Source organism: Runella zeae DSM 19591 (genome assembly GCF_000423565.1).
Classification (GTDB): domain Bacteria; phylum Bacteroidota; class Bacteroidia; order Cytophagales; family Spirosomataceae; genus Runella; species Runella zeae.
In genome coordinates this window covers 53550-168892 of record NZ_KE384043.1, presented here as the reverse complement: position 1 = coordinate 168892, position 115343 = coordinate 53550, and the positions used below count along the sequence as shown (strand labels likewise).

Annotated in this window: 96 protein-coding genes (1 of these 96 only partly in view); 44 read left to right on the top strand and 52 right to left on the bottom strand. The window is 41.9% G+C overall.

Annotation, left to right across the window (positions count from 1 at the left end):
* A protein-coding gene (locus tag G563_RS0129700; RefSeq protein WP_028668538.1) for a Gfo/Idh/MocA family protein crosses the window boundary here: on the bottom strand, nucleotides 1-153 show its 5' portion. The gene continues 948 nt to the left of window position 1, outside the view; only the first 153 of its 1101 coding nucleotides appear in the window; the start codon lies at nucleotides 151-153; the stop codon falls past the left edge of the window.
* Nucleotides 154-306: 153 nt separating this feature from the next.
* Between G563_RS0129700 and G563_RS0129695 the strand changes: the two genes are divergently transcribed.
* Nucleotides 307-2838 (top strand): M14 family metallopeptidase, encoded by a 2532-nt coding sequence (locus G563_RS0129695; protein ID WP_028668537.1) that lies wholly within the window; start codon nucleotides 307-309, stop codon nucleotides 2836-2838.
* An 88-nt stretch (nucleotides 2839-2926) separates the two neighbouring features.
* On the opposite strand, the gene dapA is transcribed toward G563_RS0129695, so the two are convergent.
* From dapA to G563_RS0129650, 8 genes are all read right to left on the bottom strand, one after another.
* Nucleotides 2927-3811, bottom strand: a complete 885-nt coding sequence (gene dapA / locus G563_RS0129690) for a 4-hydroxy-tetrahydrodipicolinate synthase (RefSeq protein ID WP_028668536.1) — start codon at nucleotides 3809-3811, stop codon at nucleotides 2927-2929.
* Nucleotides 3812-3893: 82 nt separating this feature from the next.
* Nucleotides 3894-5123, bottom strand: a complete 1230-nt coding sequence (locus tag G563_RS0129685) for an aspartate aminotransferase family protein (protein ID WP_028668535.1) — start codon at nucleotides 5121-5123, stop codon at nucleotides 3894-3896.
* A 98-nt stretch (nucleotides 5124-5221) separates the two neighbouring features.
* Nucleotides 5222-6601 (bottom strand): RagB/SusD family nutrient uptake outer membrane protein, encoded by a 1380-nt coding sequence (locus G563_RS0129680; protein WP_028668534.1) that lies wholly within the window; start codon nucleotides 6599-6601, stop codon nucleotides 5222-5224.
* A gap of 33 nt (nucleotides 6602-6634) precedes the next feature.
* A complete protein-coding gene (locus G563_RS0129675; protein ID WP_028668533.1) occupies nucleotides 6635-9730 on the bottom strand; it encodes a SusC/RagA family TonB-linked outer membrane protein in 3096 nt (1031 codons plus the stop codon).
* Nucleotides 9731-10145: 415 nt separating this feature from the next.
* Entirely contained in the window at nucleotides 10146-11342 is a 1197-nt protein-coding gene (locus G563_RS0129665; RefSeq protein WP_028668532.1) for a hypothetical protein, read from the bottom strand.
* A gap of 72 nt (nucleotides 11343-11414) precedes the next feature.
* Nucleotides 11415-12251 (bottom strand): type 1 glutamine amidotransferase, encoded by an 837-nt coding sequence (locus tag G563_RS0129660; protein WP_028668531.1) that lies wholly within the window; start codon nucleotides 12249-12251, stop codon nucleotides 11415-11417.
* Nucleotides 12252-12428: 177 nt separating this feature from the next.
* The gene (locus G563_RS0129655) at nucleotides 12429-13571 is read right to left on the bottom strand and encodes a Gfo/Idh/MocA family protein (RefSeq protein ID WP_028668530.1); all 1143 of its coding nucleotides are present in this window, start codon (nucleotides 13569-13571) and stop codon (nucleotides 12429-12431) included.
* Between the two features lie 54 nt (nucleotides 13572-13625).
* Nucleotides 13626-15260, bottom strand: a complete 1635-nt coding sequence (locus tag G563_RS0129650; RefSeq protein WP_028668529.1) for a sulfatase-like hydrolase/transferase — start codon at nucleotides 15258-15260, stop codon at nucleotides 13626-13628.
* Between the two features lie 247 nt (nucleotides 15261-15507).
* Between G563_RS0129650 and G563_RS36230 the strand changes: the two genes are divergently transcribed.
* Nucleotides 15508-18282: a putative LPS assembly protein LptD gene (locus tag G563_RS36230; protein ID WP_229598585.1), complete on the top strand. Its 2775-nt coding sequence runs from the start codon at nucleotides 15508-15510 to the stop codon at nucleotides 18280-18282.
* Here the strand turns inward: G563_RS36230 and G563_RS0129640 are convergent.
* Both G563_RS0129640 and G563_RS37365 read right to left on the bottom strand, forming a co-directional pair.
* Complete coding sequence (locus G563_RS0129640; RefSeq protein WP_084651011.1) at nucleotides 18275-20224, bottom strand: asparagine synthase-related protein; 1950 nt, start codon at nucleotides 20222-20224, stop codon at nucleotides 18275-18277. The two genes, G563_RS36230 and G563_RS0129640, sit on opposite strands and share 8 nt — an antisense overlap.
* 22 nt (nucleotides 20225-20246) lie before the next feature.
* Nucleotides 20247-21356 carry a T9SS type A sorting domain-containing protein gene (locus G563_RS37365; protein WP_051211286.1) on the bottom strand — a complete coding sequence of 370 codons (1110 nt, stop codon included), beginning with the start codon at nucleotides 21354-21356 and terminating at the stop codon, nucleotides 20247-20249.
* Nucleotides 21357-21771: 415 nt separating this feature from the next.
* Here G563_RS37365 and G563_RS36220 point away from each other — a divergent pair, with 415 nt between their 5' ends.
* From G563_RS36220 to G563_RS37360, 7 genes are all read left to right on the top strand, one after another.
* Nucleotides 21772-22317, top strand: a complete 546-nt coding sequence (locus G563_RS36220; RefSeq protein ID WP_084651010.1) for a nucleotide exchange factor GrpE — start codon at nucleotides 21772-21774, stop codon at nucleotides 22315-22317.
* A gap of 58 nt (nucleotides 22318-22375) precedes the next feature.
* The gene (dnaJ, locus tag G563_RS0129620) at nucleotides 22376-23527 is read left to right on the top strand and encodes a molecular chaperone DnaJ (protein ID WP_028668527.1); all 1152 of its coding nucleotides are present in this window, start codon (nucleotides 22376-22378) and stop codon (nucleotides 23525-23527) included.
* Between the two features lie 127 nt (nucleotides 23528-23654).
* Nucleotides 23655-25007: an MATE family efflux transporter gene (locus G563_RS0129615; RefSeq protein ID WP_028668526.1), complete on the top strand. Its 1353-nt coding sequence runs from the start codon at nucleotides 23655-23657 to the stop codon at nucleotides 25005-25007.
* A gap of 78 nt (nucleotides 25008-25085) precedes the next feature.
* A complete protein-coding gene (locus G563_RS36215) occupies nucleotides 25086-26600 on the top strand; it encodes a serine hydrolase (protein WP_051211285.1) in 1515 nt (504 codons plus the stop codon).
* A gap of 122 nt (nucleotides 26601-26722) precedes the next feature.
* Complete coding sequence (locus G563_RS0129605) at nucleotides 26723-28174, top strand: TolC family protein (RefSeq protein WP_028668525.1); 1452 nt, start codon at nucleotides 26723-26725, stop codon at nucleotides 28172-28174.
* Between the two features lie 96 nt (nucleotides 28175-28270).
* Complete coding sequence (locus G563_RS0129600) at nucleotides 28271-29665, top strand: efflux RND transporter periplasmic adaptor subunit (protein ID WP_028668524.1); 1395 nt, start codon at nucleotides 28271-28273, stop codon at nucleotides 29663-29665.
* Between the two features lie 15 nt (nucleotides 29666-29680).
* On the top strand, nucleotides 29681-31879 hold the full coding sequence (locus G563_RS37360; protein ID WP_051211284.1) for an OmpA family protein: 2199 nt from the start codon (nucleotides 29681-29683) through the stop codon (nucleotides 31877-31879).
* Nucleotides 31880-31939: 60 nt separating this feature from the next.
* On the opposite strand, the gene G563_RS0129590 is transcribed toward G563_RS37360, so the two are convergent.
* Together G563_RS0129590 and G563_RS0129585 are read right to left on the bottom strand one after the other, a co-directional pair.
* Complete coding sequence (locus tag G563_RS0129590; protein ID WP_028668523.1) at nucleotides 31940-33145, bottom strand: serine hydrolase domain-containing protein; 1206 nt, start codon at nucleotides 33143-33145, stop codon at nucleotides 31940-31942.
* Nucleotides 33146-33356: 211 nt separating this feature from the next.
* A complete protein-coding gene (locus tag G563_RS0129585; RefSeq protein WP_028668522.1) occupies nucleotides 33357-33773 on the bottom strand; it encodes a DUF1573 domain-containing protein in 417 nt (138 codons plus the stop codon).
* Between the two features lie 241 nt (nucleotides 33774-34014).
* Here G563_RS0129585 and G563_RS0129580 point away from each other — a divergent pair, with 241 nt between their 5' ends.
* From G563_RS0129580 to G563_RS0129570, 3 genes are all read left to right on the top strand, one after another.
* The gene (locus G563_RS0129580) at nucleotides 34015-36423 is read left to right on the top strand and encodes an alpha-ketoacid dehydrogenase subunit alpha/beta (protein ID WP_028668521.1); all 2409 of its coding nucleotides are present in this window, start codon (nucleotides 34015-34017) and stop codon (nucleotides 36421-36423) included.
* Between the two features lie 200 nt (nucleotides 36424-36623).
* Entirely contained in the window at nucleotides 36624-37415 is a 792-nt protein-coding gene (locus G563_RS0129575; protein WP_028668520.1) for a phosphosulfolactate synthase, read from the top strand.
* A gap of 71 nt (nucleotides 37416-37486) precedes the next feature.
* Nucleotides 37487-38146: a DedA family protein gene (locus tag G563_RS0129570; RefSeq protein WP_028668519.1), complete on the top strand. Its 660-nt coding sequence runs from the start codon at nucleotides 37487-37489 to the stop codon at nucleotides 38144-38146.
* Between the two features lie 75 nt (nucleotides 38147-38221).
* On the opposite strand, the gene G563_RS0129565 is transcribed toward G563_RS0129570, so the two are convergent.
* The 6 genes from G563_RS0129565 to G563_RS0129540 form a co-directional block, all read right to left on the bottom strand.
* The gene (locus G563_RS0129565; RefSeq protein ID WP_028668518.1) at nucleotides 38222-39184 is read right to left on the bottom strand and encodes an MlaD family protein; all 963 of its coding nucleotides are present in this window, start codon (nucleotides 39182-39184) and stop codon (nucleotides 38222-38224) included.
* A 90-nt stretch (nucleotides 39185-39274) separates the two neighbouring features.
* Nucleotides 39275-40060, bottom strand: coding sequence for an N-acetylmuramoyl-L-alanine amidase family protein (locus tag G563_RS0129560; RefSeq protein WP_028668517.1), 786 nt, complete (start codon nucleotides 40058-40060; stop codon nucleotides 39275-39277).
* 119 nt (nucleotides 40061-40179) lie between these two features.
* A complete protein-coding gene (locus G563_RS0129555; protein ID WP_037328529.1) occupies nucleotides 40180-40767 on the bottom strand; it encodes a NifU family protein in 588 nt (195 codons plus the stop codon).
* A 253-nt stretch (nucleotides 40768-41020) separates the two neighbouring features.
* Nucleotides 41021-42676, bottom strand: coding sequence for a TlpA family protein disulfide reductase (locus G563_RS0129550; protein ID WP_157585715.1), 1656 nt, complete (start codon nucleotides 42674-42676; stop codon nucleotides 41021-41023).
* Between the two features lie 84 nt (nucleotides 42677-42760).
* The gene (locus G563_RS0129545) at nucleotides 42761-44125 is read right to left on the bottom strand and encodes an HlyD family secretion protein (protein ID WP_084651008.1); all 1365 of its coding nucleotides are present in this window, start codon (nucleotides 44123-44125) and stop codon (nucleotides 42761-42763) included.
* Between the two features lie 18 nt (nucleotides 44126-44143).
* Nucleotides 44144-46423, bottom strand: coding sequence for a peptidase domain-containing ABC transporter (locus tag G563_RS0129540; protein ID WP_028668513.1), 2280 nt, complete (start codon nucleotides 46421-46423; stop codon nucleotides 44144-44146).
* A gap of 46 nt (nucleotides 46424-46469) precedes the next feature.
* On the opposite strand from G563_RS0129540, the gene G563_RS37805 reads away from it, so the two are divergent.
* On the top strand, nucleotides 46470-46631 hold the full coding sequence (locus G563_RS37805; RefSeq protein WP_084651007.1) for a DUF433 domain-containing protein: 162 nt from the start codon (nucleotides 46470-46472) through the stop codon (nucleotides 46629-46631).
* A gap of 32 nt (nucleotides 46632-46663) precedes the next feature.
* On the opposite strand, the gene G563_RS0129530 is transcribed toward G563_RS37805, so the two are convergent.
* The 4 genes from G563_RS0129530 to G563_RS0129515 all read right to left on the bottom strand — a co-directional run bounded on the left by G563_RS0129530 (nucleotide 46664) and on the right by G563_RS0129515 (nucleotide 52952).
* Nucleotides 46664-47737 carry a glycosyltransferase family 2 protein gene (locus G563_RS0129530; protein ID WP_028668512.1) on the bottom strand — a complete coding sequence of 358 codons (1074 nt, stop codon included), beginning with the start codon at nucleotides 47735-47737 and terminating at the stop codon, nucleotides 46664-46666.
* A gap of 8 nt (nucleotides 47738-47745) precedes the next feature.
* Entirely contained in the window at nucleotides 47746-49185 is a 1440-nt protein-coding gene (locus G563_RS0129525; protein WP_084651006.1) for a TlpA family protein disulfide reductase, read from the bottom strand.
* A gap of 670 nt (nucleotides 49186-49855) precedes the next feature.
* A complete protein-coding gene (locus G563_RS0129520; RefSeq protein WP_028668510.1) occupies nucleotides 49856-51493 on the bottom strand; it encodes a vitamin K epoxide reductase family protein in 1638 nt (545 codons plus the stop codon).
* Between the two features lie 40 nt (nucleotides 51494-51533).
* Nucleotides 51534-52952 (bottom strand): glycosyltransferase, encoded by a 1419-nt coding sequence (locus G563_RS0129515; RefSeq protein ID WP_028668509.1) that lies wholly within the window; start codon nucleotides 52950-52952, stop codon nucleotides 51534-51536.
* A 312-nt stretch (nucleotides 52953-53264) separates the two neighbouring features.
* Between G563_RS0129515 and G563_RS0129510 the strand changes: the two genes are divergently transcribed.
* From G563_RS0129510 to G563_RS0129490, 5 genes are all read left to right on the top strand, one after another.
* A complete protein-coding gene (locus G563_RS0129510) occupies nucleotides 53265-53456 on the top strand; it encodes a hypothetical protein (protein ID WP_028668508.1) in 192 nt (63 codons plus the stop codon).
* Nucleotides 53457-53607: 151 nt separating this feature from the next.
* Entirely contained in the window at nucleotides 53608-53847 is a 240-nt protein-coding gene (locus G563_RS0129505; protein WP_028668507.1) for a helix-turn-helix domain-containing protein, read from the top strand.
* A 505-nt stretch (nucleotides 53848-54352) separates the two neighbouring features.
* The gene (locus G563_RS0129500; RefSeq protein WP_028668506.1) at nucleotides 54353-55510 is read left to right on the top strand and encodes a helix-turn-helix domain-containing protein; all 1158 of its coding nucleotides are present in this window, start codon (nucleotides 54353-54355) and stop codon (nucleotides 55508-55510) included.
* A 47-nt stretch (nucleotides 55511-55557) separates the two neighbouring features.
* Nucleotides 55558-56157 carry an outer membrane beta-barrel protein gene (locus G563_RS0129495; RefSeq protein ID WP_157585712.1) on the top strand — a complete coding sequence of 200 codons (600 nt, stop codon included), beginning with the start codon at nucleotides 55558-55560 and terminating at the stop codon, nucleotides 56155-56157.
* A gap of 18 nt (nucleotides 56158-56175) precedes the next feature.
* Nucleotides 56176-57342, top strand: a complete 1167-nt coding sequence (locus G563_RS0129490; RefSeq protein WP_028668504.1) for a serine hydrolase domain-containing protein — start codon at nucleotides 56176-56178, stop codon at nucleotides 57340-57342.
* Nucleotides 57343-57393: 51 nt separating this feature from the next.
* Here the strand turns inward: G563_RS0129490 and G563_RS36195 are convergent, their stop codons facing one another.
* From G563_RS36195 to G563_RS0129470, 4 genes are all read right to left on the bottom strand, one after another.
* The gene (locus G563_RS36195; protein WP_157585719.1) at nucleotides 57394-58728 is read right to left on the bottom strand and encodes a PSP1 domain-containing protein; all 1335 of its coding nucleotides are present in this window, start codon (nucleotides 58726-58728) and stop codon (nucleotides 57394-57396) included.
* A gap of 169 nt (nucleotides 58729-58897) precedes the next feature.
* Nucleotides 58898-60187, bottom strand: coding sequence for a phosphoribosylamine--glycine ligase (gene purD / locus G563_RS0129480; protein WP_028668503.1), 1290 nt, complete (start codon nucleotides 60185-60187; stop codon nucleotides 58898-58900).
* An 89-nt stretch (nucleotides 60188-60276) separates the two neighbouring features.
* A complete protein-coding gene (recQ, locus tag G563_RS0129475; protein ID WP_028668502.1) occupies nucleotides 60277-62517 on the bottom strand; it encodes a DNA helicase RecQ in 2241 nt (746 codons plus the stop codon).
* A 334-nt stretch (nucleotides 62518-62851) separates the two neighbouring features.
* On the bottom strand, nucleotides 62852-63325 hold the full coding sequence (locus tag G563_RS0129470) for a DUF4293 domain-containing protein (protein ID WP_028668501.1): 474 nt from the start codon (nucleotides 63323-63325) through the stop codon (nucleotides 62852-62854).
* A gap of 212 nt (nucleotides 63326-63537) precedes the next feature.
* Here G563_RS0129470 and G563_RS0129465 point away from each other — a divergent pair, with 212 nt between their 5' ends.
* Entirely contained in the window at nucleotides 63538-65079 is a 1542-nt protein-coding gene (locus G563_RS0129465; RefSeq protein WP_028668500.1) for a YifB family Mg chelatase-like AAA ATPase, read from the top strand.
* Here G563_RS0129465 and G563_RS0129460 read toward each other — a convergent pair.
* Nucleotides 65076-66449 carry a flavin monoamine oxidase family protein gene (locus G563_RS0129460; RefSeq protein WP_028668499.1) on the bottom strand — a complete coding sequence of 458 codons (1374 nt, stop codon included), beginning with the start codon at nucleotides 66447-66449 and terminating at the stop codon, nucleotides 65076-65078. The genes G563_RS0129465 and G563_RS0129460 overlap by 4 nt on opposite strands.
* A 120-nt stretch (nucleotides 66450-66569) precedes the next feature.
* On the bottom strand, nucleotides 66570-67058 hold the full coding sequence (gene folK, locus G563_RS0129455; protein WP_028668498.1) for a 2-amino-4-hydroxy-6-hydroxymethyldihydropteridine diphosphokinase: 489 nt from the start codon (nucleotides 67056-67058) through the stop codon (nucleotides 66570-66572).
* 125 nt (nucleotides 67059-67183) lie between these two features.
* Between folK and G563_RS0129450 the strand changes: the two genes are divergently transcribed.
* Nucleotides 67184-68092 (top strand): alpha/beta hydrolase, encoded by a 909-nt coding sequence (locus G563_RS0129450; protein ID WP_229598584.1) that lies wholly within the window; start codon nucleotides 67184-67186, stop codon nucleotides 68090-68092.
* Nucleotides 68093-68358: 266 nt separating this feature from the next.
* Here G563_RS0129450 and G563_RS0129445 read toward each other — a convergent pair whose 3' ends face one another.
* The 8 genes from G563_RS0129445 to G563_RS0129410 all read right to left on the bottom strand — a co-directional run bounded on the left by G563_RS0129445 (nucleotide 68359) and on the right by G563_RS0129410 (nucleotide 75118).
* Nucleotides 68359-69471, bottom strand: a complete 1113-nt coding sequence (locus G563_RS0129445; protein WP_028668496.1) for a ligand-binding sensor domain-containing protein — start codon at nucleotides 69469-69471, stop codon at nucleotides 68359-68361.
* A 167-nt stretch (nucleotides 69472-69638) separates the two neighbouring features.
* The gene (locus G563_RS36190; RefSeq protein WP_051211283.1) at nucleotides 69639-70745 is read right to left on the bottom strand and encodes a ligand-binding sensor domain-containing protein; all 1107 of its coding nucleotides are present in this window, start codon (nucleotides 70743-70745) and stop codon (nucleotides 69639-69641) included.
* A 119-nt stretch (nucleotides 70746-70864) separates the two neighbouring features.
* Nucleotides 70865-71491 (bottom strand): FISUMP domain-containing protein, encoded by a 627-nt coding sequence (locus G563_RS37355; RefSeq protein ID WP_084651004.1) that lies wholly within the window; start codon nucleotides 71489-71491, stop codon nucleotides 70865-70867.
* A gap of 6 nt (nucleotides 71492-71497) precedes the next feature.
* The gene (locus G563_RS0129430; RefSeq protein WP_157585710.1) at nucleotides 71498-71950 is read right to left on the bottom strand and encodes a hypothetical protein; all 453 of its coding nucleotides are present in this window, start codon (nucleotides 71948-71950) and stop codon (nucleotides 71498-71500) included.
* A 362-nt stretch (nucleotides 71951-72312) separates the two neighbouring features.
* Complete coding sequence (locus G563_RS0129425; protein ID WP_028668494.1) at nucleotides 72313-73044, bottom strand: hypothetical protein; 732 nt, start codon at nucleotides 73042-73044, stop codon at nucleotides 72313-72315.
* Between the two features lie 305 nt (nucleotides 73045-73349).
* Entirely contained in the window at nucleotides 73350-73820 is a 471-nt protein-coding gene (locus tag G563_RS0129420) for an SMI1/KNR4 family protein (RefSeq protein WP_028668493.1), read from the bottom strand.
* A 115-nt stretch (nucleotides 73821-73935) separates the two neighbouring features.
* Entirely contained in the window at nucleotides 73936-74682 is a 747-nt protein-coding gene (locus tag G563_RS0129415) for a hypothetical protein (RefSeq protein WP_028668492.1), read from the bottom strand.
* Nucleotides 74683-74692: 10 nt separating this feature from the next.
* The gene (locus G563_RS0129410) at nucleotides 74693-75118 is read right to left on the bottom strand and encodes an AHH domain-containing protein (protein WP_028668491.1); all 426 of its coding nucleotides are present in this window, start codon (nucleotides 75116-75118) and stop codon (nucleotides 74693-74695) included.
* 95 nt (nucleotides 75119-75213) lie between these two features.
* Here G563_RS0129410 and G563_RS0129405 point away from each other — a divergent pair, with 95 nt between their 5' ends.
* The 13 genes from G563_RS0129405 to G563_RS0129345 all read left to right on the top strand — a co-directional run bounded on the left by G563_RS0129405 (nucleotide 75214) and on the right by G563_RS0129345 (nucleotide 89644).
* Nucleotides 75214-76149 (top strand): homoserine kinase, encoded by a 936-nt coding sequence (locus G563_RS0129405; protein ID WP_028668490.1) that lies wholly within the window; start codon nucleotides 75214-75216, stop codon nucleotides 76147-76149.
* A 12-nt stretch (nucleotides 76150-76161) separates the two neighbouring features.
* A complete protein-coding gene (locus tag G563_RS0129400; protein ID WP_051211281.1) occupies nucleotides 76162-77655 on the top strand; it encodes a M28 family peptidase in 1494 nt (497 codons plus the stop codon).
* A 42-nt stretch (nucleotides 77656-77697) separates the two neighbouring features.
* Entirely contained in the window at nucleotides 77698-77892 is a 195-nt protein-coding gene (locus G563_RS38550) for a hypothetical protein (protein WP_028668488.1), read from the top strand.
* Complete coding sequence (locus G563_RS0129390; protein ID WP_028668487.1) at nucleotides 77882-78223, top strand: type II toxin-antitoxin system PemK/MazF family toxin; 342 nt, start codon at nucleotides 77882-77884, stop codon at nucleotides 78221-78223. The genes G563_RS38550 and G563_RS0129390 overlap by 11 nt, the downstream gene beginning before the upstream one ends.
* A gap of 8 nt (nucleotides 78224-78231) precedes the next feature.
* A complete protein-coding gene (gene galU / locus G563_RS0129385) occupies nucleotides 78232-79107 on the top strand; it encodes a UTP--glucose-1-phosphate uridylyltransferase GalU (RefSeq protein ID WP_028668486.1) in 876 nt (291 codons plus the stop codon).
* Between the two features lie 315 nt (nucleotides 79108-79422).
* Entirely contained in the window at nucleotides 79423-80754 is a 1332-nt protein-coding gene (locus tag G563_RS0129380) for a sigma-54-dependent transcriptional regulator (RefSeq protein WP_028668485.1), read from the top strand.
* Nucleotides 80755-81021: 267 nt separating this feature from the next.
* The gene (gene kdpF / locus G563_RS39265) at nucleotides 81022-81102 is read left to right on the top strand and encodes a K(+)-transporting ATPase subunit F (RefSeq protein ID WP_084651003.1); all 81 of its coding nucleotides are present in this window, start codon (nucleotides 81022-81024) and stop codon (nucleotides 81100-81102) included.
* Between the two features lie 15 nt (nucleotides 81103-81117).
* The gene (gene kdpA / locus G563_RS0129370) at nucleotides 81118-82809 is read left to right on the top strand and encodes a potassium-transporting ATPase subunit KdpA (protein WP_028668483.1); all 1692 of its coding nucleotides are present in this window, start codon (nucleotides 81118-81120) and stop codon (nucleotides 82807-82809) included.
* 18 nt (nucleotides 82810-82827) lie between these two features.
* The gene (gene kdpB, locus G563_RS0129365) at nucleotides 82828-84882 is read left to right on the top strand and encodes a potassium-transporting ATPase subunit KdpB (RefSeq protein ID WP_028668482.1); all 2055 of its coding nucleotides are present in this window, start codon (nucleotides 82828-82830) and stop codon (nucleotides 84880-84882) included.
* A gap of 31 nt (nucleotides 84883-84913) precedes the next feature.
* The gene (locus G563_RS0129360) at nucleotides 84914-85474 is read left to right on the top strand and encodes a K(+)-transporting ATPase subunit C (protein ID WP_028668481.1); all 561 of its coding nucleotides are present in this window, start codon (nucleotides 84914-84916) and stop codon (nucleotides 85472-85474) included.
* Between the two features lie 254 nt (nucleotides 85475-85728).
* A complete protein-coding gene (locus G563_RS0129355; RefSeq protein ID WP_028668480.1) occupies nucleotides 85729-86805 on the top strand; it encodes a porin in 1077 nt (358 codons plus the stop codon).
* A 12-nt stretch (nucleotides 86806-86817) separates the two neighbouring features.
* Entirely contained in the window at nucleotides 86818-87942 is a 1125-nt protein-coding gene (locus G563_RS0129350) for a histidine kinase (RefSeq protein WP_028668479.1), read from the top strand.
* A gap of 4 nt (nucleotides 87943-87946) precedes the next feature.
* The gene (locus G563_RS0129345; RefSeq protein ID WP_028668478.1) at nucleotides 87947-89644 is read left to right on the top strand and encodes an ATP-binding protein; all 1698 of its coding nucleotides are present in this window, start codon (nucleotides 87947-87949) and stop codon (nucleotides 89642-89644) included.
* Here the strand turns inward: G563_RS0129345 and G563_RS0129340 are convergent.
* The 3 genes from G563_RS0129340 to G563_RS0129330 all read right to left on the bottom strand — a co-directional run bounded on the left by G563_RS0129340 (nucleotide 89626) and on the right by G563_RS0129330 (nucleotide 92344).
* The gene (locus G563_RS0129340; protein ID WP_028668477.1) at nucleotides 89626-90351 is read right to left on the bottom strand and encodes a DUF8737 domain-containing protein; all 726 of its coding nucleotides are present in this window, start codon (nucleotides 90349-90351) and stop codon (nucleotides 89626-89628) included. The two genes, G563_RS0129345 and G563_RS0129340, sit on opposite strands and share 19 nt — an antisense overlap.
* A gap of 104 nt (nucleotides 90352-90455) precedes the next feature.
* Nucleotides 90456-91334 (bottom strand): LytTR family DNA-binding domain-containing protein, encoded by an 879-nt coding sequence (locus tag G563_RS36180; RefSeq protein WP_051211280.1) that lies wholly within the window; start codon nucleotides 91332-91334, stop codon nucleotides 90456-90458.
* Between the two features lie 17 nt (nucleotides 91335-91351).
* Entirely contained in the window at nucleotides 91352-92344 is a 993-nt protein-coding gene (locus G563_RS0129330; protein ID WP_028668476.1) for a Gfo/Idh/MocA family protein, read from the bottom strand.
* Between the two features lie 440 nt (nucleotides 92345-92784).
* On the opposite strand from G563_RS0129330, the gene G563_RS0129325 reads away from it, so the two are divergent.
* Nucleotides 92785-94692: a tetratricopeptide repeat-containing sensor histidine kinase gene (locus tag G563_RS0129325; RefSeq protein ID WP_028668475.1), complete on the top strand. Its 1908-nt coding sequence runs from the start codon at nucleotides 92785-92787 to the stop codon at nucleotides 94690-94692.
* 5 nt (nucleotides 94693-94697) lie between these two features.
* Here the strand turns inward: G563_RS0129325 and G563_RS36175 are convergent, their stop codons facing one another.
* The 10 genes from G563_RS36175 to G563_RS0129275 form a co-directional block, all read right to left on the bottom strand.
* Nucleotides 94698-95426 carry an NRDE family protein gene (locus G563_RS36175; RefSeq protein WP_037328520.1) on the bottom strand — a complete coding sequence of 243 codons (729 nt, stop codon included), beginning with the start codon at nucleotides 95424-95426 and terminating at the stop codon, nucleotides 94698-94700.
* A 53-nt stretch (nucleotides 95427-95479) separates the two neighbouring features.
* Nucleotides 95480-95986: a hypothetical protein gene (locus tag G563_RS0129315; RefSeq protein ID WP_028668474.1), complete on the bottom strand. Its 507-nt coding sequence runs from the start codon at nucleotides 95984-95986 to the stop codon at nucleotides 95480-95482.
* Nucleotides 95983-96516, bottom strand: coding sequence for a YceI family protein (locus G563_RS0129310; RefSeq protein WP_028668473.1), 534 nt, complete (start codon nucleotides 96514-96516; stop codon nucleotides 95983-95985). Before G563_RS0129310 ends, G563_RS0129315 begins: the two co-directional genes overlap by 4 nt.
* Nucleotides 96517-96545: 29 nt before the next feature.
* Nucleotides 96546-97262: a hypothetical protein gene (locus tag G563_RS0129305; protein ID WP_028668472.1), complete on the bottom strand. Its 717-nt coding sequence runs from the start codon at nucleotides 97260-97262 to the stop codon at nucleotides 96546-96548.
* Between the two features lie 35 nt (nucleotides 97263-97297).
* Nucleotides 97298-97738 carry a DM13 domain-containing protein gene (locus G563_RS37795; protein ID WP_051211279.1) on the bottom strand — a complete coding sequence of 147 codons (441 nt, stop codon included), beginning with the start codon at nucleotides 97736-97738 and terminating at the stop codon, nucleotides 97298-97300.
* Between the two features lie 82 nt (nucleotides 97739-97820).
* Nucleotides 97821-98522, bottom strand: a complete 702-nt coding sequence (locus tag G563_RS0129295) for a Crp/Fnr family transcriptional regulator (protein WP_028668470.1) — start codon at nucleotides 98520-98522, stop codon at nucleotides 97821-97823.
* Between the two features lie 64 nt (nucleotides 98523-98586).
* Nucleotides 98587-99630 carry an ATP-grasp domain-containing protein gene (locus G563_RS0129290; protein ID WP_028668469.1) on the bottom strand — a complete coding sequence of 348 codons (1044 nt, stop codon included), beginning with the start codon at nucleotides 99628-99630 and terminating at the stop codon, nucleotides 98587-98589.
* Between the two features lie 49 nt (nucleotides 99631-99679).
* Nucleotides 99680-100081, bottom strand: coding sequence for a hypothetical protein (locus tag G563_RS0129285; protein WP_028668468.1), 402 nt, complete (start codon nucleotides 100079-100081; stop codon nucleotides 99680-99682).
* Nucleotides 100082-100110: 29 nt separating this feature from the next.
* Nucleotides 100111-100572, bottom strand: a complete 462-nt coding sequence (locus G563_RS0129280; RefSeq protein ID WP_028668467.1) for a YHS domain-containing (seleno)protein — start codon at nucleotides 100570-100572, stop codon at nucleotides 100111-100113.
* Between the two features lie 101 nt (nucleotides 100573-100673).
* Nucleotides 100674-101501, bottom strand: coding sequence for an alpha/beta hydrolase (locus tag G563_RS0129275; protein WP_028668466.1), 828 nt, complete (start codon nucleotides 101499-101501; stop codon nucleotides 100674-100676).
* A 155-nt stretch (nucleotides 101502-101656) separates the two neighbouring features.
* On the opposite strand from G563_RS0129275, the gene bamJ reads away from it, so the two are divergent.
* The 5 genes from bamJ to G563_RS0129250 all read left to right on the top strand — a co-directional run bounded on the left by bamJ (nucleotide 101657) and on the right by G563_RS0129250 (nucleotide 107010).
* Nucleotides 101657-102433, top strand: coding sequence for a BamJ family beta-barrel-assembly machinery protein (bamJ, locus tag G563_RS36170; RefSeq protein WP_028668465.1), 777 nt, complete (start codon nucleotides 101657-101659; stop codon nucleotides 102431-102433).
* 82 nt (nucleotides 102434-102515) lie between these two features.
* Nucleotides 102516-104609: a carboxy terminal-processing peptidase gene (locus tag G563_RS0129265; protein ID WP_028668464.1), complete on the top strand. Its 2094-nt coding sequence runs from the start codon at nucleotides 102516-102518 to the stop codon at nucleotides 104607-104609.
* Between the two features lie 101 nt (nucleotides 104610-104710).
* Complete coding sequence (locus G563_RS0129260; RefSeq protein WP_028668463.1) at nucleotides 104711-105016, top strand: (2Fe-2S) ferredoxin domain-containing protein; 306 nt, start codon at nucleotides 104711-104713, stop codon at nucleotides 105014-105016.
* Between the two features lie 105 nt (nucleotides 105017-105121).
* Complete coding sequence (locus G563_RS0129255; RefSeq protein WP_028668462.1) at nucleotides 105122-106453, top strand: NCS2 family permease; 1332 nt, start codon at nucleotides 105122-105124, stop codon at nucleotides 106451-106453.
* 146 nt (nucleotides 106454-106599) lie between these two features.
* Nucleotides 106600-107010, top strand: a complete 411-nt coding sequence (locus G563_RS0129250; RefSeq protein WP_028668461.1) for an OsmC family protein — start codon at nucleotides 106600-106602, stop codon at nucleotides 107008-107010.
* 66 nt (nucleotides 107011-107076) lie between these two features.
* On the opposite strand, the gene xylA is transcribed toward G563_RS0129250, so the two are convergent.
* A complete protein-coding gene (gene xylA / locus G563_RS0129245) occupies nucleotides 107077-108405 on the bottom strand; it encodes a xylose isomerase (RefSeq protein ID WP_028668460.1) in 1329 nt (442 codons plus the stop codon).
* 261 nt (nucleotides 108406-108666) lie between these two features.
* Here xylA and G563_RS0129240 point away from each other — a divergent pair, with 261 nt between their 5' ends.
* From G563_RS0129240 to G563_RS0129225, 4 genes are all read left to right on the top strand, one after another.
* Complete coding sequence (locus tag G563_RS0129240; protein WP_028668459.1) at nucleotides 108667-109506, top strand: fumarylacetoacetate hydrolase family protein; 840 nt, start codon at nucleotides 108667-108669, stop codon at nucleotides 109504-109506.
* Nucleotides 109507-109605: 99 nt separating this feature from the next.
* Complete coding sequence (locus G563_RS0129235) at nucleotides 109606-110532, top strand: dihydrodipicolinate synthase family protein (protein WP_028668458.1); 927 nt, start codon at nucleotides 109606-109608, stop codon at nucleotides 110530-110532.
* A 121-nt stretch (nucleotides 110533-110653) separates the two neighbouring features.
* A complete protein-coding gene (locus G563_RS0129230) occupies nucleotides 110654-112513 on the top strand; it encodes a glycoside hydrolase family 127 protein (RefSeq protein WP_028668457.1) in 1860 nt (619 codons plus the stop codon).
* 83 nt (nucleotides 112514-112596) lie between these two features.
* Nucleotides 112597-112833, top strand: a complete 237-nt coding sequence (locus G563_RS0129225) for a hypothetical protein (protein WP_028668456.1) — start codon at nucleotides 112597-112599, stop codon at nucleotides 112831-112833.
* A 25-nt stretch (nucleotides 112834-112858) separates the two neighbouring features.
* On the opposite strand, the gene G563_RS0129220 is transcribed toward G563_RS0129225, so the two are convergent.
* A complete protein-coding gene (locus G563_RS0129220) occupies nucleotides 112859-113779 on the bottom strand; it encodes a hypothetical protein (RefSeq protein ID WP_028668455.1) in 921 nt (306 codons plus the stop codon).
* Nucleotides 113780-114225: 446 nt separating this feature from the next.
* On the opposite strand from G563_RS0129220, the gene G563_RS0129210 reads away from it, so the two are divergent.
* Complete coding sequence (locus G563_RS0129210; protein WP_028668453.1) at nucleotides 114226-114888, top strand: hypothetical protein; 663 nt, start codon at nucleotides 114226-114228, stop codon at nucleotides 114886-114888.
* Nucleotides 114889-115343: the final 455 nt, after the last annotated feature.

Below are 115343 nucleotides of genomic sequence, written 5' to 3'. Positions count from 1 at the left end.
GCGCTCTGCATAGCTACCAAGCCCTACCAATACCACGCGGAGTTGTTTGTCAGGAGCTAAGGCCTGAGCCTCAGTACTTGCCAAAGATGATAACAAGGGCAGGCTAAAGGCCGAGCCGCCAAGTTCAAGTAAAAAATCACGACGAGATTTCATGAATTTATTGAAGTTAGTTTCTTTAAAAAGCAATTACACGGTATTTTCTATGGTCATTATGACTAATTTTATGAGATACTTTCAAAATAACTTTGTCTATATTTGTTCCTACATTACATCAGCAATAGTCTGTTTATCTTCAAACCAAACCAAATGAGAAACTTTACTTTCGTCTTTCTTGGACTACTCCTTGCTTTCCAGTCTTTTGCGCAACTTCAATCTCCGAGTCAATTTTTTGGGTTTGCTCCAGGTGAGCAACTAGTACCTACGCATCGCCTGTACCAATACGCCGAGCATGCCGCCCAACAAGTACCCACCAAAGTAAAATTGATGAGCTACGGTACTACTTTTGAAAAACGCCCCTTGATGATGTTGGTCGTTAGTTCAGAAGAAAATATGCGTAATTTAGAACAAATCCGTACCGACCACCTCAAAAGTATCGGTCTGATGAGTGGCGCCCCTACTACCAAAACCCGCCCTTCCGTCATTTGGATGAGCTACAACGTACACGGCAATGAAGCCACCAACTCCGCCGCTTTTCCTAAAGTATTGCACGAATTGCTGGCAGGGGGAGCAGTAGCTGACAAAATCTTAAAAAATGCTATCGTGATTTTGGCTCCTTGTCTCAATCCCGACGGCCACGACCGCTACGTAAATTGGTATAATCAAAAAATTGGGGTTTCGCCCAATGCCAATACGTCAGCATGGGAACATGGAGAGCCTTGGCCCGGCGGACGCTACAATCATTATCTCTTTGACCCCAATCGCGACTGGGCATGGCAAACCCAAGAAGTGATGCGGCAGCTAGTAGCCGAATATCATAAATGGATGCCTCACGTTCACGCTGATTTTCACGAAATGGGTCCCAACAGCCCCTATTATTTTGCCCCTTCTGCCAAGCCTTATCACGAAGATATCACTCCTTGGCAACGCGAAATGCAAGAAGTAGTAGGTAATTACAACAAAAAATATTTTGACCGTAACAATTGGCTATACTATACCCGCGAGCGTTTTGATTTGCTCTATCCTAGCTATGGCGATACTTGGCCTACTTACAACGGTGCCATTGCGATGACTTACGAACAAGGTGGCGGTGGCATCGCCGGACTTGCTTATGAGCGTACCGAAGAAGGAGATACACTACGCCTCACCGACCGCGTAGCGCACGTATCTGCCGCTAGTATTGCAACAATGGAGGCCATCGCCGACCGTTCTACGAAGGTTGTAGATGAGTTTATTAAGTTTTATGACCGAAACCAAAACAATCCTGTAGGGCCATACAAATCATATGTTGTAAAAACTACTGGTGATGAAGGACGGGTAAAGGCCTTAAAAGAACTTCTCGACAGAAATCAAATCCGATATGGCTATGCTTCTGACACCAAGTCATTGACGGGTTTCAATTATCTTACCCAAAAAGACGAACCTTTCAAAACCGAGGCTGGTGACTTGGTGATTAGCGCCTATCAACCTAAATCCAACTTATTGAAGATTTTGTTTGAAATCAAACCTATGTTGGAAGATTCGGTCACTTATGATATTACCTCATGGTGTGTGCCCTTAGCCTTTGGTGCCAAAACATACGCTACCAAAGAAAAGCTTACCCCTACCGCCTCCCCTAAAGCTACTCCCGTGGCTCCTATTACCATCAATAAGCCTTATGCGTACATAATCCCCTGGAAATCAGCCGAAGATGCTAAATTTTTGGCAACTATTCTAAAAAATAAAATCCGTGCTCGCGCTGCCGAAAAACCTTTTGAAATCGACGGTAAAACTTACGCCCAAGGTACACTTATCGTCACCAGAGCAGGAAACGAATCTCTCGGCGACGCTTTCGACAAAATCATCCAACAAGAGGCTAGTAAATTGGGAGTGCCTTTGGTTGCTACGGCCAGTGGCGCAGCTAGCAAAGGCTCCGATTTTGGCTCAGATTATGTTTTTAATATCAAAGCTACTCCACGCATTGGGCTCATCGCCGGGGATGGTACTTCGATGACAAGCGTGGGCGAAGTGTGGTATTTCTTTGACCAAGAACTCAAATACCCCATTACCTTGCTTGATCCAAACAGCCGTTTTAGTGGAGGGATTCCTTTCTCTAAGTTAGATGTACTTATTATCCCAACGGCCTTTGGTAGTAATTTGCTGAGAGAAAATCAGTTCCCTGCCCTACGTGATTGGCTTCGCGGCGGTGGTAAGCTTATTTTGATGGAAACAGCCACCAATTTCTTGGCCGACAAAGACGGTTTTGGTCTTAAACGTAAGAAAGAAGATACTAAAAAAACGGACAAAAAAATCGCCACAGATTCCTTAAAAGTATACGCTAACCGCGAAAGAGAATCGGTCTCAGACGAAAGTCCAGGGAGTATTTATAAAATCAAATTGGACAATACTCACCCACTCGCATTTGGGTTTCCGGATTATTATTTCGCTCTCATCAACAATGTCTACAACTACGATTTTCTCAAAGATGGTTGGAACGTAGGTTACCTCAAAAAAGAAAAAGATAGCTATGTTGCGGGTTTTACAGGCAGCAATGTCAAAGAAAAACTGCAAAATACCTTACTTTACGGAGTAGAAGAGGTGGGTCGTGGCAAAATAGTATATATGGCCAACAACCCGCTTTTCCGTGGATTTTGGTACAATGGAAAACTGTTGTTTTCAAATGCCGTTTTTATGCTTCCTTAGTAATATTTACTTCCAACAAAAAAGGTGTTTCTCGTCAGAAACACCTTTTTTGTTGACTCAACTTCTATTTTCTTGCGTGCCTTAGCCCTTAAATAAAGCCTTCCTTTTTCATAATCTTTTCTAAGGTAGCCCCCAATTCGTCCGATGCTTTTACCAATGGTAAACGCACTTCTGCCCCACAGATACCCTTGATTTCAAGGCATTTTTTGATACCAACTGGATTTGATTCTGCATACAACGGAGCATCCATATCCAAGAACCTACCTTGAATTGACATCGCTTCTTCAGGCCGGCCTTCAAGGGCATGCCAAGTCATCTCCGTAAATTCTTTGGGAAACGCATTGGCTATCACCGATATGACTCCCTTCCAGCCTACACTAATCATAGGAGAAACGTGATTGTCGTCTCCTGAAATCAGTAAAAAATCGGCAGGACAAACCTTCGCCAATTCCATATATTGGTCAAAATTGCCACAAGCATCCTTGATTCCGATGATATTTGGGTGATTGGCTAACTCCGCAATCGTCTCTACTTTCATATTAACTACCGTACGGCCGGGTACATTATACAAAAACACTGGTACCGGACTTGCATCCGCGATAGCCGTAAAGTGCGCAATCAGTCCTTTTTGAGAAGGTTTATTATAATAAGGACATACCGACAAAATCGCATCTACTCCTGTCAGGTCTGTACTCTTGATAGTTTCTAATACGGCACGCGTATTATTACCCCCTAAACCATACACGACAGGAAGCTTTTTGGGGTTATTTTCTTTCACAAACTTCAACAAATCCAACTTCTCTTGGGAAGTAGTCGTAGAAGTTTCGCCGGTGGTACCCTGAACCACCAGATAATTTACCCCTCCTTCACTCACAAAATCAAGTAGTGCTTTAAGGGCCGAGAAATCAATATCATGATTGGCGTCAAAAGGAGTGACTAGCGCTACGCCTACGCCGAAAAATTTGGTGTCCATTTGGTTTGTGTTACGGACTTCCAGTCCGTCAATAAATACTGGTAGGTGATTTCAATAAACGCTGCAAAGGTATCAAAATTTGTCAATCAATTGCTTCTAAAATTACATTGCAGGCCGTGAGAATTTGTGATTCTGAAATAATGAGTGGCGGAGCCAATCGCATGGAGTTGTCACAAAACAAAAACCAATCTGTAATTACCCCATTTTCAATCGCTCGGTCAATAATGGGTTTTAATGCGTCAAAAGACTCAAACTCGACAGCCAACATTAAGCCTTCTCCTCGTATTTCTTTGATTTTAGGATGAATGAGCGTCTTCTTTATCAATTCACCTTTTTCTTTTACGGTCAACGTATCGCCCTTGCCGCCATATCCCATTCCTTCCCCTATCACTTCCAAAGTAGCCAAAGAAGCCGCACAGCTTACGGGATGCCCCCCAAAAGTGGTAATATGCCCCAGAATGGGGTTATTTTTAAAAACCGACATTACTTCTTGCGAAGCGATAAACGCCCCAATCGGCATTCCGCCTCCCATACCTTTCGCACAAAGCAACACATCAGGTCGCACGCCGTATTGCTCAAAAGCCCAAAAACTTCCTGTTCGTCCAAACCCAGTCTGAATTTCGTCAAAAATCAACAGCGTACCTGTTTCGGTGCATCTTTGTCTTAATGCTTGATGATACTCACGCGTCGGCACCCTTACGCCTGCTTCGCCCGAAATTACTTCAATAATAACAGCCGCCGTATGATTAGTGATTTTCCCTAAATCGTCTATACGTCCGTGCGTTATGTGTTTAATATCTGGTAACAAAGGCCGAAAATTACGCTTAAAAAACTCCGCCCCTGCCAAGCTCAAGGCCCCTTGCGTAGAACCATGATAAGCATTGTAGCAAGAGATGATTTCGTGACGACGGGTATATCTTTTGGCCAATTTCATGGCTCCTTCTACCGCTTCTGCGCCCGAATTGGTAAAATACACATTATCAAGTTTGGGGACATTATCGTTGTTTTTTACTTCCAATGTTTTCACCAGCGCTTGTGCCAATCTCACTTGGGGTGTTTCGATGTATTCGCCATACACCATCAGATGTAGGTATTTGTCCAGTTGCTGCCGAATCGCCTCCAGTACCTTAGGATGCCGATGCCCTACATTGCTTACCGCAATCCCCGAAATCATATCTACATACTTTTTTTCTCCTTTTCCATATAAGTAAATCCCCTCGGCTTTTTCGATTTCTAAAGCCAATGGAAAATCGGAGGTTTGAGCAAGATGATTATAAAAAAGCTGCTGACGATGCGAAAGAAAATCTGACATACTTACTTCAAAATGGTTGATAATAGCTGCAAATATCTACAAAAAAACCCTGCTCACCGAAGTAAGCAGGGTTTTAGTGATGATTATACTTCTATGATTTAGTATCCTTCATTTTGAACCAATTGCGTGTTTACATCCATTTCGCGTTGGGGAATGGGCAAAATCAGCTTAGGCGAGTTAAAAGGCAAAGCCCCTACCGTTCCTCCTGTACGTTTGATATCATGAAGCGCATGACCTTCAAAAGCAAGCTCTAATTTACGCTCTTTTAAGATAGATGCCAAAGTAACGCTTGTCACGCTAGGAAGTCCTGCACGTGTTCTGATGGTATTGATATCTTCTACAGGAGTAGCCCCTACCGCAGTACCCAATCGAAAATTGGCTTCGGCACGCGTCAGAATCATTTCGGCTAAACGAACCACAGGCACATGTCCAAAACGATCCAAAAACTTATAAGTGAAAGTATTGGCCGTGGGTTTGATAAAAAAAGCACCACGTGCATCCCCTGCTTCATATAGAGCAATGTGGTCAGGTTGGACACGAATATCGCCACGCCCAGCCGTCCCCGGAATAGAGCCTATAGTAGTTCCAAAAAACGTATTCATCCCATTAAACCCATCTTGGTCGTTGACTTGAATGGAGAATACATACTCTGCGGGAGTACCTCCATTATTGTTAAGTTTTGTATTAAAAGCCATCCCAAAAGGTGTTACCAAACGATAGCGATTTGAAGCAATCACTCTGTTAGCAGCATCTCTAGCGGCGGCATAGTTGCCTTGCTGAAGGTAGATACGAGCCAAAATCGCAGCCGCAGCGCCTTTAGTAGCATAAGCCCCATTTGTAGCAGGCAAGAGTTCTTCGGCTTTAGTCAAGTCTTCAATTGCTTGCGTATACACTTGTGCTACTGTACTACGTGGAACTTTATCAGCATCTGTAACATCAGCGGTGGGCTTCAATACCAGCGGTACGCCTAGATTGGTAGTATTGCTGCCATCACCCCATTGTTTGGCATATAAACGTACCAACTCAAAATAAACTGCTCCTCTGATAAAACGAGCCCCCCCTTCAACCGCACTTTTTTTGGCGTCTGTTACCTTATCAATATTTGCCAATACATTGTTGGTGCGGTTGATAGTTAAATAAGAACGCATCCAAAGCCCCTCAGCCGTCGAATTGATGGTAGTAATTTCCTTTCTGAAAAGTTCTTGCAAATTAGCAAATGTACCTCCGAAACGAACCTCATTAGTAACTGCCGCCAATAACTCAGAAGTATATTGGTATCCTCCAGCGTAAGTATCGCCGTTGGTATTGGCCCCCTGCAAGCCGTCATAAGCTCCAATCAACGCTGCTTCTACGTCTTTAGAAGCACTGAGTGCCACATTCTGATCAATGGTTTGGGTAGGAGACACATCCAAACGCGACTGACAACTGTCAAGCATTACCAATACGCCTATGATATATGGAATGAATATTTTTTTCATAGTGAATAATGTTTTTTTTGATGGTGAAGTGAATTAAAATCCGATGTTGACGCCAAACAAAATGGTACGAGGCTGCGGTGGTGTGTAAAAATCATTGCCTTGCGCAAAATTGCTCGTAAACGTATCAGAGTTTACTTCAGGATCCCAACCTTTATATTTGGTAAAAGTAGCAAGGTTCATGGCGGAGAAATAAACCCGCACACGGTCTATTTTCAAACGTTGAGTCAAGTTTTTAGGAATCGTATATCCAAGACTGAGAGTCCGCAACCGCAAATAAGAACCATCAAATATATAACGGCTAGAAGGTTGACTACCATTCGTAATCAGATAACGTGCCTGTGGCACATCAGTATTACGATTTTCGGGAGTCCATGCATTCAATTGGTCGGTAGTTTGGTTATCCTCATAAATACCATTGGCCGATGAGTACTGTCCTACTCCGTAAAAATTAACATCATTTCCTGCTACTCCATTAAAGAAAATACTGAAATCAATACCTCCATAAGAAAGGGTATTGGTAATACCTCCGATAAATTTCGGATTAGGATTTCCTACCACTACTCTCTCGGTTGAGTTATAGCCGCTGTTGGTAACTGTGCTACGATCTATGCTACCATCAGGATTTTTGGTGTTTTTATAAAACAAAGCGTCCCCGTTGTTAGGGTCAACTCCTGCATACTCACGCGTAAAAAACACGCCGATAGGTTGACCTTCCATGACACGGTTCATGTTTCTTACCCCTCCTTCGATAATCTGCCCCTGGACGTCGGTTACTTTATTGGCATTGGTAGCGATGTTGAAAGAGGTGTTCCATTTGAATTTACCAACTGTATTTTGAGTATTCAGTACAAATTCCAAGCCTTTGTTTTCAAGCGCACCTACATTTTTGAATTGACGTGCAAAACCCGTTGTACCTGGCACATTTACTTCCAAGAGTAAATCAGTTGTCTTTTTTACGTAATAGTCAATTTCACCGTTGATACGATTGTTGAGAATACCAAAATCAATTCCTATATCTACCTGACGACTACTTTCCCATTTCAAATCAGGGTTAGCAATTTGTGAAGGTCGTTGTCCAGGAGCACCTACGTAGCCCGCATCTCCCTGAAAAAGACCCAATTGTGGAAAATCTCCAATCTCGGCATTCCCAGTCAATCCATAACTTGCCCGAAGTTTGAGGAAACTAATGAGGTTATTATTTTTCAAGAAATTTTCTTCCGAAATCACCCAACCAGCGGATACTGAGGGGAAGAATCCGTAACGAGAATTTTTACCAAACCGCGATGACCCTTCTACCCGCGCACTTGCTCCTAGCAAATAGCGGTCGTTGAAGCGGTAGTTGACCCTTGTGAAATAAGACAAGAATCGATAATTGGTTTCGGTACTAGTTCCATCAGATTTGACAGCAGCACTCGCAATTTTACGGTATGAATCAGAAGGAAACTGAGTACCTTCTACATAATTACGCTTGGTTTGAGATTGTTGATACGACATTCCCAAAGTGGCATCAATACTATGCCTTCCAAAATCCTTTAGATAATTAAAGAAATTATTGGCGTTATAATTGGTCACAAAAGTCCCATAATTGGCACCGATTCCATTAGAAGCACGGCTCTGATTACGCACCGTTTGGCTTTGGAAATAGGCCTCTTCATTCATATTCAATAAATCCAGTCCCCATTCGCTACGAAACTTAAGCCCTGGCAAAAGATTTACTTGTGCATAAGTATTGGTCAGGTTGCGATAAGAAGTCTGTACAAAATCTGCGTAATCAATACTCAAAATAGGATTGTAATAAAGCGGGATATTTACATCACCCGGAGGCGCACCTGCGGGCAAATTGGTGTTAGGATCAATAAAAGGCGTAAACGGTGTCAAGGCTGCCATCTGCAAAGGATTTGAGAAGGCATTGTCGTCGGGCAAACGCCAGTTGTCAGTACGAGCCAAACTCATCATAAGACCTACATTGAGCCAATTAGTCGCTTGGTGATCTACATTCAAACGCCCAGAAATACGCTCAAGTTTGTTACCGATGATTGTACCCGTTTGGCTCAAATATTGACCCGACATAAAAAATTTAGTTTTTTCATTCCCTCCACTCAACTGAAGGTCAATCTGTTGCATTGGCCCTTTTTGGAAAGCTTTCTCTTGCCAGTTGTTATCAGTTTGTTTGGGAGTACCGTAAGTACCATAGCTGTAATATTCCAAAAACCCATCCGGTCCAAACAAGTATTGCGTATTAGAGCTAGGGTCTTCAGGACTTAGGCCGTCTAGTTCATCCACGTAACCAGCTGCTTGGCGATAAAACTTCTCGTATTGTTCGGTATTTAAGAAAGGCAAACGGCGCGTAGCTTGCGCCACCCCTGCCTGATAGTTAAACGAAATATTGGTCTTGCCTGCCTTACCTCGTTTGGTTGAAATAAGCACAACGCCGTTAGCAGCCCTAGCTCCATAAATTGCCGCTGCCGAAGCATCTTTCAAAATCTCAATTGATTCAATATCATTTGGATTAATATCGGCGAGGGGGTTAGTTTCACCTCCGTAGTTGGATTGGTCACCACTTGTTACAGGGATTCCATCTACTACATAAAGTGGCTGACTACTCGCACTGATGGAAGAGTTTCCACGCACACGTACTGTGATTCCTTGCCCTAGTTTTCCACTACCCGAATTGACAAATACCCCGGCGGCCTTTCCTTGCAAAGCAGCATCCACACTAGGCGTAGGCATATTTTCAATATCCTTGGACTTTACTTGGGCGATATTGCCCGTCAAATCTCGTTTGATTTGTGAACCATAACCCGTCACCACGATTTCGCTCAAAGTTTTGGTATCAACACTAAGCTGTACATTAATTACAGAACGGGCACCTACTTTTTCTTCGATAGAAGTAAACCCTACAAAACTAAAAACTAATGTAGCATTATTAGGTACAGATACCCGATAGTTTCCTTCTGCATCGGTATTGGCACCGCGAGTGGTACCTTTTACTGAAATAGATACTCCTGGCATACCTACTCCATCCTCAGCCGTAGTGACTTTACCTGTCACTACCGTGTCTTGTGCTCTTAGAGCAAGACCCGACATACACGCCATCACTAATAGGCTCATACGTAGAAATTGTCTCATACTTGATTTGTTAGAAGTTGATAAAATATAAAAATTGAAAAATAAATACGATAAATACCTTCCCTCTGTCAAAAGATTGGGTTTATTCTTAAATAAGAGCCATAGCTACTACAAAGTAGTTAGCTATCCCCTATATCACAGCTGGCTCGAAAAATCTTACAAGGAGATAAATTTGTGAAAGCCCTTTCTTCACAAACACAGGAAGTACAAAAATGGCAGATAGGGTGATATAAAAAATCACCTTTTTTTCGGTATTTTCCAGCTTTTACGTAAAAGTGTTTCAAAATATAAAGCAAAATTTTAGTGTAGATAACCTAATCTCTATACAAAAATATAAAAATCAAGGTAATAAATTCAAAATTGTGCAATCAAACATTTCCCCCAAAAAAGGGGAAGCCCAATACACCATTTTAGGCTATGGTTCGTAGAAGCAGGTAGTCCCACCCACCCAAGTAAAGTCTTTGTTGAAACTTACTCCAATCATTTCACCTCTACTCAGACGGCTCAAACTCGTCAACAACTCTGGACGAGGGGCATTGTCTTTCCATACATAGAGCATTCTGATTTCGCATTTTACAAGCCCATCTGGCGCTTGAATGACTGGCTCATAATTCACTTTTCTTTGCAAAATCCAATTTTCCGGATCACAGATTTCTTTTAAATCTTGTAATTCTACGTGGATTTTTACGCCACTTCCCGCAAATGAAAAAAGCGGTTTGAGTACATAATTTTCTAAATCTGCGGGAAACTCATCCCCATATTCGCTCAAAAAACGGGTTTCTGGCACATAGGGACTCTGAAGATACGGAAGCGTATATTTGCTGATACGAAAAAACCAGTTGGGATGCCCTACCCATGTTACATCTATGTCGTCGGTAAGATTAAAATCGGTCTGAAGGTCAGGAAAATTGGTCAAATCGTCAAAAATCAAACGATTGTAAATACGCTTAATTTCAAGCTCACGACCGTCTTTTTCGTAATATAGTTTACGATCCTTTTTCTTTATTTTGGTATAACACACCGCTTTTACGCCCAAAAAAGCCTCAGTAACCGTAAAATCTATCCGTGTTTTTTGCTGCTCAGGATATATTTCTAGCAAAATCACATTTTCAGGGTTTTCGTCTGCCACAATCACCTCTTTCAGCTTGGCGATGTATTCGGCTTGGGTTCTAACTCCACTGAAATAATTACTAAACTCGGCCGGAATAGGGAAATACTCACGAAATTTTTCTGTCACATAGCTCTGAAATCCAAAAATAGAAGGAAAACCCTGCAATTCAATTAGTTGCGGAATCAGTTCTCCGTCACTATCCTTACATATTGCAAAGTCGATTGCCAAAAAGGAAGCATGGTCGTTTTCATGGGGTACATGTTGGCCCAGAGGTATGGCGTGTTGAGTTTTGACCTTAAAATGTGGTCCTACAATGACATCGACAAATGACTCACAAGCTTCAATAAGTTTGTTTTTAAGAGCCGCTGGCACAAACACGGGTGTTTCGGCTACGCGAAAATCCAGTTGTTCAGGCCAATCAGCCTTGATACCTTCCACAAATTCGTGGTATTTTTCTTCGCTAAAAGCTGCGTTGTAGTTTTGCCGGTACGTCGAAATCATAGGTTATAAAGGCTTTTGTTTTGATGAAAAGGGAGTTGTTTTGATTAATACCCCAAATACGTAAAAAAAATGCTATGATACTACTGCCACTGCATTCATCAATTGCTCGGCAGCACGTCGGAGAAAAGTGGGAATAATCGCCGTCTCCGTACGCATAATTTTTTCAGGGTCTTGCAAAGAATCAACCATGCTGTTGTATTTAGCTTCTCCGTAGTTTTTGATGATACCTTCCCGCTTTTCGTCTTTCTGAAAATGCCGAAGCATTCCTTCAGCATCCGCTTCAGGATGAAACTGTGTTCCAAAAATCTCCCGCGAAAACCGCACCGCCATCACCGCCCGTTCGAGGTCTACATGTAAGCGTTCTTTTTCAATACAAAGCACTTTAGCGCCCAAACGCTCCAATTGTTTTGGGTCGGTTTTGATCACTTGAAAATCCCTTGAGTCTACTGCATAAAAAGGATCTGGAAGTTCTTTAAAAATAGGCTCTTGAAGTCCAAAGTGGGTTTTGTGCATCGGAAAAATCCCGAAAGATGTTTTACGTCGTTTACAAACCAGCCCTATTTCCCAGTGAATACACGCCATTTGGAAGGAATGACAAATCAACATTAAATGTTTTTTTTGCGGATGATGAGGCTGTCGATTATACTGCCAAATCTGATCAAGAAGCATAAAAAATGGTTTCTCCCAAGGCTCCCCCGAAGGTACGGGATTGCCTGGCCCGCCAGAAGAGATGAAAATATCATAACTTAAGTCAGGAACCTCATTTTTTTGTCTGACATCAAATACATCGTAAGTTCCTACTATTCCTTCTTGCGCCAAAAACTGACCCACCAAGGCTTTGATACAACGCATGCCTTCGTTGGCATAGCCGTCGTACATATCCAAAATCGCAATCTTAATCCGCTCCATGAGCTTTGGGGTTAATTGGTACTAAACAAAATAAGAAAAATCGTACTTTCACCTGATTTTTAAGCGCTATTTCTAGACCTTTAAATGGTGGAAGTACGATTTGAATCAAAAATAAATTCGCCGCAAAGTTACGAAATTATTATCGTTTTGTCCAGTATGCTTACTGATTGTCAGTTACTAAACCTGAACCCAACGCTGCTCGCGGCTACTTTGTACAATTTTATCGCACAATTTTAGCTCGCGCAATCCATCCGCAAAAGTGGGATAATTGGGCTTTTCGGGTTTGCCGTTGCGAATAGCCGCGTACACTTCTTTAAACAATTGCTTTGAGGTATCGGGGAAGCCCTCATTGTGACCGCCCGGGAAAGTAATCAACGCTCGCGCTTCTTCGTGTACCAATGCCGGGTCGCGGATGAGTGATTGATTAAATCCATCGCGACGACCAATCCACATTTCGTTAGGGGCTTCAGAACACCAATTGAAGGTTTGGTTTGAACCACTGATTTCGAGCGTTGCGCGGTTTTTACGCCCTGCCGATACCTGACTCACTGTAGCAACTCCTTTGTTTCCGTTTTCGAAACGGTACAAAATAGAAGCATAATCTTCGGTAGTAATAGGAACTTCTTCATAATCAGAAGCTTGTAAAAGCTTACCCGAGTAGGTAGCAATCGCTTTCTTAGGTTTCATACGGGTTTTGTGAACCGTATTGAAATCGGCCATTACTTCTGTGATGTGCAAGCCCGTGATGTACTCAATCAAGTCAAACAAGTGAGAGCCAATGTCGGCCACGGCACGCGAATCACCCGACTGCGACGGCTCTAAGCGCCAGTTGTAGTCAGTAGGTAAGAAAAGCCAATCTTGCAAATAGCTTCCTTGTACTGAATATACTTCGCCTAGTTCACCTTTTTCACGCATGGTTTTCATCTGGCGAATCAAAGGATAATAGCGCAAATTGAAGTGTACCGCATTGACCAACCCTAGCTTATCGGCTAGTTCAACGAGTTCTTCAGCCTCGGCGGTGTTGGTGGCCAAAGGTTTTTCACACACTACGTGCTTTCCAGCCAACAATGCTTTTTTCGACTGTTCATAGTGTAAGAAATTGGGCGTACAAATATGAACACACTCAACAGAATCGTCGCGAAGCAAGTCATCAAACGAATCATAGGCATTGGTGCCGAGCGTTTGGGCTCTTGCTTGGGCGATTTCGGCCGAAAAATCGGCAATCCCGGCTACTTCTACATCCGGCAATCGACGGAGCGCTTCGATGTGTGCGGGGCCAATGAAGCCGAGCCCTACCACAGCTACTTGAGTTTTTGACATAGTAGTTTAGTTTTGGAACGTGGGTTTTGAATAATGAGATTGGTTAGTGACCTACTAAAATTTTTGGGTTACGATATTGCTTTTGGTATAACCTATCCGATGTGCAATCACGTAGAGCGAATCACCCGAAGTGACACTTATAGGCTGAGTATATACCTTCCAACTAGGCTCTTCCCAGTGTTTTTTATAACCGATAGAAGCCCCTTTGGTGGCGCAAGATAAAGCAATTTTAGAAGATTTGGGAAGTATCTGTGGCGTTTGGGTCAGCGGAGGCTCGTCTTTTCCTCCCCACCATCGCTTTACCATGTCCATTTCAGGTTCTTGGGCCATATCTCCCACTTTCTGAATCCAGTCATTATATACTTTACGAAGTTTTGTCAATTGTGGCTGATAAGCAGGGTTTTCGGCTAAGTTGTTAAACTCAAAAGGGTCTTTGTCACAATCATACAATTCTTCCACTGCTTTGGTAGGTCTAAACCACTGCATCTGAGTCGGATTGAGCTTTCCCTCTTCTTTGAGCCTAAGAATCGACTGCATCGAAGGCTGCTGAAGCCGATAGCCTATATTCTGATAATGAGGCTTTTCGGGCATATAATTCCTTACGTATCGGTAGCGGTCGTCTCTTACCGTACGCACTCGATCGTATTCAGAATCCATGCGGTCGCGGGCGGCAAATACAAATTGCCGAGGATTTTTTGCTTTTTGTCCTCCCAAAAACGCCTGACCTTGCATATACTTTGGCACAGGGATATTTGCCAACGACAACATGGTAGGTGCCAAATCCACAAAACTAATCATCTGATTGTCAACCACATTTTTTTTATTATCAAAAGGATTCTTGATAATAAAAGGAACTCGTAAGCCTCTATCAAGCACTTCACGTTTGACAAACGGCAGCCCGTCGCCGTGGTCTGAAAAGAAGAAAACAATCGTATTTTGCTCCAATCCATCTTCTTTCAACTGCTGAAGAATGTTGCCCGCTTGTTGGTCCATGACCATTACATTAGACAAGTGCCGCGCTATATCCAAACGTACTTCTGGGGTATCAGGATAATAAGGCGGAACCTCGACTTCTTCGGGTTTCACTAAAAGCGGCTCTTTGGCTCTCACCCATACTTGTGACTCGTGCGTGGTAGTAAAATTAAATATGGCAAAAAAAGGTTGATTTTTGTCGGGGCGATTTCGCCAATGCGCTTTGTTGCTGCTCTCGTCCCAAGCAGTAGAAGGAGCTACAAACTGATAATCTTCCTTGGAATTGTTGGTACAATAATACCCCCCCTCACGCAAGTACTCCGAGAAGCATTTGACTTCCTCTGGCACTACCGCCGAATACCCTTTAAAACCAGAAGGATAAGCCTCTTTAGCCGCCGCCGAAGCTGCCAAGGTGCGCATGTTGTGAGTACCAATCGACTGCTGATACATGCCTGTGATAATCGCCGAACGGCTCGGCGCACACACTCCCGCTGTAGTAAACGCACGGGTGTATCGAGTGCCATTGGCTGCAAGTTCGTCTAAATGAGGGGTTTTGGCTAGCTTACTTCCATAACAGCCCAAATGAAAACTCATATCTTCGCACGTAATCCAGAGAATATTGGGGCGGGTTTGAGGCTCATGAGTGAGTTTATTTTTCACATTGAAACCCGTGGCAACCAAAAAAACGCATACCAAGCAAGCAAAAAAATATTTCATATAGAAGAGCCGATTAAAGAGAATGTTACCTTTTAAGTTGTTTTTGTGTGATTTTTACTGATATTTTCTACCTGTATCACTTATTCTCTCTTATCAATTTGATTTTCAATCACTATCCAACATCCCTTTGATTATCAACCCTTTCACACCTCTATGCACTTATCATTTAATAACTTTTAACAAAGTTTCCGCATTTCCAAACGCGTAATGATTTACTTTTGCGAATAAAGCACTTGTAAAATTGTCTTTGAAAAAATTAAAAGTTCTTGCAAAAGCCGCGAAATGGCTATTTTGGCTTCTGGTGTTAGGAGTCCATTTTGGGTCTTTCGCCCAAACATTAAGCCCGCGTAAGATTACGAATCCCGTTCGTTTGGACTCTATCAAACGAGCTACTCCCACCATTCCTGCGGTACTTCCTATACCTTCCGACAGTACCAAGTCTGATACCCTAGAAGCAGAAAGCGACCTCAAAAATACCGTACAATATAGTGCCCAAGACTCTACTATAATGGATCCGGGCGGGCAGGAAGTGCACCTCTATGGCAAAGCCAAAGTAACTTATGGAGCTATCATTTTGGAGGCCGACTATATTCGTCTCAACTGGAAAACCAACGAAGTGTTTGCCCGTGGAAATTATGATTCGACTTCTCGAAAGTGGATTGGTCAGCCTATATTTCAGGACAATGGAGAAAAATACGATACCAAAGAAATTCGCTATAATTTTAAAAGCAAAAAAGGCTTTATCAAGGGGGTAGTTACGCAGCAAGGCGACGGTAACATACGAGGCACGACCGTCAAAAAGGACGAAGAAAACAACATGTATATTCGAGGCTCGATTTATACCACCTGTAACCTTGCCCAGCCTCACTTCCACATTGCTGCAAAAAAAATCAAAGTCATTCCCGAAAAACAAGTCATTTCGGGGCCGTTCCATTTGGTAGTTTCCGATGTCCCTCTTCCATTTGTAGGGTTGCCTTTTGGTTTTTTCCCTGTTCCTAAGAAAAAAGAAATAGGCACCTCCGGTATTTTGATGCCTACTTATGGCGAAGAACCCAACGGGCGGGGGTATTATTTGAGAGATGGCGGCTATTATTTTGCCATTAGTGAAAAAATTAACTTGAGTCTCACTGGTCAGATTTATTCACGCGGGAGTTGGGGGATTGGAGTAGCCATGCCCTATGCCGTAAAATATCGCTTCAGTGGAAATTTCAACTTACGCTTCAATCGCAATGTTCAAGGCAATGAAATTAAGATTTTGAATCAGCCACGCAATGATTTCAGTCTCAATTGGAGTCATTCACCCGTACCACGTGGGACTTCAAGCTTTGGGGCTTCGGTCAACCTAGGTAGCAATAGTTTCAATCAGTTTAATGAATTCAATACTCAGAAATATATCCAAAACGTAGCTAGTTCGTCGGTTCAATATACCAAGCAATTTGGGCAGTTTGCCCGTATGGGAACAAGCGTGCGTGTTAATCAGCGTTTCCCAGATCGCTCTAAAGTCGATTCTACTGGTAAGCAAACAGACCCTGGTTCGATAGATGCCGGGATTGATTTCAACTTTGGAATTAACCAACTTGCCCCCTTCGCCCTCAAAGGGGGTACAGGCGCTTGGTATGAGAGTTTTCGATTGGGTCTGGATTTTAGTGGAGGCATTACTGCCAACAACACCATCGTATATGCCGACACTTCTAGTTCTCGTTTAGGATTTACTCTGGCGAATGCTCCCACAGTAATCACTCCCGAATCTGGTGCCCCTACCACCTATGCTCTCAACGCCCAAAACCTTCCTGAATTTATTAAAAACTCACAAATTACAGGTCGTTTTTCACTTCCTATTTCTTTGCCCAACATCAAGCTTTTTAAATACATCAATATTACTCCAGGCATTTCGCTTTCGGGTGAAACATTTACCAAAAAATTCAATTATGAATATGTAGGTAATAACCAAGTGCGAGTAGATACCCTGAATGGTTTTTATTTTGCTAACAACGTCTCGTTTAGTGCGAGTATGAACACTCGGATCTATGGGATGTTTCGAGTAGGAGGTAAACGCCTTGAAGCTATACGTCATACATTGATTCCATCTGCAAGCTTTAGCTATGTACCAGACCAATCTAACCTACTCCAACGTCTCACTGTAAACGAGCGCGGTGATGTAAGGTATCTTAATAGGTATCGAACTATTGGGGGCAATCTTACCACTTCTGGTACTTCAGCCGCAGGCATTACGTGGAGCCTTAATAACCTCTTTGAAGCCAAAGTACGTCCCAAATCCGACTCAAGTGGTAAGCAATTTGAAAAAATAAACATCCTCGACAACTTTAGCTTTAATGGCTCTTATAATCTTATGGCAGACTCTTTAAAAATGTCTGATATTAGTTTTAATACCAATGCTCGCATTTTTAAAGATTTGAACTTCAACCTTTCTGCCAACTTTGACCCTTATGCTTACGTAAAAGATGAACTCTATGGTACTACAGGGCGTAAAATCAATCGTTGGTCTTTCACACAAAATCAAGGTTTGGCACGCCTAAGCAATGTCAATGTAGCCCTCTCCAAAAGGTTTGCGCCCAAAGGAGCCGATAAACCTAAAAAAGCAAATACGCCCAATACCGAAGAACAACAGCGGATGATCAATGCCAACCCTGATGCTTACATAGATTTTAATATCCCTTGGACCTTGAGCATGAGTTATAGTTTCAATTATTCGCGCCAAGGGCTATCAGCTGGGACTACCATCCAAACCTTTCGTATGAATGGTGATTTTAGTCTTACCCCCAAGTGGAAATTTGTATTTGATACGGGTTTGGACATTGTAGCCAAAGCACCTTCTATTACCAATATCGGTATCACGCGCGATTTACACTGCTGGGAAATGTCATTTAACTGGACACCGTATGCAGGTTCAGGATTCCGTGCCAACAATTACAGTTTTGAAATCCGTGCAAAATCAGCCCTTCTGCGCGACTTGAAGCTTTCGCGACGTCGTACTTTCTATGACCAAGGTGGTTTTAGATAGACAATAACCATTGGGCGAGGTTTACTTCCCGCACAAATCGCGCAAGTCCCTTATATGCAGGGTTTGAAAACACTTGAATTGCCTTTTCAAAATAAGGGGTTAAGGTCTGACTTTGTGCTTCATCAAAAAACGAAGGCAATCGTTTTTGAGCTTTTATGAGCAATTCTACCATGTCCGTTCTTACCGCATTTAGTTGATTTTCTACTGACTCATTCATTGTCACTTTACTAGTACGTAGCCTTACTTTTTCGGGCAAGAAATCCTCCATCGCATGTCTGAGTGGCCCTCTCCGATAGCCACTATCAAACTTGAGACGATTAGGAATAGCTAAACATAACTCAATCAGTCGTTTGTCATAAAATGGATGTGCCACTTCATAGCCATACCAAGCCCCAATTTGCTCAAATTCTTCAATGCTTTGAAGCATTGCTTCATGCAAAATTTCCCCAACCAATTGATTCTCAACCTCCGAAAAACCATACGATGTGTTGATTTCTTTTGGGGTAGAATTTGGCGAAAAACTATTTTTCTTCTTTAAGATACGCGCATTGACATCTAATGGAACAAATTTCAAAGTAAAACTCCAACGCAATATTTCCAAGATTGCTTGTCCATAGTGCTTTTTATACCATTTTTTCTTGATATGCTGTTTGAAATAAATTTTTACAATGAATCCATATTTTTGACGAAAAGACCACGCATTCCACTCCTTGATTTGTGCCCCAAAATCTGCCACTAAAGCATAGTCGTGCATGAGTTCCATAAACTCTTTTTTTTGATGAGTTTCCAACAAAGAAAGAGGATATCCATGCCCGTATCCTACTACGCTATCACCATCATGACCTGTAAGTAAAAGAGTGCATTGACAAGCAGCTAAGGCTTCGGATGATGTGACGATATAATTTGGTAGTACCAAAAAGTAATGGGGATGTCCTAGTATATTAGACAAATTCCGACTTGATTCGCTCCAATCTAGGATAGGAAGTATATTTTGATGATGGTAATCGTGATGTGCTAACATCTCATTCACAAATTCTTTTTCATCCGCATTCCCTCCAATATCGAAGTACTGCGTCAAGAGTGATTGACCAAACACCAAATTTACTACGGCACAAATAGAAGAAGAATCTACCCCTCCACTCAAATGCGCGGCTAATAGCCCGTAACTGTCTATACGACATCTTACAGCCTCAAAAAAAGTAGCCCTAAAAACATCAAAATATTCTTGATCGCTCCTCAAGTTCTCAAAACGTTTCAAATCCAAATCCCAGCACTGCCGTGAGTCACATTTTCCAGCCTCAGCCCTCAACACATGCGCAGGCTGTACTGCCCTAATCCCTTCATAAAAAGAAGTAGGTTGATAAGGTTGACGATGCGCTTTCCACGAGACATATTCATGTATTTTTTCAAACGAAGGCCTGATTTGAACATTTGGCAAGGTCAATAATGCTTTGCTTTCAGACGCAAACGCAAAATACTCTCCTTCCAAATAATAATAATACAAAGGACGCGCAGCCACGTGGTCTCGCCCACAAATGATTTTTTGACGAGATTTATCCCAAATCACAAAAGCAAAATCACCCATCAAATGAAAGAGCAAATCTTCTCCCCAAAATTCGTAAGCAGCCAAAATAAGGGCTGTATTGCTGATTGAATTACGTAATTGTTGAAGCTCTCCCTCAAAAAAAGTTTTGAGCAACGTATCTCGATTATCAAGTCGAGCATCTGCTACTATCAGTATCCCTTCTGTACTTTCAAGCGGCCCCGTTTCTATTTTTGATAAGTCCGATACATTAAGTTTTAGATAAGCGACTGCTGCATGTTGGGTTGTTTTTTCAAAAACGCCATCTCTTGCGCGATGCTTCATGGCAAGTACCATGTGAGGGAGGTCATGCGGCTGCGGTTGTTTCTCAAAATAAATAATACCACAGATTCCAGACATGAGTTAAATGCTCAAACGTCTACTAATTTATTTTTATGATTCGTTGCTGATAACTAGCTCCCGTTTGAGTTTTAATCTTCAGGATATATACGCCCGGCCTGAGGTCAATTATGGAGACTTTGTCTGAGCCAGCTGCATAACGCTTCACTATCCTGCCCGTCAAGTCCAGCAGCTCTCCGTTGTTTATTTCTTCCTCTTGCGGTAATTCTATTTTCACTTCATTCGTTGCAGGATTGGGATATACTCGAAAACTATGCCCCTGACCTTTAGCACGTATATCTCTGATAACACTGTAGCTGTATTTGCCATCAAAATCCACTTGTTTTAATCGATAATAATTCAATCCTTGTAGGGGACTGCTATCCAAGAAAGAATAATGCTGGGCAATTGATATGGTACCTTTTCCTTCTATCGTGCCTATTTTTTCAAAGGATTTAGCATCAAGACTGCGCTCAATCTCAAAACGTTGGTTACTTATTTCTTCCGAAGTTTGCCATGATAGCTCCACACCTCCACTACGTTCTTCTGCTTTGAAAAACGTCAGTTTTACAGGAAATACATCATTCCAACCAACAATAAAATCATCGATTCGAAAATTGGCCGGGCTTCCTGTGCATAAGCCCGAGTTTGTAGCCGTATAATCAAACCTAAAAATCACACTTGCTTGATTGGCCGCAGCAGGAACCGAAATGGGTCCCAAAAAAGCCCATGTAGTATTGGCCGCTGACGATACGTCGCTGCTTAAAGTGCTAAAAGTACTACCCCCATCTACACTAACCGAAAACGCTACTGTGGCGTTGAAAGCACTAGTACGCCGCCGTCCAAATCCCACGATGACATTGCTCTTGCCCGTTAGGTCAAAGGCCGCCGTAGTAACCGACACTGTCGCGCTACCGCAATTTTTCATTGATAAGTTGTTGGTACCAGAGGCACTCACCGTAGGGTCTGTAGTAGGAATAGTATACCCACTGCTACTAGAAGCATTTTCTACTACCACATTAGAAGTTGCGGTAGTGCTCCATCCTGTCGGTAATGCCGATGCAGCATCAAAGGTCTGCAAAATCCCGCCGCCTTGGGAGGTCGCTTTAAATAAGACACCTAAGAATAGCACAAAAAGGTATATTTTTTTCATATATTTTCAGGACATTAAAGTGTAAATCCATTTGTTTTGACCAAGCTATAACTCCTAGAATCAGGGCGTAAAAGAATTAGTACTAGTCAGCATATCAAACTGACTACCAGTTTTTTTAGTAAGCTTTGTCACTTTCCCTATTTTAAGAAGGCTTGGTCTAGAATAGATACGGCGCGGGGAAGAGGTATTTTGTTTCACCATAAAAAAAGTCATTAAAAACCATATTTATCATTACTTATATTAGACGAAAGTTCGCTAAAAAGTTACAATATCTTTCATAAAAATTTCGTCAAAAAGGCTTCTTCGACACTTCTTCAAGGGGAGGTTTCTGCCAATCTGTCAGTTGTGGTGATACTGGCAAAATAATTGACGAACTTTGTAGCAGAAAAAATGTTTCATTGTGAATTGATTTGTCATGACAACCGATAACCAACACATTCAAGAAGACACACCCATAGAAGACGAATTGGCAGCCAATGCTGCTACTGAAATACCACAAGAGGGCGAAGAAAATGTTACAGAAAAATTAGAAGCAGAACTTACAGAGTTAAAAAATAAATATTTGCGTTTGTACGCCGACTTCGAAAACTTCCGTCGCCGTACTGCCAAAGAAAAATTAGAATTAATTTCAAGTGCTAATGAAGAACTGATGAAGGCTGTTTTGCCCGTAGTTGATGATTTCGAACGTGCGATGGCCTCCTTTGAAACTACTACCGACATTGCTCCTCTCAAAGAAGGCGTGGGTCTGATTTTCAATAAGTTTTCAAAAACTCTCGAAAGCAAAGGCCTCAAACCCATGACCTCTAAAGGTGAAGTATTTGATGCTGATTTGCATGAGTCAATTACCCAATTCCCGGCTCCAAGTGAAGACTTAAAAGGAAAAGTAATTGACGAAGTCGAAAAAGGATATTTTTTAAATGAAAAAGTAATCCGCTACGCTAAAGTCGTAGTAGGAAGTTAACTTTGTGATATGTTGTGAATACTTGAAAAAGTATTTATGATGATTAACCCACAAAACAATGGCACAGAAAAGAGATTATTATGAAGTCCTTGGCGTCGGCAAATCAGCATCGGACGATGAGATAAAAAAGGCTTATCGTAAGCTAGCCATCAAATATCACCCCGACAAAAACCCTGATGACCCTTCGGCTGAGGAAAAATTTAAAGAGGCAGCCGAGGCCTATGGCGTATTGAGCGATGCCGAAAAACGCAAACGTTACGACCAATTTGGCCACGCAGGCATGGGTGGGAATGGTGGTTTTGGCGGTGGTCAAGGATTTGACATCAACGATATTTTCTCTCAATTTGGCGACATATTTGGTGATTCTTCGCCTTTTGGAGATATTTTTGGCAATGGCGGCGGAGGCGGAAGGCGCGTCAGGCGAGGTACTGATTTGAGAATCAAACTCAAACTTGACCTCCGCGAAGTAGCCGAAGGTGCAGAAAAGAAAATCAAAGTAAAAAGATACGTAAGCTGTAATGCTTGCGGAGGAAATGGCTCTAAAAATGGCGCCTCCCTCAAGACTTGTCATACTTGTAATGGTAGTGGGCAAGTTCGTAAAGTAGTAAGTACCATGCTCGGCCAAATGGTCTCGACTAGTACCTGTCCTACTTGTAATGGGGAAGGTAAAATTGTATCTGAGCGCTGTGAAGTCTGCGCCGGCGAAGGACGTGTACTAGAAGAAGATGTAATCAGCATCAAAATCCCTGGTGGCGTAGCCGACGGCATGCAGCTCTCTATGAGTGGCAAAGGCAATGTGCCCCCTCGCGGTGGTGTAGCAGGCGACTTGCTGATTGTAGTAGAAGAAGAAGAGGACGAAAACCTCAAACGCGACGGCAACAACCTTGTGTATGACCTTCATCTTAATTTTGTAGATGCGGCTCTGGGTACCAGTGTAGAAGTTCCTACGCTCGACGGTAAAGCGCGAGTACCTATCGAAGCTGGCGTACAAGGCGGTAAAATATTAAGACTTAAAGGAAAAGGAATCAAAGAACTCAACGGCTACGGCAGAGGTGACCAATTGATACATATTAATATCTGGACACCAAAGCAGCTCAATAGCGAAGAGCGAGCCTTGCTTGAAAAACTCCGAAACTCACCTAATTTCCAGCCCAAGCCGGGTAAAAATGAGAAAGGATTTTTTGAGAAGATGAAAGATTTCTTCCATTAATAAAAGCGGTCTATTGACCGCTTTTATTATTTTATTGGCTTCCTCCCATGACAAATTCTTACGTTGTCAAACTATTTTTCTAAAACTTAGGTTGCCCCTCTGTACATCATTCCAAAAACAGTAGTTCATGCGTCGCGAAATTTTAGCAACCGTCAAGCTTAGTATTCCTATTATTATTGCTCAGCTTGGAGTCATTTTGATGGGAGTTACCGACAACCTGATGGTAGGACGTTTTCTGGGGGCGGTTCCCTTAGGAGCGTCAGGCTTAGCTACTTCGCTTACTTTTTTGGTTTCTAGTATTGGTTTTGGGGGATTAGGAATCGTTTCTAGCCTTATTTCACAAGCCAAAGGACAAAACAATACACCAGAAATTGGGAATTTATTTAGAGCAGGCTTGAACGTAGGCATACTGCTAGGTATTTTGCTTGGCATAGTAGGAATAGGATTGGGGTTAAGTTTAGACTTTTTTGGGCAAACTCCCGAAGTGACACGCCTCGCTAAGCCTGTCATTTACATCCTAAGTGTTTCTATATTACCCTTGTTAATTTTTGTTGCTGCTCGGCAGTTGGCAGATGGGCTTTCTTATACCAAAGTAGCCATGTTTGTGACCGTATCAGCTTTGTTTTTCAATGCCCTCATCAATTGGGTATTAATTAAAGGAATATGGATTTTTCCCAAAATGGGGCTTAATGGTGCAGCCTTAGGCACTCTGATTTCACGAGTGTATATGGCGATTGTTATCTTAATATATATTTTCAGAAGTAAGTACTTCAAAACATACCTCCATTTTCCTAATCAAAATATTACGCCCTTAATAAAAAGAATCATCAAGCTCACAATTCCGGTAGGGTTCCAATTTTTCTTTGAAGTAGCGGCTTTTTCACTTGCCGTAGTGTTGATTGGATGGCTGGGAGAAAGTCAACTAGCCGCTCACCAAATCGCCATTAATTTGGCCTCTACCACCTACATGATGGCGACAGGAATAGCCGCCGCAGGGGCGATCAGAGTGGGACAAGCATGGGGACAAAACAACCTCCCCAAGGTAAAGCAGGCAGGCACGGCAGCCTTTGTGATTGTGACAGCGTTTATGGGAGTATGTTGTATTACTTTTCTGACAGCCAATGACTTTTTGGTTTCACTTTATCTCAAAGACAACCTCGCCGTCACGAGTATTGCTTCTACTCTGGTGATTTATGCTGGCTTTTTCCAATTATCCGACGGGATTCAAGCTACAGGCTTAGGCACATTAAGAGGCTTAACCGACGTCAATGTTCCTACAGGTATTACATTAGTGGCTTATTGGGTTATTGCTTTACCATTGAGTTATATCTTAGCTTTTACTTTTAAAATGGATGTAGAAGGAGTATGGATTGCCTTATCTGCTGGCCTTACGTTTTCGGCGCTTTTTCTTACCATCCGTTTTTATTGGTTGATTGATAAAATGCCTAGTAATATCAAAAAAACAGCGATAATGCACTAAAATAAGAACTTTCGGAGGAGGGATACATCAAACTATATGCTTTAAAACTATATTTGTTGGTCTAACACCTCTCTCTCTATGCGCCCGCTTGTTCAAACTATTTTACTGATTTGTATTATCAGTTTTGGTTACGCACAAAAAAAAGTCCCCCCCCCTACTGACCCGCTTGTGGGGTTCGATAACTTTGTAAACCAAATGCTCATCGAATGGCGCGTACCAGGAGCCGCCGTGGGGATTGTCAAAGATGGCAAAATACTTTACACCAAAGGATACGGATTTAAAGATTTAAAAAATAACCTCCCCGTTACAGCCCAAACGCTCTTCCCGATTGCGTCGTGCACTAAATCATTTACGGCAACAGCTTTAGGTATATTAGCAGACGAAGGCAAACTTGACTGGAACAAACCCGTCAAAGATTATTTGCCTGATTTTCAACTTCATGACGAATACGCTACCCGACTCATCACCGCCCGCGATTTGGTATCACACCGCACAGGCCTACCACGCCACGATTGGACATGGCTCTATGCAAACCTCGACCGCCAAAGTCTGTATCAGCGACTCAAGTACTTGCCACTTTCAAAGCCAGTCTATGCCCAATACCAATACAACAACCTGATGTATATGACAGCAGGTGTCTTAATTGAAAAAATCTCGGGAAAAAGCTGGGAGAATTTTTTGAGAGAAAAAATTCTTTCTCCCCTTCAAATGAAACAAACTGTACTTGCTTATCCCGAACTTTTTCAGAGTAGTGATTATTCTCTCTCGTATCGAGACAACAGCGGCCAATGGCTTGAGCAGGGTTTTGGAAGTAATATAGATGCTATCGGCCCTGCGGGGTCTATCAAATCCAACGTGATAGATATGTCTCATTGGCTCCTGATGCAACTGGGAAAAGGAAAGTTTGACAATCAACAAATCATCTCGGAAACAAACCTGAAAGAAACCCACACGCCCCACATAATCGTATCTCCTGCCGAAATCACCTTTAGTGAGTTGGGCTATGCCAGCTACGGTATGGGCTGGAATATCAATACTTATCGCGGTTTTTTAAGATTGAGCCACAATGGCTCCATTGAAGGCTTCCGTTCGCAAATGACCTTTTTCCCGAATCAAAATTTTGGCGTAGTAGTCCTTACCAACACTGGTGCCGTAGACTATTATTTTGTCAACTCAATCTGCAATTATGTGGCTGATAAATGGCTCAACCTTCCAGTGATTGATTGGGCGAGCCGCCTCAAAACAGCCCAAGCAGAAGCCAAAGCCAAACAACAAAAAGCCAAAGAAGAAAAAGCCAACAAACGCAAATCAGACACAAAACCTTCGCAGGGGCTGAGTAGCTATCGGGGCAAGTATGAGCATCCTGCTTATGGGTCGTTTGTATTGGAAACTCGCGGCGACGAAGAGTTTATCGGCGTATTTCACGGTTTACCATTTACTCTCCAACATTATCACTACGATGTTTTTGAAGGTACAGGTGCTTTTGACCAAGCTAAATTTGATTTTAGAATCAATGCTACGGGCGATATTGACCGTGTCGTTGTCACCCTTGCCAATGCTGGAGATATTGAATTTAAAAAAACTGCGCCTTGAGTCTTATTCTTTTAAATTGCTGAATTTGAAGCGTTGATAAACTTATTTCACCGCTTATCCAATTTTCTTAGAGGTAGCAAATTTAGTTTTGTAACCTTGAAGATAAAATCAAAAGGACAGCGATGAAAAATTGGTTACTCGCCTTCTCGCTTGGTTTAAGCCTATACAGCCAAGCGCAGCAAAAATACTCACTTCAACAATGTGTGACGATTGCATTGCAAAACAATTTGCAACTGCAACAAAGTCAACTTCAAATTCAGAATAATCAAAACCTACTTGACCAATCAAAATGGCAAAGGTACCCCACGCTCAACTTTAGCGGGGGGCAAGGGTTACAATCAGGACGTAACATTGACCCTTTTACGAACCAATTTGTGGAACAAACGGTCAATTTTTCGAATTTCAACTTGAATACTGGCATTAACCTTTTTAATGGATATCAACAAAAAAATACCATTAAACAAAATCAGTATAACTTACAAGCCAGTCAAAAAGAGCTAGAATCGAGCCGTAATACACTGATTTTGAATGTTGCAACAAATTATCTTTCAGTTCTTAACAACCAAGAACAACTAGAGTTTGCACGTCGTCAGTTAGAGACTACCCGCCTCCAGCTCGAACGTACCGAGAAGTTGGTAAAAGCCGGATCCCTTCCCGAAATTAACCTCTATGATATACAATCTCAACTTGCCAATGATGAACTTTCTATTGTAAATGCACAAAACAATATAGAGTTATCAAAGCTTGCCCTCAAACAACTTATGAATATCTATGGTAGTGAGGTGATTGAAGTAGAACCCATCACTTTACCGCTTCCTTCTACCTCAGCCCCTTATGATGCTACCTTAGAGCAGGTTTATAATGCTGCCATCAAGTATCTACCTGATATGGAAGCAGCAAATCTTCGTATAGAAAGTGCCAAAACTGGAATTGATATTGCCAAAGGTGCTAAATTGCCTTCGTTGTCGTTGGGAGGAGGGTTGAGTTCTTCTTTTTCTAGTGCCGCTCCCAAACAACGTTTTGTGGGAGATGGAGGTGCTTCGCAAGTACGTGACATTCCTTCTACAACTCAATACATCACTTATGGAGGAGTCACCTTGCCGGTCATCGTTCGGACTACCGTTCCTAGTGGTGCCATTCAAAATTTTGGTTATTTTGATCAATTAGGTTTCAACCGAAACGCCTCTCTTTCATTGTCATTGAGAGTGCCTATTTTTAATGGCTATCAAGTACGCTACCGGATAGCAGGGGCACAAATCCAACAAAAAAATGCGGAGTTTCAAGCACAAATCGTCAGAAATCAAGTTCGGCAGACTATTGAGCAAGCGTACTACAACATGCTCAATGCCGCCAAGCGCTATGAAGCTACAGCTCGGCAAGTAGCAACCCTTGAGCTTTCTTTTAAAGCTGCCGAAGCACGCCTCAACGCGGGTGCCCTCAATGCCGCTGACTACAATATTGCTAAAAACAACGTAGACCGTGCTCGAGCTAGTCTCATTCAAGCCAAGTACGATTATATATTTCGGACCAAAATCCTTGACTTTTACCAAAGCAAGCCGCTTTCATTAGAATAATAAGCCCCCCTTTTTGTGGCGTACTGATTTAATAACAAAGTCAGGCTATATTTAACTATTTACTCAATTTGTCATTCACATTTTTTATTAACTCATATGGCTAAGAAATCTTCTTCTCGTTTATGGTGGATACTAGGCGGCATCGTAGTGGTATTGATTGCAGGGTTGTTGATTGCCAAGCAAGCTGGTTGGATAGGAAAAGTCAAACCTACCGAAGTAGAGTTTGCAAAAGTCAAAAAAACAAACATTATTGAGCGGGTTAGTGCCTCAGGGCGCGTCCAACCCGAAGTAGAAGTCAAAATCAGTCCTGACGTATCAGGGGAGATTATTGGCTTGTACGTAGAAGAAGGCGACTCCGTAGTAAAAGGGCAACTGCTAGCCAAAATACGTCCCGACAACTACGATGCCCTAGTGGCCCGAGCACAAGCGTCTGTCAACTCAAGCAAAGCGGAGGTGGAGCGCGCCAAGGCAAGTCTTGCTCAATCAAACGCTCAAATGATTCGGGCCAAAACCGACTACGACCGCAATCAAAAACTACTCGCTGATAAAGTAGTATCAGAGGCAGATTTTCAAAGAGTAGAAGCAGATTATAAAGTGGCACAGCAAAACGTAGAAGCAGGAAAAGCCGCCGTAGAAGCCTCTAAATTCAATGTACAAAGTTCGGAAGCAGCGCTAAGAGACGCCACAGAAAACCTTCGAAAAACCACCATCTATGCTCCCCAAAGTGGTACCATTTCAAAACTTAATGTGGAGCTTGGTGACCGCGTGGTAGGTACATCCCAAATGGCTGGAACCGAAATGATGCGTATTGCCAATCTCAACAACATGGAAGTCAGAGTCAATGTCAACGAAAATGACATTGTAAGGGTCAATCTGGGAGATACCGTAGAGATTGAGGTAGACTCCTATGCAGATAGAAAATTTGTAGGCTCAGTGACCGAAATCGCCAATACTGCCAACGGAATGGCTACCACGAGTGCATCCGCTGCTGCCTCTAACTCTACCGATGCTGTCACCGAATTTGAAGTAAAAATCAAAATCTTGAACTCTTCTTATCGCGACTTATTGCTGAAAAAAGGCAAAAAATCATACCCATTCAAACCCGGTATGACTGCCTCAGTAGAAATCATCACCGAGCGTAAGCTAAATGTGCTGTCGGTGCCGATTGCCGCCGTTACGACCAGAGGAAAAGAAAATACTGAGACACCCGACAACAGTGAAGCCTCAAATTCTTCTACCCCAGAAAATCAAAAAGCCAAAAAAGAGGATAAAGTCAAAGAACTCGTTTTCATCAATGACAAAGGCAAAGCAGTAAGTCGTGAAGTAAAAACAGGTATCAGTGATTTCGAAAACATCGAAATTATCTCGGGTCTTAAAGAAGGCGAAGAGATTATTTCGGGGCCATTCATCGAAGTTTCGAAACGCTTAAAAGATGGTGCGCTCGTTGCCAAAAAAGTAGAGAAAGCAAAAGATACAAAAGAAGAAAAATAGACAATTTCTTGGCTAATGGAGTTTCGTCACACTCAGCAATTGTTGGGTGTGACGATTCTTTTTTTACGTAAACTCACTAAATTTGCGCCCCAATCACCTTACCCTATGAAGTCTATTTTAGTTGTTTTATTGTTGCTTTTAGGAAACATTTGTTCAGGATTTTCTCAAACGCCTTTTCGCCTGAGTATCGAAGTCAGAGACAAACAAACGAAACATATCCTTATTCCTATCATATCTATCCTCCCTGCCAATGCTAGTACGGAGCTCACCGGCTATTTTGAAAACGACCTTTTTATGGTAAAAGTACAGGCAGGTATCCAATATCAAGTAGTAGTGGCTTTTCAGGAGTACAAAACCTACCGCCAAACCCACGTTTTTGAGCCGTCTAAAACCAATACTCCTTTTCTCATTGAGCTAGAACCTCTCAAAACCTCTTCTACTCCCTCACCTAACTTAGGCGCTGGGCATACCATCCTTGTCATCAATAAAGCCCAAAAATCAATTTTAGCAAATGCATCTATTTCTTTAAAAGACCCACGAAATGGCAAAATTGTCGCAATCGAAAGTCATCCTAATATCCGTGGGGGGTGGAAAGCTGACCTCCAACCCAATGTCTCCTATGAAATAGAGGTCAAAGCTCCTGACTTTGAAACTTATCGAAGTATTCTCAAAATAAATAGCGGCCAAGCTACTGAGATAGCCCTCTCAACTATTCCAAAACAAGAGTTGAGTTTTCAAGCAATAGATGCTCTCACTGGGCAAGCTATCCCCGCTGATTTTAAACTAACCGACGAAATCAAAGAAAGCTACTCTGGCAGCACTACTTCTGAGCAGCGTTTGTTTATGCCCACTGTGGTGGTACAATCACAGCCTTATTACCTTACAGTCATAGCAAATGGCTATCGAAAATACGTCACAAAACTTAACTTAGATGCTCCGCAATCCTCCGAACGAAGTTCTCACATTATCAGACTCTCAAAATCAGATGTTTATCTGCAAGTGAGTACTTTGGCCGAAAATACCAATAAACCAATTGCGGCTACAATCAGGGTGGTTGACAAAAACGACAAACGCGACATTGTTTCCCTAAAAAATGCCCCAGATGGACGAGCCTCTGTGCCACTCAATCCCGCGCATCATTATGTAGTAGAAGTGACCGCCGATGGCTTTATGCCTTACCAACGGGCACTCGAAAAATCATTTCCTTCGTTAGAAGAAAACAACGAGCTAGTGGTCAAGCTAGCTCCCATTACCGAAAATTTTTTAAGCCTCTCAGCGGCAGATTCTACCTCTGGTAAGCCTATCTCTGCTAAGTTTAGAATCACCGCAAACTCCACTCACCAAACCTCCGAAATCACCGCCTTGGCATCGGCTATGCCCATTAAATTCAAAATCACCGAGCCAGACATTTATCAAATCGAAACCATTGCCGCTGGATATTCTTCCCAGAAAAGCATTATCGATGCCGAAGAAATGCGTATGGGGCAAGTCTTTTCTCTTCAAGCAAAATTAAAGGCGGGCCGTGCAGCTGCTCCTAATATTGTCAAGTTGTTTACGCTTAAGTATTTTGATTCTCAAACCCAGCGCCCATTAGTCCGACTAAAGGTGAAAGTGTTTGAGGAATCTACTCGTAGGGCAATTCCTGCGAAATTTTATAAGGGAGTTTTAGAAGTAAAATTAGCGCTTAGCAAAACCTACGTAATTGAAGCCTATCATCCCAATTATGAAGAAAATACCCTCAGGATTGAAACTTCAGTTTGGGCACAGAGAGGTGAGTTTTTGGCAAATCTCTATCTTCTTTCTCTTAAACACACTACCACAAGTGCTGCTAAATCCGTTATCAACGAAAGAATTTTTGATAATATCAAAACAGGACAATCCGTAACGATTGAAGACAATGTATATTTTGACCAAAGTAGCTACATCTTACGTCCCGAATCCCATGGACAGCTAACAAGGCTGGCCAATATCATGCTTCAAAATCCAGCTATCCAAATTGAAATCGTAGGCCATACCGACAATGTAGGTGACTCACGTCTCAATCAAACACTTTCCGAACAACGAGCTAAAGTAATAGCTAGTTTTCTGACAAACCTACAGGTACCAGAAAACCGCATCAAACACCGAGGAGAAGGTGCGAGTAAGCCTCTCGCCCCCAATGATTCGGAAGAAAACCGCCAACGTAACCGTAGAGTGCAGTTTTTGGTGAAATAAAAAACCCCAACTCCTTTTCTATCTAACTACTCATAAGGAGTTGGTGTTTCTACAAAAAATCTAAAACAATTCATCCTCTATTCCTTCTTCTACATTGCTTTTTCCTTCCAAAATCTCAAGGATAGGTTTGATTTGATAAATGCTACGGTTATAACGATTACTCAAAAGGATAATCACAAATTTGTCTTTAGGACTAAACCACATCAAGGTATTGTAGCCTTTCCACCAGCCTGTATGGTAGATATATTTGGGCTGTCGAGTTGCCTCATCTACGTGCATCCGAAACCCATAACCGTAGTTTTTGATGCCATGGCGCTCAAAGCTACGAGGGGTAAAAGCCTCTTTCATCGTCTGCGGCTTAAGCACACACCCTCCACTTAGCCCTGTGTACCAGCGCAAGATATCATCCATGGTAGAATACACTCCTTTGTCACCCACTACATCATCGTAGTTGTCTTTGGCGAGGCGGCGATTGTACTGATACCCAGCGGTCCGAAACATATTAAGCGAGTCATTTTGGCTCGTCGCAAGCCATGTATTTTTCATGCCGAGTGGCTTAAACAAATTTTGTTTCAAAAAATCCTCAAATGTTTGCCCTGATACTTTTTCGACAATCGTAGCAAGCAAGGCATAGTTGGTATTGCTGTAACTAAAATATCGATTGGGAATGTTGTAAAGCTTGGGCTTGACAGCACAATACCACCTTACAATATCATCATTTGAAGGATATGGATTGCGTTTTCTCACGCTATCAGCTAGTACATAAGCATAATTAGGCAATCCACTGCGGTGCGAAAGTAGGGTTTTGATCTGAATCCCCGAGTAGGGGAATTGGGGAATAAACTTCTGAATCGAATCTTCTAAGCTCAACTTACCCGCTTCATAAAGTTTGAGAATCGCAACCGCCGTAAAAGTCTTTGACAAAGAAGCCAATTGAAATTTAGAGTCCGAACACAACGTATCTTTCTTTTCTACTTGCGCATACCCGCACGAATTACGATAAAGTACCACCCCTTGCTGTGCCACTAGTACGTTTCCGTTAAACCTTTCTAGCTTAAATTTTCGTTGAAAAAACGAATCAAGACGTGCCGATTTGCTATCTGCATCAATCCTATTTCGTGCTTTAGTGATTTGGTCTGAAGATAGCGAAGCCTCTGTTACACAATCTACGAGAGACTTTTGAAGGGCAGTAGATTGCTGTTGATTAGTGGTGTTGTTACAAGAAAAAACAGCTACTAAAGCTAAAATGATTACGGTTCTAAACATCGTTGTGGGTGATAGTATAAGAGACTGGGCGCATTGAATATGAAAGCAAAGCAATACACAGACTCTCCACTTCATACCCTCTTCTCAAACGCAAATCTAATAAAAAAGGCTATGACTGCAAGTCATAGCCTTCTTGAGTTTTATGTAAATAATATTTCTTAAGCAAGATTAAAAACAAACGCTATCTCGCTTTTAGATGAATAGTAGTGATTTATTTACCGCCTTTCTTAGCTGCGGTTTGAGCTTCGGCAGCTTTGTTAGCAATCACTTCACCTTTAAGAGTGAGGTACACGGTGCCATTTTCACCATTGCTTGGGATAGTCACTGTTTTATTAAAAGGGCCCATAACACCCGCGTTGAAAGTAGCTTTGACATTACCTTTTTTGCCAGGCATCACTGGTTCGCGAGTCCATTCAGGAGTAGTACAGCCGCATGATGCAGATACATTTCCTAACACGATAGGGTCAGTGCCAGTGTTGGTAAATTCAAAAATGTGAGTTACTGGTTTGCCTTGTTCAATCTTTCCGAAATCATGCTCATTCTTGGCAAACTTTACTACTCCTTTTTGCGCGTAGCTAACTGCACTAAATACTAAAATTGCTACGAAAAGTGAAAGAAACTTTTTCATGGTTTTTGTAAAATTTAGTTTTGTAAAAGTTGGTTGCTTATCTAACAATGATTGTAAGAGCAAAAGTTTTGCCAAACGTTGTTTTTAATGAAATATTTATGACAAAGTAACAGAAAAAACTCGAATTTTGAAACCTCGTAGGTTTTGCTGTATATTTACTTGCCAAAACAACAAATTGAAGATTCTTTAGTTTTATTTATACTTCCATAAGGAATAACAACTTAATTTTTCATCAAGAAACGTGATAGAGAACGAACTTACAACCGACTTTATTGCGCTGACGCGCCAAAGTATTCTAGACGACTTTCGTTTAGTATGTGAAAGCCGACAAGCGAGTTTGTTGGGCCGAAAAGATGTAATGGGGGGACGGGCTAAGTTTGGGATTTTTGGAGATGGAAAAGAATTGGCCCAGGTGGCAATGGCAAAAGTATTCCAAAAAGGGGATTTTAGATCGGGATATTATCGAGACCAAACAATCGTCGCGGCCTTAAAAGGCCTTACTTGGCGGCAATATTTTGCCCAACTTTATGGTCATGCGGATGTGCATTTTGAGCCTCATACTGCCGGGCGCTCCATGAACAATCACTATACCACTCGCTACATAGACGACGAAGGAAACTGGAAACCCCAAACCTCCACCTACAATCATATCAATGATCTTGCTCCTACGGCGGGCCAAATCCCACGCTCAGTAGGATTAGCATATGCCTCTAAATTGTACCGTCATAATGAGCAGCTAGCCTCTATGACTGATTTCTCTTACAATGGCAATGAAATAGTTTTTGCTACTATTGGAGATGCTTCTACTTCGCAGGGGATGTTTTGGGAAACAATGAACGCCGCTGGAGTGCTACAAGTACCGCTTCTGATGTCGGTGTGGGATGATGGATTTGGGATTTCAGTTCCTGTCAAATACCAAACCACAAAAGCAAGTATATCAAAAGCCCTTGAAGGCCTGCAACGTAGCAAAGACGAGGAAGGAATTGAGATTATTACGGTAAAGGCTTGGGACTACATAGCCCTCATTGAAGCCTACAGCAAAGCTGCAGAAATCTGCCGAAAAGAACATGTGCCTGTACTAGTACATGTACAAGAAGTAAGTCAGCCACAGGGGCATTCGTCTTCAGGCACTCATACTAGATACAAATCGACCGAACGACTGGAATGGGAAAAAGAATGGGACTGTAACCTAAAGTTTAAAGATTGGATTATAGACAACGGCTACGCTACTCATGAAGAACTAGAAGAAATAGAGGATGAAGCCAAACAACATATTCGCCTAGAGCGAAATGCCGCATGGAACGCCTTCTCTCATGCCACCTCTAACGAACGAATAGAAGTAAGTGAACTCCTCAAAAACGCGGCTGAAGTAAGTAAATTTAAAAATGATTTACTCCAATTAGTGGACGAACTTAACCGCGAATTTGTACCACTTCATCGTCACAGTACAGCCGCCGTTAGAAAAGCCCTTCGTGTGCTTCGAACTGAAAATATCCCTGCCAAAAACGCTCTCACTACATGGCTCACTCAAAACAAAGAAGTCAATGAAGACCGTTTCAGTTCTCATGTTTACAGCGAATCTTCTGCCTCTCCCCTAAAAATCACGCCTATAGCTCCCATTTATACTGACAACTCCCCCATTGTTGACGGACGCGAAGTAATAAGAGGTAATTTTGAAGCTCTATTTGCCACCGACCCTCGTATTGTAGCTCTTGGCGAAGATGTCGGAAAAATTGGGGATGTAAATCAAGGTATGGCTGGTTTACAGGAAAAATTTGGGGAATTACGCATTACGGATACAGGCATTAGAGAAACAACCATCATCGGGCAAGGTATTGGACTTGCCATCAGAGGGTTACGGCCTATCGTCGAAATCCAGTATTTTGATTATATTTATTATGCCCTTGCGACCCTCACCGACGACTTAGCATCGCTCCACTATCGTACCAAGGGCGGCCAAAAAGCCCCCCTTATCGTTCGTACCCGTGGGCATCGCTTGGAAGGAATATGGCATTCTGGCTCACCTATGGCCACGGTGATTCATAGCCTTCGAGGACTGCACGTGTGTGTACCTCGAAACTTTACTCAAGCGGCAGCCATGTACAACACCCTCATGCGTGGCGATGACCCTGCTCTTATCGTAGAGCCTCTCAACAGCTATCGCATAAAAGAACGGCTTCCCGACAATCTCGGTGAATTTTGTGCTCCTCTCGGACAGCCTGAGATTTTACGTACTGGTACCGATGTCACTATTGTTACTTATGGCTCTATGTGCCGGATTGTGCTGGAAGCAGCCGAAGAGCTTTCTCAAGTAGGGATTGAGGTAGAAGTCATCGATGTTCAAACGTTACTTCCTTTCGATACAGACCATCGAATTTTGGATTCTATCAAGAAAACCAATCGCGTAATTTTTGCCGACGAAGACATGCCTGGGGGCGGAACCGGCTATATGATGCAGCAAGTAATTGACCACCAAAACGCGTATCAGTGGTTAGATTCGCCGCCTAAATGTATCTCCGCCAAACCACACCGACCCGCCTATAGCTCCGATGGTGATTATTTTTCAAAACCGAATATAGAAGATATAGTTGAAGAAGTTTATGCGCTTATTCATGAAGTGGCGCCAAACAATTTTCCTATGTACCTATAGTCTATAGGTGGGATTCCACAGGCATTTTTTGTACTAAACTTCACTGACTACCTTCCCTTCCTTTTAGCCCGCGATGAAATTCGCGGGTTTTTTATAACAATTTGACTAAAATCAGGTTATTTTCTGGCTTGATTTAGTAGGTTGTGGTTTGAATCGCTAATTTTGCGGTTCATTGTCAAAGACATACCTAACCAACAAGTATGAATTTTAAACTATCACAAGTTCCAGACCGCACCACCAAACCACGCCAATATGGTCTGACAATGGTCATGGACAAAGGTCTAAGTATCCGGCAGATAGAGGATATGCTTGATATTGCCGCTCCTCATATAGATATCGTAAAACTAGGCTGGGCCACTTCTTTCGTTACTCCAAACCTCAAAGATAAAATTGCAGTGTACAAAAATGCCGGTATTCCGGTCTATTTTGGAGGCACTCTTTTTGAAGCTTTTGTGGTAAGAAATCAGTTTGAAGACTACCGCCGCTTGCTAGATGAATACCAACTTGAATACGCCGAAGTTTCGGATGGCTCGGTAGATATGCCAGCCGAAATCAAATGTGATTTTATTAAGATTTTGTCGGAGCAAGTAAAAGTACTATCAGAGGTGGGTTCTAAAGATGAAACCAAGATTATTCCTCCTTACAAATGGATTCAACTCATGAAGGCTGAGCTCGAAGCAGGCGCTTGGAAAGTAATCGGCGAAGCCCGCGAATCTGGAAATGTGGGGTTGTTTCGGTCAAGTGGAGAAGTGCGTCAAGGTTTGGTGGAAGAAATCTTAACCCAAGTGCCCTCCAAAGACATCATATGGGAAGCACCTCAAAAAACCCAACAAGTGTGGTTTGTAAAACTCTTGGGTGCCAATGTCAACCTTGGTAATATTGCTCCTCACGAAATCATCCCTCTCGAAACTATCCGCTTGGGGCTTAGAGGAGATACCTTTGCTCATTTTCTTAACGACAAGACCCGCAAACGCTGGAAATTGACGAAGTAACATTTATTTATTTTTCACCCCGTTTCACAGCCACTTAACTCAGATAAAGTTGTGAACTAAATCACAAACAAATGGAAATCCTCACTCAGATTTTAGACTTTTTTTTACACCTTGACAAACATCTTGCCCAAATCATCAATGACTATGGCACGCTCACTTACTTGATTTTATTTTTGATTGTATTTACCGAAACAGGCCTCGTTATTATGCCTTTGCTTCCGGGCGATTCTCTTTTGTTTGCTACGGGCGCATTAGCCGCCTCCACAGGTGCGCTTAATCCTTGGTTTGTGATACCGCTGCTCATTGTAGCCGCATTGATGGGCGACAACGTCAATTATTTTGTAGGGAAATTCTTAGGAGGCACCATCAAAAAACGCGAACGAATTTTATTTTTCAAAAGAGAATATCTCGAACAAACTGAGCAATTTTATGCCAAACACGGCGGTAAAACCGTCATCATGGCTCGTTTTATTCCGATTGTACGTACTATCGCTCCTTTTGTTGCAGGTGCAGGTAGCATGACTTATTCTAAATACATCGTATTTTGTATCGTTGGCGCTCTCTTGTGGGTTCCTTCACTTACGATGTTGGGATATTTCTTTGGAAATTTACCGATCGTAAAGCAAAACTTTGAATTGGTAATTTTTGGCATTATTGGTCTTTCCGTTTTACCGATGATTTGGCAATTTGTAAAAGCTAAATTCTTCTCTGCCGAAAAAACCACTGTATAGTATCTTATATCATTCCACAGAAAAGCCGTCGCGAATATCTTCACGACGGCTTTTTTATGTTTTCACCTTCTCATTTCAATACTTCAAAGTAGTATCAGCAGGGCTATCTGCGGGACCTTTGTCTTTTTTACCAAATACCGACACATTGACATAGCGCTTGGGATATTGACGAAAATTGGTCATTAATTTGTTGACACTTACGATAGTACGATTGAGATTTTGGTACAATGCGTCGTCTTTGAGCAACTTCCCGGCTGTTCCTTGACCTTGCTCCAAGGCCGTAAGGGATTTTTGCAAAGATGCCACTGCCGCATTGGCTTGAGCGAGGGTTTGCCCCAACCGAAGCGATTTGAGGGAATCGGTCGTAGTTTGGAGATTAGCCAAAATAGGCTTAATACCTTTTTCAGTTTCTATCAATGCCGCCGAAAGCGCATTTACATTGGCTAAAGAAGCCGTAATGGCTTGTCGATTTTGCGCTACCAATCCATTGATACCCTGTGCTGTTTGGTCGGTAGTTTCGAGAAGTTTGGTAAGAGCGTAGCCTGTTTTATCAAATTGATTGATGATACGATTGAGACTTATAATAAGTGAATCAGCATTTTTGACTACCGGCAAAGCTTGCTCTTGCAACAACGACTGTATCCCTTTTTCGGCATCCGCAACCAAGGTATCGCCTTCTTGGAGTTGGGAACTTCCTACCTTAATCTGCAATGCCAACGCACTTCCTCCCAACAATTCAGAGGTAAGCAATGCTCTAGTTCCCTTGGTAAGTATGATGTTTTTGTTAATATCAAGCGTTACGAGTACCTTATTGTTTTGTCCCTGCAAAAGTTCAACAGCCTTGACTTGTCCTACGGGTACGCCGTTGAGTTTGATGGCATTGGAAGGCTGCAACGAACCGATATCATTATAAACAACGTAATATTTGTTTGTACTGGAAAATAAGTCGGAACCTTTCAGAAAACTGAAGCCAAAATACAACATTGACATGGCTACCACTGCTAATATTCCTACTTTTGCTTCTTTAGATATTTTCATGGATGAATAAATGGTTTTTCAAAACCAGAGATTAGAGGGCATGGATATATTTTTCGCTCTCTGTTTTTGGAATATATACTAAATTGTACGCTAGTTGGACTCTACTTCTTCTTTGTATTGTTTAAAAGCTCTAAAGATAGATTCAGTTATTTGGTCTTGCCCCTCTTCCGAATTTAGATATCTTTCTTCTTCGGCATGGCTCAAAAAACCCGCCTCTACCAATACACTCGGCATAGCCGTTTGCCAAAGCACCATAAAACCGGCCTGCTTTACACCCCTGCTATTGCGGTCAGCATATTTTTGAAATTGCCGTTCGATTTTCCCTGCAAAGTTCAGACTACTTGCGATATACGCATTTTGCCGATTGGCAAGCATGATATACGCCAAAGGTGAATTAGGGTTAAAACCCTTATACCGCTCTTCGTAATCTTTTTCTAACAAAATAACGGCATTTTCGCGCTTCGCTACTTCAAAGTTTTCATCACTTTTGTGCAATCCCATCACAAACGTCTCCGTACCTGCGGGGCTTACTTTATTTTTGGGAAGTGAATTACAATGAATCGAAATAAACAAATCAGCTTTGCGGCGATTGGCGATACTAGAACGCTCGCTCAGGTCTACAAACTTATCGCTAGCACGCGTCAAAATCACTTTTACCTCGGGCATGTCGGTCTTGATTTTACGTGCAAGCTTCATTGTCAAGTCCAAGACAACATCTTTCTCTTTCGAAATTCGGCCCCGTGTACCAATATCTTTACCACCGTGCCCCGCATCGATTACTACCACATTGATACCGCCATCTTCGTCGGATTTGAAGGCAAAACTACAAGCAGCGATCCAGCCTAAAATCAGTAAGGGTTTGAAGGAATATAACATAACTTGTCCAAAATTAGGTATTCCAAAAACAGTAGAAAATAGCATTTACAAAAAAACGTATTTTCAAATTTCTCACAAAGAAACTCAAAAATACGTTAAATATTGCACTATAATAAACTTTAAACCCCCTCAGCTACTACTTCTTTCACCTGCGGCACCATCTGCGTGAGTAGATTTTGAATGCCCGCTTTTAGGGTCAGCGTAGACGACGGGCATCCACTACACGAGCCTTGCAAAAGCACTTTTACGGTACCCGAATTCTCGTCAAAAGAATGAAACGCTATCGCTCCACCATCAGACTCTACCGCAGGGCGTACATAATCGTCCAAAATAGTCTTGATTTGACGCACGGCAGCGCTATCAGTATCTACTATCGTGGTGTTTTTATCAATAGTTTTTTGTTCGAATACGGGTTGGTTTTCTTCAAAATAAATTTTGAGAAATTGCTTAGTATCCAAAATCACCTCGCCCCAGTCTGTAGCGTCGTCTTTGGTAAGGGTCACAAAATTGGATGCCAAAAACACCCGTTGCACATAAGGAAACTGAAACAAATCTCCCGCCAACGGCGACGATTTGCCTTCTTCTTGGGTAGAAGCCAAATCAGGGTAATCGAAAGATAGGCCTTGTGGTACCAATTCAAAGTTCAATACAAACTTCATAGAATTGGGATTGGGGCTCGCTTCGGTATAGACAAATACAGGTTGCATAACAATATAGTAGCAGTGAATAATCGGTTCAAACAAAGAGATAGCGTATTTGCAATGCTATCCCTTTTGAAACAAAAGTTTTTAGAAATTGGTTTGACGACGGCCTATTTAACGTTTCAATCTCTTCGGTTTAAAGTATACTTCCGTCACAACTGAGCATTGTTAAGAATATTTTCTTCCAGCAAAAACCGTTCAAAGCCTTTTTTCAACATGTTGCTTCTTGTCATAGCCAACTATTCATCAAATCGCTTATTTATTTCTCCACCAATCTGTCCAATACCTGCTTCACTTTCGGGTCGCTTGGGCGCGGGGCATTGGCATTGACTACTTTACCGTCTTTATCTATTATCATGTACCTCGGAATTGTTGTAATCTTATATTCCTGAATAAAACTTGACCCTTGGGGGTCGAGGACTTTTAGACAATTACCCTTATTTATGCTTTGCTTGGTAGCCGCTTTCTCCCATTTTTGAAAACTATCATCCATAGAGAGGAAAACCACTTCTAAACCTTTATCGGCGTATTGGTCTATTAAGCTCCGAGAGTATTTCATTTCCTGAATACAAGGGCCACACCAACTAGCCCAAAAATCAATGTATAATATTTTGCCTTTCTTACCTGCAACAAACTCTTCGATTGTAACCTGAGTTTGGTTCAAGGCCAGCAAATGAAGGTTGGAAGGCGTAGTGGCAGGTATGACATCTTTCTGATACTTTAGGTTAGCTTTTTTTACCAGAATAGAATCGGAAGTATTCTCAACAAATATTTTCAAATAGGTTTCTACTTCGTCCCGAAAACAAATATCTACCTGCCCTAAACTCAAAAAAAGCAGTCGATCTTTTACTTTTGGATTGAGCAATTTGGAGTTTTTTACTAATACGAACCCTTCTCTATAGTCTCTAATATTAGATTGTTCGTAAGGAATTATTTTAGGTTGATAGTTTATTTTTTGAAAGCTCTCAAGGCATTGATTAAAGTATTCGTCGACATAAGCTTTATCGTCAAATACATTATTAATCTGTCGAGCCATTGCTATTGAATCTTTCGATTCGGTCATTATTTCGAGTTTCAGTAAAATATTAGCATATTTATTTTTATAAAAATCGTAAATAGGCTGAGATATTTGCTTACTAAAAAGTAATGAATCCAATACCACTTGGGTTTTCTTTTGTAAAGAAGTCATTGAGGGCAATAAATCTTTACAAACCTTCACTTCAAGTTGCTCTATGGCCTTAACCTTGTCGCTCCCGCTACGTTTTAGTTGAGCGGCGGACTCTTTTGGATCATCAAAAAAATATTTGAACGATGACATTCTAAGGTTTGTTGCTTTCCCTACATAAGTATGTATGTTGGAAAAAGTATTATCTAAAATATTTTCTACATTGAAATCTTGGGGCGTATATTTAAAACGAGAGTATTTAACCACAATAGGCTTTTTGGCATCAAAACTCATTATAATGGAATCTCCTTTGTGTATTAAAAATTCTTGAAACTCAAAAAAACCAGTATACCTCCTCATCACAACAACCTCTGATTGAGGAGAACATGAAATTACTTTTTTATCTTTCAAATCACTAAACAAGTATTCTTCTTTTTCTAAATTATCATAAATTTCGATATATGATGAGCCATGAACAATTTTACCCGTTTTAGTTTTCAACACATTATTGTAGAAGGGTTTATCGATCATTTGCAAATGAATATTTTCGCTATTTTGTTTTACATTAAAAGAAGAAAAAAGTGGGCTTTCAAGTTGGCTATTGTTATCTAAAAAAAGAAAAGGTATCTTCAAAAAAAGGCTCATTAATAAAAACATTAGCGAACAGTTCATAGCAGCATAGCGTTTAGGAAAATTTAAAACATGATAAAGTGTATTTAAACAACATACTATATTTGAAAAACCGTACACTTTCTAGTTTTATGATAACGAAAAAAACATTTTATTAGTACGCAAAAGCTACTTCAATAAGGCATTTGTTATTTAAAATAAAAATCACCGTTTCAATATCTTCCTAAAGTCATAGAAAAGTCGCTCAATCAATTTTAAATCTTCGGTGATGATTTCGCCTGTTGCGGTCATACCATTGCGAAAAGGGAGGGCTTTATGAGAGGAGGTCAACAAGCCTTTCGGAAAAGTCACTTTTACTAAATAACTCGTATCCTTAGGGATATCAGAAATAGAAGCAATACGCCCTCTGACTGTCCCAAACTCTTGATAAGGATAACTCGCAAATTTCACAATTACTTCTTGACCTGATTTTACTTTACCAAAATTATATTGTCCTACGTACATTTCTCCTTCATGGCCAGTATGAGGAGGCAATACATAAAACAGCTCTTGACCGTTTTTTACAGTTTGTCCTTCTTGTAAGGGTGTCACAAATGATATTTTTCCTGTTGTAGGAGCTATTGATACAAAACGTTGCTTCCAAGCTTCTATATCACTTTTGAGGGTATTTATTGCCTGAAATAAGCCGTTTAGTTGTTCGACACGCATTTTTTCTAATTCTAACAATTCCTGATTTTTTTGATTTTGAGCCATTCCATTGTTATTAAATGCCGTCTGTGCTTGATCCAAGGTTTGTTTTTTAGATATATATTGGCTTTGACTACGTCTCAACTCCACATCCGCAATTACCTTTTCTTCATGTAGTTTGCGGTTCATTCGGGTATCTTCTTCAGTAAGCTCAAAATCTTTCTGGTAATTCTGAAGTTGAGTTTGTAGGTTTTCTCGCCACAATCCCAGCTGAACCAAATCGTTATTAAGAGCTATGCGTTTTTGTTCTACTGCTCCTCCTTTGAGCAAAGCTTTAGAACGAACATAGGCATCCTGAAAAGTCTGATAAGATTTTTGAAGTTCTCCTAATTGAAAATAAAGCGGAATCGAAATTCCATGAATACGCTCTAAGTCATTGGAGCGTTGGTTTTTTACTAACTGACTTACTACCGTATCCAGTCCTAAGATTTCGTCTATATTGGCAGTTGTTTCCAAATAAGCCAAGTGTTGTCCTTTTTTTACGTTCATTCCGTCTTTGGCCCATAGTTTTATCAATACCCCTTCGGATTTAGCGTTGACTGCTTTAGGAAAGTCAGTAGCCACTACTTTTAAAGGTGCTTTTACTAAATCAGGGTATTCGACAAACCACCCTACTGCCAGTAGAATCATTAATACCATAAAAAAAACGGTAATCCCCCAACGTATCAACCAGGGCGGGGGTTGGCTCAAAACTTCATCTACCTCAGAGCTACGTAAATCAATGAAACCCTGCCCAAATCCCGACGGCAGTGCTTCTCCATTTAGACGCCCGCCCGTATTGGCCTTTAATTCTTGGGGCGATATAGGTATTTTACTGTTCATATGTTGATGTGTGTGCACTTATACCCCAAGCTCTAGTTGATTGCTCACCAACTCAAAATACCGCCCTCTCTGCGCCACTAACTCTCCATGAGTGCCTATTTCCACAATTTCCCCTTTCTCCAACACCACAATCTGGTCGGCGTTTTTGACCGTACTCAACCGATGTGCTACTACCACCACGGTTTTGTTTTGAAAAAATTCTTCCAAATTGTGCATAATTGCCCGCTCATTGTTGGCATCAAGTGCGTTAGTGGCTTCATCAAAAAACAAATAATCGGGGTTTTTATAGACGGCACGAGCTATCAGCAAACGCTGACGCTGTCCTTGACTGATGCCATTTCCCTCGGCACCGATTTTGGTATTGTAACCCAAAGGCAGCTCTTCAATAAAAGATTGGATATTAGCTACCTTTACGGCATGAAGTAGCTTCGGAATATCGGGAACTTCGTCACTCACCGCAATATTGTTGGCAATAGTATCCGAAAAAATAAACCCATCTTGAAGTACTGTACCACAAATAGCCCGCAACCCTCTAATCGAGCCGTCGAACCGTCCCGAAAAAGGGGAGGTAGGATACGTAATACTACCCACTTGCGGATGATAAAATTTAAGCAAAAGCTTGAGTAAAGTCGTTTTTCCACTTCCACTACTACCCACAATAGCCGTCACTTTTCCTTCTGGAATACATAAATTTATGTTTTTTAGCACTGGCTCATTTCCTGCCCCGGGATAGGTAAACGAGACATTTGTTAACCTCACCCCTGGCCCCTCTCCTTGCTGCCGAGGGGAGAAGATATACAATCCATCTTTGGGAGAATGCACAGTAAGGTCAGGTCTTTGTAAGGATAGAGAGTGGTCTTCGTCTTCTAGCTCGTGGATTTCATTTAATCGCTCTAAGCTCATTTGAGCATCTTGCCATTGCTGCATAAATTGCACAAGCTGCTCCACAGGGCTATTCAATTGGCCAATGATGTATTGGAGAGCCATCATTCCACCCAAGGTAAGTTGCCCATTGACTACGGCCGTAGCCGCCAAAAAAGTAATAGCCATATTTTTTCCTTCATTCAAAAACAAGGCTCCTGCTTGTTGATATTGTCCTACTGCCAATCCCCTCATACTGAGGCGAAACTGCCGTACTTGTAAATTCTCCCACTGCCAACGTTTAAGATGCTCGGCATTGTTCAATTTGATTTCTTGTACGCCCGTGATAAGTTGAATTAAGCTGCTCTGATTTTGGGAAGCCAATGCAAAACGTTTGTGGTCTAATTGCCTTCGATAACGCAGAAAAAGCACTACCCACAAAGAATACAAAATACTACCTAACAAGAAAACCCCAAAAATAGTGAGATTGTAATAGACCAAAACAACACTAAAAACAAGCAAATTGAACAGCGAAAACAAAGTGTGTAGTGAAGTCCCTGTCAGAAACTGCTCAATACGATGATGATCTCCGATACGTTGCAGAATATCGCCCGTAAGCTTGGTATCAAAAAAAGATAGGGGCAACTTGAGCAATTTGGTCAAAAAATCGGATAGGATGTTGAGGTTGATATGGGTACTAATGTGCAATAATACCCACGACCGAATAAAATCCACTGACATCCGCCCCACAAACAACATCACTTGCGCGGCTAACACAAGCGTAATAAAATTAAGGTTGCGCGTTTGTATACCTATATCTACGACCGATTGGGTCAAAAATGGAAGTACCAACTGTAAAATACTCCCTACCAACATCCCTAACCCCAATTGTCCCACTAAATCCTTATACTTCCATAGGTATCCCAAGAAATAACGAATACCCAACGCTCTAGCTCCTGAGGTGGGAGTGCTTTTTCCGCTATCGGAACCTAGCGGGCTATAAAACTGAGGGGTGGGCTCAAGCAATAGCGCCACCCCTACTTTTTCACCATTGGCTACGGTTGTAGCCCATTTGCTTTCAAATTCTTCATAGGTATAAGCAATAAGACCCCCAGCGGGATCGGCAACGCGAATCTCACCGCGCGGGTTGGGGGTAACCACCACAAAATGATTTTGCCCCCAATGTACGATACAGGGCAGCGGGGCTTCTTCCAGTAGCTTTTTTAAGGTAACTTTTACGCCCAGTGTTTTGAAACCAATGCTTTCGGCGGCTTGCGCAATACCCAATAGATTGACGCCCTCTTTCCCAATCTCAGCCGCCGCCCGCAACGGTTGCACCGCGTAGCTCTGCCCATAGTACTTAGCCACCATCCGAAGACAGGTAGGGCCGCAATCCATGGCATCGAGTTGGCGGTAGTGGGGGAATTTTTTAGGCATAAACTACTTTTTTAGGAAATTGATTTTTTTGTAAAAACTCACTACTATGAGTACCTATACAAACTATGTTGTAACTGACCATCGCATCATGCTTGGAAAGCCCATTTTAAAAGGCACAAGACTTACGGTGGAACTCATACTGAGAAAACTCGCCCAAGGAGCCACTCATAAAGACACCCTTCACAAAATCAGAACAAGGCCATTGTAGCCTTCGTTTCTTATGCTATTAGTACAGAAATCTCATGTTGTTTTTTCTGCTAAAACCGATTGCGCAAAAGCTTCAAATTCGGGGGTGGTTTTCATTAAGCCTAATTCAACTAACTGCTGCAAATTTTCAAACTTGACCGAACCTTCATGATAGAATTGAATATCAGGCGTTTCTTTTAGCTTCTGGTGAAAGATTTTGTAGTAAAACGCGTTGCCATAGTGCTGCTCGCGCTCACACTCTTCCTCTACCTCCGTAATAAAATCTGATAAAAACTTGGTGTGAAACACTACTCCCTGTACTTCACTCAAGGTAGCCCCGTTGATGGCGTGCATACCTTGCGAAAGGTAAGTGCCTTCGGTATTTTTGAAAAAGGGGACTTTAGACAAAATAGAAGGCGGATTGCTCCTACCAAAAACCCGATCTCGCATCCCACCCGTGAAAATCTCAAAAGTGTACGACTTCCCCGTGCTTCTATCAGGAAACGAAAATGGAATCTTTCGATAATCCTTATCAAAATAATTAAGCATCTCCAACGGATTTTCCCCACGACTATACGATGCAGCCACTACGCTTTGATCTGAGTACATATCCAATAGAAATGTACGAATCGCTGTTTCGTTTCTACTTTCTAAAAATACCCGTAGTTCTCTTAAAGAAAGGTGCTCCGCAGAAGGGTAGGAAAACAATTCATCAATATCCACCACTACACACCAATGCCCTTTACCGTAGGTATCCAACAAATGCTCCATCCAAAACCAATGATTTTGATAATTTTCCTTTGTCTCAAAAACATGCACCTTTTCTTCTGCCAAAGCCAACGTTACCGAATCATCCGTTGAATTGTTATCTATCAAAAAAAAACGCTCTACACCTAAGTTTTTATAATAGGTCATAAAATGCGGCAAGCGCAGTGATTCATTGCGCATGATGGCAAAGAGACGGATTTCGGATATATTTTTTGGAATAAACTGATTATCAATTCGTTTAATGGTAGATATACTCAATCTCTTTGCAGCCCGATAGCGTGATTTAACCTGAATTAATTTTACTTTTTCTATGATTTGATAATACAAAGGGAGGAATTTGTATTTAAGATTATTGAGCATACAAAAAATTATTTATGCACCAAATCGGCAAGAACTTCTTTGATTTTCGGGTCAGATGGACGGGGTGCGTCTAAATATTCAACTGTGCCCTTTTTGTTAATGATAAAATATTTTGGGATACCATTCGGAGTCAAGAATTTAGCCAATTTAGAATCTGGGTCTAACAAGTAGTGTTGTTTTCCCTTACCACTGAGACGTGTTTCTGTAATTGCTTTTAGCCATTTTGCCTTATCATTATCAATTGAAATATAAACGTATGACAACTTCTCGTTTGATAATTCATTTTGTAATTTGATAGAATAGGGCATTTCCATACGGCAGGGTCCACACCAACTCGCCCATATATCTGTATAAGATACCTTTCCGGTATTGTTTTCTAAAATATTTTTCCATGTCATATTTTTCCCATTTATATCTATCAATTTTTGACTAAGAAATATCTTATCATATACCAATGAATCTTCGGCTAATTTCGCTGCCGCTATTTCTTCATCCAAATGATGAATATACTCTTTTATAGGGCAAGTTTCCCTAAAGTCATTTAGACATTCTTGAAACAAAACCGATAACTTATTTCCTTGCTCATGTAAAATATGAAATTGAACAAAATATCTTATTGATTCAATGTAGTTCTGTTTGGCAGAAAAATAATAATGTTTAAAAAAAACAACATCTGAATCAGTCCTATTTAAATAAATATCATAACACAGAATAGCAAGACGATAAAAAAAGCAATATCTTAATGTAGTATCAGTATTTATCCATTGTTTATAACTGTCTAATTTAGCAAAATAAGATTGTGGCAAATTCTCTGTACTATTAAGTTTTAAATAAGGCTGTAAATAACCTAATAAATATATTAACTCTATTTCATTTTTAAAAATTTGGCGATATTTGGCTGCAAATTGTAGCGAATCGGCATATTGATTTAGGGCTTTCAAGCGCGCATTGTACATTCGAGTATGTTCTTCCAAAATAGCCTCAACATTAATTTTATCATGCCATGATAATGTAGTTAAATCTAAGGCATGTATTCTAATATTATTAATTTCCAAAAAACTCGGAAAATTAAGCTCAGGGGTATATTTACTTTTAAAAGTATATCCTGACCCTGAAGAAAAACGTACATAAATAGTATCGCCAGGAAACACATAAACAGGATTTTGTTTATAATCTTTAGGAAATCTCAATTGCAATGGCTGATCTGAATCAATTAAAACTGTATCAATAGCAGAAGTCAAAACACTATCCTTTTTAAAGTGGAAGCGTTGTATATGATTAAATTTATCAAAAAAGTATAACGACAATTGCTGTTTTGATGTATTATTTACAATTACCGCAATTTTTGTATTGTTATTTTTCTGGGCCATATTCTGTAAAGCACAAAACATAAAACATAAAGCAACAACTGTAGAACGGAAAAATAGAATCTCAAAATAACATTTCATAGCATACACAATTTATTATTTTATTAAGATATCCAAAAATTAAATATATAATAAAAATTACTTTTTAGACAAAAAAAACAAAGAAAAATAAGTATCTAACAACTTTTACTTATGAGTTAGTATTACAAGTAAAAGATAAAATTAATTATAGACTCTATCATAATATAATAAAACATAATTTGTATCATTAACTAATTTAAACGTTAAAAAATGTTTTATATGCTAAAAACAAAAACGCATGCATTTCTTAATATCTCCTTAGAAAGTACTATTTCGTTTTTTAGCAAAATATGACAAAGTCTATAATCTCAGAAAAAGCCTCAAAAATATTAAGAGCAATTAGATCTACAACCCAGTGTTGAACTTCCACCAGTAATCATATAGATAGTACATAATTCCGCCATAGATTTTAGGCATTGCGCTTGCGTGCCAGAGCACGAAAGATTGTCCCATTCCTCAATAGCCGTATATGAACCTTTTTCATTTGATGCTTTGTATTCCAAAGTATAGGAACACGTTATACCTCCTTTAATTTTCTTCATTTCTGCCCGCGTCATCGTAGCATCCATAAAACTTGACATTGATTTTTTCATTTTGATTGGTTGTGCGGTTCGCCGCACCGTTTTAAGTTTTTGAAAATGATTTATGTTGATTCGGCCAAATCCTTAGGTTAAGATGCCATCTCTGGCGCTAAAATGCGGCACAGGTTTTCTACATCACTAAGGTGATAGGCAAGCGGCATTTGTCGCCCGTTAAGATAAAGCGTTGGAGTTGCCTGTATCTCGGCCAAATCACACCATTGGCGGTGTAGTTGTATTTGTTGGTTAACTTCTGCATTTGGGGCATCGGCATTTACGTCTTTGCTCCACGTCTCTACATCTCGGTACTTACCCGCGTACCATCGATGCATGGCTTCCACGGCACGTTCGTTGGGCAAGCTTATGATTGTCTGCACCAACGGCTGCGCATTGGCAGAACCCAAGAATACAAATTGACAATTTACCATGTCGGTATTTTCAATAAAATCCTCAATTTCAGGGTGTAATCGTACGCAAGGTCCGCACATCGGGTTGGTTACTATCGTCAGTGTATGTTCCGCCTCGGGGTTACCAATTTTCACCACGCGCATATCTTCAAAAATAGGCGGCATTTGGGGCTGCTTAGCAAAAAGGCTTTCCACGTACTCGGGGTTAAACTTAGCCTTTTGGAGTTCACGCCTTAGCGGCCATACCTGCGTAGCATCCTGCAAAGGTTTTTTTATGAACACTAACAATACTGTAGGCAGTAAAAAAGAGAAAATAAGCGAAGCTATCACCCTCGGCTCCATTATCAACCCCTCTCTCGAAAGAAGAGGAGCAGGGGTGAGGTAAAACTCCACCCAAATCAGCACCTGCACTATCAGGCATAGCGTACACCAAGTCTTAGCCACCCGCCACTGATACCAAACTGACCAAATCGTGTAAGGCAACGCAAGGCCTCCCAATCCCCAAAGGGGGAGCAAATAATTAGTTCCCTCATTGGAGTCGCCCCCTAGTAGGCTTAAAGGGCAAGTCAGCAAATAAACCAATCCCCCTGCAAAATACACAAAGCCAATATCTGCCCAACCCAGCCAACCCCAGAGTTTGGCGGCTTTAGAAGATAGTACGTTGTTGCAATCAGTACGGCTATCGAAACCACAGATAGAGCGTAAAAGCGAACTATCAGTCCCCAAGGTGGATAACAATAATAAACTACTTACCCCTACACCCAACAGCTTCGTAACTAACAAAGCTAAAAATTGCCATTCCTGACGTGCCAAGGTAGTAACATTTGTCCCTCCCCCTAACAAGGCACAAACAATCAATCCTCCTATAACAAAGGGGGTACGGATATTAGTAAGAAAAGCCTCTTTACGTTTTTCATTATATTTTGCTTCTTGAGAATTTTCATTGGGTTCAAGTAGCAACACTACGTGATTCCATTTGCGATAAAAGTCTTCTAAAGGTTCTTTTTGCCATCCTTTTTGGGTATCCAACCACTCAATTTCCGTAGCAGTTACGTTTCGGATAGGAGCAAAACACCCACCCTTTATCTCCAGATAAGCCACCGCAGGTAGGGGGATTTCTACTAACTGCTCACGAAATACCCGAGCGGCAACATTTGGAATTTTCCACTCGTGCAAGGTATCACTAAATGATAATATGGAAGGAAAATCTGGGTGTAGGAAGAGTTGTTCCTTCACTGATTTTGCTGTCACTTTTACGCCCGTCGTTTCTACAATGTACGTAAGAGCATCAATTGCGTTTTTTTCAGAAAAATTTAGTTTCATAGACTTTTATTTTTGTCACCCTACAAGGGTCTAAACTATCTTAGGCTAACACGACTGAATGCTTATCCACAAGAAGGCTCTGCACTGTCTCTTTTATTTTCTCTTCCTTGTATCCATCGTCAATCACTTCCCTAAACTGTCTCACTTTCTCGCGAAATGTTTTTTCTTCCAGCAATCGTTCGAGTTTCTTTTTCAAATCCCCAAGTCGCTCGTGCGCAAAAGCACCGCGTAGTCCCAAGCCATGATACTCTATTTTGACGGCGTTGCCATTTTGGTCGTAGTGAGGGTCGAGGGGATACGCCAGCATAGGTACTCCGTAATAAATTGCTTCTTTGATAGAGCCAAATCCCGCATGAGTGATAAACACGTCGGCTTCGGCCAGTACTGTCAGCTGCGGGACGCGACTAAAAAAGTGGGTACAGTTGGTGAGTAGTTTTCTGGCGCGGAGGGTTTCTATGACGTATTTGTTGACCGAGCATACCAAATGTACCTGCGGTAAGTCAGCAATCACCTCTAGCAGGTTAGTCACAAAACGCAACAGCATGGCGTCAGCCCCTTCATAAAAGGTACCAAAACTGCAATAAACAAGGCGCTCTCCGTTTTTTTTCTGAGCTTTAATTAATTCCCACACTTTTTCAAAAGCAGGGTCAAGCTCAGTGTCTTGCCGATGCTCGCGCATACACAGCCCCAAATAATGTTGATTTGGTTTGCGTATTTCGGGCGCAAATTCAAATTCCAAGGGCGCTAACACAAATTCGGGCACGTTGGCAATCACCTGAGTCACAGTCGCGTCTTGCGCAAGGGGAGAGATTTGTTCTAGAAATTGGCGATGACGAGTTACCGCTTGACGCAACCAAGTCTGTCTGGGATTGCGTAAAAACTGAAGGAATAAGTCCCTTCGTTTTCTCCACCCCAACTTTAATTCCCCTTGTTGGGCGTTGGACTGACTCGTGTGGCTGCTTCCGCTGAGTATTAAGTCCCCCATCGGAGGATTTACGGGGCTTGACACTATCGGCCACTCTCCTACCCGATACGTAGAGGGCATGGGATTAAAAAAGGCGATATTAAATTCTGAACGGCGTGGATACAATACCCAATAATCAGTATAAGCAAACAAGTCTACCAAAATAGTTGTGGGACGAAGCTCTTCAATAAGCGCATCCAATTCTCGTTTTCGTTCCCAATATAGCTCGTTTGTACGGTAAGCTTTTAGTAATCGCCAGTACGAAACCTTTTCCTTTTTAGCAGCTAAATACGAGGCTTCCATGCCGTAACCTACACGCCAACCCGTGTTTTTCACAGCTTGATAGCCATTTTTAGTGACCAACTCCGCCAATACATCATTTGTAACAGCGTAATATACTTCATACCCCTCCTCCGACAGCCTATCAGCCACGTACAGCGAGGGCAATACATGGCTGCGGATACTTGCGGGCAAAATAAGTAAACGGGGTTTCATCGGAGAGATTAGATGGCTTAGGATTGTATGCCACAAACCAATATAAATTTTTTCAGAAATTATATCGGATTTCCGATATTCTCAATCGGTTTTCCGATATTTTTTCCGGTTTTACCGTTTGATAAATTTTTTAAAAAAAATTTGCAAATGCAATACTTTGTATTTTAGTTTGTCCGTTAACACATTATAATATACCTACTTTGAGTCGTTAAGAGTTTAAATCTACCAATAGTATCATTGGTAAAAAATTAAGTAATAGGTTTCTCCTAAATAACAAGGAGAATTTGTTTCACCTTATTACTCTACCAACTCATGACATTAGCAACATTTCTACAAGAATCACACCTCCGATTTAACCTATCTCAAAAAAGAATCGCCCTCTCCATCGTTGTATCTCAAGGTGCATGTTACGAAAGAGACATTCATCATCCCAAAGCCTTGTATCTCAATCTTCTGCCAGAAAAATTGAGAGTAAAAACCGATGAAATATTGCAGATTTTTTAGGTTAGTTAATCTCACTATTTTCTCATTTCTATAAGTTTTTATAACTTACATATATAATCAAGACAAATTTCTTTATTACAGTTTCAAATGTCTTATTTGAAGCTGTAATAAAAGTTTTACCTCTACATCCATTTTAAAATTTAAAGCTTGCATGACATTAGGAACATTTCTACGAAACAGACGTATTCACCTACGCCTTACTCAAAAAGAGATAGCAGCGACTATCAATGTAGCCCAAAGTACTTACTGTGATTGGGAAAGCGATACCAACACTCCCAAAATCAAACATCTTGGGTTGTTGGCTCAAAAACTTAAAATTGAAAAAGAAGAGTTAATAAAATATTTAACCCTGCCCACGCTCAAAACGTCGGCAGGGTTAGGACTGGATTGACGTTAATCCCTGCTTTTAACGTCGGCAGGGTTAGAGCTAGTGTTGACATTGAACCCCGCTTTTAACGTCGGCAGGGTTAGAACTAGTGCTGACGTTAAACCCTGCTTTTAACGTCGGCAGGGTTAGTCCTGATGCTGATGTTAAACCCTGCCGACGTTGTAGCGTTTTTAACGTCGGCAGGGTTAGAGCTAGTGCTGACGTTGAACCCTGGTTTTAACGTCGGCAGGGTTAGTCCTGATGCTGATGTTAAACCCTGCCGACGTTGTAGCGTTTTTAACGTCGGCAGGGTTAGAGCTAGTGCTGACGTTGAACCCTGCTTTTAACGTCGGCAGGGTTAGGGCTAATGCTGACGTTAAACCCTGCCGACGTTGTCGTGGTGTTTGGAACGTCGGCAGGGTTAGGTCTGGTGCTGACGTTGATCCCTGCCGACGTTGTTGTAGTGCTTTGAACGTCGGCAGGGTTTAGGTCTAGTTAGTTGTCATAGCTATAAACAGTGATAAACGCTATGATTTATATCGTCGGAACTTTTACAGCTTTCTTCCTTGCCCTTATCATCCTTACCAAAAAAGGGCGCACTACTGCCGACTTCATTTTGGGTATTTGGATGATGATAGTGGGCATTCATGTATTTTCGTATTATGGGTTTATTGATCAATTTATCTATGATTATCCAATCTTCTTGGGTGTCAATTTTCCCCTTCCTTTTTTGCATGGCCCTCTACTCTACCTCTATACGCTAGCCCTGACCCGCCCCGAAAAGTTTCAAAAAAAACAATGGCTTTGGCACCTGGCCTTGCCTTTCGTAATCATTGGAATCTATTCGCCTTTTTGGTTTTTAACCGCTGACCAAAAAATTGAGGTATTCAAACACAGCGGTAAAGGCTTTGAAACCCAACTCCACCTCATCGATATTTTACTCACCTGCTCGGGGATTCTCTATGTCTTAAGCACTAATTTACTGCTCAAAAAACACCGCAAATGCATCCTACATCAATTTTCTAACCAAGATAAAATCAACCTGCATTGGCTACAGTTTCTTTTTTATGCCATGGGTCTGATATGGGCTTTGATTATTGGAAATCAAGACGACCAGTTGATATTTTCTTCGGCTAGTATATTTGCAGTAAGTGTGGGGTATTTTGGTATCAAACAAGTGGGAATTTTTACGAATCAATATCCAGCGGCTATTGCTTCAAATACGCCGCTTGTTGTTCCATTGTCTCATGAAGAAACTAATCTTGAAAAAAAGAAATATGCCAAATCGGGTCTTAATGAAGAAAGTGCCCAAGAGCTTCATAAACGCCTTTCAGCCCTGATGGAGCAACAAAAAACTTTCAAAGAATCCGAACTAACGCTCGTTGATTTGGCTAGTCAATTAGATATTCATCCCAATTATTTATCCCAAATCATCAACGACATAGAAGGAGTTCATTTTTATGATTACATCAATAATTTACGAATAGCTGAATTTAAAAGAATGGCTATTTTACCCGAAAACCAACGTTTTACAATTCTTGCTTTAGCCTATGAATGTGGCTTTAATTCAAAGTCATCTTTCAATCGTTGTTTTAAAAAAACGACTCAGCTTTCTCCTTCCGAATTTATGAAACAAGCAGTGGAAGTAACACAAAATAGGTCTCATCTTACAAGCAAGGGCGCATAGGAGCATATTTGAGGGGATTTTTGTGGCGAAATCAAACTTTAATGCTCATGATTCCTTTCAAAACAAAACTCATTTGTTGCGCGTTTTTGGTCGTTCTTATCTTTTATAGCCCCAAAACAATCGCCCAATTTTCCCCAAAAACCGTACGGGTTTCTTTCTTCAACGAAACCCTCGGTTTGCCTTCTTGGAAGCTCACCCAATTGCCTATCAACCCAGCCTTTTCTGTCGGTACCGACTTACGAGTGCACTCAGGTAAGCATTGGCAAAAAGCGTGGGGAGTAGATTTTTATTATTACTACCAACAATCCCTCGAACATGCCCTCATGCTCGATGCTTCTTATCGGTTAGGGTATCGTTTGCCTTTTGGTTTACAAGCCAATCTCCATGCGGCGCTGGGTTACAAACACGCCATATTGGCTGGCCAGAAATATGAACTAAAAAATGGCGAATATCAACGTGTTACACATTTCGGCAAAGCCCAGGCCAATATCAAATTAGGTCTAGGACTTGAGTATCCACTTTCTAAGCGTTATGCCATTACTACCGACTACAAAACCATGGTGGTGGCTCCTTTTGGCGACCGTATTATTCCTTTTTCAATTCACACTTTTTTGGGTGTAGGTTTTAAAATCAATCTCCGCCCCTAAATCATCTTACTACAGCTCATGAAAAACATTCAGCTATCAGCTCTAGCAATGTCATTTTTATTGCTTACGGCTTGTCAAGAAAATCTTGAAAAAGCCATGCAGCAGTCCACTTGTAGCTTTGCCAATGTAGTCCATCCTCGCTCCGTCCAATACCAACGTATCGTCGATAAGTTTATGCAAGCAGGGGCTGTGGGTGTAAGTATCACTATCAAAACCCCAGAAGGGGTTTGGAGCACTACTGCCGGCAAAGCCGACCTCCCAAACCATATCAATCTTAGCCCTTGCCATACGCTTGGCATAGGAAGTATATCCAAGACCGTTAGCGCTGCTACTATCCTAAAACTCCAAGAAGAAGGCAAACTTCACATTGATGATTTGGCCAGCAAATACCTATCTGACGAATACACTAAGCATATTTCCAATCTCGATAAAGCCACTATTCGACACTTATTACAACATACGTCTGGTATTAGAGATTATTTGGGCATCCGTGGGATACTAAACATCCATAATCAGTCGGTAAAAGCCCAGTCGGCTAAGGAAAATTTACGAACGATTTTTGACAAAAAAGCTTTGTTTGAGATAGGTTCGCAGTGGAGTTATTCCAATACCAATTACTTAATTTTGGCGTTGATTATTGAAAACATTACTGGTAAAAGCGCGTATGAAGTAGTGACCGAAAAAATCATCCAACCCCTCCATTTACAAAATACCTATGCTTCTTCTACCCGCCCCGCGAGCCTTTCAAGGGGGTATTATGATTCTTTCAACAATGGTATGATGCGCGACCTTACAAAGTTTGATTATTATGCTGTAGGAGGGCAAGATATGCTCGATGGCGGATTGGTATCTAATTCGTTCGATTTAGCTATTTTTATGGAAGCCCTTAAGACCAATCAGCTACTAAAACCTTCTTCAATCGCTCTGATGGAAGCCCCCACAAATCTCCAAATCGACGATATTCCAGAAAATCTATCTTATATCAAAGATTATGGTTTGGGACTTTTTCTTCTGGATATTGATGGCAAAAAAGGAATCGGCCACGGCGGCAATGTTCATTGTTTCAACGGAGTAGCCTATTACTTTCCCGAACAAAAAGTAAGTATTGCTATTTTATTAAATAGTTATTCCAAAAAGTTGGATGAGGTATTATACGACAAAGAAACCCTAAAAATGGCGTTTTGAAGCTTTTTAAACCTCGGCTACGTTTTGAACGTAGCCGAGGTTTCAGAAAAGTTATTTTTTGTCTCCTCCTTTTTCTCTTCGTCCCCGGTGCTGTTGATTCCCTTTAGGAGATGGATTGGGATTTCCACCTTCTGCCTTCGCTTTGGGTTCTTGTGGAGAAGAAGGGTTTGTCTTTGGGTTGGGATTTCCACCTTCTGCCTTCGCTTTGGGTTCTTGTGAAGGAGCAGTTGTTTTTGGGTTAGAATTTCCACCTTCTGTTTTTGCTTTGCCCTCTACTTGCGTAGCAGCAGTATTTGTTTTTGGATTGGGATTCCCCCCACTGTTATTGGGATTGTTTCCGCCACTTTTCTTCTTTTTATTTTTGCGATTTCCTCCTTGGCTTTGCTCTCGGCTACTGAATTTTTTATCCATTTTCGCCAAGTCACTATTAATTCCAATGGCAGGAACTGCCAACACTACCTCCTCAATATCAAGTACGTCAAGAGAAATAGGTTTTTGACCTTGCGCGTTTAGTTTCAGAATTTTATTAACCTGCTCAAGCGTAATAGGATGCCAAGTGGTACTGTCGTTTTCGTAGCCAAACCACATTATTTTTTTAAAAATGTCGGTTTTTTGGAGATGAGCTAGTCCTTTTTGGGTTTTGAGAGGGGCATCCACGTGCGGAATATCCTTCAGCGCATCGATATAGGTTTCCAACTCATAATTGAGGCAACACTTCAAGCGCCCACATTGCCCAGAGAGCTTGGTAGGATTAAGCGATAGATTCTGATACCTAGCAGCAGAAGTTGTGATATTTTTAAACTCGGTAAGCCAAGTAGAACAGCAAAGCTCTCGTCCACAAGCCCCAATCCCGCCCAAGCGCCCGGCTTCTTGACGAAGACTGATTTGGCGCATTTCGATACGGGCTTTGAACTCTCCCGCCAATACCTTGATCAATTCACGAAAATCGACACGATCATCGGCCGAATAGTAGAATGTGGCTTTGGTATTGTCAGATTGAAACTCCACATCTGAGAGTTTCATGTTGAGTTTCAGGTCTTTCACCATTTCGCGTGCGCGATACATGGTAGTAAGATCACGAGCGATACTCTGCTCATGCTTCTCCAAATCTCTGGAAGTGGCAACCCGATAAATACTTTTGATGTTTTCGTCATCAGCGATTTTGCGCTTGAGCATCTGGACTCTTACCAAATCTCCCTGCAACGACACCGCTCCTATATGATACCCGGAGGCCATTTCACAAACGACATAGTCGCCTGTATGGAGGTCTAACTGATTGACATTCCGGAAGTATTCTTTTCTTCCTCCTTTAAATTTTACTTCTACTATATCAAATCGTTTACCGAATGGCATATCCATATCACTTAGCCAGTCGAAAACGTTCATTTTATTACACCCGCCTGTAGAACAGGCTCCGTTATTTTTACAACCAGCAGTTTTTCCGTTCAGTCCGCGCGTTCCGCAACCACCAGTTGAGCACGATTTACAGCTCATTGTTTCATGGTTAGTGAATAGTGGTCAACAGTTAGTGATTTCCCCTAACCATCCCCAACCACTAATCGTTGTATCTAATCAAGTCTAAACCAATATCTTTACGATAATATTTTCCCTCAAACTGGACGGCAGCAGCCGCCTTTTGCGATTTATTTACAGCTCCTTCGAGGGAGTTGGCTAGTGCGGTTAAGGCCAGCACTCGCCCTCCGTTGGTAAGTACCTCTCCATCGCTATTGGTAGTTGTTCCGGCATGAAACACCGTCACGTCGTCTATCCTTTCAAGCTCTGCAATTTTCTTGCCTTTTTCGTAAGCATCAGGATACCCTCCTGATACGATGACGGTAGTCACGGCTGTCTGATTTGAGATTACAAAATCGCTATCTAGGAGTTTTTGATCAGCCGCTGCCAGAAGCAAAGTCACCAAATCTGACTGAATGCGAGGCAATACTACTTCCGTTTCGGGGTCGCCCATGCGTGCATTGTATTCTATCACATAAGGTTCGCCTTTGACGTTCATCAATCCAATAAATATAAAACCTACATAATGGATTTTTTCTTCTTGAAGTCCTCTTAAAGTAGGTTTTACAATTTTTTGTTCTACTTTTTTGAGGAAGTTTTCATCCGCAAAAACCACCGGCGATACGGCTCCCATACCTCCTGTATTGGGCCCGGTATCACGTTCTCCGATGCGTTTGTAGTCCTTGGCTTCGGGCAAAATTTTATAATTGACCCCATCAGTGAGTACAAACACCGAAAGCTCAATGCCTCTCAAAAATTGCTCGATGACCACTTTACTACTAGCCGCTCCAAATTTAGCATCTACCAACATATCGCTGAGAGAGGTTTTGGCGACCGCCGTAGTTTCGGCAATAATCACGCCTTTGCCGGCCGCCAATCCATCGGCTTTAAGTACTACTGGCAAAGAATGAGTATCTAAGTAAGCAAGCCCTTCTTCAAGACTTTCGACCGTGAATGTCCGCGAAGAAGCCGTCGGAATACCATACTTAAGCATGAAGTTTTTTGAAAAATCTTTACTTCCTTCTAGCTGTGCTCCTAATTGATCGGGGCCGACAATTTTGACACGAGCTAGTTCGGGGCGAGCTTTCAAAAAATTGACAATTCCGTTGACGAGGGGTTCTTCAGGCCCTACGATTACTAATTTAATTTTGTGTGCGACAATCGCCTTCGCCACTGCTTCAAAGTCATTATAACTAATCGGCAAATTGGTGGCAACTTGAGCCGTCCCAGCATTACCAGGGGCTACATAGAGTTCATCACAGTGGGGGCTTTGGGCTATTTTCCAAGCAAAAGCGTGCTCTCGCCCGCCCGACCCGAGGATTAGAATATTCATCTTTTTGATGTAAAGTGTCAAGTTGAGCGTTTTAAGCGATTCACAATAAAAAAATTAGAGTTTTTCACTTCAAACTTTCCACTTTCTACTTAGTTTGCTACTTCTGACAAAAATTTGATACGCATCAGTCTAAGTTCGTCTTCTGTGACATCTTCGCTCGCCAATTCATCCAAGGCGATCTTGATGCTATCTGTTTCGGCCGTCATGAAATAGTCATATATATCATGTTGACGGTCGCGATCCATTATTTGATTGATGTAATAATCTAAATTCAATTTGGTGCCAGAATAGCAGATGTGTTCTATCTCCTCTATCAACTCATCCATACCGAGTCCTTTGGCTTCGGCAATTTCATCTAAATCTACTTTACGGTCAATCTGTTGAATAATAAATATCTTAACTTTTGACTTATTGGCAGCCGATTTTACGACTACGTCTTTAGCCGTTTCGATTTCGTTTTCTTCAACGTACTTCGTAATTAAATCAATGAATGGCCGTCCAAATTTCTGCACTTTTCCCATGCCTACGCCATTGATTTGGGCCATTTCTTGGGTAGTAGTCGGATAGGTAGTTGCCATTTCCTCCAAAGAAGGATCTTGGAAGATTACGTAAGGCGGTAGGTTTTTATCTTTCGCAATTTTTTTACGAAGAGCTTTGAGCAGGCCCAGCAAGGCGTCGTCGTAGGCATTACCGCCACCCGAAGGAGCTAGTTCTGTCACATCTTCATCTTCGCTGGCTTTCTGTATTTCGTTTTCGTCGAAAGTATGATCTTTGGATATGGTGATTGGATAGGGGTCATCAATGTACTTTAAGCCTTTTTCGCTCATTTTCAATACGCCATAATTTTCAGAGTCTTTGACAAGATAGCCAAAAATCACTAACTGACGAATCAACGAACGCCAATACTCCACCCCATACTCTTCACCCTCTTCTTCATCTTTATATTTGCCTAGTCCGTATACGTCTAGCTTGTTGTGTTCGTAGCTAGTAACGTATATATTGTCGGTGGCCGTGATCAAATCCGCAATGTGATCTCCATCAAAACGCTGGTCGGTTTGTTTGATAGCTCTCAATACCAGCACCGCTTCATCTTGTACTTTGATTTTAGAGGTAGGTTTAAGACAGTTATCACAAAAACCGCAATCTTTCTCCATGTATTCGCCAAAATAGCTCAACAATTGACGACGGCGGCAAGCTCCCAAGTTGGAGTAAGCTACCATTTCGCTGAGCAAATGTCGCGCATTGTCTCGCTCAGTAACAGACTTATCTTTATTGAATTTTTCTAATTTCTGAATGTCGTCAATACTATAAAACATCACACAATTCCCTTCCAATCCGTCTCTACCTGCGCGTCCTGTTTCTTGATAATACCCTTCGAGAGACTTAGGCGCATCATAGTGAATCACAAACCGTACATCGGGCTTGTCGATTCCCATTCCAAAAGCAATCGTGGCCACGATTACATCGGCTTCTTCGTTCAAAAACGCATCTTGGTTGTTCATGCGGGTAGTTGAATCCAAGCCAGCATGGTAAGGCAACGCCTTTATATCATTGACATTGAGCAAGTTTGCTACTTCCTCCACCGTTTTACGGCTCAAACAATAAATGATACCCGATTTGCCTTTATTGTTTTTGATATACTTGATGAGCTGCTTGTTGACATCTCCAAGTTTAGGACGTACCTCATAATAGAGATTCTTGCGATTGAAAGATGATTTGAACAGGTCGGCTTCTTCCATTCGCAAGTTTTTCACAATATCTTGCTGCACCTTGGGAGTAGCCGTAGCAGTCAATGCAATGACGGGTAGTTCGGGGTTAATGTTATCAATGATTCCCCTGATTCGACGATATTCGGGCCGAAAATCGTGCCCCCATTCTGAAATACAATGAGCCTCATCGACGGCTACAAAAGAAATATTAGCTCTTTGCAAAAAATCCAAGTTTTCTTCCTTGGTCAGCGATTCGGGCGCAATGTAGAGCAGCTTCAAAGTACCATCTAATGCATCCTTTTTGACTTTGTTTATTTCTGCTTTGTTGAGCGTGGAGTTTAAAAACTGCGCGTTGATCCCAAAAGCATTGAGTTGATCTACTTGATTTTTCATCAAAGCAATCAGCGGTGAAATGACAATAGCAACCCCTTCGCTCGTAATAGCCGGCAGCTGATAGCACAAAGACTTACCTGCGCCTGTAGGCATAATCACAAAGGTATTATGGCCACTCATGACGCTATTAATGATAGCTTCTTGCTCTCCTCTAAACTGACTGTAACCAAAAATCTCTTTGAGTCGTTCTTTAAGCGTCTGTTGTACGCCTGTATCTACCTGAATCATCCTCGTGACTTATAATTTATTTGGCTCATAACTCCCTGTATTACAGAGAATTAAATAACCTTTTTTAGTGAGTTAAAATGTTAAAAAATACAAGTTAGATGCTATTTGTTCTCCAAAATCAATGAATCCGTATCAATAGTCATAACTAACTTTGAAATTAGTAAAAATTATCAAAACTGACACAACAAATTTTTATCATCAAAAAAAACTTTTTTTTTCGATGAGGGGGTTTATTCTACATCAAACACCCTGATAAACAAAACATTGAGTAAAATAAAAGCCGAAAAACAAATAGAAATAAGGAGTCAAAAAATCTCGTCAACTTTCATTTTATTTATCTCATTCTCTCCTGCGAACGCACAAATTTTTCGTCGCGGCGGATAAAACGATTAGCTAAAACGTTGGCGAGCATGGCTACTATAAGCGAGTAAAACCCAAAACTAAAATCGCCCGAAGCCGATACATCAAAAAGTTTTTTTGCTTTTCCAAAGATAAAATACATTACTAAACCCATAATAATCGTCATAAGGATGGAATTGACAGCACACAATCCTGATTGAAGAAGACGGTTTTTGTATTGAAATATGGCAAACAATGCCACCCCCGCAATGAGTGCTCCTAACAAAGCTAGGTACCACGTAGGGGTAATCATCGAACTATTGCCTGCGGTATGAGTAAGCCTAAGCGCGGTAAGTTGGACTGACTGATTGGCGTCAACGGCGATTTTCTCCCAAATCGGGAGTGAAATCATACCAACCATACCCACTACAACTATCGCCAAAAAAAGTGTCTGAATACGCTGTAACATAAGGTTTTAGTGATATTTCTTAAATTATTGAATGTGGTTCTGATTTTAGAAAATGACGACAAAGGTAAACATTTGAAGCAGATTTTGGAATACACTTTTATAGGAAGATTTTAAGAGCCTTGCCCCACAAACGGTTTGGCTCTAGTGAATTAATTTAATGGATTTACTCTATTTTTGCGAAACTAAGTAAGATTTTTAATTGATATATCAGTATGCTTTCAAAAACTTTTGGTAGTGCAGTCTATGGCGTCAATGCCACTATTATTACGATTGAAGTGGCAGTAGGACAAGGTATGCGTTTTTTTATGGTGGGTCTCCCTGATAGTGCCGTAAAGGAAAGTGAGCAGCGGGTAGAAGCTTCCCTAAAGTATTTTAACTACCGTATGCCGCGCCAAAAAGTGGTTGTAAATCTTGCACCAGCCGATATTCGCAAAGAAGGCTCTGCTTATGATTTGGCCATTGCATTGTGTGTATTAGAAGCTTCAGAGCAACTATCGCCCCAAAAGAAATTGGAAGAATATATCATTATGGGCGAACTTTCGCTTGATGGGAAATTGAGACCGATCAAAGGCGTGCTTCCCATTGCCATCGAGGCTCGAAAGCTCGGCTATAAAGGTTTTGTGTTGCCCGCAGCCAATGCCCAAGAAGCCGCTATTGTCAACAACATCGACGTTATCCCCGTCGAAACGCTCAAAGAAGCCATCGATTTTTTTGAAGGTACCCACGATATTAAGCCTCTTACGATTGACACGCGCGATATTTTTTTTAGCACTATCAACGACTACGAAGCTGATTTTGAACATGTTCAAGGACAAGAAAATATCAAACGTGCGCTCGAAATCGCCGCTTCAGGTGGGCACAATGTAATCATGATTGGGCCACCGGGAGCCGGAAAAACCATGCTTGCAAAGCGTTTGCCCTCGATTCTCCCTCCACTTACGCTGCAAGAAGCGCTCGAAACGACCAAAATCCATTCAGTAGCCGGAAAGCTCGGCTCCAAAGCGGCCCTTATATCACGTCGTCCGTTTCGGGCTCCGCACCATACGGTAAGCGATGCCGCCTTGGTCGGTGGCGGTACTTTTCCCCAGCCCGGCGAAATCTCTTTGGCACACAATGGCGTTTTGTTTTTGGACGAATTACCCGAATTCAAACGTACGGTTTTGGAAGTCATGCGTCAGCCCTTGGAGGAGCGTCGCGTCACGATTTCGCGCACCAAATGGGCCATTGAGTTTCCTGCCAATTTTATGCTCATTGCCAGCATGAACCCTTGCCCCTGTGGGTATTACAATCATCCCGAAAAAGAATGCGTATGTCCGCCGGGGACAGTGCAGCGCTATCTCAATAAAATCAGTGGTCCCCTCCTCGACCGCATCGACCTGCACGTAGAAGTGACACCCGTTTCGTTTGAACAAATTGCCTCTACGCGCAAAACCGAAAGTAGCGTAGCTATCAGAGAAAGGGTGATTAAAGCGCGCGAAATCCAAACCGAAAGATTCAAGTCAAATCCGGGGATTTATTGTAATGCCATGATGCCTTCGCAGATGGTAAAGGAGATTTGTGACATTAACCCTGCGGGTAAAGTTCTGCTAAAAACAGCAATGGAGCGCCTCGGGCTTTCGGCGCGTGCTTACGACCGTATCTTAAAAGTCGCGCGTACCATCGCCGACCTAGCCGATAGCTCCGACATCAAAATTGAACACCTAGCGGAGGCGATTCAGTACCGAAGTTTGGATAGAGAAAACTGGGCGGGCTAACTCACATCTCTCAACAACTCATCCACGGCTCTACGGCTTGATTCGATAGCACCGTGGACAGTCCCGCTGTGGCCTCCGTAGTGAGTAGCTTCGCCCGCAAAATATATCCTTCGTTTTACGGGTTGAGAAAGGGCTTGCCGCGTCAATAAGCCTCCTCCGCCAACCAAAGGATACGAAAAAGCTCCTTTGATGTAAGGCTCTTTTGTCCAATCAGTAATGCGGGCATTGGTCAAAGAAGCGGTAGCAGCCCCTTTGCCATACAGGGTATCCAAGTCTTTCAGAATAGACTGTACTAAGACGGTTGCCGATTGGGTACTCAAAAACTCAGCTTTTTCGCCCATTATGGTAGCCGTCAATACAAAAGATTTGGCCTCTCGTCCATACGAATTTACCTTAAACTGCGGTACTACTCCTGCGGTATAAATAGCGGCAGTATTGCTGTCCCAAAAGCGCTTATTGAAGAGCAACGTCACTTTCATTCCTGCTCCCATACCGATATTTTTGAGGGCATTAGTATGGGTTTCGGGCAAAGCAGGGGTGAGTTGCAAATCCCCTGACTGTAAAATACTTAGCGGAACAGTAATGATTACTTTATCCACAAATCGGCGTTGTGCTTGACTGTCTTCTAGCATGATTCGCTCGTTGCTATAATCAATACGTCGAATGGGCATATTTAAGATTACTTTGGGAAGTATATTCTTAAATTTTTCGGTCAATACATTCGTTAAAGAAAGATTGGTGGAAGTATACAAATCGGTACCTGCACTCCATATATTTGATTGCTCGGCCATCGACTTTACGCTCAATCGACTGGCCGAAGTACCATATTTGTTAGCCAAAATTGATTCAACCACATATCGTACATCGGTGGGCACCGAGCGAGCATTGAGAAATTGAAGCAACGTCACATCATCTCCTGTATAGCTAAGAGCCTCTCTTACAAGAGAGAGTGCCGCCTGAAAATTAGCATTTGTTTTCAGTTGTTCTTCATTCTGAATTTGAGAACCTATTTGATAAAAATCATTGGCACTATCACTTTTAATCAGCGTAGCTCCTGCTCCTTTTACCCAATCATACCACTGTGAAGGAGGGCCGTAGATTTCTTCTGCGCCAAGCTCAAGGTCAAAATCTGCCAAACCTTTCAGTGACCTGATTCGCCCGCCGATTTGGTCAGAAGCTTCATAAATAGTGTATTTAGCTTCTTGTTCTTCCAACAGCTGCCCCGCGTACAATCCAGCGGCTCCTGCACCAATGATGGCGATTTGTCCTTCATATTTACGATTGGCATCAGGGGTTTTGTCTTGACAGCTTCCCAGTGCCACTGCTCCAGTTGTAATGAGCGTATTTTTGATAAAATCGCGACGTTGCATAACTTTCTAAGTGCTAAACCACAACGGGGTTAAAAAATAATATCCGGTCAATTCCTCCAAAAATCCCTCTTTTAGGAAGTTAAAAACCTCTCTACTTAGCTTTTTCCAAAGTCTAAATCTCTATTCACAAACGTTTACGGAGCTATCATCAGTACAATCGTTCAGTAATTCTTGGTTTGTTTTTCTAAAAATGGGATGAACGAAATCGGGGGCTATTTCTACCAACGGCACAAGCGTAAACCGACGCTCGTGTAAACGCGGATGAGGTAATGACAAGGTTTCTATCTCTAAAATCAGATCATCATAATACAAAATATCAATATCTATAACCCTTGCGCCCCAGCGAAGCCGCCGTTCGCGCCCTAATTTTTTTTCGATAGCAAGTGTATTTTCCAACAATTCTTGCGCCGAAAGGTGGGTTTCAATCTTCAATACTTGATTTAGAAAAGCCGGTTGGTCGGTCACCCCCCAGGGAGCTGTTTCGTACAACGACGAGGCAACAATCTGAGTGGCTAGTTGCTCCGAGATTAAACGCCTTGCTTCGGCTAATGTCCCCTTTCGGTCTCCTAAATTGGCTCCCAACAATATAAAAACGGGATTTTGATTCATCTCGCAAAGGTAGGCAAACTATTAATAATTCTGTTTTCGACCTTCAAAAACAAATAAAGTCTTTTAGAATATAAGCAGAAAAAGAACGTAAAGTGCTTTTTCAAAAAAATAGTAAACCTCTTTCCATGATGACACCTTACAGAAGCCTATTTCTTTTTCTGACAATATTTGTTTGGGGGGGTGCCTGTGTGGCACAGCAAGAAATTTCTTTGTACAACGCCGCAATCCCCAATGCTACCAACGCTCCCAATGAGGAAATAAAAACGCCCAATCATGTGGTGTCTAAAGTAGCAATACCTACGCTTAGCGTTTTTTTGCCCCCTAAAGAAAAAGCTACGGGCGTAGCGGTGATTATTTGTCCAGGGGGAGGCTATGGGGTGCTCGTCATCAAAAGAGAAGGATATGATGTGGCCGAGGCATTTGTAAAACAAGGCATTGCGGCATTTGTACTCAAATACCGTCTTCCTAGCTCCAAAACCATGATTGACCCTTCCATAGGGCCATTGCAAGATGCGCAGCAAGCTATCAAGACGGTTCGTCAGCGTGCCAATGAGTGGAATATCAATCCTCAAAAAATCGGCATCATGGGCTTTTCGGCAGGGGGGCATTTGGCTTCTACGGCAGGGACGCATTTCGGGCGTACGATTCTTCCCAATCCAGAAGGCACTAGCCTGCGTCCTGATTTTATGATTCTGGTGTATCCGGTTATTAGTTTTATGGAAGGCATCGGTCACAAAGGCTCTGGTGCCAATCTCTTGGGAAAAGACGCTTCGGCTGAGCAAATCAAGCTTTACTCTAACGAAATCCAAGTCACTCCTCGTACGCCTCCGGCTTTCATTACCCATGCCAGCGACGATACGGTGGTGCCAGTAGCTAATAGTTTGCTTTTTTATGAAGCTTTACAAAAAAACAAGGTAATGAGTGAGTTGCATATTTATTCGAAAGGAGAACACGGATACCTCAAAGTCCCAGCTTTCGACGAATGGTTTGGACGTTGCTTACTCTGGATGAAAACGGCAGGATTTACGCCTTAGAGAGAAAGGAATAATTCTGGGTTATAATTTGCAGAATACTATTTATAACAAACTCTCTTTCAATGAATTAATGCTGATTTTCAACAAACGAGTGAAGCCATTTTGCCTCGCGATAGGTCAGGTCTTGGTACTTGTTAATGGTATAAAATCATATCCCACTTACAGTTCGTTTGACTCGCAATAGATGATGACCCGTGCAACGAAGCGCAAGCTTGACTTTTTCGTCAAACCATTTTAGTAGACAAACCTCACAAGTAGGTAAAATCCTACCAAGGGCCGTTCTTTTTCACTTGATAAAACCGTTGACCGTCAAAGCGATAGAGTCCTTGCCCCGTACCCCACCACATGTTTCCAGCTTTATCTTGAAACATACTTTGAACACAGCAATTTAAGCCGTCAGCCGGGGTAAACACCGTAAAAGCTTTTGGATTCGGTAGGGTAACGGAAGGATCAAATCGCGTTGTACTGCCTCGGGCGGTAATCCAAATGATACCCGATTGCTCAATAATGATCCCCCAAAACTCCGTTCCGCCCAGACCGTCTTTGGAAGTATATTCAGTGAACGTTTTTCCGTCGTAACGGCAAATGCCGTTTTTCATGGTAAACCACAAATTGCCCGCTTTGTCTTGGGCAATTCCTCCTGCGTAGTTCTCGCCCAATAATTCTTTTTCTGCCAAATGGCTCATGGCATTATCACCTTTCTGTTCAGGGTCATAGCGAAAGACCCCTTGATTAGAAGACGCAAACCAAATGTTTCCATTTTTATCTTCCATAATACCTGCAATATTGACCTTGCCAAGTTCTTTAAATAGGGAAAAACTTTTTCGGCCTTCGCTATCGGCCACAGGGTCATAGCGATAAACGCCGCCGCGTGTCCCAACCCAAACCGTGCCCGATTTATCAACAAGAATGCCTTTTCGAGTAATATCAACGTAGGCCAGACCATCTTTTTGGTTATAATTTTTAAACCTTTTTCCGACAGCCTGTCTGGAGTCATACTTGTACACACCTTGGTCGGTGCCAAACCACATATTGCCTTCTTTATCTTCATTGATAGCATAGACAGTTTGGTTATAGAAACCGTCAGGATTGGAAAAATAGGTCAAGGTTTCTTGGTCGTACCGCACTACGCCTTCGCCTATGGTACCAAACCATAAATTTCCTTTCGAATCCTGAAAAATACTTCGGATATATTGGCTGACCAAGGTCGTGTCAAAATCGGGTGCCAACCTCACGGCCTTAAAGTTTTTTATGACTTTAGGGCTTGGTTTGGGCGTATTTGAGCCTTTTTGTCTATTTGTTTTTTCTTGTCCGCCGCAAGATGTACAAAAAAGAACCACAAGGAGCAGTGATGTTAAAAGGGTCGCTATTTTTTTCATAATTTTATTTTTACCCGCAGAAAGCCGCAGAATTACAAACGCTGATTCTCGCTGAAAAAGGGCTTTATATGGTCATTAATCAGCGTCATCTGCGACTTTCAATCGGCGTAAATCAGCGGGTAATAGTTAAAGAAAGCTGCCTAGCAATATATATTTTGGGCTTTTAGTTAATATTTTCGTTCAAAAGACTTGCCATTGAAACGATACACACCATTGGGGCCTCCGCCAAACCACAATTCACCCGCTTTGCTTTTGTAAATAATCCAAACAAAGTCACCATCTAGGCCATCTTTTTGGGTAAAATTTTTCATGGTATGGCCATCATATCGCCACACACCTGACGCTACTGTTCCAAACCAAATATTCCCCAAAGTATCCTCACCTATCGAAAAAACTCTGTCCAAGGAATTACCTTTGGTGTCTTCCTTTCTTAACTGATGTTGTTTTGTAAAATGGATGAATTGTTTGCCATCATATTTTAATACCCCGATGCCACCAATTGGACTGCTACCGCTATTGTTTCCAATCCATAAATTACCTTTGCTGTCCTCCATTATACACCGAATATGCAGAGATTCGGTTGGGGAGCCTTTTAATCCTAATGAGTCATCGGTATATATTTTAAATTGCTTACCATCATGCCCAATCAAGGCATTATAAGTTCCAAACCAAACCGTTCCATTTTTACTTCTGACAAAAGGGGTTGAAATTGAATAAGCGTTTTCCTCTCCTAGTTTTGGTTTTATTGGGAAGCTGCGGTAATTGAGTTTTTTTCCATCATATTGATACACGCCTGGCACACCTTCAAGTTTATTGTAACCCGCCGTTTCATCCCCTTTAAACCAAAGGTCACTATCCGTTAATTTCCACCCGTTTTCTGAATCATACTTTCTTTCATTGTAAACGGTCATTTTTTCACCATCATATCTACTTAACCCAATTCCACACTCAAACCAGATGATACCATTTTTATCTTCATAAATGCTCCTCACCTGGTTGTCACTCAATCCGTTTTGGGTTGTAAAATAGTGCAACCGACCATTCTGAAGCATACACACACCTTCGTTATGACTGCCAAACCAAATATTTCCTTTACTATCTTCTAAAATTGAACGAACTCCTTTCGTGTATTTCAACCGTGTGATGTCAATTTGAGAATGAACAATCTGATTTTCCTTAGTTGATTGACTTTGACTATTGCAAGAGTTTATTACTATAATCAAAACTGTCCAGCCAAGAACAAACAGGTTTTGTCTATCTGATTTCACTTTCATTGTAAAAGGGTCTTTTAGTAGGACGCACAATAGAAATGATACTGATTAATGATAATTGACAAATGATTTTAAACTCAACGATTCATATTATTTCTGACCCGCTGCATTCAATAGATAAATTAATCCCGAACGCAACGAACAGATACAGCGTAAGAAACAGAGCCAGGGAAACGGAACGCTTTTGTTTTAAGTGGTTTTTCCCCTGGGCCACCATAACTGAAGTTCCATTCCCAAGCTTTACCCTCCTCATCCGTGGGTGTGGACGTCCACCAGAAACCCATCACACTCATCACCTCATAAAGATTATTTCTGCGAATACCTGCTGGAAGCCCGTTAAACCCGCTGCTGTTAGTGCCGTTGCCGTCTTCAGCCCAACCTTTGATGCTTTTCAGGGCTTCGCCAGCCTTGTCGGTTCCACCAAATTTAGTCACCAACATAGACCATTCACTATCCGTTGCTAAATGCCAACCGCTGGGGCAGGCTTTTTTCGCTGCTTCCCAGGTGTAAAGCAAGCCTAGCTCTTTTCGATTGCTATCTTTGTCATCATAAGCATAGCTCTCCTGCACTTTGTAGTTCAAGTTTTGGGCCATCCAAGTAACCGTGGTGTTGGTTAAAGCATTTTTAAAGCTGAACGTTTTATACGTTTGCCCATCGCGTGAGTCGGTAAAAGTGCCAGTGGATTGGGCAATGCCTACCTGAGTAAAAAACAAGGTAACAAGTAGCGTAAGGATGTGCTGTTTTATCATAAATGCCTAGCAGCCGTCGCCATTTTGAACCGTCACTTTCTTAAAAATCAGTGGAAAAAGGTATTTGGTAAATACCACTTTGGGCTTTTGATTTTCGGCCGCATTCCCGACGGTTTCTACCACCAACGCGTCACCAAAACGTGCCCGTGACACCAAAAAACCAATTTCAGCTTCGTATTGCTCTTTCCCGTTGGTTTGCCCTCCAAAACTCAGTTTTTGGTCACCGCGTTTTAGGTAAATGCGGAAAGGCATTTTTGAATCTGATTCTAAAGAGTTTACGGTCAAAACACCCCTGCTCACGGTTGACAACCCTGCTTGGTCTAATGGTTGGCCGTCTAAGAGCAAAGCCACGGACATTTTAGCGTCGTTGGTCGAATTAGCGGTTGGGACAGCGGTAGTTGCTGCTACGCAAATGAGAATACCAAGTGCAGCAAGTCCGATAAATGATAGCGTTTTCATGATTTTAGGTTGTTTATAGGTGTTTACTTCTTTGATGTTGACAAAGGTATTTTCACCCACAAAATCTTCTGAATTATTCCTGTAAAAGAATGTAAATGAAATGTAAAAGTTTGTTATTCGACTTTTATCGAATGTGTATAACCTGATAATGAAGCCTTTATGGCTTGTACACTTACTAGAAGAATGATAACAATTCTATCCCGTAATCTGTATCCCAACGCCCTATTTGCAGTAGCTGATTTTAAAACCGAAAGAATCCAAATTCGTCTTTTTCACTTTGATAAAGTTTTGCTGATGACTACCCTACACCCTCATTTGTGTCTCCACAGATTAGGGATTGAGAAAACAATGGATTTTGTCCATTATCCCAGCGATTTTAACTTTTCATATAATGCCTCTGTTGCTTCTGCATAATTTTTGAAACTGTCAGGATAGTCTTTCTCAACTTCTCTATACATGTTTATTTGTATATTTAAAGAAGAGTGTATATCAAACTTATCATTTACCTTGTAATCAATAATTATTTTACGAAGTAGTGTGGGACTAGAAAAAAAGACAGCGATTTCATCCTCATTCATTTTATTACTGGCTTCAAAGACATCATTGAGGGTCTGGTATTTATCTACAAAATGTATCTTAGCATAGTCAATGGCTTTTTTGATTTCAACCATTATTGTCTTCATTAAATCTTCTAAATCCTCATTACCAATTTTGTAGGTAATAGGTTGCTCTAATTTTGATGCGTCTAAGGGCAACAACCAACTTTCTTCGATAAATTCATAAAATATATCAGAAAGATTTGGAATTTGCTTGAAAGGTAGTACCTGTTGAATGGTAGCATTGTAATTACCATAGCTTTTATAATGTATCTGATGCTTTTTTAGAATAGGCACAATGAGTTTTTCCACTTCATCAAATCGTTTCATAATCATTAGTTTTTCTCTTACACTTTTACTATTGGGATAAGATCTAAATCCAACAACAAATGCAAAATCTTTATGGGGTTTTGCTATTAAATCAAAACCGTCTGAGGCTACTTTTACATGATATTCTTCCCCAAAAATATCATTAATGACTTTTTTCAATAGTTCCATTTTTAAAAATCAGTTGTTATGTCAGTGATTACATTTTCTACACCTGCATCATAGGCTTTTATCCACTTGATTGTGCCGTCTTTAAAAGCTGCTGTCCCTAAAACGCCTAATTTTGACCCTCGTATCTAATATTTATTCAACCCCTTGGCAATTCGTTGGTTGGGTGTATGACTCGTTGACTGGGATAATTTGGTTTCTTAGCAAGTCTGTTAATGACTCCATCGTTTTTGGTAGCAAAAATACTGCGGTTAACTCTTATCCTGACGGTTATGGTGAAGACACAGACCACGGGTTTGTGTATGTTTTCACTCACTTGGTGCTAATCCATCAAAAAACTCTTGTAATGAATCTGCTAATTTGAAAATGAGGTAATTAACCTCATCAATTGGGTTATCAGTCTCTATCCAAAAAATTTTTCCTAAATCCTTCCCCGTATGTCCTATACATATAAAACAAGCTCCACAATCTGAAAATGCTATAAATCTATTAGTACCAAAATCACCTAAACCAGCAGCTTCTGTTCCTTTAAAAGTATGTAAATAGGTTGTTTTTAAGTTTTCTATATCATAAAAAATATTTATACCTCCAATCCATTCGGCGTCATGATAAATTTTGTACGATGTCTCATTAGGCCCAGCATAACCACCATTATTAATCTTATATAGCTCCCTTAATGAAATAGGGATTTCTATACCAATTTCACTTTCAACAGTTTGCAATTCCTCCTCGCTTACTGGCGGCTTTTTTATTGAAAATAGATTTTCAAATGTTTTCATTTTAATTACAGTTAAATTTAGTAGGTGATGGAAATGATTGTTTAAGATTATTCAAAACTAATGACCTACACCGTGGCCTCAGGCCTTTGGAGAAACGGATTACAGATTGAGGCTGTCATAAACTTGAAGGAGGAAGAAAACTAACGGTAAAACCACCGAACTCCTCATACCAAATACCTGAAATATTGGCTTGCTCTAAGGCATCTTTCATTGGACTACTGATAATAACCTCGCCATCAAGCATAGCCAAATCAGGCAATTCGTTGATTACTTTTTCAAAAAAAAGCAATTCTTGATTACTTTCCCTGCATTCCTTTATTTTTACAAAAAAAGAGTCTTCATCTAATATCCCAATTTCACTACCTACATGTATGCTTGCGGATTCTTCTACAGGCTCTTTTTTATCGCCTTTATATTTCATTGTGTATTTACTGCGGGCATAATCTATCGGTAATCGACTCCCTAATTGAAAAAGGTAGTAGTCTAAAAAATTGTTTTTATACAATAATTTAGCTGGGTAAAACTGATGAGGTTGATAAATAGCAAACTTTTCCATAATGCTTTTCAATTTTGGCGATACCAAATAGCCAATAACCGTAGTCAATTCCTGCGATAAGTAATATAAATCGAGTAAAACCCAGTTGTATCTATAATTGCGCATCAATACATCCCTTAAGATAAAATGGTCAAACACAGGGGGATTGTCAAACATAGCAAACTGAGGCCAACTACTGACAGGGAATCTTCCGGTGCGATAGGTATGGGCGGCAATTGAGCCGGGAGCGGCTTGGGCATAAGGATGGGCTCGTCTTTTCTTCCCTTTAGTTTGCCAACTAGCGGCTGAGAATTTGTAATATTTCATGAGAGAATAGTTATTTTGACTTAATAGATAGCGTGCTTAAAGATCGATTTTTTTTAATACAATCGTCCACGATTTCGTCTTTTACCTTTTCAACAAATTTCTTAATAGCTTCTAATGCTTCTCCCTTCTTGGCCTCGTCTTTTAAATCGTATTTGGCCATTATATCATTTATCTTCTTATTGATCTGTCCTGCATAGGTAGGAGAATTTGAATGATGCCCTATTCCATTATGGACGGGGAGCATCATCAAGCCATTGTCACCACCGATAAAATTAAAGATTTTTCCTTTATCCCATTCTATAAGATCAGCTAGGCGTGTATTTGTTCCTAGGATACTTTCTGGTATAACATGGTGAGCTTCGCTTGAATTTACGAAAACCATATCCGACCAACCTTTGGTATCGGCTCCTCCCTCTAATTTTACATCATTTTGCATTTCACCGCACGGCTTTTGAAGTCATTCTGTTTTTTAGGGTTTTTATGTACTTTTGTCAAATTATCATTCCGCCTTCTCATCTGATTGATTGACAAATGAATTACATCAAAGCTTTTGCCCCAGCTACCGTGGCCAACGTAGCTTGTGGGTTTGATATTTTTGGTTTTGCGCTTGACCAACCCGGCGACATCGTAGAGCTACGTAAACTTGATACTCCAGGGGTCATTATCAAAGACATTATCGGCGACGACGGTCGCCTTCCACGAGAGCCTGAACGCAATGCCGTAACGGTCGTGATGCTCAAATTCTTGGCGCATATCGGCGCTACGCAAGGCGTAGAGGTGATTCTTCACAAAAACATGCCGCTTGGTAGCGGAATGGGCTCAAGTTCAGCGAGTTCGGTGGTAGGCATTTTTGCCATCAATGAGCTTTTTGGTCGCCCACTTACCCAAACTCAGCTCCTTCCTTTTGCCATGGAAGGCGAGCGTATCGCTTGTGGTGCTGCCCATGCCGACAACGTAGGCCCGGCACTTTTGGGAGGTTTTGTCGTCATTAGGAGCTACGCCCCTTTGGATGTTTTCAAAGTCAAAGTCCCCGACGAGCTGTATTGTACCCTTGTTCATCCCGATGTAGAAGTCAATACCAAAGACGCCCGTTACATCTTGCGCAACGAGGTATCCCTCAAAAATACCATTTCTCAAATGGGCAACGTCGCCGGACTTATCGCGGGATTGATGCAAGAAGATTATGATTTGGTGAGTCGTTCGATGGTCGATGTCATTATTGAGCCTGTGCGTTCTATTCTTATTCCCGAATTTGACCACGTAAAACAAGCCGCTCTCAACAGCGGCGCATTGGGATGTAGCATTTCTGGGGCAGGGCCATCCATGTTTGCCTTGAGTCGTGGGCAAGAAACCGCCAGCAGAGTGGCACAAGCCATGAGCGAAGCTTTTGGAAGCGTGGGCATTACGACCAAAAGCTATGTCTCGCAAATCAATCAGCAAGGCCCAAAAATCCTTGAAACTGCCTAAAATCACTTCATCATGTTGAAATACTCCCCCAAATCACTTCTTGCTACCACTCTTATCGCCGCTTGTGTGAGTTTGTCGGCAGCTGCCCAATCTATCAAAAAGCTGCCTGAATCACAGATTCAAAAAGCCGAAGTCGAACTAAACATGCGTTTTCTGGCCTCCGACGAGCTGCAAGGCCGGCGCACGGGCGAGCAAGGCAATTTAGTAGCAGCTCGCTACTTGGCTGAGCAATTGCGCTTTTTGGGTGTCAAGCCAGTGGCAGCACAAGCTGATTATTTGCAGCCTGTGCCGTTTGTACTTCAGAAAATGGCTAAGGAAGGAGTATTGATTGCCAACGGTGATACCTTACACGTAGGAAAAGAATTTGTGATTTTGGGTAGTGATGCCGTCAATTTTAGCGCCGATGTAGTATTTGTAGGATACGGCCAAGCAGCCGACTACACCAAAGACGTCAAAGGCAAAATCGTAGTAGCGCAAGTAGGCACGCCCGAATCCAAAACACCCCAAGAGATATTTGCCGCCTCCAACGAAAAACGCAAGCTTGCCACTGAAAAAGGGGCCGCTTTGTTGATTGAATTGTTTACGGCCCAAATTCCCTGGGGTTTTGCGTCTCGCTATTTTGGCAACGAAAAACTGAGCTTAGGCACTGCTGCCACCGGTACGCCTCACATTTGGGTCAATGGCCAGCAAAAAAAGTACGTGGATTTGTTTAAAAATGGGGCCACTTCGGCTACCTTCTACACTACTGGTCGCGCCCAGCAAAATGTAATGTCTTACAATGTGGTAGGAGTAATAGAAGGCACCGACCCTGTGCTCAAAAATGAGTATATTGTGGTAAGTGCTCACTTCGACCACGTAGGAATGGGTAAAAAAGGAGGCAATACCTACACCGCTGCCGATAGTATTTTCAACGGTGCCCGCGACAATGCCTTCGGTACGGTAGCTATGCTTACCGCCGCCAAAACCCTCACGCTAAAACCTACCAAACGCTCGATTCTTTTGATAGGATATACCGCCGAGGAGGTTGGTCTTTTGGGAAGTAAATACTATTCAGAACACCCGCTTGTTCCTCTCAAACAATGCGTATTCAATCTCAACAGCGACGGCGCAGGCGTAGGCGACCGTTCGATAGTATCGGTGATTGGGCTCAATCGTACCAACTGCAACACCGAAATCGAAGCTGCTTGTAAAGCTTTTGGGCTTGGTGTTTTTGCCGACCCTGCTCCCGAACAAAACCTTTTTGACCGCTCCGACAATGTCAACTTAGCAGCTAAGGGTATTCCAGCTCCTGATTTTGCGCCAGGCTTCAAAAGCTTCGACGGTGAGATTGCCCAATATTACCACCAAGCCGCTGACAACCCACAGTCGGTAGATTTTGATTATTTGCTCAAGTTTTGTCAATCTTTCGCCTATGCGGCCCGCCTTATCGCCAACAAGCCCATTACGCCTTATTGGGTAGCAGGCGACAAATATGAGCCAGCCGCCAAAGCATTGTATGGAAAATAAACGGTGTTTTTTTATTAGCTTTGTCCTAAAACATACACTAGTATGCTAGAAACATCCACCAGAAAAAAAGCCCACGAATTAATAGATAGTGTAGAAGACGAATCTATTTTAGAAATAATAGTGGCTTTATTAAAACGAGAATTAGAGCGCGAGTACACCGCTAATGATTACCGAAAAGCCGCAGTCCTCAACGGCAATCGCCTGTTGGCTAAATCACTCAAAAACTATGAAGGGTAAAGTATCTCAATGGGAAGTTGTCGAAGTAAATTTTCAAATGCCTGATGGACGCTTTTTACCTCACCCAGCCTTAGTAGTGTCAAACGATGAACTGTTTTATGATGAGGATTTTTTTTATGCCGTCTTAATGACTACTAAAAATTATTTTCCAAAATACACGATTGAAATCAAACCTGAAATGCTCACTAAAGCATCTTCTCGTAACGGATACTTCGCTACCCATATTGTCGGTATGTTTAATATGGATAGTGTTATGAAAAAACAAAATACTTTTTTAAAACCTGAATATTATGATTTCGTAAAACACAAAATCATAAATTCTATTTTTTAATTCCCCACATGATTCGTAAAGCCGTTATACCCGCTGCAGGTCTAGGTACTCGTTTCTTACCTGCTACCAAATCTCAACCTAAAGAGATGCTCCCTATCATCGACACGCCCACTATTCAGTACGTAGTGCAAGAAGCGGTGGATTCGGGCATCGAAGATATTTTGATTATTACTGGCCGTGGCAAACGTGCCATCGAAGACCATTTTGACCGTAACGTCGAACTTGAAGCAAAGCTAGAAGAAAAACATGACGAACTTCTCTGGAATGAAATGCGCCGCTTGTCAGACATGGCCAACATCCATTATGTTCGTCAACGCGAAACCAATGGCCTCGGCGATGCTATTTACTATGCCAAGCAACACGTTGGTAACGAGCCATTTGCAGTACTTCTAGGAGACACTATCATGGATTCGGTGATTCCGGTGACTCAACAACTCATCGACACCTACGAGCAATACCAAAGTACCGTGATTGCGGTAGAAACCGTACCGCGCGAGAAAGTAAATCGCTACGGAATCGTAGGGGGTACTGCTTTGAGCGATACAATTATGCAATTGGATGCGCTTATCGAAAAGCCTTCTATCGAATCTGCCCCTTCTAATTTGGCAATCGCTGGACGCTATATTTTATCGCCCGAAATTTTTACGGCTATTGAGCAAACTGGCAAAGGAAAAGGCGGCGAAATTCAGCTAACGGATTCATTCCAAATCCTGCTCCGTCGCGAAAGTATCTACGCCCACCGCATCGAAGGAGAGCGTCATGATATTGGTAACAAACTCGATTTCTTGAAAACTACTGTGAAGTTTGCCCTCAAACGCAAAGAGTTTTCTGCTCCTTTCTTGAAGTTTTTGAAAGAGACATTGGCAGAATATGACGTAAAGTAAAAGTGAATCGCTATCCGAAGTTAAGTAACTAAGCAATGTTAACTGTGTTGAATATCAAAAACTTAATCACATAATTAATTAGGATTTTGTCACAACCTTATCAAACCCCAGGCCGCATCGGTGTTCAGACTTTAGGCTGGGGACAATAACCAACAACTACAGTAATGGCTTTAGCCCTGATTTTTGACCTTATACTTGAAAAATCAGGGCTAAAGCCCTCGTTATATCCTTCTTATTTATAGGCCCCCGCCTAAAGGCTAGGGTTAGAAGATGACACTTAGTATATCAATTAATTTTGATAACAAACGCTCCTCCATGGCAAACCTCCTCCTCATTGATGATGAAATTAAGCTACGCGGGTTGCTGAAGCGCATCTTGGAGTTGGAAGGATACCACGTCAATGAGGCTAGCGACGCCCGTTCGGCCTTTCATATTTTAGAAAAACAAGATATTCAAGTAGTAATTTGTGACGTAAAACTCCCTGACGCGCACGGTGTAGCCCTTACCCAACAAATCAAAACTCAGTTTCCTCTCCTAGAAATCATCTTGCTGACCGCTTATGGCACGATCGCCGATGGTGTGCAAGCCGTCAAAAATGGGGCTTTTGACTATCTTACCAAAGGTGACGACAATGACCGCATTGTACCGCTCGTAGCGCGTGCAGTAGAAAAAGCCGAACTCCAGCAAAAAGTAAAGCGACTCGAAGAAAAAGTAAGTCAGAAGTTTGGGTTTGGAAGTGTGATTGGCTCTTCACAAGTAATCAAAGAATCCCTCCACCTCGCCCAAAAAGTGGCGCTGACGGATACTACGGTTTTGTTGTTGGGCGAAACAGGCACGGGCAAAGAGGTTTTTGCCCAAGCGATTCACCAAGAAAGCCCAAGGCGCGAAAAATCTTTTGTGGCGCTCAACTGTAGTGCTTTTAGCCGTGAGATTTTAGAAAGCGAATTGTTTGGCCACCGGGCCGGTGCTTTTACGGGCGCGCTTAAAGACAAAAAAGGGTTGTTGGAAGAAGCCCACGGAGGCACTTTGTTTTTGGATGAAATTGGTGAAATGACGCTCGAACTCCAAGCCAAACTTTTGCGGGTTTTGGAAACCAATTCTTTTTACAAAGTAGGCGATACCAAACCCACCCAAGTCAATGTACGCTTTGTGGCCGCCACCAATCGCAACCTCAAAGCCGAAGCCGAAAAAGGTCTTTTTCGCCTAGATTTATATTATAGATTGTCGGTTTTTGAAATCAATCTTCCTCCTCTTCGCCAACGCCCCGACGACATTCCTGCTATAGCTCAACATTTTGCTCAAATATATGCAGCCAAAATGAATCGCCCTATGCCTAAGTTATCAACAGGCTTTGTGGATAAACTCCGCCAAAATCAATGGAAAGGAAATATCCGCGAACTCAAAAATATCATCGAACGAGCTGTTATTTTAGCCAACAATAACGAGCTAACCCCGCAAGAACTTCCCTTTGAGCTACAGTTTGGTTTTGAGAATGCGATTCAAGGAGTGGCTACTTTGGCAGAAGTAGAGAAAAGGCATATTCAATGGATGCTCGTTCACACTCAACACAACAAAACCGAAACCGCCCGTTTGCTAGGTATTGGTCTTACTACTCTTTACCGTAAAATCGAGGAATACGGATTATGATTTTTGGTCAATTTTTCAAAATGAAAACATAGCCTTCCAAAATGGAAGGCTTTTTTATGGCCCTTTCAACACTCCAATTCCATAAAACACTGTTTTACAGACACTTTCATCTTTTTTCTTTTTGGTGGCACAGCTTTGGCATCTATCATCAGCAATTCACCAAAACAGTATTCATTATGATTATGCTCCTCTCTCTTTTGCTCACAGGTGTTGGGTGTTTTGCCTTGTTTTTTGGTTCGATTCGCTTTTTTGAAAAAATCTAAAACTATGTTTCTTATCCTATTTGTGCTCGCTCTGGCCGTTTTAGGCTATTTGGTTTATGTCTTACTCAAACCCGAAAAGTTTTAAATCTGTACCACTATCATGTTAGAAGAAATCTTAGGCATCGCTTTTATCTTCGTCATTACTGTACTTTTGGCAATTCCGTTGGGAAAATACATAGCGAAGGTATATTCAGGCCAATCTACTTGGCTTGATTTCATGTCGCCACTCGAAAAAATAATCTACAAAATTTGCCGCATCAATCCCAAAAAAGAGATGACTTGGCAAGAGCACCTCACGGCGCTTCTTACGATCAATTTGATTTGGTTTTTGTGGATGATGGTTGTATTGATGAATCAAGGGTGGCTTCCTCTCAACCCCGACGGCAATCCCTCTATGAGTGCTGATTTGGCTTTCAATACCGCGATTTCATTTTTGGTCAACTGCAACTTACAACATTATTCGGGCGAAACGGGGGTCACTTATCTATCCCAATTGGGTGGGCTGATGTTTATGCAATTTGTGACGGCGGCTACGGGTATGGCAGCTGGAGCCATTGTTTTTAAAGCCATGAAAGAGCACCAAACCACTCAGCTGGGCAATTTTTATGATTACTTCCTAAAATCCTGCACCCGAATTTTATTACCTATTTCGCTCGTATCAGCCATTATTTTGGTATTCAACGGTACTCCAATGAACTGGGAAGGCAAGGCCGCTATCACTACGCTGCAAGGCGATTCGGTACAGGTATCACGCGGGCCAGCGGCGGCGATGATTGCTATCAAGCAAGCCGGAACCAACGGTGGCGGGTATTTTGGGGTCAACTCTTCCCACCCCCTCGAAAACCCCAACTATCTTACCAATATCGTCGAAAACATCCTCATCATCCTTATTCCGATTGCTTTTGTGTTTGCATTGGGCTTTTATCTCAACCGAAAAAAATTGGCTTGGATGATTTTTGGAGTCATGACGCTCGGTTTTTTATTACTTCTCAGTACGTCAGTTTATTTTGAAATGCAAGGCAATCCTGCCCTTACTAAAATGGGAATTCATCAGAGTCTTGGAAGTATGGAAGGCAAAGAAATTCGTTTTGGGGCGGCGGCTTCTGCGTTATGGGGCATTACGACTACCACTACTTCCAATGGCTCCGTCAATGCCATGCACGACAGCATGACTCCCCTATCGGGCGCGATGCAGATGATCGATATGATGATCAACGCCCTCTATGGTGGTGTAGGTGTAGGTTTTCTTAATTTTTACGTCTTTATCATCATTGCGGTATTCATTTCAGGGCTGATGGTAGGGCGTACACCCGAATTTTTGGGTAAAAAAATAGAAGCCAAAGAAATGAAAATTGCTACGTTGGTAGCCCTGCTGCATACGTTCTTGATTTTGTGCTTTACGGCATTGGCGAGCTACGTATTTACCAAAGATACGAGCGTAGGCTGGCTCAACAATCCTAGCTTCCACGGATTTTCGGAGATGCTCTACGAATACACCTCTTCCTCGGCCAACAACGGTTCGGGATTTGAGGGCCTTGCCGACAACAATCCTTTTTGGAATATTACCTGTGGTATTGTACTGATTTTGAGCCGCTACTTACCTATCATTGGTCCCGTGGCGATTGCGGGGATATTGGCTAACAAAAAATACATCCCCGAATCAGAAGGAACACTCAAAACCGATACTACCACTTTTGGTTTTATGGTTTTTGCCGTGATTTTCATTATTGCAGCCTTGTCATTTTTTCCAGCGCTTGCGTTGGGTCCTTTGGCGGAGTTTTTTACACTATAATTTTAGATTACAAAAAATATGAAACGTTCTCAATCGGTTTCTCTCTTTCAGTGGGACATGACCAAAACGGCTATGATAGAGTCGTTTATCAAATTAAACCCTGCTACTATGTTTCGTAATCCTGTCATGTTTACGGTCGAAATAGGCACAGTAGTGATGTTTTTTGTGTGCCTTCAAATAGCTTTTGGAGGGGATACTTCCCAAGGTAGCCTGGCGTACAATATCGCCATTTTTGTGGTTCTTTTACTCACCCTTCTTTTTGCCAATTTTGCCGAAGCGTTGGCCGAAGCCCGTGGCAAAGCCCAAGCTGATAGTCTCCGCAAAACCCGCGAAGACACCCCGGCCAAGGTAATCAGAGCCGTAGGTCAATTGAAAGTAAATGAGCTACAAATCATGCCTTCGTCTCAGCTCGAAAAAGGCGATATCTTTATTTGTGAAGCAGGAGACATTATCCCTTCCGACGGCGAAATCATTGAAGGATTGGCGACCATCGACGAGTCGGCCATCACAGGCGAATCTGCGCCCGTGATTCGGGAAGCGGGTGGCGACAAATCTTCCGTAACAGGTGGTACCAAAGTTCTTTCTGACCATATCAAGGTCAAAGTCACTACGCAGCCGGGCGAGAGTTTTTTAGATAAAATGATTGCTTTAGTGGAAGGAGCTTCTCGCCAAAAAACACCCAACGAAATTGCGCTTACTATTTTGTTAGCAGGCTTTACGCTCATCTTCGTGATAGTGTGTGTCACGCTCAAGCCTTTTGCTGATTATGCCAATACCCCCATCGCTATCTCTGCTTTTATCGCGCTCTTTGTATGTCTTATCCCTACTACCATTGGTGGGCTTCTTTCGGCCATCGGTATTGCGGGCATGGACAGAGCGCTACGCGCCAATGTCATTACAAAATCTGGCAAAGCCGTCGAAACGGCAGGCGACATTGATACCCTCCTGCTCGATAAGACAGGTACTATCACCATAGGCAATCGCAAAGCGACGCATTTTTGGCCTACCGCAGGAGTGACTGAAGAGCAATTTACGTTAGCAGCCATGTATTCTTCTTTGGCCGACGAGACGCCCGAGGGCAAGTCTATTATCGAATTAGGCTTACAAAAAGGCACCAAACTACCCACCATGCCTGCCAATGCCGAAATGATAAAATTTACGGCCGAAACACGCTCTTCGGGCGTCAACTTACCCAAAAACATCAAAATCCGTAAAGGTGCGCAAGATGCGATTCGGATGATGGTAGAGCGCGCTGGCAATGCTTTCCCCAAAGATACTAGTGATAAAGTACGCGAAATCGCCACCAACGGCGGCACGCCGCTGGTAGTGTCTGAAAATGATAAGGTACTGGGTGTGATTGAATTGCAAGACGTAATCAAACCCGGTATCCAAGAACGATTTGAAAGACTACGAAAAATGGGCGTCAAAACTGTGATGGTAACGGGCGACAACCCTCTCACTGCCAAGTACATTGCCACGGTAGCGGGGGTAGATGATTTTATTGCAGAGGCCAAACCCGAAGACAAAATGAACTACATCAAAGCCGAGCAAGCCAACGGCAAACTTGTAGCTATGATGGGCGATGGTACCAACGATGCCCCTGCCCTTGCTCAAGCCGATGTAGGTGTAGCCATGAATAGTGGCACGCAAGCGGCCAAAGAAGCCGGAAACATGGTAGATTTGGACAACGACCCTACCAAGCTGATTGAAATTGTCGAAATTGGGAAACAGCTCCTCATGACGCGTGGTACGCTTACCACCTTCTCTATCGCCAACGACGTAGCCAAGTACTTTGCCATAGTACCCGCTTTGTTTGTGACTTCGATTCCGGCCCTGCAATCCCTCAATATTATGCAGCTTAGCAGCCCTCAAAGTGCCATTTTGTCGGCGGTGATTTTCAATGCCATCATTATTCCTTTGTTGATTCCTCTGGCACTCAGAGGAGTAGCTTATAAGCCTATCGGAGCTAGTGCACTCCTACGCCGCAATCTCCTCCTTTATGGGGTAGGTGGGCTTATTGTGCCTTTTCTTGGTATCAAACTCATCGATTTGCTAGTAGGAGTCTGGTTATAAACAAAATATTGACCTTCTAATTTATTTCCCAATGAAAACACACCTCGTATCCGCCCTCTGGATGACCCTTGCGACCTTTGTTTTGCTAGTGGTCATTTATCCTCTTCTTGTTTGGGGTTTCGCGCAGTTTGCCCCCGAAAAAGGCCGTGGCGAAACCGTCTCTGTCAATGGAAAAATCGTCGGTTTTGCTAAAGTGGGTCAAAAATTTTCGGAAGACAAGTATTTTTGGTCGCGCCCATCAGCAGTAGAATACAACGCCGCTGGCTCAGGTGGCTCCAACAAAGCCCCTTCTAATCCCGAGTATCTGGCTCAAGTTCAGGCCCGAATTGATACATTTTTGGTGCACAATCCTACTGTAGCGCAGTCAGAAATTCCTTCCGAACTTGTCACTGCCTCAGGAAGTGGACTCGACCCCCACTTATCTCTTCAAGCTGCCAACATCCAAATAGCACGGATTGCTAAAGTACGCAACCTCCCCGAAGCTAAAATCAAGGCCTTGGTAGATGCCCACGCAGAGCCACCACTTTGGGGATTGTTTGGCCCCACAAAAATCAATACATTGGCATTAAACATTGCCCTAGATAAACTCTAACATATTACGAGTCAAGTTTGGGGCAATTAGGTCATTCAAATACGAAAGGCTTTCTGAGTTTCATATTATTTGCCTCGTTAAGTAAAAAATTTCAATTTTTACCCGCAGAAACTCGCTGAATAATACAAACGCCGATTTTGGCAGAAAAAGAGTTTTATGTAATCTCCCATCTACATTTATCGGTGGATTTCAATGGGCGGGTAAAATTTTAAGTGTCGTATTAAAATGTCTCCAATTTCAAAAATCAGATTTACATGAATCAGTTATTAAAAATAGTGCTCATGGCTCTCTTGCTTTCACCCTCCTTGGCCCAAACTACCGATTCAACTTCCCGAATCTCCGTCAGTGGCTACATAGAAGCCTATTACAGCTATGATTTCAATCAACCTTCTAACAATGAGCGCCCCTCGTTTGTATATAGTCACAATCGGCATAATGAATTCAATATCAATTTAGGCTTTGTGAAAGCATCGTATAGTACCAATCAAGTACGCGGCAACTTAGCGCTTATGGCAGGGACATACGCCAACGCCAATTTGGCCGCCGAGCCTGCTACTTTACGGCATATTTATGAAGCTAATGTGGGTTTCAAGATTTCAACAGCCAAAAACCTGTGGATAGATGCGGGGGTTTTTAGTTCGCACATTGGTTTTGAAAGCGCTATTTCAAAAGACTGCTGGACACTTACTCGTAGCCTCATGGCCGACAATACGCCCTATTATGAAACGGGTGCCAAAATCGGCTATACCTCCGACAACGGCCGCTGGTTTTTATCAGGATTAGTACTAAATGGCTGGCAGCAAATCCGCCGTCCTGATGGCAATACAAGATTGGCAATAGGCACCCAAGTTACCTTCAAGCCTAGCAGTAGGGTGACGTTAAATTCTAGTACTTTTTTGGGCGGTCGGCCTGATGCCTCCAATCGCAATCGTTTTTTTCATAATCTCTATGGTATTTTCCAACTTACTGATAAATTGGGCCTTACTGCCGATTTTGACTACGGCATTGATCAGCGGCAAGCTGGTGCCTCCCAATACGACGCATGGAGTAGCTGGGTAGGGATTCTAAAGTATCAATTTTCTCCCAAAATAAGCATGGCAGGCCGTTTAGAGAAATATACCGATAAAACAGGATTGGTCATCTCCACCAATACGCCCAATGGCTTTCAAGTTTTGGCCTATTCGGTCAATATAGATTATGCTATCTTGTCCAATTGTGCGTGGCGTATAGAAGGTCGGCGTTTGGATAGCCAAGATGCCATTTTTGAGAAAGCGGGCAAAAACACCTCTTCTGATTTTGTCCTGACTACATCTCTCGCGCTTTCATTCTAATTCTTTACCTTTATGCCTACACCCGAACAAAACGCCCAATATTTCCTTGACTTAATCAAAAAGTCGAAACAAGGGAAACTAAAAGTATATATCGGTATGAGTGCGGGTGTAGGCAAGACTTACCGAATGCTCCAAGAAGCCCACACCTTGCTTCGCAATGGAGTCGATATTAAGATTGGTTTCATCGAAACCCACGGTCGTTCCGAAACCCATGCGCTCTTAGAAGGCTTGCCGATGATTGCCCTCCGAACGGTTTTCTATCGAGGCAAAGAGCTTTCTGAAATGGATTTACAAACAATCATCAATCTGCATCCAGAGGTTGTGATTGTGGACGAACTTGCTCATACCAACATTCATGGCTCAAAAAACGAAAAACGCTGGCAAGATGTACTCGACCTTCTTTCCGCAGGTATCAGCGTGATTTCGGCGGTCAATATTCAGCATCTCGAAAGCCTCAATCACGAAATACTTCAGATTACGGGCATAGAAGTCAAGGAAACGATTCCGGATAGTATTTTGCAACAAGCCGACGAGGTCGTCAATATCGACCTTACCGCCGATGAGCTTGTGACTCGTCTCAAAGAAGGAAAAATCTATGACAAATCGAAAGTGGCCACCGCCCTACAAAATTTCTTTCAAGCCGAAAAAATCCTACAACTTCGCGAATTGGCGCTGAAAGAAGTAGCTTCGCAGGTAGAACGAAAAGTAGAAACGGAGGTTCCGAGAAATGTCAGTATGCGCCCCGAGCGTTTTTTGGCTTGCATCAGCTCTAACCACGAAATCGCCAAAAAGATTTTGCGCAAAACGGCGCGTTTGGCAAGTTATTATCAAGGAAAGTGGTATGTATTGTATGTACAAACTTCTCATGAAGATACCGACAAAATCGGCCTTGCCGCCCAACGCCACCTGATCAATAACTTCAAACTAGCCACTGAACTGGGAGCAGAAGTAGTAAGAGTCAAAAGCAACGACGTAGCACAAAATATTTTTGAAACCGCCCAAAAACACCACATCACTACCGTATGTATAGGCAAGCCTCACGGTAGTTTTTGGAGGATAGTGACGCGCACCTCACTCTTTTATAAGCTTTTACAAAAAGTATCAGACACCGACATCGACCTTGTAGTAATCAGTTGATACCATGAAACTCAAAACCAAACTTCGTTTAGCCCTTACGTTTTTGTTTGCCGTAATACTGCTATTGGGCGGCCTAAGTGCATGGTATCTCAAAAAACTTTCCCAAGAAGCGCAAGGGATTCTGAAAGATAACTATATCTCTTTGGAATACGCACATCATATGCGCGACGTCATTGACAACAACAATTGGAACGAAGAAGATTTTCGCATTTTTGAAAACAATCTCCGTCAACAAGAACAAAACCTCACGGAGGTGGGCGAAGCCGCTCTGACGCAAGAACTGCGTGCGCATTTCAACGCCTTCAAACAAACCCCCGACAGTAGCCGTCTTCAGCTTATGAATCGACAGCTAAGCCAAATCACGGATATCAATATGCAGGCTATCATTCGTAAAAATGAGCAAGTCAAAAAGACCGCCGATAGCGTGTATTCTTACATGGTGCTCATCGCCACGATATGCGCATTGGTAGCGTTTTCGTTTATCATCAATTTCCCTAAAACAATCTCTGAGCCTATCCAACAAATCACCGACGGGCTTCGAGAGATTAGCCTGCGAAATTATGAGTCGCGTCTGGGTACCAATCGCTCCGATGAGTTGGGCGAAATGGCCAAGGCTTTCAATCAAATGGCCCAAAAACTCGATGAATATGAGCACAGTAGCTTGGCGAGAGTGCTCTTCGAAAAACGCCGCACTGAGACGATCATCAATCAAATGAACGACGCCATTATCGGATTAGACGAAACCAATCACTTGCTTTTTATCAATTCGGTAAGTGCCGAAATGCTTGGCTTAGACGCTTCTCAAGTACCTGGTCGCTACGCTCCTGACTTGGCTCTTAAAAATGATTTGCTCCGTACACTACTCAATGATGAATCCTCACCAAAACCACTCAAAATATTTGTCAATGAGCGCGAAAGCTATTTTACCAAAGAAATATTGGAAGTAAAAAACGGCGACCAACGCATCGGCAAAGTGATAGTTCTGAAAAACATCACCCCTTTTCACGAACTCGACCAAGCCAAAACCAATTTCATTGCCACGATTTCGCACGAGCTCAAAACCCCCATTTCTAGCATCAAAATGAGTCTGCGTCTTTTGCAAGACCAACGCATCGGTAATCTCAATGACGAACAAAAACATCTGCTGACGCAAATTTTGGAAGACAGCCAAAGATTACTCAAAATCACTGGCGAGCTGCTTGACTTATCGCAAGTAGAAACCGGCAACATCCAGCTCAATTTCAAAACAGTACAACCCCAAGAAATGATAAATATGGCCGTAGAAGCCGTTCGTTTTTTGGCCGAACAAAAACAAATTCACTTTCAAATCGACCTGGTACCTCCTCTCCCTGCGGTACAAGCAGACCTTGATAAGACTGTTTGGGTATTGATGAACTTCCTCTCCAATGCCCTACGCCACAGTCCCGACCATTCTACCATTCAAATCCAAGCACGACTACACGAAGCTTTGCACAAGGTAGAGATTTCGGTAAAAGACGAAGGCAAAGGCATTGAAGAAAAATATCAGCAACGCATCTTTGACCGATATTTTCAAGTACCAACTCAGGGGCAACCCAAAACAGGCACAGGGTTAGGATTGGCTATTTCAAAAGAATTTATCGAAACACAAAGAGGAAGTATCGGAGTCGAAAGCGAATTGGGAAGCGGAAGCCGTTTTTGGTTTCAACTGCCCGTCGCATAGCCTTTCATAAGTTGTCGAAGTGCCACTAAATGTGAGAACAAAACAACAGGTACCACAAAACCTGGCAACCAAATAAATGTAGGCTTCAGAACGCCCACGTTGGGCTGTTCAAAGCCCCATTGTTGAATCGGCAAAGGGGATGACAGTATCGCCATAATGATGATATTGAAGAGTAATCCTAAAGAAACTAGATTCCACCAAAACAAAACCTTACGCGACCATTTGCCCTTTTCAAATATCATCCATGCCATCACAGGAGCTGTAATTCCAGCCAAAATATCCCAATTTTTACCCTCAAACGTCATAATTTGGGGGATTTGATGCGCTAAATAGAGCTCCCACAACAGCCATTCTACTACTATCCGAATACTATGAATCCATGTCAAAGGTTTCAATGGAAGGGCGTCTATCCAACGTTTTCCAGCAGCGTGTACAAATACCCCTCCTAGCCCACCCAAAGGAGGAAGTATCGCCACCAAAAAACGCGGTGGCATGGTCGCGAAATGTAAGAAAAACCCGTGCTGTGCTAGCAAATACAGCACCAATAACCATCCTCCGCTTCCCCCCAAAAACCACCAAGCAGTTTTAGGAGATACTTTACGAAAAATAAGAAACATTGCTCCTACCAACAGCAGCACTAGTAAGCCAAACGTAATAGAAAGCCAAGAAGGAATAGGGCTTAATAAAAAAGCAAAAAAAGTCTTCATCGTATTTTAATAAAGTGAAAAGCGACAACTTAGCCGCTCTTCAAAACAAATCGATTTTGACAATTTCGAGCGACAATCTTAGCCCATATGCCGCCCAATAGTACCTACTCAAGGGATGAATGGTCAGGGGTGGGGGCTTTGTCGAGCCATTTTCGAAGCTCAGCACTACGGTAGCGGCTTACGACCACTTCCTCTACGGTTTGGTTTTGGTGCAGGGCTGGTATGAGCGATACCAACATTTTACGATTTTCGACGTTTTTCAATGCCCTAATAGCACCTCTCCCAGCCACAATTTGACGACTAAGCGGAAAGAAATAATCGCAAGGAAGCTCGGGTACAATTTCATTTAATGAATCATAATCGGTCGTGACCTTACTTCCATCTCTCTTAACCATCAACACGACCCCCGCTGTCGAATAAAAATATGCAATCTCACTCGGTTCCAAGAGCAGTTGCGCTTTATTGAGTTTTACCTTTATCAAAGTAGGAGACAATGCTTTCTGAGTCAAATCTGGTAGAGAAGGTAATTCTTCCCTTTGTTTTTCCCAATAAATGGTTTTCATCAAATAAAAAACGATATAAGCTCCATTGAAAATAGTCGCAATCGTAGCACAAACTACCATGCCTGTCATTAAAATCGAAACAGTGGGCCATTGTTGACGATAGATACGCTGGGCAATGGGAAACACGACCAAAAACGTCAGCATAGTAGCCAGAGCATTCAGGGTGATTTGGCGTGTTATCCGGCGAAGTGGGTTTACATAAAATGGCAATTGACGATCCATCCACTCAAACAAGCGCCAATTGACCTCCCAGCAGCAAAACATGACCGTGCCTACCGTAAAAAAATAAGGCCAAGGAAATCGATAATCGATATTCCAAGGCCATAGTTTTGTAAATACCACATGTGATGCAACAAAGGCTGCCGCAGGAATGCAAACCAGACGAGCTATCCAATCTTTTTGCCGTGATATTCCCTGCATGTGTCAAGGTTGCTTATTTATGCTTCCTCTTTTTTGTCAAAATCTTTGTAGACAAGGCCAATTTCTTGGCGTACTGCGTCGAGCAAGGAGATCAGATTCATACTATCGGTCAGGGACCAGCCATCGCTTTCGAGCTTGCCAGCCGCCAAACACGCATTTACTTCTTCTATTTCGTACTGATATCCCCACGTAGGACGCTCAAAGGTAAAAGTTTCGGTAGTGTCGTCGTTGTATTCTACCGTGATAGCCTTACTTTCATGCCAGCGCGTATGGATTTTGATGTTTCCTTTTTCTCCCAATACAAAGGCTTCGCAGGGGGTTTTGGCCATGAAAGTGCAGTCTAAAAAGGCAAATTTTTCATCATCATACGTCAGTACCATACCCGTAGATTCGTCTACGTTGGTTTCTCCAAAAATAGCCTGCGCTTTGATTTTGGAAGGTTTACCCAGCACTAAATAGGAAAAAAACAAAGGATAAATTCCAATATCTAGCAAAGCTCCCCCGCCCAGACTTTTGTTGAAAGTACGTTTGTCTACATCATAAGGAGCTTTAAAACCAAAATCCGCTTTTACGCCCAATACTTTGCCAATCGCCCCTGATTGGATGATTTCGAGGGTTTTGAGCGTAGTCGGTAAAAAACGCGTCCAAAGTGCCTCCATCAAAAAAGTGTTTTGGCTCCGTGCCACATGAATCATCTCGCTGACTTGGGCGGTATTCATGGCAAAGGGTTTTTCGCACAGTACCGGAATACGGGCATTGAGGCACAAAAGCGTGTGATCGAAATGCCCCACGTGCGGTGAAGCGATATAAACGGCGTCTAACTCAGGACAATTGACGATTTCTTCGTAACTCCCATACGTATAGCTAGCACCGTACTCGCGGGCAAACAACTGCGCCCGCCCCAAATCGCGTGAAGCTACCGCCATAAGCTTGGCTCCTTCTACTTGCATTAAGTCTTGGGCAAATTTGTGCGCAATGCGCCCCGGCCCAATGATTCCCCAGCGTATCATGTAAATTTTATGGTTTTGAGTTTTGACAAAGAAACACTTAGCCAAGCACAAATACCAAATAATCGGCAGAATTAATCACTAAGGTGCCTAGTAGGGGGTAATTTTGGAGATAGCATTCTAAAAGAGACATACTACTATTTCTCTTTGAACTTGAAGACTTCTTGTCTTATCATAAAATGATAAGATTTTGCTGATACTGCTCAACAAACAATTTTTGATTTGCATAAATTACTTTGCTTTTTGAGTCACAAGTATCTACATCGCTATCAAATCACAAAACCCGAAACTTGCTGCACTTCCTAAAGGTCATTCTTGGGCTTTTCAGAAAATATACCATAAAAGCGACAATAATTATTTCCGTTAAGTAATTTTATCCTAAATTAGAAGGCGCAAATCGCACAAAATCAGTACATTTACCCTATTCTTTTTGACTTTCTTGTATGAAAAACTGGTTTTTAATAGGAAGTTTTTGCTTGATTTTTTGTCAAACACTAGCTCAAATACCACGGCTCGACCATACACGCAATCACAATCGTGCCTACAAAGACAGTCTAAAAACCGTGGCAAAAGGGCTTCTTTCGGCTATTTCTTCTAAAAATACGATTGATAAGGCATCTTCTGAGCAAAAAATGAAAGTGCTGAATCTTCTTAGTTCCCTTTATCTAGAAGGAGACTATCGAGACCTCGACACAAGTATGAATTACAACGACCAACTCTACCAACTTGCCTCTCAACAAAACGATAAAGAAATGATGATATCGGCCTTGCTAAGGCGCGAGATCAAATACCGTCGCAATCATGACTATGGCAAATCGCTAGAAGTGACCATGGAAGCCCTCAAAATTTGTCAGTCGATAGGCCCTTCTTGCTCCAAATCATGGATGATTAAACAAAATTTAGGTTTGAGTTTTTTTCATTCGTCCAATTACCCCAAAGCCGAAACCTACTTCCAGCTCGCCTTAGAACAGCTCCGCAATACGCCTATGGACGACGAGCCTCTGAAGAAAAAATATTTTTTGGGACTTTATAGTATGCTCAATAGCCTCTACCAACAATGGGGAAAGGACGAACTCGTAATGGATATGTTTGAGAAAGAGCTTGAAGTAGCACGTACCCTCAACAACAAACACTCTCTAGCAGGGACTTACGAAGAAATAGGTGACTATTACAACAAAAAAGGACATGCGGGCAAGGCTTTGCCGTACTTGAGCAAAGCCTATGCGCTTTTTTCCGAAATTCAGCATTTGCGCGGTGTAGCCTCGGTAACCAATAGTCTAGGCGAAGCTTTTTTGATCCTTAACGACTACGGAAAAGCGCGTCATTATGCCCAAAAAGCCCTTGACTTAGCCAATCAACACAACTACGCCTCTCTCAAACCTTATGCCTATCAAACCTTAGGGGCGTCGCAAGAAAAACTTGGTAACGAGCTTGAAGCCTTGAGAGCTTACCGACTCGTATCTGCCTTGAGAGATAGCCTAGGACTTACGCGCCGCTTGGTGGCGTTGGCAGATATGCAGCGCGTATATGAAGTAGACAATGCCCGCCTTGAGCAGCAAATCGCCCTCCAAAACCGCACCCGTAATGGTCTCTTAGCGGGGCTTTTGCTTGTGAGTGCATTTGGGATTGCACTAATCGTATATAGCCGTATTTTGACCAAGAAAAACCGTGAACTTGCCCGCAAAAAAAGGGAAATAGAGGAAGCTTTTTTGAAAGGTCAAACCACCGAAAGAAAACGGGTAGCAACTGAACTGCACGATAATCTTGGGGGACTACTCTCAGCCGCAAAGCTCAGTTTGCAAATTTTAGACCCTTCTCAGCTAGACCGCAACGAACGCGAAATCTATGACAATGTAGTAGAAATGATGGTAGATGCTTGTCGGCAAGTGCGTACTTTATCACATAATATGCTTCCCGAAGATTTAGAAAAAGAAGGTCTGTGGATGGCTTTAGAACGCCTTGTTCATAAACTCAACCGCGCAGGCACTACCCAATTTACCCTCCAAATCGGCAAAGACATTCCCAAACGTCTGTCGCCCGAAACCGAATTTAATCTCTACCTGATTAGTTTTGAGCTTTGTAACAACGTACTCAAACACGCCCAAGCCACCAAAGCCTATATCAATCTCCAACGCTCAGGGACTCGATTTATGCTATCGGTATCTGACAACGGCAAGGGCATTTCGAAACTCCAAAAAACGGAAGGTATGGGGTTACAAAATATCAAACAACGCGCTAGCGACATTAAAGGAACTTTCTCGTTTGAAAGCCAGCCTCAAGGAGGAACTATCTTTATCATCAACATTCCTTCTGACTCCACTAAACAGGGGCAATTGGCTTTTCAAAACTAAAAACGCTAACATACATTTTCGCTAGCAAAAATCCGGTATTTGTATTCTTGCTCGTTGAGGCGATCCTGGTATTTAATCAAAAAATCCTCCGAAGTTTTTTGAACTTGGGTCGTACTTACCGTTTTAAGCTCTTCATTACGATTGATGACCAAGTCGTTATTGATATCTCCATTTCCTCCCAAATCATGAAATTGCATGATAGCATCTCCGGTATAGAAGAGGTTGTTGCGTTGCCATTTTTCAAACCATTCTTCCCGTTGTTTGATTACCTCATCGCCATAGAGCGTCACCGACGACCAAGCGTGGCTTTGGGTGGAGTCCAATTCTTTAACATGCATTTTTTGGCCATCCCAGCGCAATTCTGTCAGCCGAATCACCTCTTTTTCCTCCACTACCACTAGCGTAAACGGCTCTATTCCGTTCCAAATGTATTGGTTCAGGAAAATAGTAAGAGTGTCGTATTTAAAAAAATCCAAAATGACCAATCCTCGACTCTGCCGATAAGGAGGCCGGTGTTCATGTCTTTTGAAAGCGCCATTGAGTAAGCAAAGCGTCGCATTGGAAGAGGTGGCTATCCAAGTTCCTCCTGCCAAGGTATCTTGAGGATAAAACACCGTTTTGCCGTTGATATAATATTTTTTAGGAGGAGAGGCTTTAGGTCTACCTACATGTTCGTCACGATTAGAAGTGAGTATAAAGCCCTCTTGGTATGGAAGATATGTTACAAAACACATTTTGATGATGCAATTATAGAAGAGAAAAATTCTTTTTTTTTGATACCCCTTATCTATTTCAAAGCACTTTCTCGATATCTGAGCGTTGAGAAAGCGATTCCAAAATGAGGAGGAATCTGTATTTCGGGGAATTGCCCAGTAATAGCAATCTTAATAATGGCCAAATGATGAATAGCGTGTTCAATCATATACACCAATTCCCGAGACAGCGATGTATGAATGGTATGCTGATCTTCATTCCCCAAAAGAATCTTCATAGACAAGGAAGTATTTAACAATGATTCGCTGAGCCAATTTTTGAGTTGTTGAATCAACGAACTGCTAAATGCCAAGTCTGTTTCTAGTCTTAAATCACGCGAGCGAGCATCATAATCTACAAATCCCAAGGGTGCTTGTTCGTATAAACATTGATAGAATTCAAGGGTATGCCGTACGTGCTGCCCTATGGTACTACCATGCAACACCTCCAAGGGCGAAGAATAAGCCGAATAAGACATTACTTGGAGCAACTCATCAATTTGGGACAGAATGTCTTGGTTGGTTTTTAGAAGCAAATTCATTGTTGAATGGTGTTAACGATAACATAGATAGCCACATCATTAGACATACCAAGGGTGTTGCCTCCAATCGCCCAATCTCGACGATTGATATTCACATTTCCGACAAAAGTCGCTTTATTGTTTGTTTCAGAAAATGTAAAGGGCATTTTTACTTCTTTAGTGACTGATTTGATAGTCATATCGAAGTAGCCCATATATCCATTGGCTGTTTTTACGATTTTGGTTGATTTAAGTAAAATCTTAGGGTATTTGGTTACTTCAAAAAAATCTTCTTTCTCGCGCAAATGCCGATTACGTAGGCTATTGTCGGTATCGATAGTAGCTGCATCGACACTCGCTACGATACTACTTGAGGTGGGAGCATTGGGGTCAAAATGAATAGTGGCCGATAGCCCTTTAAATTTTCCTTCAACCGTCACCCCCAACATCTTGATTTTAAACCCAATATCAGCAGAAGTAGGGCGCCAAGTTTGACAAACCCCATATCCCGATATACTTACGCAAAATACAAATATCAAGATTGTTTTCATAGATTTTTAGGGATGTTTGGGTCAATTGATTACAATCTGATAGATAATCCGACAAATGGCATCAAAATTTTGTTGCGAAAACGGTCATTTTCGAACGTAAGTTTTTGGGAAGTAGTATATTCAGTAAACTGAAAACTTGCCCCAAATCTCAATCCCACTTTTTCTTTGAGCCAATACCGCGCATATAGTTCAGAGTTTAGACTTCCTAAATCATTGTCACTGACAAGCAGCAAATTAAAGGCCGTAGGTTTAGCGGATTGCTGGGTATTGTGTAATCGAGAACCCGTCGATTTGGCTATAAAAGTCCCTTGTTGTTGTGTCCCAAAAGTGACTCCCACGGCATCAATATTAAAACCTATGGCTAGCTTCTTGATATTGTATTCCAAATGAATGACCAAGTTGAGGGCGTTGGTTTGGGTACTTGATAGCTTCAACGTATCAATATTAGAAAGTATATTTTCCACAAACAACACTTGAGGGCCTGTTTGCCCCGAAGTAAGGCGAGCTGGGGCCGTGGCATAATCTAGATTTTTACCAAAAAACGAGGTCAATCTTGCTCCCCAACCTATTTTAAACCTGCTGGATTTGCCTATCCCATACATTTGATTGTAGGAAAGTGCTCCTGAGAAGCCCCCACCCGCCGAAATTGCCACATCAGCAGTAGTTACTTTTTTTGGATATATATTTTGGGCATGTCCCTCCCCGAATGCTGCGCAAAATAGCAGCAGCAAAATACTTTTTCTCATTGATTTTTAAGGTTTTAAAAATTTAAAGGGAGAATTTATTTTAACTCCGCATTTCCAAATAGCACCGAGAATGCTTTACACCATATTAAGACGAATTTTTGGTTTTTGGTATCGGCATTGGCAGGAAGCTCCACAAAATAATCACCCACATTTACCTGACGGCTTACTTCCACAAATCTAGAGGCTACTTTGTCTTCTGAAAGATAAATACGCAAATCGGGGCCAGAGTCGGTTTTAAAATTCTCAAAAACGAGCGTTTGTTTGCCGTCTTTTTGATACAGCTTGATATTGCCCGACGTAGGATGCACATTAGACATAAAAGCGCCCTGTGCTACTAGCTTTTGTCCCGCAGTATCAAATTTGTCCAAAGGCTTGGTGGATGAATTGGGGTCATTGCTTACGGGAGTGAGTTCTTCCGTTTTTTGACACGCTACCAAAACTCCCGCGAGCAATGTAATAAGCCATAATCGTTTCATGGAATAAGTTTTTAAAGTTTACATTACAAATATCAAAAACTTACCTCACCCCGAATGTCGGCTTCCTGACATTTGGCTACGATTAGTTCACTAAACTTTTAAGTCGTTTTAAATCAGGGATAATGATTGAGCTACGATTATAGTCTATCAGGCCATGCTGCTTAAATTCATTGAACAGTTGTGAGACCGTTTGGCGCGTACTACATACCAACCCCGCCATGTCTTGGTGAGTAAGGTAGTTTTTGAGCATGATAGCATTGTTTTCGACCGTACCTTCTTTTTCGGCCCAATCTTCCAAAAAAAGAAGCAATCGCGTACGTACATCCTTAAACATAAGGTTGGAATAACGATTCTCTAGACGTCGAAATCTCATCCCAATTAATTTTGTGAATTTTATGGCCAATGAAGGGTGCTGTCTAATCACTTCCTCAAAATCTTCGATCAAGAAACTACAGCAAGTGACATAATCAGATAGCGCAATGGCATACTCTTCCATTTCGGTATCGTCGAGGGTAAGCTGTCCAAAGAGGTCTCCTTTTTGAAGTACATCTTTGACCGTTTCGGTGCCATCCTCGTCAAGCTCTACAATTTTGATGATGCCCTTTTTGAGCAAATACACTCTATTTTGCTCGTCATGGGCAAAATAAATAATCTCGCTTTTTTTGGCAGTTTTAAAATTTGTAATCAGGCAGATTTGGCGAAGTTCGGCGGAATTGAGATGCCTAAACAACTGATGATCACGAAGATACCAGTATCGGGTTTCGAGCGGAAATTGAGAGGCCATTAGGCAAGTATTTTTTATCAGTAGGTTATAAGTAGTGGTAAATATACAAAAACTATTTGCTCTACTACAACTGTCCGCTCATTGCAAAAAATGCCCGCGAAGTTTGAACCAATTCCCCCAAAGGAGTAGGTTTGATTCCTCGGCGCATGTTTAAGGCACTAATATCGGCCACGGTTTTCATATTGTACATAATATCTCTGTAGGCTTTCCAAAGCGTATAGTTTGGGTCATACACGTGCCCAGGCTCGGAAGTAGCACCGTTCAATTCTAGGATTTTGATGTTGCGACCTCCATACAAATCTTCCCATGTAGGTACTTTCAGGTCGAATCTCCCATAATAAAATCCCTCAATTGGGATCGCGATTTTATCAAAGACTTTTACCAATTGTTCGTTGATGAGGTGATTGGCGTTCAAAAACTTCGTTCCCAAACAATGATTCCCAATAGGCTGTAGAAACATGGTTTCTCCTTTTTTGGGCACAATGTGCCACTGCTCTTTGAGGCGTTCGCGAAGTTCGTCCATCGAAAACCTTGCCCGTAGGTTTTGACTTAACAATTGTTCGACGGTCGATTTCCCGTCACCCGTTATGTGAAGAAACTCTTTATGAACAATCGAGGTGATCTGACCTGAAGAGGCATTGGGCATACGGGCATACATGACACCTAGCTCAATGTCATAGTCAATAAATTCTTGTACTATCACAGGCTGTAAGGAGGCTTCCAAGTAAGTTTTGAGTGCAGCTAGTGTTTCTATCTTATACACTTTGAAGCCACGTCCTCCTACGTCAGGCTTCGCCACTACCGGAAAATTGATTTGGGCCAGGGTCAGTTTTAGCGCTACATGTTCCCAACTCTCTCCTTTGAACACAAAAATATCGGCGGGGCGATAAGTCTTATCTATCAAATCAAGAATATCTTTTTTTGATTCGCCAAATACGCCTCCATTAGGAATGCAGGGGTTGACGGTAGTAAAATAAGTAAGTGAGCGATTTCGGATAGCAAGGTAAAACCAATAGGGAGCCAAAGGCAGAAAAAATATCCACCATGTCCAATACTCATAGTTAAAAATTTTAATCAGCCACAGGGGTAGATTATGTTTTGAAAACATACGATATAAAAATGTTAAAGAATAGCGAACCTATCTTACAAGATACGTTTTACAGCAATATACCTAGCTTACGGGCAAAAGCACGTAGTGGTTCAAAGTTTAAAAACACTACTACACCACAACAAACAAAAGTAATAATGGCTAGTCCAAAAAGCTGTCCTCCGTCGCCCATGATTTCAATTCCTAGCACTGTAAGATGCCCTATAATCGCTCCCTTCATGGTGCCTAGTCCTAATAATGCCCCCGCCCAACAATATCGGGGAGTAAGGAGCAAAATACCAGCAATCAGCTCTACAACTCCCGAGCCAATTCTACCATAAGGCTCTATACCCAAAGTCGAAAATATATACACACTTTCAGGCGCAGCCGTGAACTTAAACCATAAAGTTTGTAATAAAATCACTGCCGCCGTGATTTGGGCTATCCAAGAGATAATCCTTTTAATTTCCATGTCTTTGTTCTAAAATTAGTTGAAAGCAATTATTTTACAAGTTTCATCCAGTTGGCATCTGCCTTTTTTTTCAGATTGCTTTCATCCTTATTCCAGTCAGTGAGGGTATTGTTGAAGAGCCGATTGTAAAACAAATACAATTTACCTTCCACAATTTTATAAGTTTCAGGATCCACTTCTACCTTTTCGCCTTTGGCACCCATGGCATAGGCACACCAGCCGCCATATTGAGGTTCATAAGCAGCTGGATTTTTCTTAAAAGTCTCTAGGTTGGCCGCATTCGCAAAGTAATACTTAACTCCGTCTTGCGTAAATACATACGTTTTAGAACCTTCCTTGGGATTTTTAAGGAAATAACTAACTGGGTCATAACCCGACAAAGCAACTCCTTTATCTAAGTTAAATTGTTTTGTACGGTAATTTAGATTTTGTTGAGCACTAGCTATTCCAAGCATCAACAGCGCGGCAAGCAAAGAAATTTTTGTTTTCATGACATAAATGTTTGTTTACGACACAAAACTGCTTTCTTTCTGTCATACCAAATGTCGGCTACCTGACAAAAGAGTGAAATAGTGATTTTGAACAAAAAAAACTAGCTACCAAAGGCCCACCGTAAAAACTCAGGCATGATAGCCGCCCAAGTTTCTTGGTTGTGTTGACCACCCTGCACTTCTACATAGCATACCTCCTCTCCAAGGCGATAGCCTTTTTTTTCGAGTTCTGCAATCAAATCTAAGGTATCATCTATGGAATCTATCACGCCATTGTTGTTGCGGTCATCTGTCTCATCTTCGGTGCCAGTTTGAAGCCAAAAGCGCGGTTTTGAATGAGGAGGAAACCAAGGAGACTCTCGTACCAATCGGTGCATGATACGGTCGTGATAGTCGTCATAGTACTCATCAAAAGCCCTTTGCCGCCACCAAAAAGAACCCGAAAACACACCCGCTTTTCCAAAATGAGAAGGATGATGCCACGTAATATCAAAGGCCGACAACCCACCGAGCGAAAATCCACAAAATACGGTGTGCTCAGGGCCTTTCAAAACACGATACTTAGATTCGATATAAGGCATCAGCTCATGTAGCACAAAAGAAGTATAGTCACCAGCCTTAGCTCCTCGCTCTTTGTAATCTGCTTGGGAGGCCACGCCATATTCCATGATACGCTCCCCACAATGAACCGCTATTACGATAAATGGTGAAAGCATTGATGAGTGGTGCGATTTTTTTAGCACATCAAGCAAATGAAGGCGCTCAAGGTCTTGGCCGTCATTCATGTAAAGCACTTTATAAAATTCTTGAGATGAATGATAATGAGACGGCAGCACAATATCCAGCACGATATTTCGCTGTAAATAGACCGAATACAAAGCGGTGTCGTGGTGCACCGAAAAATCGAATGAAGTGTAAAAGTGGCTCAATAACGTAAAAGCTTAAAAAATTAATTCAAAGGCTAACCCAATATGTGGGATTAATTTCAAATAATTCATTCTGCCAAACTTTTTTCTGTAAATTTTACGTTTATTTACGAAAACTATTAAAAAACTAAATTCATCCCAAAAATAATTACAATTGCATGAAGCGTCTCACCTCGTTGTTTTGTTTGATTCTTGTTTCAACTTGCGTATCCATTGCTCAAACTAAAAAAACACCCACCCCTGCAAAAACTCCCGCAAAACCCGCCACTGCTGTAAAAAAAGCCCCTACTCCTGCCGCACCCGCTAGTTCTAAAATGAGCACTGAGCTTGACTCTGTTGCTTATGGAATAGGCATGAACATTGCCCAAACGCTCAAAAGCCAAGGATTAGAAAACATCAATATAAACTTATTATCTAAAGGTATTCAGGACGTTTTAAAAACAAACAAAACCGACTTTGACGAGTCACAAGCACAGATGGTGTTAGGGAAGTTTTTTTCTAAGCTACAAGCTGAACGCCAAGCTTCCGAAGCCAAAAAATACGAAGGCAATAAACTTGAAGGGGAGAAATTCTTGGAAGAAAACAAAAAGAAGCCCGGAATCGTTACACTACCAAGTGGCTTACAATACGAAATCCTGAAAGCAGGAGACGGCCCTAAGCCTACAATCAACAGTACCGTCAAAACACACTATCATGGAACTCTGATTGATGGAACGGTTTTTGACAGCTCTGTACAGCGCGGTCAGCCTGCCGAATTTCCTGTGGGAGGCGTTATTCAGGGATGGGTCGAAGCCCTTCAGCTAATGCCCGTAGGGTCGAAATGGAAATTGTACGTACCTCAAGCCCTCGCCTATGGCGAACGCTCACCCGGTGCAACGATTAAGCCCTATTCTGCCCTGATTTTTGAAGTGGAGTTGTTAGAAATAGTTAAGTGATTTTGATTGGTTTTGTGGGCGTAGTTTGGCGTCTTTTCACCCCCAAAATCTCACACCAAAGTCAATAAATCAGTTTATGAAAATGAAAAGCATTTTAATCGCCTTAGCTCCCGTGTTGCTGCTGGGTCTGCAACCCGACGACGCGCGCTCTACGCGCAATTCTCGCCCTTTTACTGCATCCGACGATGATTTGAAGCCAACCGTCACACAAGAAAAAGTAGAAGCTTATGTGACCAAAATCTTTTCGGGCTATCATTATCGGAAATTTACTGTCAATGATTCCCTGTCCTCAAAGATGTATGAAAATTACCTCAATGAGATTGACCGTGGGAAACTGTACTTCCTGTCATCGGATATACAGTACTTTGACAAATATCGTTTTCAGCTAGACGAGTCTCTCAACAACGGTGACTTAGTAGCGGCTTATGATATTTACAACACATTTCGCAAACGCTATCGCGAACGCAGTGTTTACATTGATAAACTGCTAGCCAATCCTTCGTTTGATTTTACGGTAGACGAATCTTTTAATACCGATCGCGAAAAAGTAACGTGGGCTAAAAATACCGACGAGCTTAACGAAGTATGGCGCAAACTCATTAAAAATGAGGCATTGGAGCTGAAACTCTCTGGTAAAGCGGATAGTTCTATTGTGACCCTGCTAAAAGACCGTTATAAAAATCGGGAACGTAACCTAGGACGCTTTAAAAGTGAGCAGGTATTTCAGATGTATATGAACTCATTTTGCGAAGTGCTAGACCCACACACTCGCTACTTCTCTCCCATGGATTCGGACCGATTCAAGCAAGATATGTATCAAGCCTTGGAAGGAATTGGGGCGGTATTGCGCGAAGATGGCAACTACATCAAAGTAGTAGAAGTAGTACCTGGAGGTCCTGCATTCAAAGATAAACGCCTCAAAAAAGACGACCGCATCATCGGAGTCGCACAAGGCGCCGAAGGAAAATATGAAGACATTGTAGGCTGGTATGTGGATGATGCCGTCAAAAAAATAAAAGGTGCTAAAGGAACCGTGGTAAGATTGCAGGTTTTGGCAGCCGACGCACTTCCCAATGACCCTCCAAAAGAAATACAGCTTATTCGGGAAAAAGTAAACTTACAAACATCACGCGCCAAAAAAGAAATCGTGACGATTACCCAAGATAAGCATGATTATAAAATCGGGGTTATCAATATTCCTTCTTTCTATCGTGATTTTGAAGGCGCCGGCAAGCGTGATAAAGATTTTGCCAGTACCACTCGCGACGTACACAAGCTCATCGACTCTTTGAAAGCGGAGAATGTTGACGGATTGGTTATCGACCTACGCAACAATGGCGGCGGTTCTTTGACTGAAGCAATTTCGTTGACAGGTCTTTTTATCTCAAAAGGCCCAGTAGTTCAGGTGCGCGAGTCAAGCGGTGATACAGAAGTACAAACCGACCCCGACCCAGCTGTTGCTTATGATGGCCCTGTGGCTGTACTTATCAATCGTTTTAGTGCCTCAGCGTCAGAGATTTTTGCTGCTGCTATCCAAGACTACAAACGTGGTATTATCTTAGGAGAACAAACCTACGGTAAAGGCACGGTTCAAACTATGGTAGATCTAAACCAATGGATACGCGATACCGACAAATTGGGCCAAATCAATATCACAGTAGCGAAGTTTTATAGAATCAATGGTAGTAGTACTCAACGTAAAGGAGTAACACCTGATATCGAATACCCCTCGGCATTTAGCGCGGAAGAATACGGTGAAAGTTCGCAACCTACGGCTTTGCCTTGGGATCAAATCTCCTCGGCTCGTTTTGATCTTACCAAAGCGCTCAACGAAAAGCAAGTCGCAAAACTGCGTGATAAATACCAACAACGTCTAAAATCAGAGCAAGAAATGAAGACTTTTGTGGAAGAAATAGACCTTTTCCGCAAAGCTCGTCAAAACACGATTGTGTCGCTTCAAGAAACCAAACGCAAAAAAGAACGCGAAGAAGCGGAGAAAAAGCGGGAAGCACTCAAAAAACTTGAAACTGACGAGGACGACGAAGACGAGGATACTCAAACTGCGGCCAAGCCAGCTGACAAAAAGAAGAAAAAGGATATTTATATGAATGAGACTAGTCGGATTTTGGCCGATTATATCACCCTCATTAAAGCTCCTTCAGTAGCCAAAAGATAAGTCATCCCATTACTAAAAGTTGGGCGTTGGAAAGGTAGATAACTGCTATTTTCCTGACGCCCAACTTTTATGTTGTTACTTAGTTTACCAATCAAACAATTATGAAATATAAAAAGCACGTTTTTATTTGTACCAACCAAAAAGATGGTGGCAAAAAATGCTGTGGTACAGAACATGGCATGGCTCTCGTAGATGCCTTCAAAAATTCCCTAAAAGACAAAAATTTACATATTGACATCCGTGCCCAACGAGCCGGCTGTTTAGATGTATGTGCTTTTGGGCCAGCATTGGTAGTATATCCAGAAGGAATCTTTTATGGAAAAGTAGAGCTATCTGACGTAGAAGAAATTGTAGAAAGCCATCTTGTCAACGATACCCCTGTCGAGCGTTTGAGATTACCATTCTAAGAATATTGATTATTTTATTGCCGTTGTTGAGGTAAATCTTCCCCAAGACTTTATTTTCAACAACGGCATTCTTATTTTTACCTCTTTCCCAAACCTTCTCTGTGTATGCTCCAACGTTACTTTTTACTCTCTCAAAATGGCACCAATCTTCGCACAGAAATAGTGGCAGGCATATCTTCTTTTCTGGCCACTATGTACATTATAGTCGTCAATCCTGCCATACTTAGTCAGTCTGGAATGCCTTTTGACGGGGTATTGACGGCCACGGTTTTGTTGTCTTTTTTTTGTAGCGTCATGATGGGGCTTTATGCTCGCAATCCTTTGCTAGTAGCCCCAGGTATGGGTCTAAATGCCTTTTTTACTTTTAGCGTAGTCAAAGGTATGGGTGTAGCATGGCAGACGGCGTTAGGAGCGGTTTTTTGGGCGGGAATTATCTTTTTGTTATTGTCTTTTTTCAACATTCGTACCCACATAGTAAGAGCTATTCCCAAACCTCTTCGATATGCTATTTCGTCTGGGATTGGCTTGTTTATTACTTTGATTGGCCTTACCAATGCCAAATTCATCGTTAGCAACCCTGCTACTTTAGTCAGTATTGGCAATCTCAAAGATCCTATTTTACTTACCTTTCTTCTGGGGTTGGCCATCACCGCTATTTTAGTGATTAAAAGAATCACGGGTGGAATCGTTATTGGTATCATTTTGACTACGCTAGCCGCGATACCCATCGGCAGATGGTGGGGCGATGCTTCTGCTATTAATTTTGGTCAAAAAATCTTGGTACAATGGAGCGGTTTTTTGGCTCCTCCCAATTTTAACCTTCTTTTTCAACTTGATTTGGCAGGCTCTTTATCCTTGTCTCTTTGGCCGGTTATTTTCGCTTTTGCTTTCACAGATTTGTTTGATAGCCTCTCTACTTTTGTAGGAGTAGCCGAAGCTGCCAATCTCTATGATGCCAACGGTGACCCACGAAATATCAAGCAATCACTCCTTACCGATGCCGTAGCTACGACCCTAGCTGGCCTCATTGGTACAAGTCCTGGCACCGCCTACATCGAATCAGCGGTGGGTATCGAACAAGGCGGTCGAACGGGCCTTACGGCTGTTGTGGCAGGCATACTTTTTTTACCTTTTATGTTTTTGTCGCCCCTGCTTTCCATGATACCGAGCATCGCTACCGCACCCGCTTTGGTATTGGTGGGGGCATTTATGATGAAACCGGTGGCTAAAATCAATTGGTCACAGCTCGATGAAGCCATCCCGAGTTTGTTGGCATTGGTATTGATACCTTTTAGCTATTCTATCACCCAAGGTATTATATTTGGCTTTTTAAGTTGGACCATCCTCAAAATAGCCCTTGGTCGATGGCGAGATGTTTCTATGGCTCTGTGGTTTATTAATTTGTTTGCATTATTGTCGCTTATCAAAGGGCATTAAGAAAAATACTTTTTAGCTCATGGCTTCCATAGCCGAAGAATAAAATTCTCTCCAATTTATTCATCCATTAAAAGTACTTTCGCTTTTTCAATAACTTTATTCCGTCAATCAATCCATTCATATCTTTTAAATTAAATTCAAAAACCATGAAAAGAAGTGCATCAGCCAATTGGCAAGGAACTGGCAAGGAAGGACACGGTACAGTATCTACTCAAAGTACGGTTTTGAACGGCACCCAATATTCGTTTAACACACGTTTTGCCGACGGTATCGGTACCAATCCTGAAGAACTCGTGGGCGCAGCACATGCAGGGTGCTTTACAATGAAACTGAGCTTTGTACTCAATGAAGGAGGTTTTACGGCCGATAACATTGATACCAAAGCTACCGTTACCTTCGAAAACGGCGCTATTCCCAACATTCATTTGTCCGTAAAAGCTACCGTACCGGGTATGTCGGCTGAGCAATTTGCGGCAGCGGCACAAAATGCCAAAGAGAATTGTCCAATTTCAAAATTGTTGAATACCGACATCACCATGGATGCGGAGTTGGTTTAGTTCCCTCATAAAAAAGGTGATAGCAGTCGCTATCACCTTTTTTATGACACACAATCTAATTTTTGATTAGATATACTGATTCAAGATATTTTCAAACAATTCTTGCTTACCACTTATTTGCTTAGGCTCTCCAGCGGCAATCGCATAATCCCGCAAGTCTTCCAGAGAAAGTTTACCTTCTTCAAACGCTTTGCCAGTACCGCTATCAAAAGAAGCATAACGTTCAGTGCGTAATTTTTGGTAAGGCGATTTTACTAAGATGTCATTAGCAATTACGAGCGAACGAGCAAACGCATCCATACCGCCTATATGCGCAATGAAAATATCGTCAAGGTCAGTAGAGTTACGACGTGTTTTGGCGTCAAAATTGATTCCACCCGCCGTGATTCCACCTGCTTCCAAAATCACCAACATGGCTTCTGTCAACTCACTCAAGTTAATTGGGAATTGATCCGTATCCCAACCATTTTGATAATCGCCACGATTGGCATCGATACTACCTAGCATACCCGCATCAGCCGCGACTTGAAGCTCATGCTGGAAAGTATGCCCTGCCAACGTAGCGTGGTTTACTTCGATATTGAGCTGAAAATCTTTGTCTAAGCCGTATTGGCGCAAGAAACCAATCACCGTAGCCGAATCATAATCATACTGATGTTTAGTAGGCTCGCATGGCTTAGGCTCAATAAAGAAAGTTCCTTTAAAACCGTTTTTGCGGGCATAATCACGAGCGACGGTCAAGAAACGCCCCAAATGATCTAACTCACGTTTCATATTGGTATTGAGCAAGCTCATGTAGCCTTCACGCCCACCCCAAAATACGTAGTTTTCTCCTCCAAGGGCAATGGTAGCATCTAAGGCATTTTTTACTTGCACGCCTGCGTGTGCCAATACATTGAAGTCAGGATTGGTAGAAGCCCCATTCATGTAACGAGGATTTGAGAACACATTGGCGGTTCCCCACAACAATTTTACCCCGCTTGCTGCTTGTTTTTCTTTAGCATAGTCCACCACCGCTTGCATACGACGCTCATACTCAGCGATATTAGGACCTTCATCTACCAAGTCTACATCATGAAAACAATAATAAGGTACGCCAAGCTTGGTAATAAATTCAAATGCAGCGTCCATTTTGTCTTTGGCACGCTCTACGGCATCTGCCTTAGCATCCCAAGCAAAAACTTTAGTACCTGGCCCAAAAGGATCAGCACCAGTACCACAGAATGTATGCCAGTAGGCTACCGCAAAACGCAAGTGTTCTTTCATGGTTTTGCCACCAATCACACGATTTTCATCGTACCACTTAAAAGCAAGTGGATTGTCAGAATCACGACCTTCAAACTGAATTTTGGAGATGCCTTTGAAATATTCGGTATTTCCGAGTGTAAGAGACATAAAATAAACGGTTTTAAGTTTTTTCAAAAAGGAATAATACTTTTAAAAGTAGTAAAAACTGATTCTTACTTGTGCAAAAGAATAAAATAATTGTCAAATTGACAATTTTAATTTTTCAAAAAAATAAAGAGACATTCCTCAGAAAGATATTTAGCACACAATAGCCTATTTTAAAAGAAATTAAGTAGTTATAAAAGTTGCCAATTACGTTGTCCAAGCCATTTTAAATAGCCCACTACCGCTGTACCACCTTCATTTTTTATGAAACTATATCGTACGTCAATTGGCTTTTATGTTAATTATGAAACATATTATTACCATCTCCCACATGCTGACTGGGACGTTCTTATTAACAGAGACGACTTGTATGATTATCTAAAGACTTTCATACAAACCATATCACCTGCTGATTTTGTGAATTTTTCAACTCTTTTAGCACCCATTGGTACGCAAGAGGTATGGGCTTCAGGCGTGACTTACTACCGAAGTAAAATCGCTCGTATGGAAGAGGCCAAAGAAGTCGGAGGAGAGGTGTTTTATGAGCGTGCCTATGAGGGTGAGCGTCCTGAATTATTTTTTAAATCTATGGCCCAAAAGGTTATTCACCCAAGAGGTACGGTCAATATTCGTCCCGATTCTACTTGGAGTGTACCTGAGCCCGAATGGACACTTTTTGCGACTTCCTCAGGCAAAATTGTAGGATATACCATCGGAAACGACATGAGTTCTAGAAGTATTGAAAGCGAAAACCCACTTTATTTGCCCCAAGCCAAGGTTTATGATGGCTCGGCTGCACTAGGGCCGTGTTTGCATATTCCTGCTCAGCCCATGTCATTGTCAACTGCCATTACAATTGAGATAAGTCGTGCCTCAAAGTTGGTTTTTGAAGGCCGTACTACGCTCGACCAACTCAAACGTCAACCAGAAGAGTTAATCAGCTGGCTATTTCGTTCCAATACTTTTGCCACGGGTGTTTTTTTGATGACCGGAACTGGACTCGTTCCTTCTTCAGACTTCACGCTTGAGCTTGGCGATGTAATCCACATCTCTATCGACACGATTGGAGAATTAATCAACACCGTAGGTATCGCCAAAGGCTGATTCATTAGATTCTGATAGTCTAAGCCTTATTTACGATATATTTGGCCCAATAAAACTCACTAATAACTCGTGCTTCAGCACCAATTTGATTATTAACTCATGCAAAATTCACTTCCCCAAGGGTTTATTCCCGTGATGTTGACTCCTTTCACCGAAAATGGTGAAATTGATTTTGAGGGACTTACCCAATTGACCGAATTTTATCTCGAAGCGGGCGCGGCAGGTTTGTTTGCCAACTGCCTTTCTTCGGAGATGTTTGAACTTACCGAAGAAGAAAGACTCGCTATTACACAGCATGTAGTAAAAGTCACGGATGGCCGTGTACCAGTAGTCGCTACCGGCACTTTTGGTGGGCCTATCGCTCAGCAAGCCAATTTTGTAAAACGCATTTATGAAAAAGGAGTACAGGGAGTTATTGTAATTACGGGGCTTGTTGCGGCTGCTGACGAGCCTGACGAAATTTTTATGCTCCGTATGCAAGAACTCATGGATCTCACACCTCAAATTCCGCTAGGATTGTATGAGTGTCCTGTTCCGTACAAACGCCTCGTACAACCTGCCGATCTTGGTAAACTTGTAGATACCGGACGAGTGATTTATCATAAAGATACCTCGCTAGACATCAATCACGTAAGAGCCAAACTCAATGCAACAGATGGGCATTATTTTGGACTTTACGACGCCTACATGGAACATGCAGTAGCTTCTCTCAAAGAAGGCTCGGCGGGCTTGTCATGTATTCAAGGCAATTTTTTCCCAGAAGTTATCGTATGGCTTTGCAATAATTACAACAATCCTGAGCAACAAGAGAATGTATCTAAAGTACAAGACCTCCTGATACAAACCATGCCGGTGATTCATTATGCCTACCCCACAGTAGCCAAATACTACCTTCAAAAACGCGGTTTCCCTATTTCACTTTATACTCGTCGCAAAGTAGAAGCTTGTACTGAAGAGGTAAAAGCGGAAGTCGATGAGCTTTTTGAAATGGTAACAAAGTTAAGTCAGGAAATAGGAATTGCCTAAGCACTGTTTTCTACCGATACATAAAGGTGACATTGGTTGGGAGAATTGACAAAATGTCTTTGTCTCTCTCATGTTAAAAACAAAACCTTTCGTGCTTTGTATCGGTAGAATAACAACTCCTATGAAATCTAGATTTTACTTCATCATTTTGTTTGTGTTGGGTGGGCTAGAAGGGTATAGCCAACGCCAAATCACCCCCGTCAATTTTTCTAAGGTTACGGTTAAAGATTTTTTCTGGAAACCCCGCATTGAAAAAGTCCATTCGGCTACTTTGCCCGTTTGTATGACTTATACCGAAGATTCTACCGCCCGTATCCGAAATTTTGAAAATGCCGCCCGCCGCACTGGACAGCACAAGGGTATTTACTTTGACGACTCGGACGTTTATAAAGTGATTGAGGGGATTGCGTACACCCTCAAAACCACTCCCGACAAAACCCTCGAAGCCAAAACGGATGTATGGATTGATAAAATAGCTGCCGCTCAATTAGCAGACGGCTACCTCAATACTTTCTATACTCTAAAAGGTCTGGAAAAACGCTGGACCGATATGGAAAAACACGAAGACTACTGCTTGGGTCATCTTATCGAGGGGGCAGTGGCCTACTACGACGCTACTGGCAAACGCAAACTTTTGGATGTTTCAATTCGATTCGCCAATCATTTTGACTCTACGTTTCGACTCCAAAACCGACCTTGGGTCACGGGGCATCAAGAACTTGAACTTGCGCTAGTAAAACTCTACCATACGACTCAAAACGACCGTTATCTCAAATTGGCCGATTGGCTCATTGAGCAGCGAGGCAAAGGCCACGGACGCGGCCAAATCTGGACCGATAAGCATTTTGATGGTGCTCGTTATTGTCAAGATGATGTGCCTGTAAGAGAAATGACCGACATCAAAGGTCATGCCGTAAGAGCCATGTACTTATATACAGGAATGGCCGACGTAGCTGCCGAAACAGGCGACCACGGCTACACCCAAGCCCTCGAACGTGTATGGGCCGACGTAGTGGAGCGCAATATGTATATCACTGGAGGCATTGGCTCTTCCACCAAAAATGAGGGCTTTACGGTAGATTATGACCTTCCCAACGAATCGGCCTACTGCGAAACCTGTGCTTCAGTAGGCATGGTATTTTGGAATCAACGTATGAATCTCTATTCGGGCGAGGCCAAATACGTGGATGTGTTAGAACGCTCACTTTATAACGGCGCTTTGGCTGGCGTCCAACTTACAGGGAATCTCTTTTTTTATGTAAACCCTCTGGCCTCCTTTGGGTTACACCACCGCAAACCTTGGTACGGAACCGCTTGCTGCCCCAGCAATGTATCACGATTGATGCCTTCGGTAGGAGGTTATATTTACAACACTTCCAAAGATGCCTTGTGGATCAACTTGTACGTAGGCAGTGAGACCGAAGTTCAAATTGCTAATCACAAAGTAAAGTTTGCTCAAAAAACCAATTATCCTTGGTCAGGTGAAGTAGAACTAAAAGCAATTCCTGATAGTAGCAAAGCTGACTTTGCCGTCAAGCTCCGTATCCCAGCTTGGTGCGACAAATACACCCTTGAAGTAAACGGCAAACCCTTTTCCACCCCCAAAGCCGAAAAGGGATATATTACCATCAATCGTACTTGGGCTAAAAATGATGTGCTCAAACTTCGCATGGACATGCCCGTCAAAATCATAGCTGCCGACCCTCGTGTCAAAGCCAACGTAGGCAAACGCGCCGTTCAGCGGGGGCCGTTGGTTTATTGTATTGAAGAACAAGACAATCGTCACTTGGATTATGACCAAATCGTATTGTCAAAAAACACCCAATTCAGCACTAGTTTTGAACCTGCCCTGCTGGGGGGAGTAGCCACAATCAAAGCCCAAAATGGAAAAGACAACTTTACTTTGATTCCTTATTATTCGTGGGACAATCGCCAACCCGGCCGCATGAAAGTATGGATTGATTGGCAAGAGAAAAAGTAAATACATAAGACTTCAAGCTCAGAGACTTTATACCATTCTCGTCCCGACATAATGTCGGGACGAGAAATAAGAAAAACCCACGTTTGCCCAAAGTTCGCATCAACGAAAAGCGGGGCAAAGCCCTTATCTACAGCGTACAGCAAGCCCCCATCAATGATGATTTCAGCAAAAACAAAAATTCGGAAAGAAGCAAAATTCCCCAAGAACTCGCCACCCACTTATCCGACACCCTAGACTACTACCTCTGCGGAAAATACGGCAGTCGCATCGGTCGCTTTGGAGCTTCTACCTCAGTAATCCCTACGGTAGGGTGGTTGTGAGGGGGTAAATATTGGTTAGTTGAGCTTAAAAAGAGAAGTATTCTTGAATAAACCAATCTCTTTGCATTCTGTACTCTTGAGAAGTTTCAATGTCTATATTTCTTTGATTGGCTAATACCAATTTCTTTACTTTTTGGCCTAAATAGGTTTTCTTAAGCTTTTGGATTTGGTCTTCTGTTATTTTTAACTCAAGCAAGCTCAAAGTCTCCAATTTAGGAAAGTTTTTAGATTCCATAAATTTCTCAATAACTTCAAATGGCATTACATACTCCTCTGGGCTTTGTGTAAAAGCAAGATTAATATCTTGATAGCTAAAATATTTAAGGTTCGGAAAGCTTTTACATTCAGTAAGCCTTTCTAAAAACATATTGTTATCATATCCTGCTCGGACTTCTAAAGTCTCAATAGGATGATAGTCACGTTTAAAAAAATTATCATTAGGGGCCGATACTAGATTTAATATTTTAACCTCAGGCATCATATCTAAAATTTTCCCTCCTAACCCATCTTCGTCATATCCACCGTTCATAGAAGCTATTAATGCCCCATCTTTAGAGAAGTGCTGGGTATAAAAAAAGGATAAATTGGGGAAGGAATTATATGATAGTAGTTCAGCAAAATAAAGCTCGACTGTTCCATTGGCTTGGCCACCTTTATGCGCGAAACGAATACTTTTAATCTTCTCTGCATATTCCGAACTTGCAATTATCTTAAATATTGTTTCGGAATCAGGGGCGTTATCAACGCTGATAAACAATTTATATAAGCCATCATCAGTAGGTTGTATATCTATTAAATAGCCGTAGTTGACGGAACATATACGTGTGAATTTATATAAAAATTCATCGTTTTTATATTCGTCATAGTCTCTTGCTGAGGCCTTGATTTCTGAAACTCTTTGGGAATGTATAGCAGTTTCAATGTCAAGGAGTAATTGTGAAATCATATTTTATATAAATGAATAAGATTGTCGCTTTGGCGCATCCACCTCAGTAATCCCTGCGGTAGGGTGGTTATGATACGTTTTTGAGTTGTATTATTACGCAGGACTTTTTTATAAAAAGTATAAAGTGCTTGTAACCTGAGACAATATGAATTTTTTTTAGGTTTGTTATAGCCCAAACCCAAATTTTTGTTACTCATTCAATAACTTTAATCGTAAGCAAATGTTTTATTGCTGAGACTAAGGTGTTGATTTTTGTAAAGAAAACTGTATTGGTATACTATCTCAAATTTGCGAAGTATTCCTAAAAGTTATTTTAACATTTCCAAAGGTTAAAAGTCTAAAAAAGTATCCTTTTTGTACCTTTATGTGCCTAATATACCGGAATTCCAGTATTTTTTTTGAGAAAATTGTACTTTAATTTGTATTAAATATTAATTTCTACGGCTATGAACAAGATATTAGTACTTCAAATTAAAGTCACTGTTTTAGTGTTGTTATCACAAACACTTACTGCGCAAGTTGTATCAAAATCAGTCTTTTTAAATGGGACTTTATCATTTAGTGAAAAAAGTAACCAAACTAGTGTTTATTCTAAGCCTAATAATAACCTTACGGAGCTTGGTAGAAACACCTCAGATTTAAACTCATCATTGGGGGTGGGATATACATTTTTTAACCGACTGGTAGTAGGTGGTGTGTTTAATTACAATTTCAGAAGAGATAAGTATGGTATAGACAATAATAATTTTTTAAATACTCGTGATTACTACACTTTTTCGTGGGGGCCTTTTGGCCGTTTTTATGTCATTAACAAAAAAGCTGGGCTTTTTGCTGAAATAAAACGATTACAGGGCAAGCACAGCGATATAGGGGGATATAATGCACTTGAAATAGAAAAAGGAAGTTTATCTACGATGTCTTATGGGATAGGTGGGAATTATTTCTTACTTAAACGATTGTCAGTGGAGGTGGTAGCTTCTTATCAAAACGAGAAAAGAGAAGGTGTTTTAAAGGCAAATCAAGATCCTACAGCTAATACAAGGCTTATCGGTAATTCCAAATCGATTTTTCTAAACTTCGGCGTATCATATTTTCTTAAAACTCATTAAAATTATGAAAAAGCATCTACTCCTTTTTATTTGTTTGTTATTTGTATTTATATCCTATAGAACTTATTCTCAAAACTTAGTTCAAAATCCTGGATTCGAAAGCGTTAATTCTCTACCATTTAACTCTACAAATTGTGCAAGAGCTTTTGAAGGGCAGTCCTTAAATTGGTACTCAACTCACGGGTCACCCCATCTCCGGGCACCAAATGGTGTTAGCTGTAGTAATGCTGGTGAGCCTCGGAATGGGAATTACAGTGCCGTTATGGTTACTGCAGCTGGAGGAGTTGTAGCACCGTACAGTGAAGACATTTTTCAATCCATAAATTTTACTAGTGGGAAAGTATATAAAATACTTGGGTCAAAAATGATGTGCTCAAACTTCGCATGGACATGCCCGTCAAAATCATAGCTGCCGACCCTCGTGTCAAAGCCAACGTAGGCAAACGCGCCGTTCA

Bases quoted from the DNA above. Each gene is read 5' to 3' on its own strand.
- G563_RS0129695 (WP_028668537.1), top strand. From the start codon at position 307: ATGAGAAACTTTACTTTCGTCTTTCTTGGACTACTCCTTGCTTTCCAG.
- dapA (WP_028668536.1), bottom strand. From the start codon at position 3,811: ATGGACACCAAATTTTTCGGCGTAGGCGTAGCGCTAGTCACTCCTTTT.
- G563_RS0129685 (WP_028668535.1), bottom strand. From the start codon at position 5,123: ATGTCAGATTTTCTTTCGCATCGTCAGCAGCTTTTTTATAATCATCTT.
- G563_RS0129680 (WP_028668534.1), bottom strand. From the start codon at position 6,601: ATGAAAAAAATATTCATTCCATATATCATAGGCGTATTGGTAATGCTT.
- G563_RS0129675 (WP_028668533.1), bottom strand. From the start codon at position 9,730: ATGAGACAATTTCTACGTATGAGCCTATTAGTGATGGCGTGTATGTCG.
- G563_RS0129665 (WP_028668532.1), bottom strand. From the start codon at position 11,342: ATGATTTCGACGTACCGGCAAAACTACAACGCAGCTTTTAGCGAAGAA.
- G563_RS0129660 (WP_028668531.1), bottom strand. From the start codon at position 12,251: ATGGAGCGGATTAAGATTGCGATTTTGGATATGTACGACGGCTATGCC.
- G563_RS0129655 (WP_028668530.1), bottom strand. From the start codon at position 13,571: ATGTCAAAAACTCAAGTAGCTGTGGTAGGGCTCGGCTTCATTGGCCCC.
- G563_RS0129650 (WP_028668529.1), bottom strand. From the start codon at position 15,260: ATGAAATATTTTTTTGCTTGCTTGGTATGCGTTTTTTTGGTTGCCACG.
- G563_RS0129640 (WP_084651011.1), bottom strand. From the start codon at position 20,224: ATGTCTGGAATCTGTGGTATTATTTATTTTGAGAAACAACCGCAGCCG.
- G563_RS37365 (WP_051211286.1), bottom strand. From the start codon at position 21,356: ATGAAAAAAATATACCTTTTTGTGCTATTCTTAGGTGTCTTATTTAAA.
- G563_RS36220 (WP_084651010.1), top strand. From the start codon at position 21,772: ATGACAACCGATAACCAACACATTCAAGAAGACACACCCATAGAAGAC.
- dnaJ (WP_028668527.1), top strand. From the start codon at position 22,376: ATGGCACAGAAAAGAGATTATTATGAAGTCCTTGGCGTCGGCAAATCA.
- G563_RS0129615 (WP_028668526.1), top strand. From the start codon at position 23,655: ATGCGTCGCGAAATTTTAGCAACCGTCAAGCTTAGTATTCCTATTATT.
- G563_RS36215 (WP_051211285.1), top strand. From the start codon at position 25,086: ATGCGCCCGCTTGTTCAAACTATTTTACTGATTTGTATTATCAGTTTT.
- G563_RS0129605 (WP_028668525.1), top strand. From the start codon at position 26,723: ATGAAAAATTGGTTACTCGCCTTCTCGCTTGGTTTAAGCCTATACAGC.
- G563_RS0129600 (WP_028668524.1), top strand. From the start codon at position 28,271: ATGGCTAAGAAATCTTCTTCTCGTTTATGGTGGATACTAGGCGGCATC.
- G563_RS37360 (WP_051211284.1), top strand. From the start codon at position 29,681: ATGGAGTTTCGTCACACTCAGCAATTGTTGGGTGTGACGATTCTTTTT.
- G563_RS0129590 (WP_028668523.1), bottom strand. From the start codon at position 33,145: ATGTTTAGAACCGTAATCATTTTAGCTTTAGTAGCTGTTTTTTCTTGT.
- G563_RS0129585 (WP_028668522.1), bottom strand. From the start codon at position 33,773: ATGAAAAAGTTTCTTTCACTTTTCGTAGCAATTTTAGTATTTAGTGCA.
- G563_RS0129575 (WP_028668520.1), top strand. From the start codon at position 36,624: ATGAATTTTAAACTATCACAAGTTCCAGACCGCACCACCAAACCACGC.
- G563_RS0129570 (WP_028668519.1), top strand. From the start codon at position 37,487: ATGGAAATCCTCACTCAGATTTTAGACTTTTTTTTACACCTTGACAAA.
- G563_RS0129565 (WP_028668518.1), bottom strand. From the start codon at position 39,184: ATGAAAATATCTAAAGAAGCAAAAGTAGGAATATTAGCAGTGGTAGCC.
- G563_RS0129560 (WP_028668517.1), bottom strand. From the start codon at position 40,060: ATGTTATATTCCTTCAAACCCTTACTGATTTTAGGCTGGATCGCTGCT.
- G563_RS0129555 (WP_037328529.1), bottom strand. From the start codon at position 40,767: ATGCAACCTGTATTTGTCTATACCGAAGCGAGCCCCAATCCCAATTCT.
- G563_RS0129545 (WP_084651008.1), bottom strand. From the start codon at position 44,125: ATGAACAGTAAAATACCTATATCGCCCCAAGAATTAAAGGCCAATACG.
- G563_RS0129540 (WP_028668513.1), bottom strand. From the start codon at position 46,423: ATGCCTAAAAAATTCCCCCACTACCGCCAACTCGATGCCATGGATTGC.
- G563_RS37805 (WP_084651007.1), top strand. From the start codon at position 46,470: ATGAGTACCTATACAAACTATGTTGTAACTGACCATCGCATCATGCTT.
- G563_RS0129530 (WP_028668512.1), bottom strand. From the start codon at position 47,737: ATGCTCAATAATCTTAAATACAAATTCCTCCCTTTGTATTATCAAATC.
- G563_RS0129525 (WP_084651006.1), bottom strand. From the start codon at position 49,185: ATGAAATGTTATTTTGAGATTCTATTTTTCCGTTCTACAGTTGTTGCT.
- G563_RS0129520 (WP_028668510.1), bottom strand. From the start codon at position 51,493: ATGAAACTAAATTTTTCTGAAAAAAACGCAATTGATGCTCTTACGTAC.
- G563_RS0129515 (WP_028668509.1), bottom strand. From the start codon at position 52,952: ATGAAACCCCGTTTACTTATTTTGCCCGCAAGTATCCGCAGCCATGTA.
- G563_RS0129510 (WP_028668508.1), top strand. From the start codon at position 53,265: ATGACATTAGCAACATTTCTACAAGAATCACACCTCCGATTTAACCTA.
- G563_RS0129505 (WP_028668507.1), top strand. From the start codon at position 53,608: ATGACATTAGGAACATTTCTACGAAACAGACGTATTCACCTACGCCTT.
- G563_RS0129500 (WP_028668506.1), top strand. From the start codon at position 54,353: ATGATTTATATCGTCGGAACTTTTACAGCTTTCTTCCTTGCCCTTATC.
- G563_RS0129495 (WP_157585712.1), top strand. From the start codon at position 55,558: ATGATTCCTTTCAAAACAAAACTCATTTGTTGCGCGTTTTTGGTCGTT.
- G563_RS0129490 (WP_028668504.1), top strand. From the start codon at position 56,176: ATGAAAAACATTCAGCTATCAGCTCTAGCAATGTCATTTTTATTGCTT.
- G563_RS36195 (WP_157585719.1), bottom strand. From the start codon at position 58,728: ATGAACGTTTTCGACTGGCTAAGTGATATGGATATGCCATTCGGTAAA.
- purD (WP_028668503.1), bottom strand. From the start codon at position 60,187: ATGAATATTCTAATCCTCGGGTCGGGCGGGCGAGAGCACGCTTTTGCT.
- recQ (WP_028668502.1), bottom strand. From the start codon at position 62,517: ATGATTCAGGTAGATACAGGCGTACAACAGACGCTTAAAGAACGACTC.
- G563_RS0129470 (WP_028668501.1), bottom strand. From the start codon at position 63,325: ATGTTACAGCGTATTCAGACACTTTTTTTGGCGATAGTTGTAGTGGGT.
- G563_RS0129465 (WP_028668500.1), top strand. From the start codon at position 63,538: ATGCTTTCAAAAACTTTTGGTAGTGCAGTCTATGGCGTCAATGCCACT.
- G563_RS0129460 (WP_028668499.1), bottom strand. From the start codon at position 66,449: ATGCAACGTCGCGATTTTATCAAAAATACGCTCATTACAACTGGAGCA.
- folK (WP_028668498.1), bottom strand. From the start codon at position 67,058: ATGAATCAAAATCCCGTTTTTATATTGTTGGGAGCCAATTTAGGAGAC.
- G563_RS0129450 (WP_229598584.1), top strand. From the start codon at position 67,184: ATGATGACACCTTACAGAAGCCTATTTCTTTTTCTGACAATATTTGTT.
- G563_RS0129445 (WP_028668496.1), bottom strand. From the start codon at position 69,471: ATGAAAAAAATAGCGACCCTTTTAACATCACTGCTCCTTGTGGTTCTT.
- G563_RS36190 (WP_051211283.1), bottom strand. From the start codon at position 70,745: ATGAAAGTGAAATCAGATAGACAAAACCTGTTTGTTCTTGGCTGGACA.
- G563_RS37355 (WP_084651004.1), bottom strand. From the start codon at position 71,491: ATGATAAAACAGCACATCCTTACGCTACTTGTTACCTTGTTTTTTACT.
- G563_RS0129430 (WP_157585710.1), bottom strand. From the start codon at position 71,950: ATGAAAACGCTATCATTTATCGGACTTGCTGCACTTGGTATTCTCATT.
- G563_RS0129425 (WP_028668494.1), bottom strand. From the start codon at position 73,044: ATGGAACTATTGAAAAAAGTCATTAATGATATTTTTGGGGAAGAATAT.
- G563_RS0129420 (WP_028668493.1), bottom strand. From the start codon at position 73,820: ATGAAAACATTTGAAAATCTATTTTCAATAAAAAAGCCGCCAGTAAGC.
- G563_RS0129415 (WP_028668492.1), bottom strand. From the start codon at position 74,682: ATGAAATATTACAAATTCTCAGCCGCTAGTTGGCAAACTAAAGGGAAG.
- G563_RS0129410 (WP_028668491.1), bottom strand. From the start codon at position 75,118: ATGCAAAATGATGTAAAATTAGAGGGAGGAGCCGATACCAAAGGTTGG.
- G563_RS0129405 (WP_028668490.1), top strand. From the start codon at position 75,214: ATGAATTACATCAAAGCTTTTGCCCCAGCTACCGTGGCCAACGTAGCT.
- G563_RS0129400 (WP_051211281.1), top strand. From the start codon at position 76,162: ATGTTGAAATACTCCCCCAAATCACTTCTTGCTACCACTCTTATCGCC.
- G563_RS38550 (WP_028668488.1), top strand. From the start codon at position 77,698: ATGCTAGAAACATCCACCAGAAAAAAAGCCCACGAATTAATAGATAGT.
- G563_RS0129390 (WP_028668487.1), top strand. From the start codon at position 77,882: ATGAAGGGTAAAGTATCTCAATGGGAAGTTGTCGAAGTAAATTTTCAA.
- galU (WP_028668486.1), top strand. From the start codon at position 78,232: ATGATTCGTAAAGCCGTTATACCCGCTGCAGGTCTAGGTACTCGTTTC.
- G563_RS0129380 (WP_028668485.1), top strand. From the start codon at position 79,423: ATGGCAAACCTCCTCCTCATTGATGATGAAATTAAGCTACGCGGGTTG.
- kdpF (WP_084651003.1), top strand. From the start codon at position 81,022: ATGTTTCTTATCCTATTTGTGCTCGCTCTGGCCGTTTTAGGCTATTTG.
- kdpA (WP_028668483.1), top strand. From the start codon at position 81,118: ATGTTAGAAGAAATCTTAGGCATCGCTTTTATCTTCGTCATTACTGTA.
- kdpB (WP_028668482.1), top strand. From the start codon at position 82,828: ATGAAACGTTCTCAATCGGTTTCTCTCTTTCAGTGGGACATGACCAAA.
- G563_RS0129360 (WP_028668481.1), top strand. From the start codon at position 84,914: ATGAAAACACACCTCGTATCCGCCCTCTGGATGACCCTTGCGACCTTT.
- G563_RS0129355 (WP_028668480.1), top strand. From the start codon at position 85,729: ATGAATCAGTTATTAAAAATAGTGCTCATGGCTCTCTTGCTTTCACCC.
- G563_RS0129350 (WP_028668479.1), top strand. From the start codon at position 86,818: ATGCCTACACCCGAACAAAACGCCCAATATTTCCTTGACTTAATCAAA.
- G563_RS0129345 (WP_028668478.1), top strand. From the start codon at position 87,947: ATGAAACTCAAAACCAAACTTCGTTTAGCCCTTACGTTTTTGTTTGCC.
- G563_RS0129340 (WP_028668477.1), bottom strand. From the start codon at position 90,351: ATGAAGACTTTTTTTGCTTTTTTATTAAGCCCTATTCCTTCTTGGCTT.
- G563_RS36180 (WP_051211280.1), bottom strand. From the start codon at position 91,334: ATGCAGGGAATATCACGGCAAAAAGATTGGATAGCTCGTCTGGTTTGC.
- G563_RS0129330 (WP_028668476.1), bottom strand. From the start codon at position 92,344: ATGATACGCTGGGGAATCATTGGGCCGGGGCGCATTGCGCACAAATTT.
- G563_RS0129325 (WP_028668475.1), top strand. From the start codon at position 92,785: ATGAAAAACTGGTTTTTAATAGGAAGTTTTTGCTTGATTTTTTGTCAA.
- G563_RS36175 (WP_037328520.1), bottom strand. From the start codon at position 95,426: ATGTGTTTTGTAACATATCTTCCATACCAAGAGGGCTTTATACTCACT.
- G563_RS0129315 (WP_028668474.1), bottom strand. From the start codon at position 95,986: ATGAATTTGCTTCTAAAAACCAACCAAGACATTCTGTCCCAAATTGAT.
- G563_RS0129310 (WP_028668473.1), bottom strand. From the start codon at position 96,516: ATGAAAACAATCTTGATATTTGTATTTTGCGTAAGTATATCGGGATAT.
- G563_RS0129305 (WP_028668472.1), bottom strand. From the start codon at position 97,262: ATGAGAAAAAGTATTTTGCTGCTGCTATTTTGCGCAGCATTCGGGGAG.
- G563_RS37795 (WP_051211279.1), bottom strand. From the start codon at position 97,738: ATGAAACGATTATGGCTTATTACATTGCTCGCGGGAGTTTTGGTAGCG.
- G563_RS0129295 (WP_028668470.1), bottom strand. From the start codon at position 98,522: ATGGCCTCTCAATTTCCGCTCGAAACCCGATACTGGTATCTTCGTGAT.
- G563_RS0129290 (WP_028668469.1), bottom strand. From the start codon at position 99,630: ATGTTTTCAAAACATAATCTACCCCTGTGGCTGATTAAAATTTTTAAC.
- G563_RS0129285 (WP_028668468.1), bottom strand. From the start codon at position 100,081: ATGGAAATTAAAAGGATTATCTCTTGGATAGCCCAAATCACGGCGGCA.
- G563_RS0129280 (WP_028668467.1), bottom strand. From the start codon at position 100,572: ATGAAAACAAAAATTTCTTTGCTTGCCGCGCTGTTGATGCTTGGAATA.
- bamJ (WP_028668465.1), top strand. From the start codon at position 101,657: ATGAAGCGTCTCACCTCGTTGTTTTGTTTGATTCTTGTTTCAACTTGC.
- G563_RS0129265 (WP_028668464.1), top strand. From the start codon at position 102,516: ATGAAAAGCATTTTAATCGCCTTAGCTCCCGTGTTGCTGCTGGGTCTG.
- G563_RS0129260 (WP_028668463.1), top strand. From the start codon at position 104,711: ATGAAATATAAAAAGCACGTTTTTATTTGTACCAACCAAAAAGATGGT.
- G563_RS0129255 (WP_028668462.1), top strand. From the start codon at position 105,122: ATGCTCCAACGTTACTTTTTACTCTCTCAAAATGGCACCAATCTTCGC.
- G563_RS0129250 (WP_028668461.1), top strand. From the start codon at position 106,600: ATGAAAAGAAGTGCATCAGCCAATTGGCAAGGAACTGGCAAGGAAGGA.
- xylA (WP_028668460.1), bottom strand. From the start codon at position 108,405: ATGTCTCTTACACTCGGAAATACCGAATATTTCAAAGGCATCTCCAAA.
- G563_RS0129240 (WP_028668459.1), top strand. From the start codon at position 108,667: ATGAAACTATATCGTACGTCAATTGGCTTTTATGTTAATTATGAAACA.
- G563_RS0129235 (WP_028668458.1), top strand. From the start codon at position 109,606: ATGCAAAATTCACTTCCCCAAGGGTTTATTCCCGTGATGTTGACTCCT.
- G563_RS0129230 (WP_028668457.1), top strand. From the start codon at position 110,654: ATGAAATCTAGATTTTACTTCATCATTTTGTTTGTGTTGGGTGGGCTA.
- G563_RS0129220 (WP_028668455.1), bottom strand. From the start codon at position 113,779: ATGATTTCACAATTACTCCTTGACATTGAAACTGCTATACATTCCCAA.
- G563_RS0129210 (WP_028668453.1), top strand. From the start codon at position 114,226: ATGAACAAGATATTAGTACTTCAAATTAAAGTCACTGTTTTAGTGTTG.